At 41.9% G+C, this 115,011-nt stretch carries 120 protein-coding genes and 3 pseudogenes (1 of these 123 only partly in view); 88 read left to right on the forward strand and 35 right to left on the reverse strand.

Annotation, left to right across the window (positions count from 1 at the left end; all coding sequences use genetic code 11):
- The coding region (locus ACEE44_RS00005) for an LPXTG cell wall anchor domain-containing protein (RefSeq protein ID WP_449170797.1) at positions 1–578 on the forward strand (578 nt) is incomplete at its 5' end.
- Positions 579–926: 348 nt separating this feature from the next.
- A pseudogene (locus ACEE44_RS00010) lies at positions 927–2,128 on the forward strand (IS110 family transposase).
- A gap of 214 nt (positions 2,129–2,342) precedes the next feature.
- Here the strand turns inward: ACEE44_RS00010 and ACEE44_RS00015 are convergent.
- The 4 genes from ACEE44_RS00015 to ACEE44_RS00030 all read right to left on the reverse strand — a co-directional run bounded on the left by ACEE44_RS00015 (position 2,343) and on the right by ACEE44_RS00030 (position 5,944).
- Complete coding sequence (locus tag ACEE44_RS00015; RefSeq protein ID WP_449170798.1) at positions 2,343–4,061, reverse strand: phospho-sugar mutase; 1,719 nt, start codon at positions 4,059–4,061, stop codon at positions 2,343–2,345.
- A 90-nt stretch (positions 4,062–4,151) separates the two neighbouring features.
- Complete coding sequence (locus ACEE44_RS00020; protein ID WP_172029653.1) at positions 4,152–4,721, reverse strand: ECF transporter S component; 570 nt, start codon at positions 4,719–4,721, stop codon at positions 4,152–4,154.
- Complete coding sequence (coaC, locus tag ACEE44_RS00025; protein WP_449170799.1) at positions 4,711–5,256, reverse strand: phosphopantothenoylcysteine decarboxylase; 546 nt, start codon at positions 5,254–5,256, stop codon at positions 4,711–4,713. Before coaC ends, ACEE44_RS00020 begins: the two co-directional genes overlap by 11 nt.
- The gene (locus ACEE44_RS00030; protein ID WP_449170800.1) at positions 5,249–5,944 is read right to left on the reverse strand and encodes a phosphopantothenate--cysteine ligase; all 696 of its coding nucleotides are present in this window, start codon (positions 5,942–5,944) and stop codon (positions 5,249–5,251) included. The genes coaC and ACEE44_RS00030 overlap by 8 nt, the downstream gene beginning before the upstream one ends.
- Before the next feature lie 215 nt (positions 5,945–6,159).
- On the opposite strand from ACEE44_RS00030, the gene ACEE44_RS00035 reads away from it, so the two are divergent.
- Positions 6,160–7,830 (forward strand): formate--tetrahydrofolate ligase, encoded by a 1,671-nt coding sequence (locus tag ACEE44_RS00035; protein ID WP_449170801.1) that lies wholly within the window; start codon positions 6,160–6,162, stop codon positions 7,828–7,830.
- A gap of 46 nt (positions 7,831–7,876) precedes the next feature.
- Here ACEE44_RS00035 and ACEE44_RS00040 read toward each other — a convergent pair whose 3' ends face one another.
- The gene (locus tag ACEE44_RS00040) at positions 7,877–8,686 is read right to left on the reverse strand and encodes a PrsW family glutamic-type intramembrane protease (RefSeq protein ID WP_449170802.1); all 810 of its coding nucleotides are present in this window, start codon (positions 8,684–8,686) and stop codon (positions 7,877–7,879) included.
- A gap of 183 nt (positions 8,687–8,869) precedes the next feature.
- Between ACEE44_RS00040 and ACEE44_RS00045 the strand changes: the two genes are divergently transcribed.
- Entirely contained in the window at positions 8,870–10,186 is a 1,317-nt protein-coding gene (locus ACEE44_RS00045) for an FAD-containing oxidoreductase (RefSeq protein WP_449170803.1), read from the forward strand.
- 100 nt (positions 10,187–10,286) lie between these two features.
- On the opposite strand, the gene ucpA is transcribed toward ACEE44_RS00045, so the two are convergent.
- Positions 10,287–11,078, reverse strand: a complete 792-nt coding sequence (ucpA, locus tag ACEE44_RS00050) for an SDR family oxidoreductase UcpA (RefSeq protein WP_449170804.1) — start codon at positions 11,076–11,078, stop codon at positions 10,287–10,289.
- A gap of 244 nt (positions 11,079–11,322) precedes the next feature.
- On the opposite strand from ucpA, the gene ACEE44_RS00055 reads away from it, so the two are divergent.
- From ACEE44_RS00055 to ACEE44_RS00125, 15 genes are all read left to right on the forward strand, one after another.
- The gene (locus ACEE44_RS00055) at positions 11,323–11,940 is read left to right on the forward strand and encodes a DUF5052 family protein (RefSeq protein ID WP_449170805.1); all 618 of its coding nucleotides are present in this window, start codon (positions 11,323–11,325) and stop codon (positions 11,938–11,940) included.
- Positions 11,941–12,450, forward strand: a complete 510-nt coding sequence (locus ACEE44_RS00060; protein WP_449170806.1) for an N-acetyltransferase family protein — start codon at positions 11,941–11,943, stop codon at positions 12,448–12,450.
- Positions 12,440–13,093 (forward strand): DNA alkylation repair protein, encoded by a 654-nt coding sequence (locus ACEE44_RS00065; RefSeq protein ID WP_449170807.1) that lies wholly within the window; start codon positions 12,440–12,442, stop codon positions 13,091–13,093. Before ACEE44_RS00060 ends, ACEE44_RS00065 begins: the two co-directional genes overlap by 11 nt.
- A gap of 8 nt (positions 13,094–13,101) precedes the next feature.
- A complete protein-coding gene (locus ACEE44_RS00070) occupies positions 13,102–13,389 on the forward strand; it encodes a DUF1905 domain-containing protein (RefSeq protein WP_449170808.1) in 288 nt (95 codons plus the stop codon).
- 286 nt (positions 13,390–13,675) lie between these two features.
- Positions 13,676–14,752: an aspartate-semialdehyde dehydrogenase gene (locus ACEE44_RS00075; protein WP_449170809.1), complete on the forward strand. Its 1,077-nt coding sequence runs from the start codon at positions 13,676–13,678 to the stop codon at positions 14,750–14,752.
- A gap of 24 nt (positions 14,753–14,776) precedes the next feature.
- A complete protein-coding gene (locus tag ACEE44_RS00080; protein ID WP_332413058.1) occupies positions 14,777–15,049 on the forward strand; it encodes a hypothetical protein in 273 nt (90 codons plus the stop codon).
- A gap of 61 nt (positions 15,050–15,110) precedes the next feature.
- Positions 15,111–16,046: a 4-hydroxy-tetrahydrodipicolinate synthase gene (dapA, locus tag ACEE44_RS00085; protein WP_105108014.1), complete on the forward strand. Its 936-nt coding sequence runs from the start codon at positions 15,111–15,113 to the stop codon at positions 16,044–16,046.
- A 189-nt stretch (positions 16,047–16,235) separates the two neighbouring features.
- Positions 16,236–17,564, forward strand: coding sequence for an FAD-dependent oxidoreductase (locus ACEE44_RS00090; RefSeq protein WP_449170810.1), 1,329 nt, complete (start codon positions 16,236–16,238; stop codon positions 17,562–17,564).
- A gap of 11 nt (positions 17,565–17,575) precedes the next feature.
- Positions 17,576–19,039 carry a helix-turn-helix domain-containing protein gene (locus ACEE44_RS00095; protein WP_449170811.1) on the forward strand — a complete coding sequence of 488 codons (1,464 nt, stop codon included), beginning with the start codon at positions 17,576–17,578 and terminating at the stop codon, positions 19,037–19,039.
- Positions 19,040–19,218: 179 nt separating this feature from the next.
- Complete coding sequence (gene glpK / locus ACEE44_RS00100) at positions 19,219–20,730, forward strand: glycerol kinase GlpK (protein ID WP_172091215.1); 1,512 nt, start codon at positions 19,219–19,221, stop codon at positions 20,728–20,730.
- A 21-nt stretch (positions 20,731–20,751) separates the two neighbouring features.
- Positions 20,752–22,581 (forward strand): type 1 glycerol-3-phosphate oxidase, encoded by a 1,830-nt coding sequence (glpO, locus tag ACEE44_RS00105; RefSeq protein WP_449170812.1) that lies wholly within the window; start codon positions 20,752–20,754, stop codon positions 22,579–22,581.
- A 53-nt stretch (positions 22,582–22,634) separates the two neighbouring features.
- Positions 22,635–22,988 (forward strand): Lin0368 family putative glycerol transporter subunit, encoded by a 354-nt coding sequence (locus ACEE44_RS00110; RefSeq protein WP_172029573.1) that lies wholly within the window; start codon positions 22,635–22,637, stop codon positions 22,986–22,988.
- 10 nt (positions 22,989–22,998) lie between these two features.
- Positions 22,999–23,334: a Lin0368 family putative glycerol transporter subunit gene (locus ACEE44_RS00115; protein WP_332413052.1), complete on the forward strand. Its 336-nt coding sequence runs from the start codon at positions 22,999–23,001 to the stop codon at positions 23,332–23,334.
- Positions 23,335–23,537: 203 nt separating this feature from the next.
- Positions 23,538–24,488: a VOC family protein gene (locus ACEE44_RS00120; RefSeq protein ID WP_449170813.1), complete on the forward strand. Its 951-nt coding sequence runs from the start codon at positions 23,538–23,540 to the stop codon at positions 24,486–24,488.
- A 12-nt stretch (positions 24,489–24,500) separates the two neighbouring features.
- Positions 24,501–25,103, forward strand: a complete 603-nt coding sequence (locus tag ACEE44_RS00125) for an alpha/beta hydrolase (RefSeq protein WP_449170814.1) — start codon at positions 24,501–24,503, stop codon at positions 25,101–25,103.
- A gap of 28 nt (positions 25,104–25,131) precedes the next feature.
- On the opposite strand, the gene pepF is transcribed toward ACEE44_RS00125, so the two are convergent.
- On the reverse strand, positions 25,132–26,922 hold the full coding sequence (gene pepF / locus ACEE44_RS00130; RefSeq protein WP_449170815.1) for an oligoendopeptidase F: 1,791 nt from the start codon (positions 26,920–26,922) through the stop codon (positions 25,132–25,134).
- Between the two features lie 161 nt (positions 26,923–27,083).
- On the opposite strand from pepF, the gene ACEE44_RS00135 reads away from it, so the two are divergent.
- From ACEE44_RS00135 to ACEE44_RS00170, 8 genes are all read left to right on the forward strand, one after another.
- Positions 27,084–27,422 carry an ATP cone domain-containing protein gene (locus ACEE44_RS00135; RefSeq protein ID WP_105109201.1) on the forward strand — a complete coding sequence of 113 codons (339 nt, stop codon included), beginning with the start codon at positions 27,084–27,086 and terminating at the stop codon, positions 27,420–27,422.
- A 379-nt stretch (positions 27,423–27,801) separates the two neighbouring features.
- Positions 27,802–29,169 carry a H2O-forming NADH oxidase gene (nox, locus tag ACEE44_RS00140; RefSeq protein WP_449170816.1) on the forward strand — a complete coding sequence of 456 codons (1,368 nt, stop codon included), beginning with the start codon at positions 27,802–27,804 and terminating at the stop codon, positions 29,167–29,169.
- Positions 29,170–29,297: 128 nt separating this feature from the next.
- The gene (gene pcrA, locus ACEE44_RS00145; RefSeq protein ID WP_449170817.1) at positions 29,298–31,577 is read left to right on the forward strand and encodes a DNA helicase PcrA; all 2,280 of its coding nucleotides are present in this window, start codon (positions 29,298–29,300) and stop codon (positions 31,575–31,577) included.
- Positions 31,578–31,579: 2 nt separating this feature from the next.
- On the forward strand, positions 31,580–31,966 hold the full coding sequence (locus ACEE44_RS00150) for a hypothetical protein (protein ID WP_449170818.1): 387 nt from the start codon (positions 31,580–31,582) through the stop codon (positions 31,964–31,966).
- A gap of 38 nt (positions 31,967–32,004) precedes the next feature.
- Positions 32,005–32,274, forward strand: a complete 270-nt coding sequence (locus ACEE44_RS00155; RefSeq protein ID WP_248054794.1) for a zinc ribbon domain-containing protein — start codon at positions 32,005–32,007, stop codon at positions 32,272–32,274.
- A gap of 43 nt (positions 32,275–32,317) precedes the next feature.
- A complete protein-coding gene (locus tag ACEE44_RS00160; RefSeq protein WP_449170819.1) occupies positions 32,318–33,004 on the forward strand; it encodes a YjjG family noncanonical pyrimidine nucleotidase in 687 nt (228 codons plus the stop codon).
- A 127-nt stretch (positions 33,005–33,131) separates the two neighbouring features.
- The gene (gene ldcB, locus ACEE44_RS00165) at positions 33,132–33,920 is read left to right on the forward strand and encodes an LD-carboxypeptidase LdcB/DacB (protein WP_449170820.1); all 789 of its coding nucleotides are present in this window, start codon (positions 33,132–33,134) and stop codon (positions 33,918–33,920) included.
- Between the two features lie 102 nt (positions 33,921–34,022).
- A complete protein-coding gene (locus ACEE44_RS00170; protein WP_105118460.1) occupies positions 34,023–34,469 on the forward strand; it encodes a VOC family protein in 447 nt (148 codons plus the stop codon).
- A 44-nt stretch (positions 34,470–34,513) separates the two neighbouring features.
- Here ACEE44_RS00170 and ACEE44_RS00175 read toward each other — a convergent pair whose 3' ends face one another.
- On the reverse strand, positions 34,514–36,118 hold the full coding sequence (locus ACEE44_RS00175) for a permease (protein WP_449170821.1): 1,605 nt from the start codon (positions 36,116–36,118) through the stop codon (positions 34,514–34,516).
- Complete coding sequence (locus ACEE44_RS00180) at positions 36,115–36,858, reverse strand: ABC transporter ATP-binding protein (protein ID WP_449170822.1); 744 nt, start codon at positions 36,856–36,858, stop codon at positions 36,115–36,117. Before ACEE44_RS00180 ends, ACEE44_RS00175 begins: the two co-directional genes overlap by 4 nt.
- A gap of 133 nt (positions 36,859–36,991) precedes the next feature.
- Between ACEE44_RS00180 and ACEE44_RS00185 the strand changes: the two are divergent.
- The 3 genes and pseudogenes from ACEE44_RS00185 to uvrB form a co-directional block, all read left to right on the forward strand.
- A pseudogene (locus ACEE44_RS00185) lies at positions 36,992–37,141 on the forward strand (DEAD/DEAH box helicase family protein); the annotation flags it as partial.
- A gap of 17 nt (positions 37,142–37,158) precedes the next feature.
- Positions 37,159–37,824: a hypothetical protein gene (locus ACEE44_RS00190; RefSeq protein ID WP_449170823.1), complete on the forward strand. Its 666-nt coding sequence runs from the start codon at positions 37,159–37,161 to the stop codon at positions 37,822–37,824.
- Positions 37,821–39,806: an excinuclease ABC subunit UvrB gene (gene uvrB / locus ACEE44_RS00195; protein ID WP_449170824.1), complete on the forward strand. Its 1,986-nt coding sequence runs from the start codon at positions 37,821–37,823 to the stop codon at positions 39,804–39,806. The genes ACEE44_RS00190 and uvrB overlap by 4 nt, the downstream gene beginning before the upstream one ends.
- Positions 39,807–39,869: 63 nt before the next feature.
- On the opposite strand, the gene ACEE44_RS00200 is transcribed toward uvrB, so the two are convergent.
- A complete protein-coding gene (locus ACEE44_RS00200; RefSeq protein ID WP_449170825.1) occupies positions 39,870–40,979 on the reverse strand; it encodes an NAD(P)/FAD-dependent oxidoreductase in 1,110 nt (369 codons plus the stop codon).
- 86 nt (positions 40,980–41,065) lie between these two features.
- Here ACEE44_RS00200 and ACEE44_RS00205 point away from each other — a divergent pair, with 86 nt between their 5' ends.
- Both ACEE44_RS00205 and lepB read left to right on the forward strand, forming a co-directional pair.
- On the forward strand, positions 41,066–41,686 hold the full coding sequence (locus ACEE44_RS00205) for a GDSL-type esterase/lipase family protein (protein WP_449170826.1): 621 nt from the start codon (positions 41,066–41,068) through the stop codon (positions 41,684–41,686).
- 38 nt (positions 41,687–41,724) lie between these two features.
- Positions 41,725–42,285 (forward strand): signal peptidase I, encoded by a 561-nt coding sequence (lepB, locus tag ACEE44_RS00210; protein ID WP_449170827.1) that lies wholly within the window; start codon positions 41,725–41,727, stop codon positions 42,283–42,285.
- A gap of 10 nt (positions 42,286–42,295) precedes the next feature.
- Here the strand turns inward: lepB and ACEE44_RS00215 are convergent.
- Positions 42,296–43,647 (reverse strand): IS3 family transposase gene (locus ACEE44_RS00215; protein ID WP_449170828.1). Its coding sequence is split into 2 segments (ribosomal slippage): positions 42,296–43,212 and positions 43,212–43,647, totalling 1,353 coding nucleotides; the frame shifts between segments, so codons are not numbered across the junction.
- A gap of 245 nt (positions 43,648–43,892) precedes the next feature.
- On the opposite strand from ACEE44_RS00215, the gene glmS reads away from it, so the two are divergent.
- The 4 genes from glmS to ACEE44_RS00235 all read left to right on the forward strand — a co-directional run bounded on the left by glmS (position 43,893) and on the right by ACEE44_RS00235 (position 47,984).
- Positions 43,893–45,704 carry a glutamine--fructose-6-phosphate transaminase (isomerizing) gene (glmS, locus tag ACEE44_RS00220; RefSeq protein WP_449170829.1) on the forward strand — a complete coding sequence of 604 codons (1,812 nt, stop codon included), beginning with the start codon at positions 43,893–43,895 and terminating at the stop codon, positions 45,702–45,704.
- A gap of 140 nt (positions 45,705–45,844) precedes the next feature.
- A complete protein-coding gene (locus ACEE44_RS00225) occupies positions 45,845–46,486 on the forward strand; it encodes an amino acid ABC transporter permease (RefSeq protein WP_029178317.1) in 642 nt (213 codons plus the stop codon).
- A 9-nt stretch (positions 46,487–46,495) separates the two neighbouring features.
- Positions 46,496–47,128, forward strand: a complete 633-nt coding sequence (locus ACEE44_RS00230) for an amino acid ABC transporter ATP-binding protein (protein WP_449170830.1) — start codon at positions 46,496–46,498, stop codon at positions 47,126–47,128.
- 25 nt (positions 47,129–47,153) lie between these two features.
- Positions 47,154–47,984 carry an amino acid ABC transporter substrate-binding protein gene (locus tag ACEE44_RS00235; protein ID WP_449170996.1) on the forward strand — a complete coding sequence of 277 codons (831 nt, stop codon included), beginning with the start codon at positions 47,154–47,156 and terminating at the stop codon, positions 47,982–47,984.
- Between the two features lie 139 nt (positions 47,985–48,123).
- Here ACEE44_RS00235 and ACEE44_RS00240 read toward each other — a convergent pair whose 3' ends face one another.
- From ACEE44_RS00240 to ACEE44_RS00250, 3 genes are read right to left on the reverse strand one after another with little or no spacing between them, the layout of a single operon-like run.
- Entirely contained in the window at positions 48,124–49,314 is a 1,191-nt protein-coding gene (locus ACEE44_RS00240) for a cation diffusion facilitator family transporter (protein ID WP_449170831.1), read from the reverse strand.
- Between the two features lie 58 nt (positions 49,315–49,372).
- The gene (locus tag ACEE44_RS00245; RefSeq protein ID WP_044777040.1) at positions 49,373–49,822 is read right to left on the reverse strand and encodes a threonine/serine exporter family protein; all 450 of its coding nucleotides are present in this window, start codon (positions 49,820–49,822) and stop codon (positions 49,373–49,375) included.
- A gap of 4 nt (positions 49,823–49,826) precedes the next feature.
- Positions 49,827–50,585 carry a threonine/serine exporter family protein gene (locus tag ACEE44_RS00250; protein ID WP_449170832.1) on the reverse strand — a complete coding sequence of 253 codons (759 nt, stop codon included), beginning with the start codon at positions 50,583–50,585 and terminating at the stop codon, positions 49,827–49,829.
- A gap of 153 nt (positions 50,586–50,738) precedes the next feature.
- On the opposite strand from ACEE44_RS00250, the gene ACEE44_RS00255 reads away from it, so the two are divergent.
- Together ACEE44_RS00255 and ACEE44_RS00260 are read left to right on the forward strand one after the other, a co-directional pair.
- Positions 50,739–51,191 carry a MarR family winged helix-turn-helix transcriptional regulator gene (locus tag ACEE44_RS00255; protein ID WP_449170833.1) on the forward strand — a complete coding sequence of 151 codons (453 nt, stop codon included), beginning with the start codon at positions 50,739–50,741 and terminating at the stop codon, positions 51,189–51,191.
- Positions 51,192–51,195: 4 nt separating this feature from the next.
- Positions 51,196–51,555 carry a DUF1304 domain-containing protein gene (locus ACEE44_RS00260; RefSeq protein ID WP_449170834.1) on the forward strand — a complete coding sequence of 120 codons (360 nt, stop codon included), beginning with the start codon at positions 51,196–51,198 and terminating at the stop codon, positions 51,553–51,555.
- 35 nt (positions 51,556–51,590) lie between these two features.
- Here ACEE44_RS00260 and ACEE44_RS00265 read toward each other — a convergent pair whose 3' ends face one another.
- The 7 genes from ACEE44_RS00265 to ACEE44_RS00295 form a co-directional block, all read right to left on the reverse strand.
- Positions 51,591–52,445: a DUF4097 family beta strand repeat-containing protein gene (locus ACEE44_RS00265; protein WP_449170835.1), complete on the reverse strand. Its 855-nt coding sequence runs from the start codon at positions 52,443–52,445 to the stop codon at positions 51,591–51,593.
- Positions 52,432–53,010, reverse strand: coding sequence for a DUF1700 domain-containing protein (locus ACEE44_RS00270; RefSeq protein WP_449170836.1), 579 nt, complete (start codon positions 53,008–53,010; stop codon positions 52,432–52,434). The genes ACEE44_RS00265 and ACEE44_RS00270 overlap by 14 nt, the downstream gene beginning before the upstream one ends.
- A gap of 11 nt (positions 53,011–53,021) precedes the next feature.
- A complete protein-coding gene (locus ACEE44_RS00275) occupies positions 53,022–54,134 on the reverse strand; it encodes a DUF4097 family beta strand repeat-containing protein (RefSeq protein ID WP_449170837.1) in 1,113 nt (370 codons plus the stop codon).
- The gene (locus ACEE44_RS00280; protein WP_044760760.1) at positions 54,131–54,448 is read right to left on the reverse strand and encodes a PadR family transcriptional regulator; all 318 of its coding nucleotides are present in this window, start codon (positions 54,446–54,448) and stop codon (positions 54,131–54,133) included. The genes ACEE44_RS00275 and ACEE44_RS00280 overlap by 4 nt, the downstream gene beginning before the upstream one ends.
- 151 nt (positions 54,449–54,599) lie before the next feature.
- Positions 54,600–54,998 carry a DUF5684 domain-containing protein gene (locus ACEE44_RS00285; protein ID WP_449170838.1) on the reverse strand — a complete coding sequence of 133 codons (399 nt, stop codon included), beginning with the start codon at positions 54,996–54,998 and terminating at the stop codon, positions 54,600–54,602.
- A 131-nt stretch (positions 54,999–55,129) separates the two neighbouring features.
- The gene (gene pepT, locus ACEE44_RS00290; RefSeq protein ID WP_449170839.1) at positions 55,130–56,350 is read right to left on the reverse strand and encodes a peptidase T; all 1,221 of its coding nucleotides are present in this window, start codon (positions 56,348–56,350) and stop codon (positions 55,130–55,132) included.
- A 9-nt stretch (positions 56,351–56,359) separates the two neighbouring features.
- Entirely contained in the window at positions 56,360–57,175 is an 816-nt protein-coding gene (locus tag ACEE44_RS00295) for a Cof-type HAD-IIB family hydrolase (RefSeq protein WP_449170840.1), read from the reverse strand.
- Positions 57,176–57,373: 198 nt separating this feature from the next.
- Between ACEE44_RS00295 and ACEE44_RS00300 the strand changes: the two are divergent.
- The 23 genes and pseudogenes from ACEE44_RS00300 to ACEE44_RS00410 all read left to right on the forward strand — a co-directional run bounded on the left by ACEE44_RS00300 (position 57,374) and on the right by ACEE44_RS00410 (position 76,868).
- Positions 57,374–57,829, forward strand: a pseudogene (locus tag ACEE44_RS00300) (N-acetyltransferase family protein).
- 69 nt (positions 57,830–57,898) lie between these two features.
- Positions 57,899–58,366, forward strand: a complete 468-nt coding sequence (locus ACEE44_RS00305) for an ATPase (RefSeq protein WP_449170841.1) — start codon at positions 57,899–57,901, stop codon at positions 58,364–58,366.
- Between the two features lie 338 nt (positions 58,367–58,704).
- Positions 58,705–59,961 carry a DUF2130 domain-containing protein gene (locus tag ACEE44_RS00310; protein ID WP_449170997.1) on the forward strand — a complete coding sequence of 419 codons (1,257 nt, stop codon included), beginning with the start codon at positions 58,705–58,707 and terminating at the stop codon, positions 59,959–59,961.
- Positions 59,962–60,008: 47 nt separating this feature from the next.
- Positions 60,009–60,623 (forward strand): hypothetical protein, encoded by a 615-nt coding sequence (locus tag ACEE44_RS00315; RefSeq protein WP_449170842.1) that lies wholly within the window; start codon positions 60,009–60,011, stop codon positions 60,621–60,623.
- Positions 60,620–60,850: a DUF1858 domain-containing protein gene (locus ACEE44_RS00320; RefSeq protein WP_015646769.1), complete on the forward strand. Its 231-nt coding sequence runs from the start codon at positions 60,620–60,622 to the stop codon at positions 60,848–60,850. The genes ACEE44_RS00315 and ACEE44_RS00320 overlap by 4 nt, the downstream gene beginning before the upstream one ends.
- Positions 60,850–62,175, forward strand: a complete 1,326-nt coding sequence (locus ACEE44_RS00325) for a DUF438 domain-containing protein (RefSeq protein WP_449170843.1) — start codon at positions 60,850–60,852, stop codon at positions 62,173–62,175. Before ACEE44_RS00320 ends, ACEE44_RS00325 begins: the two co-directional genes overlap by 1 nt.
- Positions 62,176–62,227: 52 nt before the next feature.
- On the forward strand, positions 62,228–63,118 hold the full coding sequence (gene truB / locus ACEE44_RS00330; protein WP_449170998.1) for a tRNA pseudouridine(55) synthase TruB: 891 nt from the start codon (positions 62,228–62,230) through the stop codon (positions 63,116–63,118).
- A 19-nt stretch (positions 63,119–63,137) separates the two neighbouring features.
- Positions 63,138–64,061, forward strand: a complete 924-nt coding sequence (locus tag ACEE44_RS00335; protein ID WP_449170844.1) for a bifunctional riboflavin kinase/FAD synthetase — start codon at positions 63,138–63,140, stop codon at positions 64,059–64,061.
- Positions 64,054–64,791: a potassium channel family protein gene (locus ACEE44_RS00340; RefSeq protein WP_449170845.1), complete on the forward strand. Its 738-nt coding sequence runs from the start codon at positions 64,054–64,056 to the stop codon at positions 64,789–64,791. Before ACEE44_RS00335 ends, ACEE44_RS00340 begins: the two co-directional genes overlap by 8 nt.
- 74 nt (positions 64,792–64,865) lie before the next feature.
- A complete protein-coding gene (locus ACEE44_RS00345; RefSeq protein WP_105125429.1) occupies positions 64,866–65,267 on the forward strand; it encodes a Spx/MgsR family RNA polymerase-binding regulatory protein in 402 nt (133 codons plus the stop codon).
- Positions 65,268–65,287: 20 nt separating this feature from the next.
- Positions 65,288–65,566 (forward strand): UPF0223 family protein, encoded by a 279-nt coding sequence (locus ACEE44_RS00350; protein ID WP_172098472.1) that lies wholly within the window; start codon positions 65,288–65,290, stop codon positions 65,564–65,566.
- Positions 65,556–66,314, forward strand: coding sequence for an inositol monophosphatase family protein (locus tag ACEE44_RS00355; protein ID WP_449170846.1), 759 nt, complete (start codon positions 65,556–65,558; stop codon positions 66,312–66,314). Before ACEE44_RS00350 ends, ACEE44_RS00355 begins: the two co-directional genes overlap by 11 nt.
- Positions 66,314–67,615, forward strand: a complete 1,302-nt coding sequence (locus tag ACEE44_RS00360) for an RsmF rRNA methyltransferase first C-terminal domain-containing protein (protein WP_449170847.1) — start codon at positions 66,314–66,316, stop codon at positions 67,613–67,615. The genes ACEE44_RS00355 and ACEE44_RS00360 overlap by 1 nt, the downstream gene beginning before the upstream one ends.
- A gap of 137 nt (positions 67,616–67,752) precedes the next feature.
- Positions 67,753–68,622, forward strand: coding sequence for a phosphate ABC transporter substrate-binding protein PstS (locus ACEE44_RS00365; RefSeq protein ID WP_105145447.1), 870 nt, complete (start codon positions 67,753–67,755; stop codon positions 68,620–68,622).
- 2 nt (positions 68,623–68,624) lie between these two features.
- Positions 68,625–69,542 carry a phosphate ABC transporter permease subunit PstC gene (pstC, locus tag ACEE44_RS00370; RefSeq protein ID WP_029176378.1) on the forward strand — a complete coding sequence of 306 codons (918 nt, stop codon included), beginning with the start codon at positions 68,625–68,627 and terminating at the stop codon, positions 69,540–69,542.
- Entirely contained in the window at positions 69,532–70,419 is an 888-nt protein-coding gene (gene pstA, locus ACEE44_RS00375; RefSeq protein ID WP_044758719.1) for a phosphate ABC transporter permease PstA, read from the forward strand. The genes pstC and pstA overlap by 11 nt, the downstream gene beginning before the upstream one ends.
- A gap of 24 nt (positions 70,420–70,443) precedes the next feature.
- Positions 70,444–71,247: a phosphate ABC transporter ATP-binding protein PstB gene (gene pstB, locus ACEE44_RS00380; protein ID WP_029173634.1), complete on the forward strand. Its 804-nt coding sequence runs from the start codon at positions 70,444–70,446 to the stop codon at positions 71,245–71,247.
- Positions 71,248–71,258: 11 nt separating this feature from the next.
- Entirely contained in the window at positions 71,259–72,017 is a 759-nt protein-coding gene (gene pstB, locus ACEE44_RS00385) for a phosphate ABC transporter ATP-binding protein PstB (RefSeq protein ID WP_171998850.1), read from the forward strand.
- 27 nt (positions 72,018–72,044) lie between these two features.
- The gene (gene phoU / locus ACEE44_RS00390) at positions 72,045–72,701 is read left to right on the forward strand and encodes a phosphate signaling complex protein PhoU (protein ID WP_105125423.1); all 657 of its coding nucleotides are present in this window, start codon (positions 72,045–72,047) and stop codon (positions 72,699–72,701) included.
- A 146-nt stretch (positions 72,702–72,847) separates the two neighbouring features.
- Positions 72,848–73,276, forward strand: a complete 429-nt coding sequence (locus ACEE44_RS00395) for a hypothetical protein (protein WP_449170848.1) — start codon at positions 72,848–72,850, stop codon at positions 73,274–73,276.
- A gap of 141 nt (positions 73,277–73,417) precedes the next feature.
- Complete coding sequence (locus ACEE44_RS00400) at positions 73,418–74,089, forward strand: response regulator transcription factor (protein WP_105117942.1); 672 nt, start codon at positions 73,418–73,420, stop codon at positions 74,087–74,089.
- Positions 74,082–75,464, forward strand: coding sequence for a sensor histidine kinase (locus tag ACEE44_RS00405; protein WP_449170849.1), 1,383 nt, complete (start codon positions 74,082–74,084; stop codon positions 75,462–75,464). Before ACEE44_RS00400 ends, ACEE44_RS00405 begins: the two co-directional genes overlap by 8 nt.
- Positions 75,465–75,638: 174 nt before the next feature.
- A complete protein-coding gene (locus ACEE44_RS00410) occupies positions 75,639–76,868 on the forward strand; it encodes a transglutaminase domain-containing protein (RefSeq protein ID WP_332411482.1) in 1,230 nt (409 codons plus the stop codon).
- A gap of 45 nt (positions 76,869–76,913) precedes the next feature.
- Here the strand turns inward: ACEE44_RS00410 and rpsT are convergent, their stop codons facing one another.
- Together rpsT and coaA are read right to left on the reverse strand one after the other, a co-directional pair.
- Positions 76,914–77,162, reverse strand: coding sequence for a 30S ribosomal protein S20 (gene rpsT, locus ACEE44_RS00415; protein ID WP_012027069.1), 249 nt, complete (start codon positions 77,160–77,162; stop codon positions 76,914–76,916).
- Positions 77,163–77,223: 61 nt separating this feature from the next.
- Complete coding sequence (gene coaA / locus ACEE44_RS00420; protein WP_449170850.1) at positions 77,224–78,141, reverse strand: type I pantothenate kinase; 918 nt, start codon at positions 78,139–78,141, stop codon at positions 77,224–77,226.
- Positions 78,142–78,253: 112 nt separating this feature from the next.
- On the opposite strand from coaA, the gene ACEE44_RS00425 reads away from it, so the two are divergent.
- The 9 genes from ACEE44_RS00425 to ACEE44_RS00465 all read left to right on the forward strand — a co-directional run bounded on the left by ACEE44_RS00425 (position 78,254) and on the right by ACEE44_RS00465 (position 86,851).
- Positions 78,254–78,844 carry a class I SAM-dependent methyltransferase gene (locus ACEE44_RS00425; protein ID WP_449170851.1) on the forward strand — a complete coding sequence of 197 codons (591 nt, stop codon included), beginning with the start codon at positions 78,254–78,256 and terminating at the stop codon, positions 78,842–78,844.
- On the forward strand, positions 78,841–80,118 hold the full coding sequence (locus ACEE44_RS00430; protein ID WP_449170852.1) for a pyrimidine-nucleoside phosphorylase: 1,278 nt from the start codon (positions 78,841–78,843) through the stop codon (positions 80,116–80,118). The genes ACEE44_RS00425 and ACEE44_RS00430 overlap by 4 nt, the downstream gene beginning before the upstream one ends.
- Positions 80,119–80,132: 14 nt before the next feature.
- Positions 80,133–80,795, forward strand: a complete 663-nt coding sequence (deoC, locus tag ACEE44_RS00435) for a deoxyribose-phosphate aldolase (protein ID WP_449170853.1) — start codon at positions 80,133–80,135, stop codon at positions 80,793–80,795.
- Complete coding sequence (locus ACEE44_RS00440; RefSeq protein ID WP_449170854.1) at positions 80,782–81,171, forward strand: cytidine deaminase; 390 nt, start codon at positions 80,782–80,784, stop codon at positions 81,169–81,171. Before deoC ends, ACEE44_RS00440 begins: the two co-directional genes overlap by 14 nt.
- Before the next feature lie 81 nt (positions 81,172–81,252).
- Positions 81,253–82,320, forward strand: a complete 1,068-nt coding sequence (locus ACEE44_RS00445) for a BMP family lipoprotein (protein ID WP_449170855.1) — start codon at positions 81,253–81,255, stop codon at positions 82,318–82,320.
- Between the two features lie 136 nt (positions 82,321–82,456).
- Positions 82,457–83,992: an ABC transporter ATP-binding protein gene (locus ACEE44_RS00450; RefSeq protein WP_449170856.1), complete on the forward strand. Its 1,536-nt coding sequence runs from the start codon at positions 82,457–82,459 to the stop codon at positions 83,990–83,992.
- Positions 83,985–85,046 carry an ABC transporter permease gene (locus ACEE44_RS00455; RefSeq protein ID WP_449170857.1) on the forward strand — a complete coding sequence of 354 codons (1,062 nt, stop codon included), beginning with the start codon at positions 83,985–83,987 and terminating at the stop codon, positions 85,044–85,046. Before ACEE44_RS00450 ends, ACEE44_RS00455 begins: the two co-directional genes overlap by 8 nt.
- Before the next feature lies 1 nt (position 85,047).
- Positions 85,048–86,001 carry an ABC transporter permease gene (locus ACEE44_RS00460; RefSeq protein ID WP_171998878.1) on the forward strand — a complete coding sequence of 318 codons (954 nt, stop codon included), beginning with the start codon at positions 85,048–85,050 and terminating at the stop codon, positions 85,999–86,001.
- Positions 86,002–86,317: 316 nt separating this feature from the next.
- Complete coding sequence (locus ACEE44_RS00465) at positions 86,318–86,851, forward strand: dihydrofolate reductase family protein (protein WP_449170858.1); 534 nt, start codon at positions 86,318–86,320, stop codon at positions 86,849–86,851.
- A gap of 37 nt (positions 86,852–86,888) precedes the next feature.
- Here ACEE44_RS00465 and ACEE44_RS00470 read toward each other — a convergent pair whose 3' ends face one another.
- Positions 86,889–87,872 (reverse strand): L-lactate dehydrogenase, encoded by a 984-nt coding sequence (locus ACEE44_RS00470; RefSeq protein WP_449170859.1) that lies wholly within the window; start codon positions 87,870–87,872, stop codon positions 86,889–86,891.
- A 189-nt stretch (positions 87,873–88,061) separates the two neighbouring features.
- Here ACEE44_RS00470 and gyrA point away from each other — a divergent pair, with 189 nt between their 5' ends.
- From gyrA to radC, 3 genes are all read left to right on the forward strand, one after another.
- Entirely contained in the window at positions 88,062–90,512 is a 2,451-nt protein-coding gene (gene gyrA / locus ACEE44_RS00475) for a DNA gyrase subunit A (protein ID WP_449170860.1), read from the forward strand.
- A 6-nt stretch (positions 90,513–90,518) separates the two neighbouring features.
- Positions 90,519–91,268, forward strand: a complete 750-nt coding sequence (locus ACEE44_RS00480; protein WP_449170861.1) for a class A sortase — start codon at positions 90,519–90,521, stop codon at positions 91,266–91,268.
- Between the two features lie 76 nt (positions 91,269–91,344).
- Positions 91,345–92,025, forward strand: a complete 681-nt coding sequence (gene radC, locus ACEE44_RS00485) for a RadC family protein (protein WP_332411466.1) — start codon at positions 91,345–91,347, stop codon at positions 92,023–92,025.
- A 42-nt stretch (positions 92,026–92,067) separates the two neighbouring features.
- Here the strand turns inward: radC and ACEE44_RS00490 are convergent, their stop codons facing one another.
- The 6 genes from ACEE44_RS00490 to ACEE44_RS00515 form a co-directional block, all read right to left on the reverse strand.
- Positions 92,068–92,709 (reverse strand): redox-sensing transcriptional repressor Rex, encoded by a 642-nt coding sequence (locus tag ACEE44_RS00490; protein WP_449170862.1) that lies wholly within the window; start codon positions 92,707–92,709, stop codon positions 92,068–92,070.
- A 180-nt stretch (positions 92,710–92,889) separates the two neighbouring features.
- Positions 92,890–93,093 carry a DUF4649 family protein gene (locus ACEE44_RS00495; RefSeq protein ID WP_332411463.1) on the reverse strand — a complete coding sequence of 68 codons (204 nt, stop codon included), beginning with the start codon at positions 93,091–93,093 and terminating at the stop codon, positions 92,890–92,892.
- Positions 93,094–93,095: 2 nt separating this feature from the next.
- Positions 93,096–93,440, reverse strand: coding sequence for a DUF1831 domain-containing protein (locus ACEE44_RS00500; protein ID WP_332411462.1), 345 nt, complete (start codon positions 93,438–93,440; stop codon positions 93,096–93,098).
- A gap of 1 nt (position 93,441) precedes the next feature.
- On the reverse strand, positions 93,442–94,557 hold the full coding sequence (locus ACEE44_RS00505; RefSeq protein WP_449170863.1) for a cysteine desulfurase family protein: 1,116 nt from the start codon (positions 94,555–94,557) through the stop codon (positions 93,442–93,444).
- An 11-nt stretch (positions 94,558–94,568) separates the two neighbouring features.
- Positions 94,569–95,546 carry a ribose-phosphate diphosphokinase gene (locus ACEE44_RS00510; protein WP_449170864.1) on the reverse strand — a complete coding sequence of 326 codons (978 nt, stop codon included), beginning with the start codon at positions 95,544–95,546 and terminating at the stop codon, positions 94,569–94,571.
- Between the two features lie 123 nt (positions 95,547–95,669).
- The gene (locus ACEE44_RS00515; protein WP_332411456.1) at positions 95,670–96,245 is read right to left on the reverse strand and encodes a CYTH domain-containing protein; all 576 of its coding nucleotides are present in this window, start codon (positions 96,243–96,245) and stop codon (positions 95,670–95,672) included.
- A gap of 86 nt (positions 96,246–96,331) precedes the next feature.
- Here ACEE44_RS00515 and ACEE44_RS00520 point away from each other — a divergent pair, with 86 nt between their 5' ends.
- The 8 genes from ACEE44_RS00520 (at position 96,332) to mutY (ending at position 104,907) form a co-directional block, all read left to right on the forward strand.
- Positions 96,332–97,003 (forward strand): GTP pyrophosphokinase, encoded by a 672-nt coding sequence (locus ACEE44_RS00520; RefSeq protein ID WP_105114800.1) that lies wholly within the window; start codon positions 96,332–96,334, stop codon positions 97,001–97,003.
- Complete coding sequence (locus tag ACEE44_RS00525; protein ID WP_449170865.1) at positions 96,987–97,805, forward strand: NAD kinase; 819 nt, start codon at positions 96,987–96,989, stop codon at positions 97,803–97,805. The genes ACEE44_RS00520 and ACEE44_RS00525 overlap by 17 nt, the downstream gene beginning before the upstream one ends.
- Positions 97,805–98,698: an RluA family pseudouridine synthase gene (locus ACEE44_RS00530; protein WP_449170866.1), complete on the forward strand. Its 894-nt coding sequence runs from the start codon at positions 97,805–97,807 to the stop codon at positions 98,696–98,698. The genes ACEE44_RS00525 and ACEE44_RS00530 overlap by 1 nt, the downstream gene beginning before the upstream one ends.
- 20 nt (positions 98,699–98,718) lie before the next feature.
- Positions 98,719–99,705, forward strand: coding sequence for a phosphate acetyltransferase (pta, locus tag ACEE44_RS00535; RefSeq protein WP_332411454.1), 987 nt, complete (start codon positions 98,719–98,721; stop codon positions 99,703–99,705).
- A gap of 4 nt (positions 99,706–99,709) precedes the next feature.
- Positions 99,710–101,446: an ABC transporter ATP-binding protein gene (locus tag ACEE44_RS00540; RefSeq protein WP_449170867.1), complete on the forward strand. Its 1,737-nt coding sequence runs from the start codon at positions 99,710–99,712 to the stop codon at positions 101,444–101,446.
- A complete protein-coding gene (locus ACEE44_RS00545) occupies positions 101,433–103,163 on the forward strand; it encodes an ABC transporter ATP-binding protein (RefSeq protein WP_449170868.1) in 1,731 nt (576 codons plus the stop codon). Before ACEE44_RS00540 ends, ACEE44_RS00545 begins: the two co-directional genes overlap by 14 nt.
- Position 103,164: 1 nt before the next feature.
- Positions 103,165–103,596 carry a PaaI family thioesterase gene (locus tag ACEE44_RS00550; protein WP_449170869.1) on the forward strand — a complete coding sequence of 144 codons (432 nt, stop codon included), beginning with the start codon at positions 103,165–103,167 and terminating at the stop codon, positions 103,594–103,596.
- A gap of 153 nt (positions 103,597–103,749) precedes the next feature.
- Positions 103,750–104,907: an A/G-specific adenine glycosylase gene (mutY, locus tag ACEE44_RS00555; RefSeq protein WP_449170870.1), complete on the forward strand. Its 1,158-nt coding sequence runs from the start codon at positions 103,750–103,752 to the stop codon at positions 104,905–104,907.
- A 564-nt stretch (positions 104,908–105,471) separates the two neighbouring features.
- On the opposite strand, the gene ACEE44_RS00560 is transcribed toward mutY, so the two are convergent.
- Positions 105,472–106,269 (reverse strand): helix-turn-helix domain-containing protein, encoded by a 798-nt coding sequence (locus ACEE44_RS00560; RefSeq protein ID WP_449170871.1) that lies wholly within the window; start codon positions 106,267–106,269, stop codon positions 105,472–105,474.
- Between the two features lie 129 nt (positions 106,270–106,398).
- Here ACEE44_RS00560 and ACEE44_RS00565 point away from each other — a divergent pair, with 129 nt between their 5' ends.
- From ACEE44_RS00565 to ACEE44_RS00590, 6 genes are all read left to right on the forward strand, one after another.
- Positions 106,399–106,872 carry a hypothetical protein gene (locus ACEE44_RS00565; RefSeq protein WP_449170872.1) on the forward strand — a complete coding sequence of 158 codons (474 nt, stop codon included), beginning with the start codon at positions 106,399–106,401 and terminating at the stop codon, positions 106,870–106,872.
- 16 nt (positions 106,873–106,888) lie between these two features.
- Entirely contained in the window at positions 106,889–107,431 is a 543-nt protein-coding gene (locus tag ACEE44_RS00570; protein WP_449170873.1) for a hypothetical protein, read from the forward strand.
- 171 nt (positions 107,432–107,602) lie between these two features.
- The gene (locus ACEE44_RS00575; protein ID WP_449170874.1) at positions 107,603–108,754 is read left to right on the forward strand and encodes an iron-containing alcohol dehydrogenase; all 1,152 of its coding nucleotides are present in this window, start codon (positions 107,603–107,605) and stop codon (positions 108,752–108,754) included.
- Positions 108,755–108,954: 200 nt separating this feature from the next.
- Entirely contained in the window at positions 108,955–109,806 is an 852-nt protein-coding gene (gene ylqF / locus ACEE44_RS00580) for a ribosome biogenesis GTPase YlqF (RefSeq protein ID WP_449170875.1), read from the forward strand.
- Complete coding sequence (locus ACEE44_RS00585; RefSeq protein ID WP_449170876.1) at positions 109,793–110,572, forward strand: ribonuclease HII; 780 nt, start codon at positions 109,793–109,795, stop codon at positions 110,570–110,572. The genes ylqF and ACEE44_RS00585 overlap by 14 nt, the downstream gene beginning before the upstream one ends.
- A complete protein-coding gene (locus ACEE44_RS00590; RefSeq protein ID WP_449170877.1) occupies positions 110,569–111,576 on the forward strand; it encodes a YdcF family protein in 1,008 nt (335 codons plus the stop codon). The genes ACEE44_RS00585 and ACEE44_RS00590 overlap by 4 nt, the downstream gene beginning before the upstream one ends.
- A 35-nt stretch (positions 111,577–111,611) precedes the next feature.
- On the opposite strand, the gene trhA is transcribed toward ACEE44_RS00590, so the two are convergent.
- The 4 genes from trhA to ACEE44_RS00610 all read right to left on the reverse strand — a co-directional run bounded on the left by trhA (position 111,612) and on the right by ACEE44_RS00610 (position 114,883).
- On the reverse strand, positions 111,612–112,262 hold the full coding sequence (trhA, locus tag ACEE44_RS00595) for a PAQR family membrane homeostasis protein TrhA (RefSeq protein ID WP_449170878.1): 651 nt from the start codon (positions 112,260–112,262) through the stop codon (positions 111,612–111,614).
- Complete coding sequence (locus ACEE44_RS00600) at positions 112,252–112,803, reverse strand: DUF1836 domain-containing protein (protein ID WP_449170879.1); 552 nt, start codon at positions 112,801–112,803, stop codon at positions 112,252–112,254. Before ACEE44_RS00600 ends, trhA begins: the two co-directional genes overlap by 11 nt.
- Positions 112,804–112,910: 107 nt before the next feature.
- On the reverse strand, positions 112,911–114,563 hold the full coding sequence (locus ACEE44_RS00605; RefSeq protein ID WP_449170880.1) for an FAD-dependent oxidoreductase: 1,653 nt from the start codon (positions 114,561–114,563) through the stop codon (positions 112,911–112,913).
- The gene (locus ACEE44_RS00610; RefSeq protein WP_449170881.1) at positions 114,560–114,883 is read right to left on the reverse strand and encodes a rhodanese-like domain-containing protein; all 324 of its coding nucleotides are present in this window, start codon (positions 114,881–114,883) and stop codon (positions 114,560–114,562) included. Before ACEE44_RS00610 ends, ACEE44_RS00605 begins: the two co-directional genes overlap by 4 nt.
- 106 nt (positions 114,884–114,989) lie before the next feature.
- Between ACEE44_RS00610 and ACEE44_RS00615 the strand changes: the two genes are divergently transcribed.
- Positions 114,990–115,011, forward strand: partial view of a metal-sensitive transcriptional regulator gene (locus ACEE44_RS00615; RefSeq protein ID WP_023370330.1) — the start only. 239 nt of this gene lie beyond the right edge of the window; only the first 22 of its 261 coding nucleotides appear in the window; its start codon is at positions 114,990–114,992; its stop codon lies beyond the right edge, outside the window.

The following is a 115,011-nucleotide window of genomic DNA, read 5'->3' on the forward strand; positions in this document are numbered from 1 at the left end:
CAACTCCACCGGTAGTTCCAACTGTGCCAGCAGTTCCAACTTCACCAGTAGTTCCAACTCCACCGGTAGTTCCAACTGCGCCAGTAGTTCCAACTCCACCAGTAGTTCCAACTTCACCAGTAGTTCCAACTCCACCAGTAGTTCCAACTGCGCCAGTAGTTCCAACTGCGCCAGTAGTTCCAACTCCACCGGTAGTTCCAACTGTGCCAGCAGTTCCAACTTCACCAGTAGTTCCAACTCCACCGGTAGTTCCAACTCCACCAGTAATTCCAACTGCGCCAGTAGTTCCAACTCCACCGGTAGTTCCAACTGCGCCAGCAGTTCCAACTCCACCGGTAGTTCCAACTGCGCCAGTAGTTCCAATTCCTCCAGTTGCTTTGACTCCACCTACCCCACTGATTACTCCAAGTGTTCCAGTTCAATCAGAACCACTTAAAGTTGTGGTAACTCCAGAGACGCAAGTAGCGGTATTGCCAAATACAGGTGAAACAGACTCAATATTCATATTGATTATGAGTGGAGGTGCTATTGTTGCTAGCTTATCTTTGGCTGGAACTTTAATAAGAAGAAATAACTAATGCATTGAAACTACTTGTATTAAAGTTTCCCATTGTCAACCGAGTGGATTGTTGAAAGCTAGAGTTAGAGAGAGCGAATACTTCGCTCTCTCATTATTCATCAAAAACATACTAAGATTAGTAGTGAGGAAATCTCCGACGGGAGAGAGTGCTCACTACTTTTTCTTTATGATAAAGTATAGGTGTCTTGTTAAGTCGTGGGGCTTTTTGACGCTAGACGTCGCATCAAAAACTGGCAAGGCACCTGTTTTAGAAAGAATGTTATCAAAGTATGTGGGACGCCTGACGTCGAGTATTGAAAATGACATCACTAAAACAAGGAATCATTCAAGACAAAGAGGTAATATCATGCGTGCAGTTTTTGGGATTGATGTGAGTAAGGCAAGTTCAGAAGTGGCCATTCTAGTCAATGGCGAGAAGGTTCATGGCTATACCATGCCCAATGACGCCATCGGCTTTGGTCGGCTACTTAGCGATTTGAGAACCGTCCATAAGCCAGAAATCATCTTTGAAGCAACAGGTGTCTATTCTCGTCGTCTTCAAGCTTTTCTGGATGAACATGGCTACGCTTATACACGGCTTAATCCCTTAGAAGCTAAGAAGCAACTGGATAGCTTGCGTGTGCGGAAAACAGATCAAATTGACGCCGAAAAACTGGCTCAATCTCAATTTGTGCTGAATCGTAAACCCACTTATGTCCAAGAAGAAGTCTACCAAAACTTGTGGGCTCTCAGCCGTTTCTATCAGAATCTGACCGAGGACATTGTTCAAGCTAAAAACCGCCTGCACAAGGTCTTACAAATCACTTTTCCTGAATTGGAAACTATCTTATCAACACCATCTGGCGAACAATACTGGAACCTGGTCATAGCTTTTCCTTGCAAGGACTTCGTGCTTGATTTAAGCAAGGACGAACTCTCAGAAAGCATTCGTCAGTCTACTTCAAAACGTATTTCTGACAAGCGTGTGGCGTACTTAGCTGAGAAGCTGATAGCACTAGCTAATCAATCTTATTGTGCCGTCAAGAAAACCTCTCCCATACTAGAAGAGGTGCGTTACTATGGAAAATAATTACTTCGGCTTTCTGAACAGAGACAAACTGTCCTAGACCAAATGGTGGAACTAGCTCAGCCATTACCTGAATATGACATTCTGCTCTCTATTCCTGGAATAGCTGAGACTACTGCAACAAGTATTATTGGTGAACTGGGAGATATTCGCCGTTTTCAGTCTGCCAATCAAATCAATGCTTTTATCGGTATTGACCTGAGACACTATGAATCTGGTAACTTCCTCGTTAAGAACACATTACCAAGCGTGGCAATCCCTACGCTAGAAAGATTCTGTTCAAATGTATTCACAATATCGCTTCAGCCAGTCACACCAATCCTTGCTATATCGCAGACTTTTATGAGAAACGAAAAAGACAATCGCAAACGACTTCTACGAAGCCACACACGATTGCCTCCATACATCGTCTCATTCGGGCAATGTATTACCTCATTACGCATAACAAACTTTACGATTACACTTTAACCCAAAATCAGTAAGATTGTTTATGCAATATTATTGTAACACCTTATCAAAAATTTTCAACATAAGGTGTTAATTTCGTGTACTCTTTTTTACACGAAACTTTAGTCCAAAAGAAAACAATTTCCTTATTTTGACTATTGAACTCAAAATATTTTTCATCAAATACCTTGATAGGCTTGACAAATGGTAGAGAAAGAGCCGCGTCTGCGACTCTTTTTGCTTATAATTTTACCCAACAAATTCGTTGATTTCTTTTTCGATGTTGGCGATTTTTTCTTCTGCCTCAGCAAGTGTTTCACCGACTGTTGCGATGTAGAATTTGATTTTTGGTTCTGTTCCTGAAGGACGAACAGCGAACCAAGAATCATCTGCCAAGGTGTATTTCAAGACATCCGATGGAGGAGTAGTGAGTTTCTCTACATTACCATCTTTGTCAGTTTTCGTTTGAAGTGCAAAGTCTTCAAAGACTGCGATGTCAGTTGCGTTGAATTGGGCTGGTGAATTGTCACGGAATTTAGCCATGATTGCCTTGATTTGCTCTGCACCATCTTTACCAGAAAGTGTAACAGAGATTGTTTTCTCAGCGAAGTAGCCATATTCCTTGAAGATTTCATCGATACCGTCAGCCAAGGTCATGCCACGTGAACGGTAGTAGGCAGCAATTTCAGCCACCATAAGCACAGCCTGGATAGCATCCTTGTCACGCACGAATGGCTTAATCAAGTAGCCAAAGCTTTCTTCGAAACCAAACATGTAAGTATGGTTGTGTTTTTCTTCGAACTCTTGGATTTTCTCAGCGATAAACTTGAAACCAGTCAAGACGTTGAACATGGTAGCGCCGTAGCTTTCAGCAATCTTAGTGACCAACTCAGTTGAAACGATTGACTTAGCTAGGGCAGCATTTGCAGGAAGTGTGCCTGCTTGCTTGTGAGCTTCAAGGATGTACTTAGCAATGATAGCACCGATTTGGTTACCAGAAAGGTTCCAGTATGAACCATCAGCTTGACGAACTTCAACACCAACACGGTCAGCGTCAGGGTCAGTTGCAAGAAGGACATCTGCCCCGACTTCACGGCCCAATTCTTCCGCAAGGGCAAATGCAGCTTGGCTTTCTGGGTTTGGTGAAGCGACAGTTGAGAAGTCAGGGTCGGCAGTTGCTTGTGCTTCCACAACTTGAACAGATTCGAAACCAGCTTGAGCAAGAGCACGACGAGCCAACATTTCACCCGTACCATGAAGTGGTGTGTAGACAATCTTCATGTCCTTACCGTACTCAGCAATCAAGTCAGGATTGATGTTGAGGTCTTTGAGTTCTTCAAGGTATTTAACGTCAGTTTCTTCGCCAAGAACTGTAATCAAGCCATTTTCTTTACTTACTTCAAGGTCAGCCAATTCAACTGCAAATGGATTGTCGATAGCACGGATAAAGTTGGTCAATGCATCAGCATCAGCAGGAGGCATTTGTCCACCATCTTCACCGTAAACCTTGTAGCCGTTGAATTCTTTGGGGTTGTGGCTGGCAGTCACCATGATACCTGCGATGGCATTGTAATGGCGCACAGCGAATGACAATTCAGGAGTTGGACGAAGGCTTTCAAATACATAAGATTTGATACCATGTGCTGCCAATACTTGAGCAGACTCAAAAGCAAATTCTGGAGAGAAGTGACGTGAGTCGTAAGCGATGGCTACACCACGTTTTTTAGCTTCTTCACCTTTTGATTCTACCAATTTTGCCAAACCTTCGGTAGCTTGACGGACTACGAATACGTTGATGCGGTTGGTACCAGCTCCAATGTAACCACGCATACCGGCTGTACCAAACTCAAGGTTTGTATAGAAGGCATCTTCTTTTGTCTTTTCATCCATTGCGACTAATTCTTCACGCAAGTAGTCTGGAAGGTCTGCAAAGTCGAGCCATGTTTGATAGGTTTCTTGATAAGTCATCGCATATCTCCTTAAAAATATTTCTTTTAAACGCTTTCATTATACCATGTTTGAAAAGAAAAATCACGCTTTCACGTGATTTTCTGATATTTATTTTTTAACTTTCTGTAAGACTGGGACAATGGCAAGGGTTAGAATGGTGGCAATCGCCATTTCAGCGATAGAATTGACTGAAACGATTGCTGCAAGGACTGCCTTAATATCTCCTTTGAAAACACCGCCAAATAGAAAGAAAATACCTGACAGGACAAAGATAGTGTTTGTGAGTGTTCCGGTCAAGCCAGCGAGTGCAAGACCCGCCTTATTTTGACACAATTTGTAAATATAATAAGGAGTAATTCCAATCAAAATCCGTGGTACAAGTGCGATGAGCACTGAGTAGAGATTTCCATTCTCAACAAAAGGTGAGAAGACATAGCTCAAAGGTGAAAGAATAATACTATTGCGGATGATACTCATAATCCCCATAAAACCACCCAGTTGAGCACCAATACGAGGTCCATAAATAATACTTGCAATGATAACAGGGATATGGGTAACAGTCGGTTTGACCGGGAGGACAAAGGCTGCGAAGATAGCCTGGCTGATGGTTTCGATGACGACCATAACAGCGATAAAAATAGCTAGGGTTGCGACTTGGTTGGCTTTCTTAGTTTTCATTCAGAATAGAACTCACTTTCTCTAATATAATCTCGATTTCAGCTAGGGCACCTGTCCCAAAATCACCACAGGCCAGCAGGGCTTCGCGTGGTTTAATTTCCTCAAAGCCGTATTCTGTCAAGGTTTTGAGATTTTGCTGTGTGGCAGGATTCAGGTACATATTGGTATTCATAGCAGGGGCAATCAGCTTTTTAGTTCCAAGGGGCAGGGCCAAGGCTGTCGCAGTGACCATATTGTCTGCCAAACCATGTGCCAATTTTGCGATAGTATTAGCAGAAGCAGGCGCCACAATGAAGAGGTCTGTCGCCTTGGCAATATCAATGTGCTTGATGGAACTAGGATTTTCTTCCAACATGACATCTGTATGGACCAGATTTTTTGATAGGGATTGGAAGGTCAAAGGCGTGATAAAGTCCATAGCAGAGCGGCTCATGAGGACGGTTACCTGATGGCCGAGCTTGGTTAATTGACTGGTCAAGTCTGCTGCCTTATACGCAGAGATAGAACCTGTAACAGCAAGGGTAATATTAGCCATTTGTTTCTCCTTTTTCGAGAGTTTCCAAAATCAGCTGGGCAATTTCTGCTTTTGTATGAGCTTTAACTTCCGAAATCTTGTCAACCAGGTAGGCAATGTGTTGATTGCCCTTGATATCTGTCAAGTCATTTGCAAGGATATAATCTGCACCATTGCCTTCAATGCTTTGGCGGGCAACAGCAAATAATTCTTCCTTTGGAACATCGACTAAAAGCTTAAATCCAATCAGTTGGATAGTTGGGTTCCATTGTTTGACATAGGAAATAACCTTGGGTGTTTTTTTGAGGAAAAGGACTTGGTAGTCATCCTTGGAAGAAATCTTGCTTTCAGTGTTTTTCTTATCCAACAAACTAGTAACATCTTCGGTTGCCTGAACCTCATCCAAGCCAGTCATGTAAACAGGGGTATAATCCGATACGGCCATGCTATGGATGAGGGCTTGATGGTTTTTGACCAAGGGTTCTAAAGTTGATTTTAAACTTTCAACATTTGTGATTTCAATAATGGTTAAATTCTTCTGTGGTTCAGGCTTGACAGCCTGCTTGGTAGTGATAAGCGTGACCTCATGTCCAAGTTTCAAAGCCTGTTCAGCAATGATTTTCCCAAGATTGCCGGAAGCATGATTGGTGATGGAACGGACTTGGTCGATGGCTTCACTGGTGCCACCTGATGTAATCAATAGTTTCATGTACATATTTTACTAGAATTTCCAATTTTCGTAAAGTTTCTGCGACCCACTTTTCACAAAGATTTACTAAATCAAAATATTATTTAACTTAATAGTATATTTTAATTTAACAGTTGTTAAATCCGTACATTTTTTACAATATTTACAAACAACATGCGAAAATAAAATTTCTTGTGGTATAATGTTTGTGAAAAATAAGGAATTTAGGAGCTCTCATGAAAACAGATATTGAAATTGCACAAAGTGTGACCTTGAAACCTATTACTGAAATCGTTGAAAAAGTTGGTATCAGCTTTGACGATATTGAACTCTATGGAAAATACAAGGCAAAATTGTCCTTTGAAAAAATCAATGCGGTGCAAGACAATGCGCCAGGGAAATTGATCTTGGTTACAGCCATCAACCCAACACCTGCAGGAGAAGGGAAGTCAACCATTACTATCGGTTTGGCTGATGCTTTGTCAAAAATTGGTAAGAAAACCATGATTGCCCTTCGTGAGCCTTCTTTGGGTCCAGTTATGGGTATCAAGGGTGGAGCTGCTGGTGGTGGTTTTGCCCAAGTCTTGCCAATGGAAGATATTAACCTGCACTTTACAGGTGATATGCACGCCATTACGACTGCCAACAATGCTCTCTCTGCCTTGATTGATAACCATATCCATCAAGGAAATGCGATTGGCCTTGACCAGCGCCGTATCATCTGGAAACGTGTTGTGGACCTCAACGACCGCGCGCTTCGTAAGGTGACGGTTGGCTTGGGTGGGCCGCTCAATGGTATTCCACGTGAAGATGGTTTTGACATTACAGTGGCATCTGAAATCATGGCAATCTTGTGTTTGGCGACGGACATCAACGACTTGAAAGAACGCTTGGCAAATATTGTGATTGGTTATCATTTCGATCGTAGTCCTGTCTATGTGCGTGATTTGGCGGTGGAAGGTGCTCTTACCCTCATTTTGAAAGACGCTATCAAACCAAACCTTGTCCAAACCATCTATGGCACGCCAGCCTTTGTCCATGGTGGACCATTTGCTAACATCGCCCATGGCTGTAACTCAGTGCTCGCTACCACAACAGCTCTGCGATTGGCCGACTATACCGTCACAGAAGCAGGATTTGGTGCTGACCTTGGAGCAGAGAAATTCCTCGATATTAAAGTGCCAAACTTGCCAAAAGCTCCGGATGCAGTGGTCATTGTTGCCACACTTCGTGCACTTAAAATGCATGGTGGTGTCGCTAAGACAGAACTTTCTGCTGAAAATGTAGAAGCTGTCAAAGCTGGTTTTGCCAACCTCAAACGTCACGTTGAAAATATCCAGAAATATGGTATTCCAGCAGTCGTCGCTATCAATGAATTTGTATCTGACACAGCTGATGAAATCGCTACATTGAAAGAACTTTGCGCTGAGATTGGTGTACCTGTTGAATTGGCTAGCGTATGGGCAAACGGTGTAGACGGTGGTGTTGAATTGGCTGAAACAGTTGTTGCTACTATTGAAAATCAAGCAGCCAACTACCAACGACTTTACAAGGCAGACGATAGCTTGGAAGAAAAAGTGACTAAGATTGTTACCCAAATCTACGGTGGTACTGGTGTCGTTTTCGAGAAAAAAGCCCGTAATCAATTGACTGAATTTGCTAAGAATGGTTGGGATAAACTGCCAGTCTGCATGGCCAAGACCCAATACAGCTTCTCAGATGATCAGTTTGCTCTTGGTGCACCCACAGGCTTTGACATTACAGTCCGTGAATTCGTTCCAAAATTGGGAGCAGGTTTCATCGTTGCTCTTACAGGTGATGTCATGACTATGCCAGGTCTTCCAAAAGCCCCTGCAGCCCTCAATATGGATGTGGCAGAAGATGGAACAGCTATTGGTTTGTTCTAATCTGATGAATAGAAAAAATCCGCTCGCTTGGGCGGATTTTTTTCTGTTACTCTGTAAACTGATCAACTGTTCGATAGGCAAGAAGTCCCAGCAAGACACTAGCCATCGGAAGCAGGGTTGTCAAAATTCCTGTATGCAATGGGGAGTTGAAGAAGAAGTGCAGACTGATACTTGCCACAATCCAAAATAGGCCTTGAACTGTTGACATGGCTTTTTGTTTGGTAAAAAGTGCCACCATACCAATAGCAAAGAGCATGGTAAATACCCAGTGGGTCCAGCCAGCCTGTCCTACCCGACCGATAATGGTTTCAAATCCATCCAGTTTACCAATAAACATATCACGAAAAGTGAACATGATATCTTCAACGATTTGGAAACTAAGACCCGCGATAATACCACTGACCATGGCATGTTTGAGAGTCATTTTTCTTGCAATTAGTAAAACTAAGAGAACAACCAGAGCCTTGCCAAATTCTTCCGCAAACGGGGCAGAAACAGCAGCCCCCCAGTCATAACGAAAATCATCACTGACCTTAACAATCTCTAGCAAAAAGTAACCGATAGCAGTGTGTCCACAGTCTGAAAAAGCCACTCCGGCAGTTAGTCCCAAAATCCAACTTAAATGACTGACTTTTTTGGAAATAGCATAGCGGTTTTCCAAATAGCGGATAAAATAGACCAGAGGAATGATATAAAGGGCAGCAACAGAAATAGTCAGTAAAAATAAGGGATACTTGGCTTCCATGCCATTTGGTTGGGCCAACTCTTCAAATATCATTTGACAGCCTTTTACAAAGCCAAAGCTGGCTAAAAGAATGGGGAAATAGGTTTTACAATAGTGTAATATGTTTCGCATTGAAAACTCCTTTGTATTAACAAATTAGTGTATGGATACATTGTAGCAAAAATTATGCCATCTTGTCTAATTTTTATCTGTTTTTTTGCTAAAGTAATTCAAAATTCTACTGCCGTAGCAGAATTGTGCCAAAAATTTTCTTTTTTGATAGACTAGGGTTGAAAACATTAAAAGGAGTATCTTATGGAACAATTTGATTTGTTAGTCATCGGTTTTGGTAAGGCTGGAAAGACCTTAGCAGGGAAGCTGTCAGCAGCTGGGAAGAAGGTTGCCTTGGTTGAGGAAAATCCTGCCATGTTTGGTGGCACCTGTATCAATATCGGCTGTATTCCAACTAAGACCCTCTTGGTAGCAGCGGATAAAAACTGGACCTTTGAGCAGGTCATGGAGCAAAAAGAAACCATCACCACTCGTCTTCGCAACAAGAACGAAGCAGTCTTGAAGGGCAGTGGAGCCCATCTCTATCAAGGTCACGCGCGTTTTGTGGCTGACAAGGTTGTGGAGGTAGTTGCTGGAGAAGAAAGCCTTCAGTTAACTGCTGAAACTGTTATCATTAACACAGGTGCCAAGTCGCGTGTTCTTCCAATTCCTGGCTTGTTGGATACGCCACACGTTTACGACAGTACCGGCATTCAGAATTTGGAGGTTCGTCCTGACAAGTTGGCAATTATCGGTGGTGGTAACATTGGACTGGAATTTGCTGGACTTTACAGCAAACTCGGCAGTCAGGTGACAGTATATGAAGCCAGCTCTGCTATTTTACCAAGAGAAGAGGAAGTGGTTGCCAAGCTAGCCAAGGAGTATATGGAAGAAGCTGGCGTGACCTTCGTATTGGGTGCTAAAATTGAGCAAGTCGTAGCTGCGGGCGAGCAGGTTGCCCTGACGGTTAATGGAGAAACGGCAGTCTTTGATGCTGTCCTCTATGCAACAGGTCGTGTGCCAAACACTGCTGACTTGGGCTTGGAACATACAGCGATTGAGCTTTTGGAAAATGGTGCTGTTAAGGTGGATGACTACTGTGAAACCACTGTTCCAGGTGTCTATGCAGTGGGCGATGTCAATGGTGGTCCACAATTCACTTACACATCCCTAGACGACTTCCGTATCGTTTTTGGCAAGTTGACTGGGACTGGAACTTACAGCTTGAGCCAACGTAAGTCTATTCCAACCAGCGTCTTCATTACGCCTGTACTTTCTCGTGTTGGTCTGACGGAGAAGGAAGCTAAGGAAGCAGGTTACGACTACATTGCCAATGAATTGCCTGTTGCCAATATGCCACGCGCCCATGTCAACAACGACCTCAAAGGTATTTTCAAGGTTATCGTGGATAAGGAAAGTAAGCTTGTTCTGGGGGTGACTCTCTTTGGTCGCAATTCAGAGGAGCTGATTAACTTGATTGCTATGGCGATTGATAATAAAATCCCTTATACCTACTTTAAAACTCAAATCTTCACCCATCCGACTATGGCTGAGAATTTGAATGATGTCTTTAATTTTTAATGGTGTAATGACCGTCCGATAGGGCGGTTTTTTATAGCATAAAAGGAGAATACCTTGATGATGGTTCATCTTGTTATTCTCCTTTTAATTACATTGTACGTTAGACTCCCATATCGACAGTCTCTGGCAGAGTAGCCCCTCCATCAATGACAATTTGGGCTCCTGTTATATAACTACTTTCATCGCTGCCAAGAAAAGCAAATAATTCTCCAACTTCTTTAGGATCTGCTAGTCGTTTCATTGGGACTGCCTTTGCAATTCCCTCGATGATTTGCTCAGGATTTTGAGGGTCAGATTCTAAGGCCATCTGTTCTACCATGGGTGTTCGTGCATAGCCTAATTGTGTGCAGTTTACACGAATATTTTTTTGAGCATATTCAACCGCTAAGCATTTAGTTAAACCTACTGTTGCAGCCTTTGTCATGGCATAAGCTGCTTCTCCAGGATCTGCCACAATATCTCCTGTTACTGAGGAAGCAATTACAATACTACCTCCGTTTCCTTTTAGCATTTCCTTAATGGCGACTTGGCAAGTATTCCAGACACCCTTGATATTTACATCGATATGGAAATCTCTCATTTCTTCTGTAAATTCTTCAAATGGAGCCAATCGACAGACTCCAGCATTGCAACAGGCTATATGTAGAGAACCAAATGCAGCAATCGTTTTATTTACAGCCTCTTGTAATTGTGTTATTTCACGAACATCAGCTATATGTGTAATGATATCTGCATGATACTTTTCTCGCAATTCTTGTGCGGTTGTCTCAACGGCTTCATCTCTATCTATCATACAGATTTGAGCCCCATTTTTTACGTAGACTTCAGCAATTCCTTTACCAAGACCAAATGCAGCACCAGTAATCAGCGCAACTTTTCCAAGTAACTTCATAAGTGTTCCTCCTTGTTAATATATCAAATAAAATGTAACCCTTTTCAAACAAAAAGTCAAATGATTATATAGTAATTTTGAAATGAATTTATTGATATTTATTTTATGTTTCCTCTTTCTTTTACAAAATAGCTTTCATAAAGTATGCCAAACTATTTTCTGGGATAAAATTGTTATCTGCAAGTAATTTTGGTATTTACTGTATAACATGATACAATAAGGTATCAACCATTGGAGGTTTTATATGAGATGGAATAAAAAACTAGCACTTAGTGCTGTCTTAGTCGCAAGTTTGTTTACTTTGTCAGCCTGTCAGTCGATTTCAAATTGGTGGAAGAATACCAAGGAAGAATGGATTGGCTTGGAGATGACGGTACGGACATTTGATGAGAATTCTCAGTTAATAGATGAAATGTCTGGTAAGTCTTTATCGATTTCGCGGAATGAGGAGTTTGACTCCGTGGATGCCGAAGGCTATTCCAATGCGGATTCGTCTGTTTTGAAGGTGACACTTGGTAATTATGAAATTGACCATGTTGGTTCTTCCCTGATTGCTGCTGAAGAGGGCTTGGAGGATTTATTTGCCAAGTATCAATCGACTGTAGATATTGCCAACTATGATCATTCTATTCCCTTGGTCAATCGTATGGTTTCTAGCTTAAAAAATGATTTTACTGGTAAGGCTAAGGTTGTTTTAATTCGTTCGCAAAATGGAACACCATTAGCGACCTATGTTGGTGATAAGGTTTCACTATATGCTTCAGATGCACCAAAGACATCTGAACTCTTGATTGACGGTAAGCGATTGATTATCTACCGTTGTGACTATACGATTTATGACAGAGAATTGTTGGAGAACTAGATGATAAACATTCGGTCAGCTCAGATAGAGGATGCTGCAGATTTGGTGGCTATCTATGCTCCTTACGTTAAAACTACAGCCATTACTTTTGAGACAGAAGTGCCGACTGTGGCAGACTTTGCTAGTCGGATTAAAAAGACCTTGGAGAAATTTCCCTATCTAGTTGCAGAAGAAGAAGGACAAGTTGTGGGATATGCGTATGCATCGACCTACTATGCCCGTGCTGCTTACGATTGGACAGTTGAATTGTCTGTTTATGTCACTAAATTGGCACATGGAAAAGGTATCGGAAGTCTCTTGTATGATGCCTTGGAAGAAGAATTGACGGCGCGTGACTTTAAGAACTTTTTAGCCTGTATTGCTCTTCCTAATCCAGCCTCGCTTGCTCTTCATAAGAAGAGAGGGTATGAACAGGTAGCACATTTCAAAAACGTTGGTTATAAATTTGATACCTGGCATGATATTGTCTGGCTTCAAAAATCTCTTGTAGGTAAGCAAAATGAAGATTGAAGAATTAGAGAAACGTCTCAATGCTGTGGCAGATGCTAGTCAAGCCAAACCGATGAAAGCCTATATGAAAAACAACTTTGAATTCTTGGGTGTACGAACGCCTGACCGCAGACAGATCGCCAAGCAGTTCTTCAAAGATTTCAAGGTTCAGGGAATTGATTGGGATTTTGTAGAGGCTTGCTGGGTCAAACCCTACCGTGAGTTTCAGTATATTGCTATTGATTATCTGGTTACAAAGAAAAAGGACTTGGTTTTAGCTGACCTGCCTCGCTTGAAAAAATTAGCCCAGGCCAAGTCTTGGTGGGATAGTATTGACGGTCTGGATAAATTAGTAGGTAAGATTGTTTTGGACAATCCACAGGCCAAGCAGACCATTTTGGAATGGAGCCTTGATGATGATTTCTGGTTGAGGAGAATTGCCATTGACCACCAACTCTTACAAAAAGAAAAGACTGATACAGAACTTCTTGAGAAGATTTTGGTCAACAATCTCAATCAGACTGAATTTTTCATTAACAAGGCGATTGGCTGGAGTTTGCGAGATTATTCCAAGACCAATCCTGACTGGGTACGGGCTTTTCTAAAAAAGTACAGCTCCCAAATGGCAGGCTTGTCCATGCGTGAAGCTAGTAAGTACATTTAGGAGGAATTTTGTCTAAAGTATATGAATTTGAAGCAGTTATTCATCCAGTTCCAGATAAGGGCGGAGCCTATGTCATATTTCCCTATGATATTCGCGAGGAATTTGGAAAGGGCAGGGTAAAAGTCCATGCGACATTTGATGGTCATCCCTATGATGGTTCCATTGTCAATATGGGAGTAAAAGATGAAGCAGGCAATATCTGTTATATTATCGGAATTCAGAAGGCTATTCGAGCTGCCATAGGTAAACAGGCTGGTGATAGAGTTCAGGTGACTATTCATGAACGCTTGGATTAGTGTGACTTGCAATTTTTTCAGATTATGGTAGAATAGTTACATGCGATGAGCCGAGTAGTGACTTTGTCACATTCGACGCTAGGGAGGTCTTCATTTAATTGAAACGCAGGAGCGGACCTTGAATAGTTGTGTGAACCGGCTATTCTCATTGGAAACAATGCCCTTGCCCACCCTTGAGGTGGGCTTTTTTTACGTTACATACTTTTCATTTGATAAAATTATGGTATAATTATGAAATAACAAATTTTTAGAAAATTTTGAAGAATTGACCTAAAGGAGATTTTTTATGGCTTATGTAGTAGCTGTTGTTGGTGCCACTGGTGCAGTTGGTGCCCAAATGATTAAAATGTTGGAAGAATCAACTCTACCAATCGAGAAAGTACGTTTCTTGGCTTCTGCCCGTTCTGCAGGTAAGACCTTGCAGTTCAAGGGACAGGACATTGTCATTGAAGAAACAACAGAAACAGCTTTTGAAGGTGTGGATATTGCCCTCTTTTCAGCTGGTGGTTCTACGTCTGCTAAGTTCGCTCCTTATGCGGTTAAAGCTGGCGCAGTTGTCGTGGATAATACTTCGTATTTCCGTCAAAATCCAGATGTTCCTTTGGTTGTTCCAGAAGTAAATGCTCATGCCTTGGATGCCCACAATGGTATCATTGCTTGTCCTAACTGTTCGACCATTCAGATGATGGTTGCGCTTGAACCTGTCCGTCAAAAATGGGGCTTGGAACGGATTATCGTTTCGACCTATCAGGCGGTTTCTGGTGCTGGTATGGGAGCTATCTTAGAAACTCAGGCTCAGCTTCGTTCTGTTCTGAATGACGGTGTAGAGCCAAAAGCGGTAGAAGCAAACATTCTTCCTTCAGGTGGCGATAAGAAGCACTACCCAATCGGCTTCAATGCCATTCCACAAATCGACCTCTTCACAGAAAATGACTACACTTACGAAGAGATGAAGATGACAAAAGAAACTAAGAAAATCATGGAAGATGACAGCATTGCCGTTTCTGCAACTTGTGTCCGTATTCCAGTCTTGTCAGCTCACTCTGAGTCTGTTTACATTGAAACAAAAGAAATTGCTCCGATTGAGGAAGTAAAAGCAGCTATTGCAGCCTTTCCAGGTGCAGTTTTGGAAGATGATGTGGCTAACCAAGTCTATCCGCAAGCCATTAATGCTGTTGGGAGCCGTGATACTTTCGTGGGTCGTATCCGTAAGGATTTGGATAAGGAAAATGGTATTCATATGTGGGTTGTTTCTGACAACTTACTCAAGGGTGCAGCTTGGAACTCAGTTCAAATCGCTGAAACTCTCCATGAACGTGGTCTTGTTCGTCCAACCGCAGAATTGAAATTTGAGTTGAAATAAGGACTAGGTTTAGGAGATTGAAAAATGAATGATAATATTGCTAAGAAAATGGAGCAACGCCCAAAGGTACAAATTTTCTTCAGTACCGTTTTGGGTCTTGTAGTTGCCGTCTATGGATTCATTATCAGGCAAGATTTGTTAGTTTGGGAAGAAACAGGTGGAGAAAAACTCCTCCCACGCTTTATTTACTGGATTTATTCTTTAGTGGGTGCTACTGGAGTCGCTCTAGCATTCCTAGCAGTGAGTATGATTTTCTTTGTCAATAGCTATCGTATTTTCAAAAAATTAAAAGCTTAGATGTTAAGGGCTTGGCTTTTGATGATTTGATTGTGGCATTCAGTTGTAGAAAGGTTGAGATATGTCTATTCAAGATTTGCGTGATGTAAAAATTATTACGGCTATGATTACGCCCTTTAAAGAGGACGGAGCTATTAACTATGATGTGTTACCAGAATTGGTTGAGCATTTGTTGGCTCATCATACGGAAGGGATTTTGTTGGCAGGCACAACTGCCGAAAGTCCAACTCTTACACACGCGGAAGAATTGGAATTATTTGCGGCAGTACAAAAGATTGTCAATGGTCGTGTCCCTTTGATTGCAGGTATTGGTACCAATGATACCCGTGACTCCATCGAGTTTGCCAAGGAAGTTGCGGCTTTCGGCGGTTTTGCGGCAGGTCTTGCTATCGTGCCATACTACAACAAACCATCTCAAGAAGGGATGTATCAGCACTTCAAAGCTATTGCTGATGCTTCTGATTTGCCAATCATTATCTACAATATTCCAGGTCGTGTTGTCGTTGAAATGACGCCTGAAACCATGCTGCGTTTGGCAGAGCATCCAAATATTATCGGTGTCAAAGAGTGTACCAGTCTTGCCAATATGGCTTACTTGATCGAAAATAAGCCAGAGGATTTCTTGATTTATACTGGTGAAGACGGTGATGCCTTCCATGCTATGAACTTGGGTGCTGATGGTGTAATCTCCGTTGCATCCCATACCAATGGCGATGAAATGTATGAGATGTTCACTGCTATTGAGCAGCAAGACATCCGAACAGCAGCAGCCATTCAACGCAAGTTCATTCCGAAAGTTAATGCTCTATTCTCCTATCCAAGTCCTGCACCAGTTAAAGCGGTTCTTAACTATATGGGATTTGAAGTTGGACCACTCCGCTTACCATTGGTACCTTGTCCAGAAGAAGACGCAAAACGCATTATCAAGGTTGTCGTTGACGGCGACTACGAAGCAACCAAAGCAACCGTGACAGGAGTTGTAAGACCGGATTATTAAAAATGTCTAACCCGAGCCTAGAAACTCAAATGTAAGGACATCCAGGGCATCAGCTGCCATTTTCGACATTTTATTTAAATTTATTCAAGCACATCATAAAATAGGTGTGCTTTTTGTTTGGATATGTAAACCTTTTCAATAAGAATTTGCCTTGTCAATGCTATAATGGAGGATGAGGGAGGAATCAGGATGAATATTATAATTATTGGTGCTTCATTTGCTGGTTTGACAGCGGCAATGGAATGCCAGAAACGCTATCCACAAGCGACGATTTACTTGATTGATAAGGAAGAAAGTATCGGTTATTTTCCCAATGCGCTCAATTGGAAAGTAAAAGGAGAAATTTCAAGTTGGGAAGAAGCAAGGATTGGCTATTTTGAGAGGCTAGAGCAGTCGGCCGTTCATTTCTTACTTGGATGGGAATGCATTTCCATAGAAGCCGCATCTAAAAAAATAAGGCTAAAAAAAGAAGAAAGCACGCGAGAATTATCCTACGACTATCTCATTTTAGCCATGGGAGCTCAACAAGTTTGGGAACATCAGTCGGTCGACCTGTCGGAAAAGATTTTGACCAGTAAATCCATTGGCCAAGCTCAAAAGAGTTTTGAAAAGCTCGGAGAGGCAGAGAATGTGACGGTAATAGGCGCTGGTCAAATTGGTCTTGAAAGCCTAGAAGCACTCAGTCGTTTGCCTTTAAAGCTTAGATTGATAGAGTCGCAAGAATGGCCCTTGGCCAAGTATTTTGATCAGGAAATGGTCGACTTCATCTGGAATGAATTCGAACGGATAGGCTTGGACTATCATTTTTCGGAAACAGTTAATGAAGTTAACTTGAATGAGTTGGGTCAAGTCCAGTTAAGCAGTTTGCAGGGAACCTACCTGTCTGACTTTGTTCTTTTAGGTACCAATTTTAGACCCCATACAGATTTGGTGGAAGGATTAGTGGACCTGAATACAGATGGTAGTATTCTGGTGGATGACTATCTTGAAACCAGTCAATCTGGAATTTTTGCGGTAGGAGATTTAATTCGGATGCCTGTTACTATGTTTGGGCAGGCCTATCTGCCCATGATTAACCATGCTATGTTGACAGGGCGTCTGGTTGCTGAAAACCTTCTGGCCAAGAAGAAACGCTTAAAGCCTGTTCAACGCATTGTTTCTACCCATGTGTTTGGCTATAATCTGACTAGCGTAGGTCTGACGGAAAGGGAAGCAAACCTGTGGTTGGACACAGACACTATTCGCATCCGACAACCATTCAGCCAGTGGGATGAAAAAGAAATAGACTTCAAAATGGTGGTCAGTCGAGAGGATGGACGTATTCTTGGTGGTCAATTGGTATCTTCCTCTGACCACATGGCACAGATGAATGTTCTTGCTCTTGCCATCTCTAAGGAAATGACGGTGGAAGATTTGCTACAAGAAGCTTGGCTCTGTTTGCCAAGGAGGACAGATTTGCAGCCATTCATTGTGGAGGCAGCCAATCAGTATTTGTGGCAAAATACGGACCAAGAATAGGTGGTGATTGTGTGCATATTCTAGATTTATTGGAAAAACGTGAGCGCGCCATTTACCAGCTCTTTCTTCTCTTGCGCAAGTCCGTTGCACCTATTGGAATAAAGGAAGTTGCTCAGGAGCTCCATCTGTCTAAATCTACCTTGTTACGCTATATAGAAAGTTTCTCTGAAGAGGTTGAGCAGTTTGGACTTTTCTTTCAGATTAAAGAAGAGGAAATTGTCTTACAACGCGAAGCTAATTTATCCAGCCAAGACCTGTTTGCCTATCTCTTTAGAACCAGTATCAAGTACCAGATTTTACTTTATTTTTTTGATAAAAATGAATCCTCCATCCCCATGCTAGCTCAAGATTTATTGCTGAGTGAAGCTACTTTGAACAGACACCTTTCGTCATTAAACCAAGTCCTGAAAGAGTTTCAGGTGACCATACGGAACGGTCGTTTGCGGGGTAGTGAGTTGCAAATTCGCTATTTTTATTATCAATTATTCTGGTTGACCAAGCCATTCAGGGAGCTAGAACAAGATCGGGTCTTTATGGAGCAACTTGGTCACCTGCCGATTTTTGAACGCTTTTATCAATCCCAGTTTAATCCGCGACAGGCCCATCAACTGGCTCTCTGGTTGATGATTGTCCAGAAAAGAATGCGATTGAAGGATTTGGATTTCCAGGCAGTTTATCAGTTAATGGCCCCCTATGAGCAACATAAATTTTACCGTCACCTACGTCAGCTCTTTTTAACCTTACGCCAGCAAGCATCGGCCTCCTTTCAAGAGGGTGATACCATGTCGGTTTTTGCATTCTTGTTTAGTCAAGGGATAGTGGCAGCCCATCAATTAGAACAGGTCTTGGGATTCGGTGGACCCATTATGGAAGCAACTAGTTGGGCCTTTCAACGTGTAAAAATTCTCTTGCAGACAGATTTGACAGTGGAAGAAGGTGAACTATATCATCTCAATCAGGTTTTTAGTCAGCTCTATTTTTTCACTTCCTGCATCGATAGTGGCTTTGATGAGTTGGCTAGCTATGCTCCCTTTATGCAAGAGGCTGCTTCTAGTATCTTGCATCATGTATCTGAGGAGATTTTTGGGCGAAGGAAAGAGCTAGCTACCTGTCATTTGCTATCCTTGACACAATTATTTTCTTATTTTATGCAGGTGGAGCCAACCATGGTAAAAATTGGGTGGGCATCCAGTTATCCGTCTGTCATTAGTTCTCCCATTTTACAAGTCCTTCGTCAGTCCTTAGAACGTAATCGGTCCATTCAAATCGAGCCTGTCCAATCAGACCAATCCTATGATCTGGTTATTTGCCATGATTATCCTTGGCGGCAAGACCCATCTTATCATATCTATGGTTTGCCAACTGCTCAGGAGTTGAAGGATGTAAAGGGCCTTATTCAGACCATTCATCAGAGCAAGTTAGAGCAGTCAAAACGGTTGGTCGAACGCAAGCAATTTCAAATTGAACGTCGATGATAAACTTTCTAGTTTTCTAGGAAGTTTTTCTTTTGTTGCTAAAAGAAGACAACTTTATCAATTTTTTTTGAAATAGTAAAAAAATTGATAAGATTATTCTCGAAAAATAGATTACAATAAAATCACAAGGAAGTCGGAAACGCTTTCAAAAAAAGATAAACCTACAAGGAGGACAGGAAATGTCTGCAGAAAAATACATTATGGCCATCGACCAAGGTACAACAAGCTCACGCGCCATCATCTTTAACAAAAAAGGTGAAAAAGTTGGTAGCTACCAAAAAGAATTCACGCAAATCTTCCCTAAACCAGGTTGGGTAGAACACAATGCCAATGAGATTTGGAATTCTGTTCAGTCTGTTATTGCAGGTTCCTTTATTGAAAGTGGTGTTCGTCCAGACCAGATTGAAGGGATTGGTATCACCAACCAACGTGAAACAACAGTTGTTTGGGACAAGGAAACTGGACTTCCGATTTATAACGCCATTGTTTGGCAATCACGTCAGACAGCCCACATTGCAGAACAGTTAAAACAAGATGGTTATGCTGACCTTTTCCATAAGAAAACAGGCTTGGTCATTGATGCCTACTTCTCAGCAACCAAAGTTCGTTGGATTTTGGACCAAGTTCCTGGAGCTCAAGAACGTGCAGAAAAAGGTGAAATCCTCTTTGGAACTATTGATACTTGGTTGGTTTGGAAATTGACCAATGGTAAGTGCCATGTGACGGACTACTCTAACGCAGCTCGTACTATGCTTTACAATATCAAGGAACTCAAGTGGGATGATGAGATCCTTGAACTCCTCAATATTCCAAAAGCTATGTTGCCAGAAGTTCGTTCCAACTCAGAAGTTTATGGTACCACAGCACCCTTCCATTTCTACGGTGCAGAAGTTCCAATCTCTGGTATGGCAGGTGACCAGCAGGCAGCCCTCTTTGGACAGTTGGCATTTGAACCAGGGATGGTGAAAAATACCTATGGAACAGGTTCCTTCATCGTCATGAATACGGGTGAGGAAATGCAGCTATCTGAGAATAGCCTCTTGACCACTATCGGTTATGGCATCAACGGAAAAGTTTACTATGCACTCGAAGGGTCAATCTTTATCGCAGGATCAGCTGTGCAATGGCTTCGTGACGGTATGCGGATGGTTAAAGAATCACCAGAATCTGAAGAGTTGGCTCGCAAATCAACGAGCAATGATGAGGTCTATGTTGTACCAGCCTTTACAGGTTTGGGAGCTCCTTATTGGAATTCAGATGCGCGTGGTTCAGTCTTTGGCTTGACGCGTGGAACAACCAAGGAAGATTTTGTGAAAGCAACCCTCCAATCCATTGCCTACCAAGTACGCGATGTTATTGACACCATGCAGATTGACTCAGGTATTGACATCTCAGTCTTGAAGGTTGATGGTGGCGCAGCTATGAACAGCCTTCTCATGCAATTCCAGGCTGATATTCTTGGGATTGAGATTGCGCGTGCTAAAAACTTAGAAACAACCGCACTTGGTGCAGCCTTCCTAGCAGGTCTTGCAGTAGGTTTCTGGAAAGATCTGGATGAATTGAAAGAATTGAACGCAGTTGGTCAATCCTTCAAGCCAGCAATGAATGAAGCCCGCAAAGAACAGCTCTATAAAGGCTGGAAAAAAGCAGTTGCTGCAACGCAATTATTTGCACAATTGGATGAAGAGTAAAAAGTTAGAAAGTGTGAAAACATGGAATTTTCAATAGAAACTCGTCGCTTAGCGATTGAAAAAATGCAAGATAGACAGTTGGATCTCTTGATTATTGGTGGTGGTATTACGGGGGCGGGTGTAGCCCTCCAAGCTGCTGCTAGTGGTATGGAAACAGCCTTGATTGAAATGCAGGACTTTGCCGAAGGGACATCAAGTCGTTCAACCAAGTTGGTCCACGGTGGTCTTCGCTACCTCAAACAATTTGACGTCGAAGTAGTATCAGATACAGTGTCAGAACGTGCAGTAGTGCAAAACATTGCCCCGCATATTCCAAAACCAGACCCAATGTTGCTCCCAGTCTATGACGAGCCAGGTTCAACCTTTAGTCTATTCCGTTTGAAAGTGGCTATGGATCTTTATGACCTTTTGGCTGGCGTCAATAATACCGATATGGCCAATAAAGTTCTGACCAAGGAAGAAGTGCTTGAACGCGAACCAAACTTGAAGCAAGAAGGTCTGATTGGTGGCGGTGTCTACCTTGACTTCCGCAACAATGATGCTCGTCTGGTAATTGAAAACATCAAACGAGCAGCCAAAGACGGCGCATTGATTGCCAGCCGTGTTAAAGCTGAGAAATTCATCAAAGATGAGGCTGGAAAAGTTGTCGGAATCGTCGCTCGTGATTTGTTGACAGACAGCACATTTGAAATTCGTGCGCGTTTGGTCATCAATACAACAGGACCTTGGAGTGACGAAGTGCGTAATCTTGGAGGAGAAGGCTCAGGTGTTCTCCAGATGCGTCCAACCAAGGGTGTGCACCTAGTTGTCGATAGCTCTCGCTTGTCTGTTCCACAACCAACCTACTTTGACACTGGTCATGCTGACGGCCGTATGGTCTTTGTCCTTCCTCGTGAAAACAAAACCTATTTTGGTACGACTGATACAGACTATACTGGTGATTTGGCGAATCCAATGGTAACCCAAGAAGATGTTGATTACCTGCTTGATATTGTCAATAATCGCTTCCCAGAAGCAAACTTGACCCTTGATGACATTGAGAGCGGTTGGGCGGGTCTTCGTCCCCTCTTGTCTGGAAATGGTGCTTCTGATTACAACGGTGGAAATAATGGTAAACTTAGTGATGATAGTTTCAATAGCTTGATTGAAACAGTCAAAGCTTATCTAAACAATGAAAAGACCCGTGATGATGTGGAACATGATTTGACCCATCTGGAAGGTAGCGTTTCTGAAAAACACTTGGATCCGTCTGCTGTATCGCGTGGTTCTGCCCTTGACCGTGATGACAATGGTTTGCTGACACTTGCAGGTGGTAAAATCACCGATTTCCGTAAGATGGCTGAAGGTGCAATTGAAAAAGTAGCAGACATCCTCAAAGAAGAACATGGTCGTATCTTTAAACTCATCAATTCTAAGACTTATCCTGTATCTGGTGGCGAATTGAACCCAGCTAATGTAGCAGAAGAAATCGAACACTTGGCTCAATTAGGTGTGAAAAAAGGTTTGGAATACGATGATGCTCTCTATCTAGCTAACTTGTATGGTTCAAATGCGCCAAAAGTATTTGCCTTGAACCATAAAATTGAGGCTGTGTCTGCCCTCAATCAGCGTGATTTGCTTTCTCTTCATTATGCCATGAAAGAAGAAATGACCTTGACTGCGGTAGACTATCTTCTCCGTCGGACCAACTACATGCTCTTTATGCGTGAGCAGTTGGATGCAGTAGCACCAGATGTCTTGAAAGAAATGGCTGCATACTATGCTTGGTCAGAAGAAGAGCTAGCTCAACAGGAACAATTGCTAGCTGATACACTCGTTAAGAATGATTTAGCATATTTGAAACAAGCATAAAACAATTTATCTGATTTACAAGGTGGTAGATTAGAATATCCGAAGGAGGAATTATGAAATTTTTACGTTCAACAATCGGCTATATGATAGCTGGTATGATTGTCATGAGTGTTTGGGGAGCCTTTGCAGAAGCTTATGGCATTATCGGAGGATTCTTCGCAGCATTTATCATCATCGGCCCAATGTGGTACATGAACCACTACCTAGGTCTGATTAAACATGATGCTGATTCAGCTTTCGTTGATATGGGGCTTGGGATTGCTATCTGCGGTATTTTTCGAGATGCATTTTTGAAAGGTTTTGGCACCATTGCAGATTCTCTGCCTACTATTCTTTTGATTATTGTTGGCGCAACTATCGGTGGCTTGGTAGCTGCTAAGATTGAAGAAGATATGGAAAAAGATTAGGAGGAAAATCATGACAATTCAACAAGCAATAGCAACACTTGTAGGTGCCTTTATTTTCCCATTTGTTATTCGACTAACCTGGGGAAAAATGGTTGAACATTTCGGACCAATTGGTGGCTGGTTGGCAGCAGCAATGGTTGTTGGTACAGTTTGGTGCCTCAATCACGGTGTTGGTTTAATGTCTCAATCTGGTGATGCATGGGTCGATATGGGATTGGCTGCAGGGGTAGGTGTCTTCGTAGCTTCAGCAGCCAGAGGTGGTAAAGTTGGTAAAGCAACCAATAACATCCTAGCGGCACTTGTAGGTGGTATCCTAGGTGGTCTCATACTATCATTCTTTTTATAATAGAAACAAACAGCTAGAATATTTTTCTAGTTGTTTTTTTTAAAAAAATTGTTTTAAGGAAAGTGCCTTATAATAAAATCATCTTTTTCATATAATCTCCTAGAAGCACTTGAAGTCATTCAGGTGTTTTCTTTGTGCATTTTTCTTGATTTTATAACTAATTAGTGATAAAATGCATTCATATTAAATATCGAGGTAAAGCTATGAACAATATTGGAATTCATCACATTTCAAGTTTGGTAGGAAACATACACCAAGCCTATCATTTTTATCATCATATTCTTGGTTTGAAATTGACCTTGAAAACTGTCAATCAAGAAGATTCAAGCATGTATCATCTTTTTTTTGGTGATGATGAAGGTCGTTTTGGAACGGAATATACCATTTTTGATATGCCTAACCATCCCAATCATCGAAACGGAACCAATCGTTTGGAAAGAACTGTTTTTTTGGTAAAAAATTTTGAGGCATTAGAATTTTGGCAGAAAAGACTGACAGAGTTTGAAGTGGAAAATGAAGGAATTCAGGCTTTTGGAAATGGGCATATTCTGAATTTCCAAGATGAAGATGGGCAGTTGCTTGGCTTGACCTATCATGACGCTATCGGAGAAATGTTTCCGTATGAAACAGATGAAATTCCGTCAGAATACGCTATTCTTGGCATCGCCAGTCTTCATATGCGGATTCGTGAAGAAAAGGAGTTGTTATCTTTGCTGACAGAGACTTTTGGTTTTGTCGAGGAAAGTCGATTTGTTTTTGAAGATAAGTTAGTGATTTCTCTGCTCTTTGATAACAACTTCCAACATCGACTTTATCTAATTCTTGACCAAGAGTCGCCAATCAGCGTGATGGGAGTCGGGGCCATTCATCATATCGCATTTGGTGTCTTAGATGAGTCCGACTTGGAAGACCTGATTAGTCGCTTAAATCTCATCAATCGTCCACATTCTGGGATTATCAATCGAGATTTCATGCATTCCTTGTACTTTCGAGCGCCCAATTATCTCATGTTTGAGGTTGCGACCATGGCTGGCGAAAGAGAGGCTGCCATGCCAAGACAAGATAAGCTGCTAGATAAAGTTGAACTGTTCTTGCCAAGTTTCTTTGAAGAGGACAGACAGGATATCGAAAAAAATCTCTCCCAACGTTATTAGGAGAAATGAAGTATGGATTATCGCTTTATCAAAGGGACCAGTCCTCGTCTTTTGGTATTTTTCCACGGAACAGGTGGCAACAAGGACTCCATGCTCTTTCTTCGCCAACAGCTGGCTCCAAAAGCTTCTGTCCTTTCCTTAGATGGAAGTTGGGGTCAAGGCAGGGAAAGGCGGTTCTTTGCACCTCTCATTGACGGTCAGCTGGATCTTGTCGATTTTGAAAGGCGCTTGTCGGCTTTTCTGGATTTTTGGCAGGACTTGGATATCCGAGATTATCGTCAGATTACTTTCGTAGGTTTTTCAAACGGAGCTAATTTTATCATGGGCTTGTTGACCAAGCAGGCAGATTTGGCAGATGTTTACCTATTACTGCACCCATCGGCTTTAGAATATGCATTTCCTATGGAAAATAGCAGAGCAGAGATCTTGTTTACAGTGGGGAAAAATGACCAACTCGTCGACCAAGTCGCTCTTGAAAATCTTGTAGATGACTGGCAAATGTCAGCCTTTCCCAAAGCCAACCTAGTTCGTTTTGATAAGGGACATTTTTTAAGTCAGGATGGATTGACCTATATCAAAAATTGGTATCAAGAAAGAATAGACAAAAAGGCCTGAACCAATATGTTCAAGCCTTTTATTTGTCTTAGATTAGTGATTCTAATTTATCCACCAATGAGCCGACATAGGCAATGGTTTCTTTAAGTGGTTGATCAGTCGAAACGTCAACGCCTGCGTGTTTAGCAAGGTCTTGGGCAGAAAGACTTGCACCAAGTGACAGGGTTTCTAACCATTTTCCAACAACTTCTTCAGGATTTTCTTCCAATTGCTTAGCCATAGCCGTACCGATGGTCAAACCAGCTGAGTAGGTATATGGATACAAACCAATGTAGTAGTGCGGTTGACGCATCCAGATAAGACCTGCATCGTCACCGATTTCAAAGTCTTCACCCCAGAATTCCTTGATGACATCCAACTTGATTTGGCAGAGAATATCACCATTGAGGTATTCTTCATTGTCCAAACGAGTATAGACTTCACGCTGGAAGGCTGCTTCAAGCAAGTGAGTAACCATGTTGTGGAAATAAGTACGGCTGATCAACTCGCTAATCAAGTAAGCCTGGAAGCCAGGATCTTGGTTGTTTTTCAAAAGGGTGTTACATGTCAAGACCTCATTAGCAGTAGAAGGTGCCTCGATGAAGTAAAGGGATGGTTCATAGCTGAGGACACTTTGTTTTTTCGCCCATTGGAAATGTCCAGCGTGGCCCAATTCATGTGCCAATACCAAGACTTCATTCATCAAACCTGTCCATGAAAGTAGGATATAGGATGGTCCATCGTAAAGAGTAGCACAGAAACCACCTGTTGCCTTGCCTTCGTTTTGAGCAAAGTCAATCCAACGCTCATCGAAAGATTGCTCGATCATTTTCACATAATCTTCTCCAAGAATGCCCAAGCAGTCAATCAAGAATTGCTTAGATTCTTCAGGTGTGATGCGTTGGTTGTATTCAGATGGCAGACTGATTTTCAAGTCAGCGTGTGTGATCTTGTCCAAGCCATGAGCCTTGGCAACCAATTTCACAAAGCGACGCATGTGAGGAGCCAATTCCTTCATGATAACATCAATCTGACGATCAAATAGGTCGCGGGATACGTTTTGACGATGCAAGAGGAAGTCAATGGTATTGTCAAATCCACGCAAGCGAGCTTCGATTTGCTCATTCTTGATGTGGGATAAATAAGTTGCTGCGGTTGTATTCTTGTATTTTTTCAAGGTTGAATAGAAACCAGCAGCGGAATTGCGACGGATTTCGGTATCATGGCTGAGTTCATAATCATTTTCAAAGAGAACATAGCTATTACCAAGTGTTTCACCATTTGCCTCAAAGTTGTCAAAGGTCATATCTTCAAACTTGGTCACACCGTAGTTGTTATAGGGCTGACCAAATGTTGGTGCAAAATTTGATAAAAGTTCTTCTTGAAGTGGGTGCAGTTGATGCGGCTTGTCACGGAGAATAGCATCGAAGAATGCTGCCCATTGTGGTTGTTCCTCTTTTAATTCAAGTAGAAAGGCTTCATCTAACTGACCAAGTTCAGAATAGAGGAAATCTCGTTTTGGAAGAGTCTTGGCTGCAACCAAGTCATATTCGTTGGCAAGGCTAGCAAGTTCGGTATTCATCTTATCGACTTCAAGTGGCAAAAAAGCATAGTGAGAAAGTCGGCTATCGAGAATAACGATTTTCTCATATTCTTTGAGAGCAGCTACTATGGTTTCCTTGTCTGTTAGTTTTCCTTTGTAGTTTGTTTCGAAGGCAGTGACTTGATTAGCATAAGCAACCAAATTTTCTTTGTAATTTTCAGGTGTTGGGAATAGCAAATCAGTATTCCAAGTTAATTGCACATCAATTTCTTGACGCTTTGGCATTGCAGAAGTCATATATTTCTCCTTTTTTTATTGATAGCTACATTATAACATAAGAAATGGTTTGAGGAAAAAAATGTTAGACCAATTTATGAAAAGAAAACTTGACAAAATGCTTAAAAACGTAGATAATTATAGTATGAAAGGGTTTACTGAAAACCGGAAAGGAGTTAGATATGCAGGTTATTAAACGAAGTGGTGAAATTGTTGAATTTGATCCAGAAAAAATTTACCAAGCCATTATTAAGGCAGCTCAAACTGTATATGTAATCGACGATACATGGCGGAAAAACCTAGCTCAAGTGACGAAGAAAGTCGTGCTTGATTTGGAAGAAGCTCATACAGAACGTCCAACCATCAGCATGGTTCAGTCACAAGTTGAGCATCGTTTATTGGATGCCGGTTATATTACCATAGCTGAACATTATATTTCTTATCGTTTGCAACGTGATTTGGAACGTAATGGATATGCTGACAAGATTGTCGTTCATTTGCGCTTTGAGCAAATTCGATAAAGAAAAGATATGGAGAGTGGCGAAGTTAACTTTCTTCACTGATCTTTTTGTTATAGTCAAAAGCTATAACAATATATATTTAAAAAGTATTTGTAAACAACCAACCATTAGCGTATAATCAAATTAGTTAATCCCAATCTAACTAGTTGAATCCCGTAGTTCGTGCCTATGGGATTTTTTATGTTGACAACCTGTCTTTGGCAATGATTTAAAAAATAATGGCTACAATGTAGACTATGTTTAGGCTGCTTTTAAGGCTTAGCAACAGGTTTAAAGAAAAAAATGTGATTTTCTGAGCAAAAATTTTGAAATCGGTAACAAATGTGTAGTATAATAGATGATGTAAAAAAATATTTATTTTGAAAGTGAGATTTTACTTATGTCTAAAATCGTTGTTGTCGGTGCTAACCACGCAGGTACTGCCGCAATCAAAACTATGTTGACAAACTACGGTCAAGAAAACGAAATCGTTGTATTTGACCAAAACTCAAACATCTCATTCTTGGGTTGTGGTATGGCTTTGTGGATTGGTGAGCAAATTGCTGGTCCAGAAGGACTTTTCTACTCAGATAAAGAGCAGTTGGAAAGCATGGGCGCTAAAGTCTACATGGAGTCACCTGTTACAGCTATCGACTATGAAGCAAAAACAGTTACTGCACTTGTAAACGGTCAAGAGCACGTTGAAGCTTACGACAAACTTCTTTTTGCTACAGGTTCACAACCAATCTTGCCACCAATTAAAGGTGCTGCAATCAAAGAAGGTTCTCTTGAATTTGAAGCAACTCTTGAAAACTTGCAATTCGTTAAATTGTACCAAAACTCAGCAGATGTTATTGAAAAATTGAAAAATAAAGACATCAACCGCGTAGCAGTTGTAGGTGCTGGTTACATCGGTGTTGAGCTTGCGGAAGCATTCCAACGTAAAGGTAAAGAAGTTATCCTTATCGACGTTGTGGATACATGTTTGGCTGGTTACTATGACCGCGACTTGTCAGACCTTATGGCTAAAAACATGGAAGACAATGGTATCAAACTTGCCTTCGGTGAAACTGTTCAAGAAGTTGCTGGTAACGGCAAAGTTGAGAAAATCATTACTGACAAGAACGAATACGATGTTGACATGGTTATCTTGGCTGTTGGCTTCCGTCCAAACACTGCATTTGCAGGTGAAGGAATCGAGCGTTTCCGTAACGGTGCCTTCCTTGTAAACAAACGCCAAGAAACTTCAATTCCAGGCGTATACGCTATCGGTGACTGTGCAACTATCTACGACAACGCTACTGGCGACACAAGCTACATCGCTTTGGCTTCAAACGCAGTACGTACTGGTATCGTAGCAGCTCACAACATCTGTGGTACTGACCTTGAAGGTATCGGTGTACAAGGTTCTAACGGTATCTCTATCTATGGTCTTAACCTTGTATCAACAGGTTTGACACTTGAAAAAGCAACTCGTCTTGGATTGAACGCTGCTGTTACTGAAGTAACTGACAACCAAAAACCAGAATTCATGGAACATGGTAACTTCCCAGTAACTATCAAGATCGTTTACGATAAAGATTCACGTCGTATCCTTGGTGCTCAAATGGCAGCTCGTGAAGATATCTCATTGGGTATCCACCTCTTCTCATTGGCAATCCAAGAAGGCGTAACAATCGAAAAATTGGCATTGACAGACTTGTTCTTCTTGCCACACTTCAACAAACCATACAACTACATCACAGTGGCTGCATTGGGTGCTGAATAATCAATTGAATACAAAAGCTCAGAGTTGACTCTGGGCTTTTTTGCTTGCCATCGATCACATTGCCACTGCCTATCGAGAGATTTTTTGGTATAATGGAGAGAATGATTTTTTAGAGAAAGTATGAGACAATGAACCCATTATTAAACGGAATGAATGACAGACAGGCGGAAGCGGTGCAGACAACTGAAGGACCGCTTTTGATTATGGCAGGTGCTGGTTCGGGTAAGACGCGAGTTCTTACCCATCGAATCGCTTACTTGATTGATGAAAAGATGGTCAATCCTTGGAATATCTTGGCCATTACCTTTACCAACAAGGCTGCGCGTGAGATGAAGGAGCGGGCTTATGCTCTCAATCCTGCAACTCAGGATTGTTTAATTGCGACCTTCCACTCCATGTGTGTCCGTATTTTACGCCGTGATGCCGACCACATCGGCTACAATCGCAATTTTACGATTGTAGATCCAGGTGAGCAGCGTACACTAATGAAACGGATTTTGAAAAATCTCAATCTAGATCCGAAAAAGTGGAGTGAACGTTCTATCCTGAGCACCATTTCCAATGCCAAGAACGACTTGATTGATGACAAGGCATTTGAAGCCCAGGCAGGCGACCTATACACGCAGATTGTCGCTAAATGCTACACAGCTTATCAAAAGGAACTAAGACAGTCAGAGGCCGTTGACTTTGATGATTTGATCATGTTGACGCTCCGCCTTTTTGATCAAAATCCAGAGGTCCTGACCTATTACCAGCAGAAATTCCAGTACATCCATGTCGATGAGTATCAGGATACCAACCATGCCCAGTACCAGTTGGTCAAGCTCTTGGCATCGCGTTTCAAGAATATCTGTGTGGTCGGTGATGCGGACCAGTCTATCTACGGCTGGCGTGGAGCGGATATGCAAAATATCCTAGACTTTGAAAAGGACTATCCAGAAAGCAAGGTCGTTCTTTTGGAGGAAAACTATCGTTCGACCAAGAACGTCTTGCAGGCGGCTAATGAGGTCATCGAAAACAACCGCAACCGTCGTCCTAAGAAACTCTGGACCCAGAATGCCCAAGGTGATTTGATTACCTACTATCGTGCCAGAGATGAGAATGACGAGGCGATTTTTGTTGTAGGACAGATTGATCAGTTGCATCGAGAAGGTAAGGCCTATAAGGATTTTGCAGTTCTTTACCGTACAAATGCCCAGTCCCGTACTATTGAAGAAGCTTTGCTTAAGTCCAACATTCCCTACACCATGGTGGGTGGCACCAAGTTCTACAGCCGTAAGGAAATTCGAGATGTGATTTCTTATTTGAATATCATTGCTAACCCATCGGATAATATCTCCTATGAACGCATTGTCAATGAGCCAAAGCGTGGTGTGGGACCTGGCACAGTCGATAAGATCCGCGATTTTGCCAACACACATGGCATGTCTTTATTGGAAGCTTCGCAGGATATTATGTTGTCACCAGTCAAGGGCAAGACAGCGCAGGCAGTATTCGACCTAGCCAACCTTCTCTATAAGCTCCGCAATCAACTGGATGACTTGACCGTGACCCAAGTAGTCGAGGCTGTCTTGCGGCAAACAGGCTACATTGATGCCCTTGCAGCACAAAATACGCTGGAAGCCAATGCCCGTATTGAGAATATTCAGGAATTTCTATCTGTTACCAAAAACTTCGATGAGAAGGATATTGAGGAAGAAGAGACAGGTCTGGATCGCTTGACTCGTTTCCTACTTGATTTGGCACTGATTGCGGATACAGACGACGGTGATACCGAATCTTCAGAAGTGACCCTCATGACTCTCCATGCGGCCAAGGGTCTGGAATTTCCTGTTGTCTTCCTAATTGGTATGGAGGAAAATGTCTTCCCACTCAGCCGTGCAGCAGAAGAAGAGGATGAGTTGGAAGAAGAACGCCGTTTGGCTTATGTTGGTATTACACGTGCAGAGCAGACCCTCTATCTGACCAATGCCAACTCCCGCCTGCTCTTTGGTCGAAGTAACTACAATCAGCCAAGCCGTTTTATTCGCGAAATTTCTAGCGACTTATTGGATTATCAAGGTCTTGCTCGTCCAGCCAATACTAGCTTTAAGGCCTCTTATGTCAATGGCAGAGCGACACAGTTTGGACAAGGCATGAGCTTACAACAAGCCATGCAAAGCCGAAAAGCAACTGTCCAACCATCTGCCAAGCTCGGAGGCAGTATGCCTTTCGCATCAAGCAACAAATCGTCAGGTTCAGGCACCAACTGGTCAGTTGGTGACATCGCTGTCCATAAGAAATGGGGCCGTGGAACTGTTCTTGAAGTATCAGGTTCAGGCAGCAATCAAGAACTCAAAATCAATTTCCCAGAAATGGGACTTAAGAAGGTCTTGGCAAGTTTAGCGCCGATTGAGAAAGGTGAATAGTGATGAATATTAGAGTTCATTTTTTTCAAAATGACATATTAGATGCCATCAAGGGGGGAGTATATCAAATATCGCTTCAGAAAGATAATGGTGAACGACGAGTCTTGTATATTGGTGAATCATTTTCTATGCTGATAAGATGTGCCCAGCATTTATACCAATTAAGAAAAAATCCGTTATATTTCGGTATGAATGATGAGATACTAGGTAGTCAAAATCTTATCTTAGCTTTTGAAGTTTTGCATGAAGAAGTTAAGATGGGTATTAGAAGAAATAAGGAAAAAGAATATATAGAAAACATTGCACCTCTGTTACAGAGTGGGATAAGTGATCGTATGTTATCCATTCCCAAGAAAAAAGAAGCGATGGCTAATTTTCTTGAAAAATAGTACTTATTTAGTTTTAATTCTACAAAATGAGGTAATAAATGGAAAAATTTTGTCAATCTTGTGCTATGCCCTTAAATTTGCATGGTCAAGATGTTCGTGGATCAGAGAAAGACGGCAGCCACTCTAATTTGTTTTGCTCGTACTGCTATGCCAATGGTGAATTTTTAGAACCAGATATAACATTTGAACAAATGCTTAAAAAAGGTAAACAAGCTATTTCAAACGGTCAAGGAAATGCATTTATAAAATTTCTCATGAAAGCAAGCTATCCAATGATGTTGAAGAAAACCCAACGCTGGAGAGCTTAAGCACGGAAAAGGCAGAAACACTAGTAAAAGAGAGGGTATAAAGTTGTCATATAAATATTTATTATTCGATCTTGATCACACACTTTTGGATTTTAACCAAGGAGAAGAAGTGGCCCTCACTCAATTTTTGGAGTTCATGGATGTGGAGGATATAGAGGCCTTTAAAGCCATCTATCGTCCGCTCAACCAAGGTATGTGGAAGGAACTTGAAAAAGGTCTAATTACCAAGAAAGAATTGATCAACACGCGCTTTTCCAAAACCTTTGCACATTTTGGGAGGGAAGTGGATGGTCGTGAAATGGCCCACCGCTATCAAGAATTTATTGGTCAGCAAGGTCAGATATTTGAAGGTGCAGACCTATTACTTAAAGAACTGGTTGACCGTGGTTACCAGCTCTATGCGGCGACCAACGGCGTGACCTATATTCAGGAAAATCGTCTCCTCAACTCCCCTATTCAGACCTATTTCAAGCAGGTCTTTATCTCAGAACAGATGGGGACACAGAAGCCTGCGGCTGATTTTTATGAAAAAATAGCAGAGCAAATTGGCTGTTCAGATATGTCCAAATTTCTCATGATTGGTGACAGCTTGACGGCTGATATCCAAGGCGCAAATAATGCGGGCATGGATTCGGTCTGGTATAATCCAACAAAATCTGCCTTGACTGGTTCAGCCCAGCCGACTTATATCATTTCCAATTACCAGGAATTATTTGGGATTTTGACATAATAGCTGCCCCTTCTATATGGAGTTGCTAATTGGAAAGGTAGGAATTGGAGCTGGTTCTGTCCAATCTTTTAATTCACTTTATGTTAGAATAAAGGTATACGACGAATAGACGAAAGGATGGAGAGAAATGTATAAGAAACTAGGCTTATTACTTCCGATGGTGCTTTTATTAGTAGCCTGTGGTCAGAAGTCAACGGATGCCAGTCCATCAAGTAGCAGTAGTTCAGCATCAAGCCAGTCTACCACTAGTAGTTCGCCGGTGCAAGCTAGCTCTAGTCAAGAAACTCAGGAAAGTTCTACCAGTTCAACAGAAACCAGTTCGACGACTGGTGAGGAAGCCACAAGCAGTCAGACTGAGCTAGCAACAACCGCTACTTATAACGGGTCTTACTATAGCGTTCAAGGAAAATATGGGGAAGTCATTATCGCTAATAAGAAGCACCCTCTTGCAGCTAGTTATGCTCCTGGTGAAGATCCTCAAGCCTTGGCGGCTTTCCAGCAGTTGATTGCTGATATGCAGGCATACGGTTTTGCCATTTCCAACAACTATAGTGGTTTCCGCTCCTATGAAACCCAGGCTGGCCTCTATCAATCCTATGTCAATCAAGATGGTCAAGCAGCAGCGGATACCTATTCAGCGCGTGCGGGTTACAGTGAACATCAAACTGGTCTCGCCTTTGATTTGCTCGATAGTTCGGGGAATTTATTAGAAGAACCAGCCGCATCCCAGTGGTTGGCTGATAACGCCCATCATTATGGATTTATCGTACGTTATTTGCCTGGAAAAGAAAGCTCGACAGGTTACATGGCGGAAACCTGGCATGTTCGTTATATTGGACAGGAAGCGACAGATATCTATAATTCTGGGTTAACACTAGAAGAATACTTCGGTGTACCTGGTGGCGGGTATGAATAAAGTATAAGTTGAGTTGATGACAACTCAACTTTTTTAAACAAAAAATTTGTCCGTATGACTAACTAGTGATATAATGGAGTATCAAAAATTTGGAGGTATCCCATGCTTAAAGCAATGGAAGTTTACTTGGTAACTAACGGTAACGGTCAAGAAGCTATTGAATTCTACAAAAATGCACTTGGTGCAGAGGTAGAGCAAGTCAATCTGTATAAAGATTTTGTGCCAAACTGCCCGCCAGAATTGGAAAACTTTGTCATGAATGCCCAATTCCGTTTAAACGGACAACGGTTCATGCTTTCTGACAATAACCCAGAAATGCCATACTCAGTTGGTGACAACATTACAGTTGCCTTGATTACGGATGATGCAGAAACTGCCCAAGACTTGTTCACAAAACTATCTGAAGGTGCCATGAAGATTACGATGGACTTGCAGGCTGTGCCATGGTCACCTGCTTATGGTTCCTTGCAAGACAAATTTGGTATCCATTGGCAAGTGAATGCAGAAGTTGCTGGCTATGGTCAGGAATACTACGCTGAACAAGACTAACAGCATTCAAAAACCAGATTTCACATTCGAAATCTGGTTTATTTTTATAGTTTTTTCCAGTAGGCCTTATAAATAAAGAGCTGGAGGCAGCCTGAAAAGACGATGAGTAAGCCAGTAAGTCCAAAACTGACTGGAAGTCCACCAAACATAGAGGCGATCATTGAACTAATAATGATTAAAATAGTTCCAAGGAACATGGTTAATAGGATGGACCCGGCAATCAGCCATTGACCCGCTCCGCGACCGAAAAGCTGGTTGGAATTCTGCCAGTTGAGCATGAGTAGGCGTTGGTCCCTCCAGTAATAAATTTGTCCAGTTAGTAGGGCAGAAACAAGTATACCTAGACCAAAGAAGAGGGCTAAGATCATGTTTACTTTCATGACAAATAGGGCTAACATGAGATAGAGCAAAGTCGGAACCAGGAATTGAACCGCAGCAATCACCCAAAACTTTTGAATAATAAACTGTTTGAAGTTAATGGGCAAAGTTCGGATAAAGTGGTAATTTTCCTTTTCCAAGGACATGGCTGTTCCGATAAAGGTCGTTGACCCTGCAAACATACTACCTAGCAAGAAGCCAGCCAATAAAGCAATCCCGAAATATTCCCATGAAAGAACACCAAGTCTATCACCTTCAGTAATTTTTGAAATTGATGGGAGCAGGGCAACTCCTAGCACCAAGGACTGTAAGAAGGTCTGTACCATCAGGTTGCTGTCGTTGAGGGTAGATAAATGGTGTTTGATAAGGGCCTGATTTAAATTCTGAGGTAATTTCCTTGGTTTGCCGACCTTACGTTTTGATGAAGCAGTATCAATTGCCAAAACCTGTTGGAAATAATTCGGAATAACAGTTTTAATGGCAAAGTGGACCAATCCCAACATGAACAAAATAGGAAGGATGAGATTGACAACTGTAGCCATCGAAAATGGTTGGCTGATGATGTAGTGGAAACCTACAAAAAGTGGTACTTCTGGAAATTGTACAAATCCATCTGTCTGGAATGAAGCGGTTTGCTGGGATTGGAGAAACATAAGCGCTCCCATTGAAACCAGAGATGAGCCTGTCAGAAGAATAGTAGAAATGGTTTTCTTATGTGGGCTCTTGGTCAAGATTTCTCCGATAAAGTGCATAAAAATCATATTGAGAAGATTGACTAGGAACCATAGGAGAATAAAACTTGGCAAGGCAAAAAGTGCAAAGGCTGGTCCCCCTATCTGCCAATAGGTGATGATAAGAAGAGAAAGGCAAGGGATGAGGAAGGGCAAGACCATACCTTGAGCCGATAAGAATTTGGCGATAAAAACCTCGCTTGCTTTTAAGGGAAGAGGTAGATAGAGTTTGGTGTCCTTGCTGTCGTAGAAGACAGAAAATAAGCCTGTGAAACCATAGACGGTTGCCAGTATAGCAAATAGGGCTAGTTGTAGGGAGAAGAAACCTGTGGACCGTTTGTAGTCAATCCCCAGAAAGAAGACGGAGTAGAGAATAGCCATCATCAGAATGAGGAAGCCTTGCTGGATAAGGATGCTCCGATAGGCTGAAAAACGTCCATCTTTATTCTTATTTTGTTTTTTCTTGACGGAAGCTAGCAGTTGCGGGTTGGAGTAGAGGATATTGATTTTGACCAATTCCCAAATTAGAGATTTGTTCATCCGACCTCACCTGCCTCTCTTTGTTGGCGACCGGCTAATTCGAGGTAGATGGTCTCCAAGTCCTTGTCAGGATATTGGGATTTTAATTCTTCCAGACTACCTACGAAGATAAGTCGTCCCTTTCTCAGAATGCCAATACGGTCACAGAGTTGTTCTGCAACAGACAAGACATGGGTCGAAAAGAGAACGGTATTACCACCTTTGGCATGGTCCTTCATCATCTGCTTGAGGTCAAATGAGGCCTGGGGATCCAGTCCAGTCAAGGGTTCATCCAAAATCCAAATATCTGGGCTAGGAATGAGCGCGCCGATGATAATGGTTTTCTGTCGCATACCGTGGGAGAAACTATCAATGGGTTCGTGCTGACGGGCGCTCATATCAAAGAGAGTTGCTAGTTTGTTAATACGCTGGTTTACAGTTTCCATATCAACCCCGTAAACCTTGCCGAGAAAATGCCAATACTCAAAAGCTGTCAAGTGAAGGAAAATATCAGGTGAATCGGGTACATAGGCAATCCGTTTTTTGACCTCATCTCGATTTTCTTCCAGATTAAGTCCGTCGACGGAGATGGTTCCATGACTGGCTTGGATAATGGAAGTGAGCAGGCTGATGGTCGTTGTCTTACCAGCACCGTTATGCCCAATCAAGCCGAAAATTTCACCACTTTTGATGGTCAAATCCAAATCATCGAGGGCTAAGGTGTCGCCATAGGCTTTACTAACGTGGTTAAATTGAATCATAAGAACCTCCTAGATAAATATAATAAATTACAATTATTATACTGCTATCTTAGTACAAATGCAATTGTTTTTTAGAAAAAAGTTAAGAAACTCACAAATCCTATCTGCAAGAAAAATTTGCTATAATAGACCTATGATCAATCGAAATACTGAAAACCAATTTAAACTTGTGTCAAAATATTCACCTTCAGGTGACCAGCCCCAAGCCATTGAAACCTTGGTGGATAATATTGAGGGGGGCGAAAAAGCCCAGATTCTCATGGGGGCGACTGGTACTGGTAAAATAGAATAGTGAAAGGAATGGGTATGATTGTTCGTTATAGCAGATGGAAATCTTTGTTGGCCTTGGGTCTGAGTTTGTTTTTTGGCTTGCCATTGTCTTATCTAACGGTTGATTTATTTATCAGTTTATGGGGAGAAGATGTAGCGATAGTGATCCTCGGTGGGATTTTATTTTTACTGATCTTTGGCATTCCAACCTTGGCTTCACATCTGGTTATTATCGTTTCTATACAGCGCCTCTTTTTTGGATTAAAAGCATTTGAACTGACAGAGAAGCACTTTGTTCTCTATCGGGGAATATTTCGAAGAAAAGCTGTGTCCATTCCTATAAACGAAATTGAGTTTATCTGCCTAGAAGAACAGACACTAGGAGCAGGCTTGAGCCGTCTTTTTGGAAATGTTTCTGAAAAAACCGTAGAATCTGTAGGGAAGACAATCGCATTTGCGACTGGGGCTAAAACGAGTGCAAGGGCCAGTTTGTCGGACACCTACACGCACTTATTGATATTATTTCATGACAGTGAGCGAGCTGTCTTTTATGCTAAACAATATGGAATTAAGATAAAGAATTTATTGAAATACACGGCGGAAACTTCGATTCTTGATATTGAACCCGGCCCAATTGAGCATTTTTCCGAAGAGAAGTTGCAAGATTTACTAGAAGAAAGAAAATTGAACAAATGATCAACCGAAATACTGAAAACCAATTTAAACTAGTGTCAAAATATGCACCGTCTGGTGACCAGCCCCAAGCCATCGAAACCTTGGTCGATAACATCGAGGGTGGAGAAAAAGCCCAGATTCTCATGGGGGCGACTGGTACGGGTAAGACCTACACCATGAGTCAGGTCATTGCCCGTGTCAATAAGCCCACTCTGGTTATCGCCCACAACAAGACCTTGGCTGGTCAGCTTTATAGTGAGTTCAAGGAGTTCTTCCCAGAAAATGCGGTCGAATACTTCGTATCTTACTATGATTACTACCAGCCAGAAGCTTATGTACCGTCTAGCGACACCTATATTGAGAAGGACAGTTCGGTCAATGATGAGATTGACAAACTCCGTCACTCAGCGACCTCAGCTCTTCTCGAACGCAACGATGTCATCGTCGTTGCCTCCGTTTCCTGTATCTACGGTTTGGGATCGCCCAAGGAATATTCTGACAGCGTGGTCAGCCTGCGACCAGGTCAGGAGATTTCCCGGGACCAGTTGCTCAATTCTCTGGTAGATATCCAGTTTGAGCGCAATGACATCGACTTCCAACGGGGACTCTTCCGTGCACGTGGAGATGTGGTGGAGATTTTCCCAGCTTCTCGTGATGAACACGCCTTCCGTGTGGAGTTTTTCGGGGATGAAATTGACCGCATTCGTGAGATTGAAAGCCTGACTGGTAAGGTTTTGGGCGATGTGGATCACTTGGCCATTTTCCCTGCCACCCACTTCGTGACCAACGATGACCACATGGAAACGGCTATTGCCAAGATTCAGGCGGAACTGGAAGAGCAGCTCAAGGTCTTTGAGGCAGAAGGAAAACTCTTAGAAGCTCAGCGATTGAAACAACGGACCGACTACGACATCGAGATGCTTCGAGAAATGGGCTATACCAACGGAGTTGAGAACTATTCACGACACATGGACGGGCGAAGCGAGGGCGAGCCTCCTTATACCCTGCTGGACTTTTTCCCTGAAGATTATCTCATCATGATTGACGAGAGCCACATGACTATGGGGCAGATTAAGGGTATGTACAATGGTGACCGCTCACGCAAGGAGATGCTGGTCAACTATGGTTTCCGCCTCCCGAGTGCATTGGACAACCGTCCGCTGCGCAGGGAAGAATTTGAGAGCCATGTCCACCAGATTGTCTATGTATCTGCGACGCCGGGTGACTATGAAATGGAGCAGACAGAGACCGTTGTCGAGCAGATCATTCGGCCGACCGGGCTTCTGGATCCTGAGGTAGAAGTCCGTCCAACCATGGGCCAAATGGACGACCTTTTAGGTGAAATCAATGCCCGTGTTGAAAAAGGCGAGCGGACCTTTATCACCACCCTGACCAAGAAAATGGCAGAGGACTTGACCGACTATCTTAAAGAAATGGGTGTCAAGGTCAAGTATATGCACTCGGACATCAAGACCTTGGAGCGTACGGAGATTATCCGTGACTTGCGTCTAGGTGTTTTCGATGTTCTGATAGGGATTAACCTCTTGCGTGAAGGGATTGACGTGCCTGAAGTAAGTCTGGTAGCTATCTTGGATGCAGACAAGGAAGGTTTCCTCCGTAATGAACGAGGGCTCATCCAGACAATCGGTCGGGCGGCCCGTAACTCTGAAGGTCATGTGATTATGTATGCTGACAAGGTCACCGAGTCTATGCGGAAGGCCATGGAAGAAACAGCCCGCCGCCGTCAAATCCAGATGGCTTATAATGAAGAGCATGGCATCATTCCACAAACTATTAAGAAAGAAATCCGTGACCTGATTAGCGTGACCAAGGCTGTCACTCAGGACAAGGAAGAAGTAGTGGACTTCAATGCTCTTAATAAAGATGAACGCAAGGCCATGATCAAGAAACTGGAAGGTCAAATGCAGGAAGCCGCAGAAGTGCTTGACTTTGAACTGGCAGCCCAGATTCGTGATATGGTCATCGAGTTGAAGAATATGTAACATCACTTTTTCTTGAAAAAAGATATAAAAAGGCTACTCAGAACGAGTGGCCTTTTAGCGGTTTTATATTTTTTGGATATAGTTATTTGGTGAATAGGCTGTACGGTCGAAACTGGTTTCCTTCCCTAAAATTTCTTGAGCGATTTGCCAGCCGATGAATGGACCATTTGTCAAACCAGAGGAACCTAGACCGCTAGCAACCCAAACATTCTTCATGTCTTCGATATTGCCATAAAATGGTGCATAGTTTGAAGTGTAAGCACGGGTTCCAATCCGTGTTCTGGCAACGGAATAGTTGGCTAGGTCTGGCATAAACTCGGTTGCCTTAACTTGCATAGCTTGAATTTTTTCCGGGTCAAGTGTCAGGTCATAACCCATATCATCCTCGTGTGTAGCTCCGACGATGATTTTTCCATTTTCAAAAGGCAAGATGTCAATTTGTCCATAGGGCATGCAGACTGGCCAGTTATTAGTGTCGTATTGGGTATCTAATTCCAACAATTGTCCTTTTTGTGGACGAACATCAACCTGATAACCAAGAGGTTCAAGGATATGTGGTAGCCAGGCTCCTGTAGCCAGGATGATGTGGTCGGCTGACATCTCTTGTCCATCTAGTTGGACAGTATGAGCGTCTAGCAATTTTGCCTGTCCTTGTAGAAGCGCTCCGCCATTTTTCAAAACTTCTTCTTGCAAAATGTCAATCAAACGCCCACCATCGATACGGCCGCCTCCTTCTAAATGAATGCCGTAAAAATCAGGTTTGAGTGGTGGGAGATAGTCGCTGATTTCTTCGCCTTGCAAGCTTGTAATTTGACCAATGGTGGGAGTATCGACACGGCGGTCTTCCGCAATCTTTTGGATTTTTTTCAGCAATTCTGGCTTGCTCTTCAGGCCGATAGTTCCAGTTTGCTTGAAAGGGATATCCTTGACTCCAGCAGCCTCTAGATCGGCGACCAATTTGCGATAGAAGACTGCGCCTTCGGAAGTCAGTTTATACCAATCTTTATTTTTCTTTTGGGCCATCCAAGGGCAGATAATCCCGGCAGCTGCACGAGTAGCAGTGCCGACACCATGGTCAATGAGGGTTAGGTTGACAGTTTCATCTTGGGAGAGGTAGAAGGCGGCTGTTGAGCCAACAATCCCTCCGCCTATAATCATCACGTTTTTTTTCATAATGTTCATTATATCACAAATTCATGGGTTTATTTATTTTTTTCAAGATGGTACAATAGAATGATAAGAAAAACAGAGGAGTTCACGTGTCAGATATTATGTATCCAGAGGTCCTGACAGTCGGAAGTGGGGCCATAAAAGTTGCAACAGTTGGCGATAGCCTGACCTACGGTTACGGACTGGAGAACCGTGAAAAAGATGCCTATCCCTGTATTTTAGCAGAGAAGCTGGGGCATCTTTATCAGGTGTCCAATTTCGGTTTGAGTGGACGTTCGCTTCAGTCAACGTCGGATTATCCCTATTTTAAAGAGAAAAATGCCCAGTTGTCCCTTGAGAGCGAGGCAGACATTGTCATTATTATGATTGGTAGCAATGACAGCCGTGGTCCTTACTGGAATAAGGAGCGATTTATTAGCGAATACAAGGAAATGGCAGAGCGGTACTTGAGTTTACCTAGTCAACCAGATCTTTACTTGGTCATTCCACCTTTCGTGCCAACCAGTCGCTTCGGGCTCAATAATCAGATTATTGAAGACGAATTACAAGTCATTATTGCAGCAATTGGTCAGGAATTGGATGTGCCAGTTATCAACCTCTATCCCTTAACCAAGGGGCATTTGGAATATTATAGTGATGGTCTGCACTTAACACCTCTCGGAAATCAAGTCATTGCTGAGGAAATATACCGTCATCTTATCAATGGATAACCTGAGTTTATGGTATAATAGTATTGATTGGAGAGATTATGGTAAAGAGAGATTTAGTAAAGCAGATCAGTTTGGTCATTCTGTTGATTTTGGGATTGATTGGTTTGAGAGTATGGTTTTTTGAACCAGTAACCATCACATCCCAGATGGCAAACGACTATATCAAAGAAGGCGACTTTATTGTAACTGTTCGCAAGGCTGACTTAACACATGGGGATTTCGTTCTCTATAGGTATGAAGGTAAAGAATATGTTAGTCGAATTATAGCCATAGAAGACGAAACAGTTACATATATGGATGATGTCTTATATAAAAACGATGTGATTGTTGCAGAGAATTATTTGCATACTCCGTCTTCTCAAGAGAGTTATACAGAAGATTTCAATCTCACAACCTTGACTGGTGGCCAACATATCAGTATTCCAAAAAAGCATTATCTGGTTCTGAACGACGTTCGGACAAATAGACAGGACAGCCGTAGCTTTGGTTTAATTGCTGAAAAACAGATTATTGGGCGACTGACCTTCCGTTTAAGTCCCCTCTCAGAATTTGGATTTATTAAGACAGGACTGGTCCATGTACTGACCCCAAAAAGTTAGACAAAAAATATTATTGAAAGGATTTAGTTCTGTACTGAACAGGACTAAGTCCTTTTAGTTTTTCTTTAATGCGTTTATTGTTGTAGTAAAAAATATACTTGGTGATAGCTTGCTCCAGTTGATCCAGAGACTTGAAATTTTTCTCAAATCCGTAAAACATTTCTGTTTTCAAGATGCCAAAGAAGGACTCCATCATGCCATTATCTGTGCTGGTTCCCTTGCGAGACATGGAAGGACGTATGCCTTTACTTGCAAGAAAACGGTGATAGACTTCATGTTGGTATTGCCAACCTTGGTCACTATGGAGAATGGTATTTGGGTAAGTTTCCTCAGGGAAGACCTTCTCAAGCATGGTCTTGACTTGTATGAGGTTTGGAGAGCGGGATAAGGTAAAATCAATAATTTCGCTATTATAGCCATCCAGAACAGGAGAAAGATAGAGTTTTTCAGCACAATTTGGCAGAGCGAACTCAGTCACATCTGTATAGCACTTCTCAAAAGGCTTAGCCCCTTCAAAGGCTCTCTCAATAAGATTAGGAGCTTTCTTGCCCACATCACCCTTGTAAGACTTGTATCTCTTGCGTCGACGAATACGAGCAGTCAAACCTAACTCTTTCATCAGCCCTTGTACTTTCTTGTGGTTGACAGAAAATCCACGATTTCTTAGCTCAAGGTGAATGCGACGGTAGCCATAGTTTCCCTTATGTTCATCATAAATGGCTTGAATTTCAACTTTTAAGTCCTTATCTTTATCTGGTTTATTCAATTGTTTGACTTGATAGTAATAGGTAGAAGGAACTAATTGAGAAATAGTCAGCAGTATATTTAGTCGGAATCCTTCTGTGACCATCTCTCTAACTGTTTGAGCCTTTCTTGCTCTCTGGCTTCGTCCCTTAAACGAAGCTCTCTCAACTTTTTTAGGTAGACATTCTCCGTTCTAAGACGCTCATTTTCTTCCTTCAATCGCTCTAGCTCCGTCATCTCTTCCCAGGTTTTCTTTGGTTTACGCCCCATCTTTGGTGGCCTCCCTCTTGTTTTCTCAACAATAGTATACCCATTTTTCTTGTATTGTGCTATCCAGTTTGGAAGAGTTCCACGATTTGGCAGGGCGTAATCAAGCGAGACGGAGAGGACTGACTGCTTATCAAGAAGTACTTTATCAATCATTTCCTGCTTGAGTTCTGGAGGATAATAGGTGTTCTTACCTTTCTTGACAATGTTTATGCCATACCTATCGATCAGTCGAAGCATATATTGGATAACAGATTCTGCAATAGTAAACTGTTTTGATAAGTTCTTGATAGACTGACCACTTTGACGTAGTTCATAGATTTTGATTTTGTCTTCATAGCTCAATTTCATAAAAATAGCACCCCAAAAGTTAGATTTTTCTCTCTAACTTTTGGGGTGCGGTTCACCAGTAGGACTGGTCTTTTTTCAATCAATTTTCTGGTTTATTTTCAAAATCTGACTAGACCAATTTTTTTCTTGACAATAGATATGACTTGTTATATACTGATTTCACTGGTCTTTTTCTTAAAAAAGTTGACTAGACCAATTTATGAAAAAATGAAAGCCGATGTTAAGAAACATCGTAGGTGAACTGTATGTGTGGAATCGTTGGTGTTGTAGGAAATACAAACGCAACTGATATTTTGATTCAAGGTCTTGAAAAGTTAGAATACCGTGGTTATGATTCAGCAGGTATTTTTGTGACGGGTGGGGAGCAAGCTCACTTGGTAAAAGCAGTAGGTCGCATTGCAGAATTGTCTGCTAAAGTTGGTGACAAGACTGAAGGTACAACAGGAATTGGTCATACTCGTTGGGCGACTCATGGTAAGCCAACTGAGAACAACGCTCACCCTCACACTTCTCAAACTGCTGGACATATCCTAGTTCACAACGGTGTGATTGAAAACTACGCAGAAATCAAGGAAGAGTATCTTGCAGGTCATGACTTGAAAGGGCAGACAGATACAGAAATTGCTGTACACTTGATTGGTCAATTTGCAGAAGAAGGTTTGTCAACTCTAGAAGCCTTCAAAAAAGCATTGAAGATTATTCAAGGTTCATACGCCTTTGCCTTGATTGATGCTACGGATGCAGATACAATCTACGTTGCCAAAAACAAGTCTCCACTTTTGATTGGATTGGGTGATGGCTACAATATGGTCTGTTCAGATGCCATGGCTATGATTCGTGAGACGAGTGAATACATGGAAATTCACGATAAGGAATTGGTTATCGTGAAGAAAGATAGCGTAGAAGTTATGGACTATGATGGTAATGCTATTGAGCGTGGCAGCTATACTGCTGAACTTGACTTGTCAGACATCGGCAAAGGAACTTATCCCTACTACATGCTCAAGGAAATTGATGAGCAGCCAACTGTTATGCGTAAATTGATTAGCGCATACACAAATGAAGAAGGTCAAATTACAGTTGATGCGGATATTATCAAAGCAGTTCAAGAAGCTGACCGTATCTATATCTTGGCTGCTGGTACGTCTTATCACGCAGGATTTGCTTCAAAAGATTTCTTGGAAAAATTGACAGATACACCAGTAGAGTTGGGAATTTCATCTGAGTGGGGCTACAACATGCCACTCTTGAGCAAGAAACCTCTCTTTGTCATGATCAGCCAGTCTGGTGAAACAGCTGATAGCCGTCAGGTATTGGTGAAAGCAAATGAAATGGGCATCCCAAGCTTGACTGTGACCAACGTTCCAGGTTCTACCCTATCACGTGAGGCGACTTACACCATGTTGCTCCATGCAGGTCCAGAAATTGCGGTAGCTTCTACAAAAGCCTACACTGCACAGATTGCGACATTGGCAATCTTGGCTAAGGCTGTCGGTGATGCCAATGGCAATGCCTACGCGAAAGAATTTGACTTGGTACATGAATTGTCCATCGTAGCTCAATCTATTGAGGCCAGCTTATCAGAAAAAGATGTGATTGCTGAAAAAGTTGAAAAACTCTTATCAACCACTCGCAACGCATTTTATATCGGTCGTGGTAGTGACTACTACGTTTCTATGGAAGCCAGCTTGAAATTGAAAGAAATTTCATACATCCAATGTGAAGGCTTTGCGGCAGGTGAATTGAAACACGGTACCATTTCATTGATTGAAGACGGTGTTCCTGTCTTGGCCTTGATTTCAAATCATCCACACCTTGCAAGCCATACTCGAGGCAATATTCAGGAAGTAGTGGCGCGTGGTGCCAATGTCTTAACAATCGTAGATGAAGCAGTAGCTAAAGAAGATGATGATATCACTGTTACAACAGTTCATCCATTCTTGTCAGCTATTGCAATGGTTGTTCCAACTCAGTTGATTGCCTACTATGCGACTTTACAACGTGGTTTGGACGTTGATAAGCCACGTAACTTGGCAAAATCGGTTACTGTTGAGTAGAAGGAAGGTCGAATTTATCGACCTTTTTTTGCAATTTTATACAATTTATAGGGAAATTATTAGAAAATTGAAAACTTTTCTTTGTAATACAAGATATTTTCTGCTATACTAGAACCTAATCATTCTTTTAGGAGAACTTTATGGATTATGTTTTGGAAGTTCTGCCCAGTCTATTAAATGGTGCGGTAGTTTCCCTGCAAGTATTTTTTCTAGTTTTGATACTATCCTTGCCCCTGGGAGCTGTTTTTGCCTTTTTAATGCAGATTAAGTTTAAACCCTTGCAATGGCTTTTGCATTTCTACGTGTTAATTATGCGTGGAACTCCCTTGCTCTTGCAATTGATATTTGTTTATTATGTCTTGCCAAGTGTTGGCATCACTTTTGACCGTATGCCAGCAGTCATTCTAGCCTTTACTTTTAACTATGCGGCCTATTTTTCAGAAATTTTCCGTGGTGGTATCGAAGCCATTCCAAAAGGTCAGTATGAGGCGGCAAAGGTATTGAAATTTACACCCGTTCAGACCATTCGTTTTATCGTCTTGCCACAGGTGGTGAAAATTGTCCTTCCAAGTGTATTCAATGAAGTAATGACCTTGGTCAAGGATACATCTTTGGTATATGCCTTAGGGGTTAGCGACCTCTTGCTTGCCAGCCGAACTGCAGCCAACCGTGACGCAAGTTTGGCACCAATGTTTATTGCAGGAGCAATCTATCTGTTGATGATTGGAGCTGTTACACTTATTTCTAAACAAGTAGAAAAGAAATTTGACTATTATAGATAGGAGGAAGTCATGTTAGAACTACGCAATCTATCCAAACGATTTGATAATAAACAGATTTTCTCCAACTATGATTTGGTCATTCCAGAGGGGAAAATTATTGCCATCGTCGGTCAATCAGGTGGCGGTAAGACTACTCTTTTACGGATGTTGGCAGGATTGGAAACCATTGATTCAGGAACCTTGATTTATAATGGTCAAGAACTGCCACTTGAGGAATTGGGGAAACGACATCTGCTGGGCTTTGTCTTCCAGGACTTCCAGCTTTTCCCACACCTATCCGTTTTGGAAAACTTGGTTCTCTCTCCTATGAAAACGCAGAATATGTCGCGTTCAGAGGCGGAAGACAAGGCCCTTAAACTCTTGGATACTCTTGGCCTGGCTAACCACGCTACTGCCTATCCGTTTTCACTATCGGGTGGACAAAAACAACGTGTGGCTTTGGCGCGTGCTATGATGATTGATCCTGAGATTATCGGCTATGATGAACCAACCTCGGCCTTAGACCCTGAATTGAGAAAAGAAGTTGAAAAACTCATTCTTGAAAATAGGGCTACTGGAATCACGCAAATTGTGGTTACCCACGATATGCAATTTGCCGAAAATATAGCAGATAAAATCATCAAGATTGAACCGAAACATTAAGAAAAGGAATAAAATGATGATGAATATGAAAAAAATGATGCTTGGAGTTGCGGCTCTTGTAACCAGTTTTGCTCTTGTTGCTTGTGGCTCTAGCCAGTCAACAACTAAGTCTGACAATTGGTCAACTTACGAATCTGAGAAGTCTATTACCATTGGTTTTGATAAGACCTTTGTCCCAATGGGCTTTGAAGAGGCTGATGGTACATATACTGGTTTTGATATTGATTTGGCAACAGCAGTTTTTGACAAATATGGTATTGCGATTGAATGGCAACCTATTGACTGGGATTTGAAAGAAACTGAATTGAACAATGGCAATATTGATTTGATTTGGAATGGCTATTCTGTAACTGATGAGCGCAAGGAGAAAGTACTCTTCACGGATTCGTATATGGATAACCAACAAGTACTTGTGACGAAAAAATCTTCGAATATCAGTCAAGTTTCGGATATGAAGGATAAGATTTTGGGTGCGCAAGCAGGTTCTTCTGGCTACTCAGTCTTTGAATCTCAACCAGCAATCTTGAAAGACATCGTTCAGAATAATGATGCAAGTCAGTATGCGACATTTAACGAAGCCTTGATTGATTTGAAAAATGATCGTATCGATGGTCTTTTGATTGACCGTGTTTATGCAAACTATTACTTGCAACAAGAGGGGATTATTGCAGACTATAACATTATCGATGCTGGTTTTGAAAATGAAACCTTCGGAGTAGGTGCTCGTAAGTCAGATACGACACTAGTTGAGAACATCAACAAAGCCTTTACTGAACTGTATAAAGAAGGAAAATTCCAAGAAATTTCACAAAAATGGTTCGGCGAAGATATTGCCACAGACGCAGTGAAGAACTAATACTCTTCGAAAATCAACATTATCCCTTGTCAAGAGCCTAGATGAATTTCAGTTCTATCGTCGGCTTCGTTTCCTAGGCTACTTTTGATTTTCATTGAGTATAAATAATAATAATAAACGAAAAGCCTTGTCGAAATGATTAGGCTTTTTTGGATATTTGATGAAATAGAACTGTCCAGTTTTCATGCCGTCGCCAGAGGGATGTGTGGACGTAGTCGCCAATTTCGAAGGTGACTAGTTTGGATTTCTGACTGACAGAGGTCATTTGGTAGTTGGAGAGGTAGGTGGATTGGACTGGATGGGCTTGGAGCATCTCAGCCTTGTTGAGGTAACGACCTTTGGCATCAATCAAGAGATAGTTCTCATCAATTAAATCTTCATAACCAGGTTCATGAGCTTGAATTTCTGATTCGAAGCGGTAGAGTTTGTCAAAGACATGTTCAAATATTTCGTCATGTGGAATTTCGGAGGGTTCGACATGGATATCAACATCAAAAACACCGTGTTTTAAGGTGAGAAGTTGCTCCACCTGTTCTGTAATTTCATGGCTCTCATAGACTGACAGATCAGGATTCATTTCTAGCACAATGTCCAGATAGATATTGGCCCCGTAAGTCCGGCCACGCTGGGATTTTACAGCCACGACCTTAGGCAGTTTAAGAATATCTTCTTCATATTTATGTAGGAGTTCCTCGTCAAAGCCGTCTGAAAGTGTAAAGAAACTTTCCATGAATATATCGTAGGCTGTTTTCAAGATGAAGAAGGTGATAATAACGGCAGCAATTTTATCGACAATGGGGAAATTGAAGGCTGCTGCAAAAATGGCAACAGATGTTCCGATAGAAGTCACGGCGTCGGAGAGGTTATCCTTTGCAGTTGCCTCCAAGGCTTTGGAATGAACTTTCTTAGCAAGTGATTTGTTGTAAAGATAAACACCTATCATAACAAAGGCTGAGAAAATTCCTACAATTGCACCAGTCATATCAATTTCTACAGTTTGGTTGCTCATGATTTTGATAAGGGTGGAGTAAAGGACTTGGAAACCAACGACAAACATGATGAAAGATGTTATAAGGCTAGCTAAATCTTCCATTTTCCAGTGGCCAAACTTATGATCTGTATCCGCTGGTTTCTGAGCCATTCGCAGACCGACTAGGACGGCGATATTGCCAATAATATCCGAAATATTATTAAAGGCATCGGCAGTCAGTGCATCAGAATGAAAAATATGGCCAGCAGCCAACTTGATACCTGAGAGGGCAATATAGGCTGTGATGGAAATGATGGCACCACGTTCGGCAAGTTTTAAGTTCTGAATTTGTTGTTTCATAGCTCCTCCTAAACATATTCATTTATTCTAACAAAAAGTCTACCTGCTTTCAAGAAACTCAGATAGACTTTTTAGTTTGAAGATAGCGATAAATTTGCATCAGGATAGTTCCGCTGGTCATACCAATTGGTATAACCAGTGCGAGCATAAGCACGGTAGTTGTATTTACCAAGGCTTCTTTATAGTTTTCTGATACAAATTGCGTAGTTGCCAAATAGGCTCTATAGCCTGGGACAAGCGGTGCTAGGATGGCCAAAGAGAAAATAACGGATGGTGTTTTATACAGAATGCTCAATATTTGACTAATACAGGATCCTACAATAGCAGCTATAAGTGTTGCAATGATAACATTGGTCGGACCAAGAAGGAGTAGGTAGAGCAACCAGACACACATACCCAATATCCCGCCTGGAATAAGCAACTGTTTCTGAACATTGAGAACAATAAGAAAGGCAGCGATAGCGATGTAAGAAGCAATAGCCTGTAAGATAAAATAAAGTATATTCATTGATTTACCCCACAATTAAAAGTGCAACAGCTGTTCCTGCTCCTAGGGAGAGGATGACAAGCAAGGTTTGGAAGATTTTTGTCATTCCAGTATTGAGATGGTTGGTCATCAAGTCCCGTACAGCATTTGTAAAGGCAATCCCGGGGACAAACGGCATAACTGCACCAGCATTTATCATATTGGGATTGATAGGTAGGTCAGAATACTTTGCAAGCAGTAAAGAGAATAGGGAAAAAGCCAAAGCTCCAGCAAATTTCGATACAAACTCAATCCGAATAAGACGGTCTACCAAGAGGGAGAAGGGAAAAGCCAGTAAGGTCGCAAAGACTGTCGCTATTGCATCCAACAAACTCCCACCAAACATAATTGTAAAAAAGGGGGCAGCTAGGGCGGCTGCTAAAATCGTTTGGAGTTGTGTATAGGGCAGGGGCAGGTTTCGGATAGTTTTCAATTCATTTTGTGCAGTTTCAAGGCTCATTTGTCCTGCGGTTAAGGTACGAGAAACCTGATTGACCAGACAAACTTTTTGCATATCGTGTACTGGATTGACAATCCGTTTCATTCGAGAAATATTGGTATGATCTATTGAAAAGAAGATGGCGGCTGGGATGGCTAAGACATTTGCATTTTCTATTCCTTGTGAACGGGCAATCCGAACCATGGTATCTTCTACTCGGTGGATTTCAGCACCACTTTGTAAGAGAATGGCACCAGCTAACATGAGCACATCAATCGCTAAGTTGAGTTCTTTTGAATCTTCCATGGTAGCCTCCGTTCCCTAATATAAAACCATTATACCAAAACTTGCTTTTTATATAATAGAGTTTTCTAAAGTTAAGCAAAATTCTTGAAAAATATTCGTTTTTTGATAAAATTGACTTATCAATCATTGATAAGTCAACAAAAGAAGGAAAGTATGGCAGACCTTTCTCAATTACTTTATCAGATAAAATTAGCTGACGAAGCAGTCACGGGTCTATTTGAAAAGGGGTTAGGGATTAGTCTGACCCGTTATCAGCTTTTGACCAACTTGCTGGACCAAGCCCCCTGTTCACAACAAGATTTACAGGAAAAACTTCAAATTGACCGTGCAGCCATAACCCGACATTTAAAAATTTTAGAGGACAAGGGCTATATTCAAAGGGAGCGCAATCCTGAAAATCAAAGAGAAATGCTGGTTCAACCCACCCAGTATGCAGTAAATGAATTACAGGTTCATCCAACTGCCCAACACCTAGCTGTGAAAGCTGCAATGGAAAGCATTTTGTCTGATGAGGAAGAAGAGCGATTGAGCTATCTTTTGGAGAAATTAGTTTCTGGTCTTCAAGACCTGCCTCTTGAAACTGTCATTGAAGAAAAAGGAGAATAAACTTATGTCAATTTTTACAACTATTTTAGCGAGTATCGTAGCTATTGAGCACCTATATATCATGTATTTGGAAACCTTTGCGACCCAGTCTGAAAAGACAAGCCAGACATTTGGTATGGATCAAGAAGAATTATCACGTCAATCCGTTTCGGCTTTGTTTAAAAATCAGGGTATCTATAATGGTCTAGTAGCTGTATTTCTTTTTTATGGAATTTTCACAGGCAATCTTGAAATTACCACAATTTTTGTCTTGTTTGTGATTGCCGCGGCTGTATATGGGGCAATATCTTCCAATCCAAAAATCCTATTAAAACAAGGTGGACCAGCAATCTTGGCTTTGATTTCTATTTTGTTGTTTAAATAAACAGAAAAGCCTTCCGTCAGGAGGGCTTTTAGCAATTACCGGATGCTCAATTCACCATCAAGTGTAGAGATGTAGAGGTAATTAGTGGCTTGGGGATTGGAATAGTTTGGAAGGTCAATTCCCAGATTATTTTGACTGGCATCTATATGGATGTCAGTTTTTGTTTGTGACTGAAGAGAAATATTGATTGAACCATTGTAATTACTGATGTTATGTCTTCCTTCTAGTTTTAGGTTTTCTGCTTTAAAATCTCCATCCTCAACCGTTAGAATACTCCCGAAAGTGTCTGTGATGTCCGCTGGACTTGTTAATGTGGACTGATTGATTGCTACTTCTCCATTGATGTGTAATAGACTATTAAGGTTGATGTGACTGTTTTCAATCAAGATGTCCCCATCTTCTGCAGTGAGATTAAGATTTTGAATGGTCACTTTATCCAAATAAAGGTCTCCTTGAAGGTTGCCTGAAAGTGTTTCGATTGTGCTGTTTTTTGGAATCTGTAAGACAGGTTGGTAATAGGCAACATTCTGGTCATTGACAAGATGTAAGATAGGTTCGAGTAAACCATCATAAGAAACGATACCTTGAAAAGCACTAGAAATAGTTAATTTTCCATCTTGAACTTGGTGACTGAGGAGGTCGATGTCTTTATGCTGATTTCGATAGTAGTGGAGGTGAAATTGGTTGTCAGGCGAGGGCATGATGGACAGTCTTTCATTGACCTCTATAGAACGAATATCCGTAAAGCTTGCCGTTTGGGGCTGAAAGTAGTTTTCGCCAATGTTTTTCATATTTGTCCAACCACCAGCAAGGTAGCCGATGAGACTGAGAATGGTCCCCATGGTTAACAGGCTCAGACTGATTTTCGTAAATGGTTTAAACTGTTTCATAATAGCCTCCTTTGCGGATCTTTCTTTGTATCCAATGTAAAACAAGCAAGAAGGTTTTGCTTCCAAGGTCTAGAGTGAATTTACTACCCAATAGAGTGAGGGCCAAGCAGATGAGGGCAAGGCCTGTGAAGAGCAGGGAGGTAGACCATGATAGTGTGAAGAGGTCAAAGGCGAGGAGTAGCTGGGCGATTGCCAGACTGAGGAGGACAATCCAGAGTGAGATAAGGAGCAGAAAGAGGCTAAAGATGATTAGGAGAAGGGTGATGAAGAGGGCGACCAAGCTGATGGCTAGGGGTATGCCGACGGGTGCGGCAAGGATAGCGAGGATGGTCAACCAGACCATATTGCGGGTATTTGGCTTATCCTCAATCTTCTCTTTATCATAGAGATTGGCTAGAATTTCACGGGCTGCATCTTTTGGACTGCCTAGTTCTTGAATGGCTTGCTCGTCGTTTTCCTTTTCGTCAAAATATTCATTGAAATAGTCCAAGGTATCTTGAAAATCTTCTTTTGGCAGGTGTTTGAGATGTTTTTCGAGTTTCTGTAAATATTCCTTACGGTTCATGGGAATCTCCTTTATTCTATGGTAAGTTGGCAGTCTTGACAATGGATAACAAGCTGAGCAGGGCTATTTTCTTGCCTATAGCTGAGATGAGTGATGTCATCCTCTTTCATCATTGTAAACGCCTTATCCTTTGGAAGTTTTAGGCTAGAATCCTCCTCAGTAATGTCTATGCTTATGTCTATATTTGGTTTAAACGTTAGAACGGAATCTTCAGCATGACAACTGAGCTTGCCGTTCAAGTCACATTCTTTGAGATTCCAGATGCAGTCTTCTACGCGTATGGTTGCATTTGCTAGGTTAAGGCTTGTCAGAGTGATGACAGTATCACTAGCTTCCAGCGTCAAATCCCTCAGTTGCCCACCTGAGAGAACAAGGCTAGTATCTTCTAGGTCCAAGGTCGATTTTTGGCTGTGGACACCCGTCATGGTCAGGCTACTGTCTGCTGCATTAATGAACATCTGTTCGCTTACTTGCATATTTACCATGGTTAGACTGCTATCTCTTGTGTGTAGATTAAGATTGGTAAGGGGCAGGAGTTTTTTAGGGATTTTGAGAATAGCAGAGCTAGTTTGATTATTTGAGAAGAAGAGGTGATTAGGGGAAGGATTGCTTGTTAGGTACAAACTATCCTGAACCAGTTGATAGTCAAAAGCCTGGTAGTTGCCATCTTCTGAAACAGGGTTGTGCAATAAGACAGTTTCTCCGTCATAAGTTTGAACACTAAGAGCCTGGTCTTCGAGCGAAATCTGTAGATTTAAAAACTCAGGTAATTCTTCGATTTTCGCCGTCAATTCAATTCTTTCCCTAGCTTGATAGGCTGAATGTTTGAAATTGTTGAAAAAATTCTCCCAGTCAAATTGAAAATCAAAATCAAAATCGAAATCAAATGGTTTAGCTGATTGTGAAGCTCCTTGGTCTTTCTTGGTGATTAGGGCATCTTCAGGTAGATTGGCAATGATTTCTTTTGCTGCTTCTTGGGGGTTACCTAGCTCAGCAATGGCTGTCTGGTCATCACCTTTTTCATCAAAATACTCATTGAAGTAGTCTAAAGCTTCTTGTTTGGCACTTGGATGAAGTTGTGCCAGTGCTTGTTCTAGTTGGTTCAAATACTCTGCACGTGTCATTTTCGTAAGCTCCCTTCTATAATTCCGTCAATATGGTCTTTGTAGCTATTCCATTCACCCTGCAGGAAGGGGATGTGCTCACGTCCAGCAGGAGTGATGGTATAGTATTTTCTCTTTCTCCCTTGAAATTCTTGGGTATAGGTGGTGACGTAGCCCGCCTTTTCCAGTTTCTTCAAGATAGGGTAGAGCGTGGATTCCTTTATATCTGCAACTATCTTGATGGTTTGACTGATTTCATAGCCATAAGAATCTTGTTTCTCTACGATGGCCAAGATCAGAAATTCAATCAAGATAGAGGATACGGGGTAGTACATGAAATCACCTCTTTATCTTTATGTAATTATTTTATATATAAATTATATACCTATCATTTACTAAAATCAAGTAATTATATAAATTTTTTATATATTTTTTAAAAAAGTAAAAGCAACCCTTCCAGCTAGAAAAAGTTGCTTCATTTTATTATTAGTCGATAAAGAAATTTTGTGGTCCTTGGTAGCGGCTACCGTCATTGAAGGCAATGTAGACATTGAAAAGTGGTGTAAACAAGACATAGAAGATGGCTTGAATATCAGACAAACCAAATGCTTTACCATAGCAGTAAGTCAAATAAATGCCATAAAGTGGTCCAGCAAGGGGGATGAGTAGGAAGAGGATAAACCAACCCTTGTCTTGGCCGAATGTGATACATTGTTGGACGTAAAGATTGTAGAATGGAATGAGGGATTTCCAACCAGCATAGCCGGCTTTTTTAAAGAGGATGAAGTTGGAAATAGTTACGAGGACATACCAAATGAGTGAAAAAATCATACCGGCTCCCCAAAGCCCAACTAAAATACCTTGTGCAAATGTTTCTTCTGTCATAATAAAACTCCATTTCTTTTTGATGGTTCTATTATAACAGTATTAGTTCAATAATACAAGTGATTTTTTCAAAAATTTCGAAAGATTTTCAGAAAAAATCAGACCTTCAATTGAAAGTCTGAATAAATTGTTTATTTATATGCTACAATTCCTAAGATTACATCAACAGCTTTTTCCATGGTTTCGAGGCTGACGAACTCGAAGCGGCCGTGCATATTTTCACCACCTGCGAAGATGTTTGGCGTTGGAATACCCATGAAGGAAATCTTAGAGCCGTCTGTTCCTCCGCGAACTGGCTCGATTAGTGGCTTGATACCTAGATTTTCCATGACATCTTTTGCGATGTTGATTGGGGTCATGTCTTTTTCGATGATTTTCTTCATGTTGTAGTACTGGTCATGCAGGTTGACGATAACGCGTGGAGTGTCAAAGTCGGCATTCATTTTCTCTGCAATATCCAGCATGAGCTGCTTGCGGGCTTGAAAATCTTCTTCCTCAAAGTCGCGGATGATGTAGGAGGTAGAAGCAGTATCAACGCTGCCCTCCATGTTCATTAAATGGAAGAAACCTTCGTAACCTTCAGTTTTTTCAGGACGGTCTGTTTCTGGAAGGGCATTGTGGAAATCAATAGCCATCTGGAAGGCGTTGATCATCTGGTCCTTGGCAGAACCTGGATGGACATTGCGACCAAGGAAATCAATCTTGGCTGCAGCAGCTGAGAAAGTTTCGTACTGGAGTTCCCCCAGCGGTCCCCCGTCCATGGTGTAGGCAAAGTCTACATCGAAGTCTTCCACATCAAACTTGTCCGCACCGACACCGATTTCTTCGTCAGGACCAAAGCCGACACGGATTTCGCAATGTTTGATGTCAGGGTTTTGCACCAAATACTCGATAGCCGTCATGATTTCTGCAATGCCTGACTTGTCATCAGAACCTAGCAAGGTTGTACCGTCAGTGGTAATCAGGGTTTGACCGTGGTAGTTGGCAAGTTGTGGGAAGTCTTTTGGATGCAATTCATAGCCAGAAGTTCCCAAAGCGATTGGATTACCGTCGTAGTTTTCGATGATTTGTGGGCTGACACCTTCTGCGTTGAAATCTGCCGTATCCATATGGGCGATAAAACCAATTTTGCGGGTCAAACTCGGGTCGTTGGCAGGTAGTGTTCCCACTGCAAAACCATTTGGCAGGTAGTGGACATTCTGCAAGCCGATGCGTTCCATTTCAGGCAAGAGGATGTTCTGGGCGAACTCGACTTGGTTTTGGGTAGAAGGTGTGGTGGTCGAGTTTTCATCTGAGCGAGTGTTTTCTTTGACATAGACTAAAAAGCGGTCTAAGAGTGTTGGGTATTTCATATTGTCTCCTTATTTGTTCAAAATGTGTTTTTCAATGGCTTTGGCAACACCGTTGTTCTCATTGGTATCTGTGATGTCTTGTGCGATTGCCTTGACCTGCTCGTTGGCGTTGCCCATGGCAATTCCCAAACCAGCAAATTCAATCATTTCAAGGTCGTTGTTGGCATCCCCCATAGCCATGATTTCCTCGGGAAGGATACCAAGGCGGTCTGCCAGTTTTTTCAAGCCAGAGGCCTTGCTGGCACCGTTTGGCAAAATTTCCAAGAGATAGTCTTGTGAACGAACGGTGGAGTATTTCTGACTGAGTACAGAGTTATGTTGGTTTTCAAAGATATCGATATGCTCTTTTTCACCGACAAACATGGCTTCAAAGAAGCGGTGACGACCTGATTGGGCTTCCTTCAAATCAATAGGTTGAGGGGTCATGCCCACTAAACGTGCGTCCAAATCAACCATATCATTTGCCTTTTCCGCAAGAACGAAATAGTCTTCCTCATCGAAGAGGGAAATCTGTACATGGTCATTTTCAGTAAATCCAGCAAGATAGCGGACATCCTCAGCGGATAGCTCTTCCCAGTCAATCAAGCTCCAATCCTTTGTCGAATGCGTTGAACAACCATTGTTAACAATGATGTATTCGTCTTCTGTATCAAATCCTAATTGTTGAACAAAGGGTTTGACGCCAACCAAAGGCCGTCCTGTACAGAGCACAACTGTCACACCAGCTTTAACCGCTTTATGAATGGCATCGATTTGCGGTTGCATCAGTTCTTTTTCCTCATTTAAGAGCGTTCCGTCCATATCAAGGGCGAGTAATTTAATCATATATTCCTCCTTGTTTCCAATACATCTAGTATAGCACAAATCGGGAGAGGACGGATTGAAATACTAAAAGAAATGCTGTATAATATAACAAAATAGAAAGGGGGGCGATTGAGATGAAAGTATTAAAAAATAGAATTGCTGTAGAAAAAATGAATCAAGGGGAGGTTATCAGAAACTAATCTCCCAAAAGGAGTAAAAATGAAGATTGTAACTGTATCGACTGCCGCTGATAAAGCAAGGATTATCGAAGAGGTGCTGGCGGACTTGCCAGAATGGTTTGGTTTGCCTGAGAGTACCAAAGAGTATATCGAAGACGGCTCTGCCTAGCCACTTTGGGCTGCCTATGATGCTGATGAAGCTGTTGGTTTTGTGACCCTGACTAATTCTTCGGAGGCTTGCGGAGATGTTCATTGTATGGGCATCAAGAAAGCCTATCATCGCCAGGGAATTGGACGTTTGCTCATGCAAGCCTTGGAGGAGGAAGCAAGGAAAGACTATGCCTACTTGCAAGTCAAGACAGTAGATGAAGGGCATTATAAGGAATACGACCAGACCATTGCTTTTTATAAATCCTGCGGTTTTGTCAAGTTAGAGGTATTTCCGACCCTCTGGGATGAATGGAATCCCTGCTTGGTCATGGTTAAAAAGTTATAAACACATAGAGAACATCGGTTATTGACCGGTGTTTTTTGGTATAATAGAAGGATAGAATAGGAGTTTCGTATGAAGATTGCTGTTAAAAAAGAGGCAGAGAAATATCTGCTCAACATTTGCTACACTATTCCAGCTAATTTGGCGGAGGCATGGGATTTGTTAGCGACGGATAGTGGCTTTGCTCGCTGGTTTCCTCAGTTGAGGGTTGAGGGTGACAAGTTGATATTTGAAATGGAAGACTTTCGTGAAACCATGGACTTGCTAGCCTACCGACCGCATGAAGCGATTGCTTATACTTGGGATACAGCTAAGGTTTCTTTCAGCTTGAGCCAGCAGGTGCAAGGAACACTGATTGTCTTTGAAGAGGAAATTCCTGTTGATTTTGGCAATGAGTATGCGGACGCTAAAAAAGACATGACAGGCTGGTTGGTCCAAAATGAATGCATTCAACTTCTTTTGCAAGGACAGGACTTACCTGACCATCTGCCTTTGCAGGAAAAATGGACTGCATTTTTGGAAGAAGAACTGAAACGATAGAAGACTAGGAGATTGAGTAAGATGAAATGGTGGGCCCAATTGAGAGAAGAATATTATGAAACACGTTACAATTCAGGTGAGGATTGGTTAGAGTGGTTCATAAAGAGAAAAATGACCTGGGGCTGGCGGTGGCTTATAGTCGTGGCTATTTGTATTCTCTATCGACTGTTTTGGCTAGAACCACGAAATATTTTTCGCTTTTTCTATTTTATTTTTGTCCTTGGACTTATATATGGTTGTTATAATTTGATAAGATTGATTCGCAGGAAGTGAAAGAATGTGTGAGCGTCTTTATTGTTAGCACACGTGATAAAAGAATGTAAATGAAAGGAATTACCATGCAACAAATTACTTGCCCTCATTGCGATACTGTTTTTACGGTCAATGAAACAGAATACAGTCAACTCTTGGCCCAGGTGCGTGGTGCGGAGTTTGATAAGGAAATCCACGAACGTTTGGAGCGGGAACGGGAATTATTACAGCAGAGAGCTGAAAATGACTTACAGGCTAAACTGGGTGACAAGGACAAGCAAATCCTTGAACTGACTGCACGCTTGGACAAGTTGGCTAGTCAGACAGAATTTGAAATCAGCTCTGCTATGTCCCAAAAAGACCAAGAAATCCAAGAGCTCAAGGCTCAGTTGGGGCAAATCGAGCTAGCCAAGGAGTTGGAGTTGCAGCAGGCGGTGGCTCAGGTGGAGAAGGAGCGGGACGCGGCTCAGAATGCTTTGGCGGTGCAGGAGCAGAAGCAGGAGTTGGCGCTGGCGACCACCCGTCAGGAGTACGAGGTACGGCTCAAGGCGGCGGATGAGCAGGTGGAATTTTACAAGAATTTTAAGGCCCAGCAATCGACCAAGGCGATCGGCGAGAGTTTGGAGCTCTATGCTGAGGCGGAGTTTAATAAGGTGCGGCAGTTGGCCTTTCCCAATGCTTACTTTGAGAAGGATAATCAGGTGTCGGCGCGTGGTTCCAAGGGCGACTATATCTATCGGGAGCTGGACGAGAATGGGGTGGAAATCATCTCCATTATGTTTGAGATGAAGAACGAGGCAGACGATACGGTCAAGAAGCACAAGAACGAGGACTTTTTCAAGGAGTTGGACAAGGACCGTCGTGAGAAGGACTGCGAGTACGCGGTTTTGGTGTCCATGTTGGAGGCGGACAACGACTACTATAACACGGGTATCGTAGATGTCAGCCACAAGTACGAGAAGATGTACGTGGTCCGTCCCCAGTTCTTTATTCAGTTGATAGGGCTCTTGCGAAATGCTGCGCTCAACAGTTTGAAGTACAAGCAGGAGCTGGCTTTAGTCAGAGAACAACATATCGACATTACCCATTTCGAAGAAGATTTGGCGACCTTCAAAACAGCCTTTGCCAAGAACTACCAGTCAGCCAGCACCAATTTCCAAAAGGCTATTGATGAAATCGACAAGGCCATCAAGCGAATGGAAGCTGTCAAAGCAGCCTTGACTACCAGCGAAAACCAGCTACGACTGGCCAACAACAAGCTGGAAGACGTTTCTGTCAAAAAACTCACTCGCAATAACCCAACCATGAAGGCCAAGTTTGAGGCGTTGGAGGGGAAGGATTAGAATCAATATTTTAGTTTAGGTCAATAACAAATAGAAAGGAACTTTGTATGAATTTGTTCGAAGGTTTAGAACTTATTACAGATAGTAATATAGAGAAGTTTGCAATTCCTGGAGTATGGGCATTGTTTGGTAAAAGAAAGCTCATATCTTCAGAAAATGATTCCATATCTATAGATGATCGATATTATTGTTTGCAGGTTGCGGCAACTAAGAATATTAAAGATGAGGTATTGAAGGATAGGGAGTTACTTGAAACACAAATTTGTACAGATCCCGTCATTAAAAACTATGTTAATCAATTTAAGGAGAAATTGTTTGAGTACCCGGAATTTCCTTCTGTTAGAGAGTATCTTTATTCTGAGATAAGTCAGCACTTTTCAAAAGACGATTTTGTATTTCTTTTAATTTGTCAAGAAGATAATTCAGATGTTAGAAAGAAAATCGAAAAAGTATTTGCACATAAAACAAAGGCTATCTATTGGAGAAACGGTGGCTCTTTCAAAGATGGAGATTTTATCGATTTTACTAATAGGCAACCACTTTCAGTTGACATTGAAGATATCATGAACGACTTAGAGGAAAGTCAGCAAGGGAAGATTAGGGTGATTTCAGAACGATACAATAAACAATTTAATAGTATTTCAACGGAGAAGGTAAGATGAACACCATCGATCTAAATCTACCTGTTGCAGAGATTATCAACCAGCATCCAGAAGTCAAGGACATTCTGGTGGAGCTTGGTTTCAAGCCCTTGGCTAATCCAGCTATGCTCAACACGGTTGGCAAAGTGACCAGTCTGAAGACAGGCTCCAAGATGACCAAGATTCCGTTAGACCGCATTCAACAGGTCTTGGAATGCAACGGTTACGAAGTGATTGGAGGAGAATAATGACAGACCAACGGATTGACATTTTGAAGAATATTCTCTTGGACCTGCACAATGGTGCCAGTCCAGAGTCTGTTCAGGACCAGTTTAATCAGCATTTCACGGGAGTTTCTGCCCTGGAAATCTCCATGATGGAGCATGAACTTATGTCCAGTGACACTGGTATCACTTTTGAAGACGTCATGAGCCTTTGCAATATCCACGCCAACCTCTTCAAAGGAGCCATTGCAGATGTGGAAGTGGCGGATATGGACCAGGAAGGCCACCCTGTCTATGTCTTCAAGCAGGAAAACCTGGCACTGCGGGCAGCTCTCTTACGCATCCGCCGTATCATTGACCAGTATGAGCAGACAGAGGATGCGGAGCTGAAAGACCAGCTCCTGCAAGGTTTGACACGCCAGTTTGACCTCTTGGGGCAGTTTGAAAACCACTATACCCGCAAGGAAAAAATCTTCTTTCCGATCATGGAGCGGTACGGTCACGATGCACCGCCTAAGGTCATGTGGGGTGTGGACGACGAGATTCGGGACCTCTTCAAGACAGCTCGAAAAACTCTCGAAAGCGGCGACATAGCAGCAACCAAAGCCCATTTTGAAACCTTTGCCAAGGAATTTGAAGAGATGATTTTTAAGGAGGAGGCCATTCTTCTCATGATTTTGTTGGAGATTTTCACCCAGGACGACTGGCTCCAAGTGGCAGCGGACAGCGACGCTTACGGCTACGCCATTGTCAAGCCGACAGCCAAGTGGGTACCTCATCGGGCGGTTTTTGGAGAAATCGCAGAGCAGCCAGCAGATAGCATTTCTCCGCAGCCAGCAGGACCAAACCAGCAGATTATCGACACGCCAGAAGGCCAGTTTACCATTACCTTCACACCCAAGGAAAAGTCAGAAACCGTTCAGGACAGGACTAGTCCGCAGACCTTTGGCAATGGTTATTTATCTGTTGAGCAAGCCAATCTTATCCTCAACCATTTACCGCTGGAATTAACCTTTGTCAACAAGGATGACATTTTCCAGTATTATAATGACAGCCATCCTATCGAAGACATGATTTTCAAACGGACGCCAAGCCAGATTGGACGCCATGTGGAGCTCTGCCATCCTCCCAAAATAGTGGACAAGGTCAAGAAGATTTTTGACTTGCTCCGTACAGGGCAAAAAGACCAGGTCACCATGTGGTTCAAGTCCGAGAGCATGGGCAAGTTTGTCTATGTGGTCTATAAGGCTGTCCGCGATGACCAAGGAGAGTTTCAAGGCGTTTTGGAGTATGTTCAGGATATTCAACCATTTTTTGAGATTGATAGCGATTTTCATCGGGATATCTAAATCATACCGGACCGCCCACAAGAGCGGTCCTTTGTGTTATAATGAGAACATGATTTCAGGAATTATTAACGTAAAAAAAGAGGCGGGGATGACCTCGCACGATGTTGTTTTTAAGCTCCGCAAGATTTTGCAGGAGAAGAAGATTGGGCATGGTGGGACCTTGGACCCAGATGTGACAGGCGTTCTGCCCATCGCAGTAGGCAAGGCCACTCGCATGATTGAGTACATGCAGGAAGAGGGAAAGATTTACGAGGGGGAGATTACCCTCGGTTATTCGACCACGACTGAAGATGCGTCGGGCGACCTCGTCGAGCGGACACCGGTTTTGGACATAGCAGAGCAGGCAGTTGATGAAGCTATGACAAGTTTTGTCGGGACCATTATCCAGATTCCGCCTATGTACTCTGCTGTCAAGGTCAAGGGCCGCAAACTCTACGAATACGCACGGGCGGGCGAAGAAGTTGAGCGTCCACAACGCCAAATCGACATTTACAGTTTTGAACGGACCAGCCCGATTGAACGAGCAGATGACTGTGCACGGTTCACCTTCCGAGTTCGCTGTGGCAAGGGCACCTATGTCCGTACCCTGTCTGTTGACCTAGGGGCTAAGTTGGGCTATGCCAGCCATATGTCCAAGCTAGAGCGTACAGGTTCAGCTGGTATGCATTTATCAGATGCCCTGACTATTGACGAAATCGCTGACAAGGTAGCTCAAGCTGACTATTCCTTCCTCCGTCCTATTGAGCAGGGAATTGGTGATTTGCCTATTGTTGATTTGACGATTGAGCAAGTTATTGATGCCAGATTTGGTCGTTTTATAAGCTTAGATAGTCAGGCGAATTTGTTGGCAGGTTTTCATAAGGAGAAACTGGTGGCTATCCTAGAAAAACGTGACCAAGTCTATAAGCCTCGCAAGGTTTTTCTTGAAGAAGTTTTAGCCTAGTTGTGATAAAATAAACACTATGAAGATTAGAACGATTAAAAATTATCAAGAACTCCATCAGGAAGAGCCGACTGTTTTGGTTCTAGGTTATTTTGATGGCATTCATCTGGGGCACAAGGCACTCCTGGACCGAGCTAGGAAGGTGGCGGATGAAAAGGGTTTGTCGGTGACCGTACTGACCTTTCCAGAGTCCCCTCGCCTAGCCTTTGCTCGTTTCGCTCCAGAGCTCTTGCTTCATTTGACCAGTCAAGAGGAACGCTATCGCCTCCTAGAAACATACGGTGTGGATCAGCTGGTTTTGACCAACTTTACCAGTGAATTTGCCAGCAATACTCCACAGCAGTTTTTGGACCGCTACATAAGAGGTCTTAATGCCCAGGTCTTGGTGGCGGGTTTTGATTATCATTTCGGAAATTGCAGAGCGGATGTGACAGACTTGACAGCCTTGTTTGACGGGCAAGTTGAAATTGTTGAAGAAGTCTGCCTAGATGGTGAAAAGGTATCATCTACCCGTATCCGACAAGCTATTCAAGCAGGAAATGTTGCATTAGCCAATCGTCTTCTTGGTTATACCTTTACGACAGAGGGAATTGTGGTGCATGGAGATGCCAGAGGCCGCACCATCGGCTATCCTACAGCAAATCTGGCTCCATTTGACCGAGTATATTTGCCATCAGAAGGGGTCTATGTAGCAGATGTTGAAGTGGATGGCAGACGCTACCGTGCCATGACTAGCGTAGGGAAAAATGTCACTTTTGACGGAACTGAAATGCGGATTGAGGCCCATATTTTTGGATTTGACCGCTTTATTTACGGTGAAAAAATCACTATTTTCTGGCTCGAAAAAATTCGCGACATGGTCAAATTTGATGGCATTGATAGCCTAATGGAACAGATGAAGTTGGATGAAGTATTCGCTTTGCAATGGGGGAAAAATGATTAAAAGAATAATTCAAGATCCCCGATATGAAAAAGGGATGACCTATCTAGCTATCGTTTATGTTTTTTTGATTATTCTTGAGTTGATAGATGCCAGCATTGCAAGTTCAGCTGGCTATAACGCCTTAGACTGGCTGCTTTGGTTTATCTTCGTCTGTGACTACTTTGTCAACCTCTATTATGCAGATGATAGTATAGACTACATTCAAACCCATATTTTAGAATTGATTGCGATTATTCCATTCGATTCCGTCTTTAGTTTTCTTCGTTTGGGGCGTTTGGCTCGGCTATTTAGATTGGTCAAAGTTGCCCGTATTTTTGCCCTTTCCAATCGTTTTTGGAATACGGTTAACAGGCTCTTACATACTAACAGTTTGTCCAAGGTCTTGATGTTAAACCTTTCGGCCGTTTTAATTGCTAGCGTCCTGTTATCAGCCATTGAAGGCAAATCCTTTTTTGACGCAGTTTGGTGGTCTATCGTTACTATGACAACCGTGGGTTATGGTGATATTGTTCCCCAAGATACCATTTCAAAAGTAATTGCCATCCTCTTGATGCTGGTTGGGATTAGTACCTTTGGTATGGTAACTTCAACCATTACCCGCTTTTTCTCTGAAACTGAGAAAGAAACTAAGTTGGATTTATTGCTTTCAAAAATGGATGAACAAACAGAGATGATCAAGCGACTAGAAGCTAAAATAGAAAGTTTAGAAAAATTAAGAGATTTAGACTAAAATTCCCTATTGAAAACTAGTTCAAAATGCATTATAATAGAATTGAAGGATAATGTAGAAGGGGGGATTAGTGGATGATTACGTTATTTTTATCACCGAGTTGTACCAGTTGCCGTAAGGCGCGTGCTTGGTTGACCAGTCACGAAGTCCCTTTTGTTGAACACAATATCATGACCAGCCCTTTGACGGCGGATGAACTGAAAAAGATATTGGCTTTGACGGAGAACGGAACAGATGACTTGATTTCCACTCGTTCCAAAGTTTTTCAAAAGTTAAATGTTGATGTGGATGAGTTGTCCATTAAGCAGTTGATTGAGCTGATTGAACTTTACCCAAGTCTTTTGCGCCGTCCCATTATTTTGGACGAGAAACGGATGCAGATCGGTTTCAATGAAGATGAAATTCGTGCATTCTTACCACGCAAATACCGCAAACAAGAACTAAAAAATGCTACATTGAGGGCAGAAATCGGATAAGAAAGATTGATTTAGAAGATATGAACAAAAATTATTCATATCCACTTGATTTTTCGTGGAGCACAGAGGAGATTTCCTCCGTGCTTTCTTTTTTAAATCAGGTGGAGGCAGCCTATGAAAAGGGTGCGGATGCAAGTGCTATCCTTACCAGCTATAAAGAATTTAAGGATGTTGTAAAGAGTAAGGGGCAGGAACGCCAGATTGATCGCGAATTTGAAGAAGTATCTGGCTATTCTACTTATCAAGTTATCAAGGCTGCTAAGGAAAAAGGAAAAGGAGTTATCCGTCTTGGAAACTAAGTATGTATTTGCCCAGTCTATAGTTTTATCCGCTGGGGATTTCTTGCGCCAACATCTAAATGATACATTGAAAATCGAAGAAAAGGCCAGTGCTAAAGATCTGGTGACGCATTTGGACAAGGAAGTCCAAGAATTCCTGACAACTAAGATTAAATCTGAATATCCCAATGATTTCATTTTGGGTGAAGAGGGTGGTGACGTCAGTTCTATTTTACATGGAAATGTTTGGGTCATCGATCCAATTGATGGAACTAGCAATTTTATTGCACAGAAAAATGATTTTGCCATTATGGTCGCCTATTTTGAAAACGGAGTTGGACAGTTTGGTCTGATTTATGATGTGATACAGGACAAGTTATTTCACGGAGGTGGAAACTTTCTAGTATGTTGTAATGAGGAGCCGTTAAAGCAACAGACATTTGCTCCCCTCCAGCAAAGTCTGATGGGCTTGAATGCTCAACTCTACGCAGCCAATCAACATGGCTTGGCTGACCTAGCAAATCAGACTTTAGGCACACGGTCAGTTGGCAGTGCAGGAATTGGCTTTTCCCATGTTTTAGAAGGAAGGTTATTTGCCTACGCTTCCTATTTGTATCCATGGGATTATGCCGCAGCAAGTATCTTAGGTCAAGGATTGGGATTTAGTTTGCTGAGTTTGGAGGCAGAAGTGCCCTCATATGATAAGAGAGAACATGTTATCCTCGTTGCCAATCAGCACTTAGAAGAAGTGAAGAGGTATTTATTCTAATGCAATTACCACAGGATTTTATTGACAAATATAGTGATTTGCTTGGTCCAGAAGCCCAAGCATTTTTTGAGAGTTTTGATGATCCAGCTATTTCAGGGTTTCGTGTCAATCCGCTAAAGGAAAATCAGTTGGCATTTGAACATTCAATTCCATATATGCCTTGGTCTTACTATGGTAAAGTTTCAGGTAAATCGCCTGAACACGTGACTGGTTTGGTCTATTCACAAGAACCAGCTGCCCAAGTTGTAGGACAGGTTGCCAGCCCTGAAAAGGGAATGAAGGTCTTAGATCTGGCTGCAGCACCGGGTGGAAAATCAACCCACCTGCTTTCTTATCTGGACAATACCGGACTGCTAGTGAGTAATGAAATTTCAAGCAAACGGGCAAAAATTCTAGCAGAAAATATTGAACGATTTGGAGCAAGAAATGTAGTCGTGACCAATGAATCTGCCGACCGTTTGGCCAAGGTCTTTCCAGCCTATTTTGACATGATTGTCTTAGATGCTCCTTGTTCTGGTGAAGGTATGTTCAGAAAGGATCCTGCTGCTATTCAATACTGGTCAAAAGACTATCCAGCCCAGTGTGCTAGTCTACAGCGAGAAATTTTAGAATCCGCTTTAGAAATGCTGGCTCCAGAAGGGCAGTTGATTTACTCGACCTGTACCTGGTCACCAGAGGAAAATGAAAAAATCGTCGCTTGGCTATTGGAGAATTATGAGCTAGAGTTGGTTGATATTCCCAAAATCAATGGCATGGCAGAAGGGATTGGCTACCCTCAAACGGCTCGCATGTATCCTCATCATTTTTCAGGCGAAGGGCAGTTTGTTGCAAAATTCAGATTTTTAGGGGAAACTAAGCAGAAAAAACTGAAGCCAGGGAAATCTAACCTAAATAGAGAGCAACAAGCTCTCTGGAAAGAATTTGAGAAGAAGCAATTAACGGTGCAGCTAACTGGCTTGTTACAGGTTTTTGGAGATAATCTCTATCTCTTGCCAGATGGATTGCCAGATTTGTCTAACGTTAAGATTGCACGAAATGGACTCCATTTAGGTACTTTCAAGAAGAAACGCTTTGAACCCAGTTTCGCCTTGGGTTTGGCCCTTCACAGTTCAGAAGTCAAGCATAGAGTAGACATCAGTCCAGATGACTTTGTAGCATATGTGGCTGGACAGACTGTTGCAGTTTCTAAGGACCTACCTAATGGTTGGTATCAGGTTGCAGTTCAAGGAAACGGTCTTGGATTTGCAAAAATTGTTTCTGGCACCCTAAAAAATGCCTTTCCAAAGGGCTTGAGATTTTAGTAGAAATAAGCAGATTTTTTTTGCAACTTGTCTTTTTATATGATATAGTGGATGAGTGGAAATAACTTGTAAATTCCTTGTAAAATACAAGGAAATCAAAAGGAGATTCCACTGAAAAATGTAAAGGAAAAAACGAAATGAAAAAAAAGCAGAAGCTTGGAATTGCAGCTTTGTTTCTTTTGAGTAGTGTAGCTCTTGCTGGTTGTTCCTCATGGATCGACCGTGGAGAGTCTATCACTGCAGTTGGATCTACAGCTCTTCAGCCTTTGGTTGAAGCCGCAGCAGATGAATTCGGTAGTGTCAATATCGGAAAATCTGTAAACGTTCAGGGTGGTGGATCAGGTACTGGTTTGTCACAGGTTCAGTCTGGAGCAGTTCAGATTGGTAATTCAGATGTATTTGCGGAAGAGAAGGACGGTATCGATGCTAGCAAATTGGTCGACCATCAGGTTGCCGTTGCGGGTCTGGCGGTTATCGTCAACGAGAAAGTTACTGTTGATGATATCACAACAGAAGATCTCCGTAAGATTTTCACAGGTGAGATTACAAACTGGAAAGAGCTAGGTGGAAAAGACTTACCTATTTCTATCATTAACCGTGCAGCAAGTTCAGGTTCCCGTGCCACATTTGATAGTATTATTATGGATGGTCATACAGCGGCACAAAGCCAAGAGCAGGATTCAAACGGGATGGTCAAGTCTATCGTAGCTCAAACACCGGGTGCTATTTCCTACTTGTCATTCGCTTATCTTGATGACTCAGTAAAAACCATCAAGCTAAACGGTGCTGAGCCAATTGCAGAAAACGTGGCAACCAATGCTTGGCCAATCTGGTCTTATGAGCATATGTACACCAAGGGTGAGCCAACTGAATTAACGGAGGAATTCTTGGACTACATGATGTCTGATGAGGTTCAAGATGGTATCGTTGAAAGCATGGGCTACATCTCTATCAATGATATGAAGGTTGAAAAGAGTGCTGATGGCACGGTGACAGAGAAGGAGTAAGCATGAAAAACGAACAACTAGCTAAAGAATTATCTTCTCCGTCTAAGAACTCTCGCTTGGAGAAGTTTGGTAAGGTTATTACCTTCCTTTGCCTCTCGCTCATTGTCTTTATCGTTGCCATGATTTTGATATTCGTAGCGCAACGTGGTTTATCGACTTTCTTTGTGGACGGTGTGAGCATCACTGATTTCTTGTTTGGAAGCAAGTGGGAACCAAGCTCTAAAATCTTTGGAGCTTTGCCGATGATTTCAGGTTCTTTCATCGTTACGATTTTGTCAGCCATCGTGGCTACTCCAATTGCCATTGGTGCAGCAGTTTTCATGACAGAAATCTCGCCAAAACGTGGTGCTAAAATCCTGCAACCTGTTATTGAGCTTCTAGTCGGTATTCCGTCAGTAGTATATGGTTTCATCGGTTTGCAAGTGGTTGTGCCTTTTGTACGCTCAATCTTCGGTGGTACTGGTTTTGGTATCTTGTCAGGGGTATTTGTCCTATTTGTCATGATTTTACCAACAGTAACCTTTATGACGGTCGATAGTTTGCGTGCTGTGCCACGTCACTACCGTGAAGCGAGTTTGGCCATGGGAGCCACTCGTTGGCAAACGATTTGGCGCGTTATCTTGAATGCTGCTAAGCCAGGTATTTTCACGGCCGTAATCTTCGGAATGGCGCGTGCCTTCGGTGAAGCCTTGGCGATTCAGATGGTAGTTGGTAACTCAGCGGTTATCCCAACTTCTCTCACAACGCCTGCAGCGACCTTGACTTCTGTATTGACCATGGGTATTGGTAATACGGTTATGGGAACAGTTCAAAACAATGTTCTTTGGTCCTTGGCTCTTGTCTTGCTCTTGATGAGCCTTATCTTTAACATGATTATGAAATTTATTACGAGAGAGGGTAAGAAAAACTATGCACGCTAAAAAATTCGATAAATTGGCGACTGGTATTCTTTACTCCATCGCTACGGTGATTGTCGTTATTTTGACATCACTTATTCTCTATATCTTGCTCCGCGGTTTGCCACATGTTGACTGGCATTTCTTGACCAGCAAATCCTCTTCATATAAAGCTGGTGGTGGTATCGGAATTCAGCTCTACAACTCATTCTTCCTATTGGTTGTAACGCTCTTGATTTCTGTTCCCTTGTCAACAGGTGCAGGGATTTACTTGGCTGAATATGCTAAGAAAGGTCCTTTGACAAACTTCATCCGTACCTGTATTGAGATTTTGTCATCTCTTCCATCCGTTGTCGTTGGTTTGTTTGGTTACTTGATTTTCGTTGTACAGTTTGAGTATGGATTCTCCATCTTGTCAGGAGCCTTGGCTCTTACAGTCTTTAACCTGCCACAGATGACCCGTAACGTTGAGGATAGCCTTCGTCACGTTCACCATACGCAACGTGAAGCTGGTTTGGCCCTTGGTTTATCTCGTTGGGAAACGGTTCTTCACGTAGTTATTCCTGAAGCACTGCCTGGTATTGTTACAGGTATTGTCTTGGCATCAGGTCGTATCTTTGGTGAAGCAGCTGCCCTCATCTATACAGCGGGTCAATCAGCACCAGCCCTTGACTGGTCAAACTGGAATCCATTGAGTGTTACGAGTCCGATTTCTATCTTCCGTCAATCTGAAACCCTTGCGGTTCATATTTGGAAGGTCAACAGCGAAGGGACAATCCCAGATGCAACTCAAGTGTCAGCTGGTTCAGCAGCCATCCTCTTGGTATTCATCTTGATTTTCAACCTTTCTGCTCGTTATATCGGTAAGAAACTTCATGCGAAAATGACTTCAGCGGCTTAGAAGTCTGACTAATAAGGAGAAAAAATGGCAGATTATAACTGGAATGAACGCCATATCATTACTTTCCCAGAAGAAAATATTGCCCTTTCGACAAAAGATGTTCATGTTTACTATGGTAAAAATGAAGCCATCAAGGGCATTGATATGCAGTTCGAGAAAAATAAAATTACAGCCTTGATTGGTCCATCGGGTTGTGGTAAATCAACCTATCTTCGCAGTCTGAATCGTATGAATGATACAATTGACATTGCTAAGGTAACAGGCCAAATCCTTTATGAAGGGATTGACATTAACAGACCAGATATGAACGTTTACGAAATTCGTAAGCATATCGGCATGGTTTTCCAACGTCCAAACCCATTTGCAAAATCAATTTATCGCAACATTACCTTTGCCCATGAGCGTGCGGGTGTGAAAGATAAAAAAGTTTTGGATGAGATCGTTGAAACTTCTCTTAAACAAGCAGCCCTTTGGGATCAAGTTAAAGACGATTTACACAAATCAGCCTTTACCTTGTCAGGTGGACAGCAGCAACGTTTGTGTATTGCGCGTGCGATTTCTGTAAAACCGCAAATCTTGCTTATGGATGAACCAGCCTCAGCCCTGGATCCAATCGCGACCATGCAATTGGAAGAAACCATGTTTGAATTGAAGAAAGACTACACCATTATCATCGTAACGCACAATATGCAACAGGCGGCCCGTGCAAGTGATTACACAGCTTTCTTCTATCTTGGCGACCTAATCGAGTATGACAAGACAGCTAATATCTTCCAAAATGCAAAACTCAAGTCAACTAATGACTATGTTTCTGGTCACTTTGGATAGAAAGGAAAACTATGACATCACCTATTTTACAAGTAAAAGATTTATCTGTTTACTACAATAAGAAAAAGGCTTTGAATAGTGTTTCAATTGATTTCTATCCAAATGAAATTACAGCCTTGATTGGTCCGTCAGGTTCTGGTAAGTCAACTCTCTTGCGTGCTATTAACCGTATGGGCGATTTGAACCCAGAAGTGACCTTGACTGGTGCTATTGATTACAATGGGAAAAATATTTACAGTCCTCGTACAGATACAGTAGACCTTCGCAAGGAAATCGGTATGGTTTTCCAACAACCGAATCCATTCCCTATGTCTATCTATGAGAATGTTGTTTACGGTCTTCGTATTAACGGTATTAAGGATAAGCAAATTCTTGATGAAACAGTTGAACGCGCTTTGACTGGTGCATCTATTTGGAACGAAGTTAAGGATCGTTTGCATGATTCGGCCGTAGGCTTATCAGGTGGTCAGCAGCAGCGTGTCTGTGTAGCCCGTGTACTGGCAACCAGTCCAAAGATTATCTTGTTGGATGAACCGACATCAGCCTTGGACCCAATTTCAGCTGGTAAGATTGAAGATACGCTTTATGGTTTGAAGGACAAATATACCATGGTCTTGGTAACGCGTTCGATGCAACAAGCGTCACGTATTTCAGATAGAACTGGTTTCTTCTTGGACGGAGATTTGATCGAGTATGACTTGACCAAAGAAATGTTCCTCAGTCCGAAACGTAAAGAAACAGAGGACTACATCACAGGTAAATTCGGCTAGGCCGTAAGAAATAGAAAAGAGGTTCGTATGTTAAGAGCTCAGTTTGAAGAAGAATTAGGCAAACTCCATAATCAATTTTATGCCATGGGTAACGAAGTGTTGGCACAAATCAATAATGCCGTTCGTGCTTTCACCACTCATGATCGTGAGTTAGCAAAAGAAGTGATTGAAGCGGATAAGAAAATCAATGCTTTTGAAGTGAAACTAGAGAAAAAATCACTTGAAATCATTGCCCTTCAACAACCTGTTTCAACAGACCTTCGTCGTGTTATCACTGTTTTGAAGGCTACTAGTGACTTGGAGCGTATGGGTGACCATGCTGTTTCAGTTGCCAAGGCTGCGATTCGTATGAAGGGGGAAGTTCGCATTCCTGTTGTTGAAGAAGAAATCAAGAAAATGGGTCGCGAGGTTCGTCAACTAGTAGAGCAAACCTTGGAACTTTACCTTGGTGATGCGGACATGGAGCGTGCTTATGAAGTAGCGGCACGTGACGAAGTGGTCAATGATTTTTACTCATCTATCCAAGAATTGACAACTGAGGAAATCAAGAAAAATCCGGATTCTTTGGTTGCTGGTCGTGACTATTTCCAAGTGTTGACTTACTTGGAACGTGTTGGTGACTATGCTAAAAATATCTGTGAGTGGGTTGTTTACCTACGAACTGGCGACATCACTGAATTGTAAGATGGAAGTCCGAAAGGACTTCTTTTTGTATGGAATAAGAATGTGCTACCTACCTTTAGTTTGCTTTAAGTTTTTCATTTTATACTATTTTTATCATCAGATAGTTACCATTATTCTGATAAATATAAATTGAAAAGAGGAATTTCATGTCAATCATCAATCTATTAAAGTCGCAATCGAAAACAGTATTGGCAGCGGTTGCTATAACTGCGGCCACTGTAGGATTTGCTGGTGGGATGTCAGTTGCAAAAAGTGTAGGAAATGCGACTAGTCAAAGCCAAGCCACTTTGGCGCAAAACCAAGATAATTCAATCGTTGGAAACCAACCCCCTCCAGCACCTAATGGTCGTTTACGAGGTAAGCCTCCTGGCAAAAATGGAGCAATGCGAGGAGTGCCGTCCGATTACAATGCTAATACTAATAGAATGTCACCTAATCAAGCTACAATACCGCCCGATGTCACAAGTGGTTCTAGTCAGTCGAATACTTCCTCTGATGAAGTCAATGCCCTAAAAGAGAAAAATAAAGAAATAAAAGCACAAATTTCAGGTAGTTCCGTGACATCAAACCAATAGGAAAAATAAGAAAAAAGTGGTATAATTGACCCAGCTTTGTTGGTCATACAGAGTGAACTCGATAAAAGTGACAGAAAATCAAAGTTCAAGTTCTTCCTTAGTTCCTTGAACGATTTTACATAGTAGAAAAAGGTGAAAAATATGATAAAGATTTTGTTGGTAGAAGATGATTTAAGTCTATCTAACTCCGTTTTTGACTTCCTAGATGACTTTGCAGATGTCATGCAGGTTTTTGATGGAGAAGAAGGAATTTACGAGGCTGAGTCAGGTGTGTATGACCTTATTCTCTTGGACTTGATGTTGCCTGAGAAGGATGGCTTCCAAGTCTTGAAAGAATTGCGTGAAAAAGGAGTGACAACCCCTGTTCTGATTACAACAGCCAAGGAAAGTCTTGAAGATAAAGGTCACGGATTTGAATTGGGTGCGGACGATTATTTGACCAAGCCTTTCTATTTGGAAGAGTTGAAAATGCGTATTCAAGCCCTCCTTAAACGTTCAGGTAAATTCAACGACAATCAATTGACCTACGGTGATGTGACAGTTGATCTTGCGACTAATTCCACTAAGGTAGATGGTAAAGAAGTTGAACTACTGGGCAAAGAGTTTGAACTATTGGTCTATTTCCTACAAAATCAAAATGTTATCCTACCTAAGACACAGATTTTCGATCGCTTGTGGGGATTTGACAGCGATACGACCATTTCAGTAGTGGAAGTTTATGTGTCAAAAGTTCGTAAAAAATTGAAAGGAACGGCCTTCGGAGAAAATCTGCAAACCCTTCGCAGTGTCGGCTACATTCTAAAGAATGTTTAAGAGATATAAAAAGATTGTCAATACGGAAAGTTTTTCCTTCTTCATTCGCTATTTTGCTGTATTTACCCTGATATTTGGTTTGATGACAGCCATCATCTTTCAGCTCATGCGCTCCACTATGTATCAGACGACAGATGATACACTAAGTCGGATTAAGGATGAACCCTCTATGATGATTGGTTTTGCAATTGCGCGGACCTATGAGCCAGATTCTGAATTTATTATCCATGATGAAAGTGAGCAACCTTCTGCAACAACTTCCACCTCAACTACGGCTTCATCGGAGGCTCCACCACCAAAGGATAAGAAAGGTGATCAACCAATGAGGTTAGGCACCAATACCCATGTTTTGCTCTATAGCAAGAGTGGTGCGCTTTTGAACCCGGATAATTTTACAGGTTTATCCGATTTGAAAGTCGATAAAGAAAAGTTGGGGGAAATCAAGGAGTTGACGGTTGAAACTCCATTTGGTTCTGAGGAACATTACCGCTATATAACGGTTGAATTATCCGCGGAGGATTTGGGCTATTATTCTAACTATGATATTACCTGCGCAACGATTTTGGTCAATGTCAGCCAGATAAAGTCTTCTATTGGAACTTATGAATCGACTGTAGCTGTAGTTATGATTTCTGCTTGGTTGATTTCGATTGTCGCTAGTATTTACTTGGCTAATCTCAGCATGAAACCTATTTTAATTAGCTATCAAAAGCAAAAGGATTTTGTTGAGAATGCTAGCCACGAATTGCGTACACCACTAGCGGTATTGCAAAATCGTTTGGAAAGTCTATTCCGTCATCCAGAAGCAACGATTTTGGACAGTAGTGAGAGTATTGGTTCTAGTCTGGAAGAAGTACGAAATATGCGCCTACTGACGACCAATCTGCTTAATCTTGCTCGGCGTGATGATGGATTTAAGCTAGATATAGTAGAGGTGAGCCCTGCCTACTTGGATGAAGTATTTGAAAACTATCGTATCATTGCTGAGGAAAATGGCAAGAAATTTAAGTGTAACAATCTCATTCAAAAGTCCTTCCGAACGGACAGGGTTCTGTTGAAGCAATTATTAACGATATTATTTGATAATGCAATGAAATACACGGATGAGAATGGTGACATTCACATTACGGCTACTATGAAGGAGCGCTATGTTTCCATCGCTGTAGCTGATAATGGTCTAGGTATCTCAGATGCAGATAAGAAGAAAATATTTGACCGCTTTTATAGGGTTGATAAGGCACGGACACGCCAAAAAGGTGGTTTTGGTCTGGGACTTTCTTTGGCTCAACAGATTATCAAATCCCTCAATGGTCAAATTCTTGTCAAAGATAATCAACCAAAAGGGAGTATTTTTGAAGTCCACCTTCCTAAATAATACTAGTTAGATTAGTTCTTGATTTTATGAGATGAGATAAAAAAGAGGAGTGGTGAAAACTTGAAACTGGTTTTCCTACTCCTCTTTTTGGTCAAGTGTGATATACTAATTTGTAAGAGCTCTGGAATCTGTCATTTTGCTAGTTCAAGAGCCAATAGTTGTTAGGAGTGAACAATGAAAGAGTATTTCTATGCCCGAAAATTACCCCTTATTTGCCTCCTCAGTCTTTCGGTGATCACTTTGACTGCTTGTTCAACTGACCAAGTAGCAGACAAACTAAAAGACCTGCAATTTGAATTTGTTCAGGAGAAAAAAGAACGTGAAGTAGAATTGTCTGCGCTAAGGGAAGAAGTTGCGGGGAATTTTTATTTTCAAGAGTTGGATACAGACAGGGAACGGCGTGTCTATCTCCAATTTGTTAATGGCTTGAGAAAAAGAGAAAGCAGGATTGAGATTGATTCGGTCAATCAGGAAACCTATACTCGTGTCTATTTTTCTGTTGCCAATGATTTCCCGGAATACTATTGGTTAACGGATGCCATGGTTGATGGGATTGGTTTTTCAGACTTATCAAATCCTATCTATCCTGATGATGCTGAGCAAGTCAGTTGGCAACTTGAAAATCTTGCTCGAACTATTATCGAACAGGCTCCCCAGGGTTCAGATTATGAGATGGTCAAGTTTTTCTACGAAACCATTATCAAACAAACTGACTATGATTTAGAGGCCCTGTCCAATGACAGTCTTTCTTGGAAAGAACAGGGGATTACCAGTGTTCTTCTTGAACGGAAATCTGTATGTGCAGGCTATAGCCGAACCTTTCAGTATCTATGTAAATTAGCTGGTATAGATTGTATCTATGTGAGTGGAATGGCCAATAGTGAGCAGGGAAACCAAATCGGCCATGCATGGAACCTGGTTCAGATTGATGGTCAGTACTACGGTATTGATACGACCTGGGGTGATCCTGTCTTTGAAGAAGCCATGGGTGGTCAAGCGAAATCAGATATTTCTTATGACTATCTCTGTGTTACGGATGAATTTTTAAATAGAAGTCGAAAGGCTGATAGTGATTTACTGGCTTACTGGGGCAAGGAATACCCTTTTCAGTCAAGGCCTTTGACCTATCCATCTGCTCAAGATAATTCCCTTAATTATTATATGCAGATGGGAGCCTATTTCCCAAGCTTTGATGAGCTAGCCATCTTAGAAAGTGTTCGTCAGCAGAAAGAGCAGGGTGCAGAGAGGATTTTTCTGCAATTCGCAAACCAGCAAGCCTTGCAAGAAATGGTGAATTTAGCAGGCAGCGACAATAATTCCCTCTTTGATGCCCTGGGTTATGTCTATACCTATCAGTACTATTATAATAACCAGACCTATACATTTGAAGTGACTGGTTGGTGAGTATGAGAGAATAAAAAAAAGGAAACCCGAAGGTTTCTTTTTTTATTAAGCAAGTTTTGATGCAAGACGTGCTTTGTCGCGGCTTGCTTTGTTTTTGTGAATCAAACCTTTAGTTTCTGCTTTATCGATTGCTGAGCTAGCAGCGCGGAAAAGCTCTTCAGATGGGTTAGCTTCAAATGCTTTAATTGCAGTACGCATAGCTGATTTTTGTGCTGAGTTTTTCTCGTTTTGTTTAACGTTCAATTCAGCGCGTTTGATAGCTGACTTAATGTTTGCCAATGGTTTCACCTCCACCCTTTCTTGTACTAACTATACCATTATATCTGAAAAGACTTGATTTGACAAGTGAAAATTATTATTTTAGATAAATTTTATCGATTTCGTGGTTTTCAGCCTTATGAAGTATGATGTCGGCTCTGTTTCTCGTTGGCTCGATATATTTTTCTAGGTTAGCGAGATTGATATTCTTCCAGGTATTTTGTGCAATGGCGATGATTTCAGGATAGGTCATTCGTGTAAAACGATGGTAATAGTTGCTGGGGTCATTTTTAGCTAATGTCAATAATTTTTGAAAACGTTCCAAATACCAAGTTTCAATATGTTCCACATCGGCATCAACGTATATAGACAAGTCAAAATAATCGCTGACATAAAGTCGTTGGTTTTGTGGATTTTGAAACACATTGATACCCTCGACAATGAGAAAGTCTGGAGCCTTAATTTCCTGAAGCTGATCAGGTATGATGTCATAAATCTCATGAGAATAGACAGGGATTTGACAATCGTAACCATTTTTTATTTTATCTAGGAAATCAATCAATTTTTCCATATCATAGGACTCTGGAAATCCTTTTTTGTTCAGTAGCTGGCGCTCTTCCAGAATGGCATTTGGATAGAGGAAGCCATCTGTTGTGACCAATTCAACCTTGGCGTGTTTAAAGGTACGGGCGATAAGAATTTGAAGCAGGCGGCTGGTGGTGGATTTTCCTACGGCCACACTACCAGAAACACCGATAATAAAGGGCTGAGGCTTGATGGATTTTTGTAAGAAGAGGCTCTTAGTGAAATTGAGATCCTTTCTAGCCTTTCGATAAATATGAATAAGGTTGATAAGAGGCAGATAGATATCTGATACTTCATGAAGCTGGATACGGTCATTGAAACTCTTGATAGAATTGAGTTCTTTTTGGCTCAGGGGAATAGTGGTCTTCCGATGGAGCTGTTGCCAGGTTTTTCGGTCGATTTCTTCAAAATTTAAAAATTCATTCTTCATAGTTTATTCTTTCTAACAGAAGTAAGCGTTTTACATAATACTTACATTTTATCATATTTTCCAATCTTGCAAAACTCTTGAAAACGTTTTTAAGAAATGATATAATCGGAGTATGTCTAATATGTATTATGAAAAGAATCCAAGTGCAGCACATGATATTCATGAACTCCGTGTCAGCTTGCTGGATACTCCGATGACCTTTTTTACAGACGCAGGTGTATTTAGTAAGAAAATGGTTGATTATGGAAGTCAAGTGCTTTTAAAGTCCCTTGATGTTGCGGAGGGAAAAACTCTCTTGGATGTGGGTTGTGGCTACGGACCTCTGGGATTGACCTTAGCAAAAGTCTATGACCTAGATGTTACCATGATTGATGTCAATAGCAGAGCTTTAGAGTTAGCAGAAAAAAATGCTGAGAAAAATGGTGTTTCTGCGACAATTTTCCAATCCGATGTTTATGAAGCAGTTGAGGGTAGTTTTGATTATGTGATTTCTAACCCTCCCATTCGAGCTGGTAAGTCAGTTGTACATGAAGTGATTACAGGTGCCAAGGAACATTTGATTGACGGTGGTAGCTTAACTATTGTTATCCAGAAAAAACAAGGGGCACCGAGCGCTAAAAAACGGATGGAAGAAGTGTTTGGGAATTGCCAGATTATTAAAAAAGATAAGGGATACTATATCCTTGAAAGTGTGAAAGAATGAGAGCTGTTGATTTAATTCAGAAAAAACGTGATGGCTTGGAGTTGACTACAGAGGAAATTCAGTGGTTGATTGATGGCTATGTGGATGGCAGTGTACCTGATTACCAAATGTCAGCCTTGGCTATGGCGATTTACTTTAAAGGAATGTCTACAAGAGAGATTTCAGATTTAACCATGGCTATGGTGCATTCGGGTGAGGAAATTGACCTTTCAGCGATTGCAGGTGTAAAGGTTGATAAGCACTCAACTGGTGGTGTAGGTGATAAGGTTACCTTGATTTTGGCACCGCTTGTGGCAAGTTTTGGTGTTCCCGTTGCAAAGATGAGCGGTCGAGGTCTGGGCCACACAGGTGGCACACTTGATAAGTTAGAATCTATCAAGGGCTACCAAATTGAAGTGAGTCAAGACGACTTTATCAAGCAGGTGCAGGATATAGGTGTAGCCGTTATCGGTCAGTCAGACAATCTGGTTAAGGCTGACAAATTGCTTTATGCCCTACGTGATGTGACGGCAACTGTGGATATCATTCCTCTGATTGCAAGCTCTGTCATGTCTAAAAAGATTGCGGCGGGTGCCGATGCCATTCTTCTTGATGTAACTGTTGGCGAAGGTGCCTTCATGAAGAACATCGAAGATGCGCGTGTTCTTGCTCGAACAATGGTAGACCTTGGAAAAGCTGTAGGTAGAAAAACTGTAGCTGTCTTGACGGATATGTCCCAGCCAGTAGGTACCTCTATTGGTAACCGTTTGGAAATTCTAGAAGCTATCGACATTCTAAAGGGAAATGGCAGAGAAGATGTGACAGAATTCATCTGTGAATTGGCTCAAATCATGCTTGGTTTGGCAAATGTTGAAAAGACTGTGGAAGAAGTTCGCCAGCATATCGAAAACGGATCTGCCCTCAAGAAATTTGAAGAGATGGTTGTGGCTCAGGGTGGTGATTTAGAAGACTTATATCGTCCGGTTCAAGTTTCTAATCAGGTTGACGTACTCTCTGATGAAGATGGTTACATCGTTGGACTTCCAGCCTTGGAATTCGGTCTATTTGCTATGAGAATTGGTGCTGGTCGGGCTGTTAAGACAGATGATTTGGACTATGAAACAGGAATTGTCTTCCATAAGAAAGTCGGAGAAGGGATTGCCAAGGGTGAAAAAATCGCAACAATTTACGCAAATGAAAATATTTCGGAAAATTTGCTTACAAATTTCAAGAAAAATGTTAAAATAGATAAAGTAAGTGTAAAAACGAAAGAAATCATCGAGATTATTTCATAATGTACGGAGAAAGTATGAAACTTAATAAATATATCGATCATACCATTTTAAAGCCAGAAACTACTAAAGAACAGGTTGCTCAGATTTTGGCAGAAGCCAAAGAATACGACTTTGCTAGTGTTTGTGTCAATCCTACTTGGGTAGCCTACGCAGCCCAAGAATTGAAGGATAGTGACGTTAAAGTTTGTACCGTCATCGGTTTCCCTCTAGGTGCCAATACACCAGCTGTAAAGGCTTTTGAAACCAAAGATGCTATTGAAAACGGTGCTGATGAAATTGATATGGTCATCAATATCGGTGCTTTGAAGTCTAAAAATGATGAATTGGTCTTAGAAGATATCAAGGCCGTGGTAGAAGTGAGTGGGGAAAAACTTGTCAAAGTCATTATCGAAACCTGCCTGTTGACAGAAGAGGAAAAAGTAAAAGCTTGCCAATTGTCAAAAGAAGCGGGTGCAGATTTCGTCAAGACCTCAACTGGCTTCTCAACAGGTGGTGCAACTGTTGAAGACGTTGCACTCATGAGAAAAACGGTTGGCCCAGATATGGGTGTCAAAGCTTCTGGTGGTGCTCGTTCTTATGAAGATGCCATTGCCTTCATTGAAGCAGGTGCAACTCGTATCGGAGCTTCTTCAGGTGTAGCCATTATGAAGGGAGAAAAGGCGGATGGCGACTACTAATCTACTTGATTTGGTTGTGGAAAATAGCCGTCATGCGTATGTTCCCTATTCCCACTTTCCAGTAAGTGCAGTCTTGGTTGCTAAAGATGGTCAAATATTTACAGGAGTAAATATCGAAAACGCAAGCTTTGGTCTTACCAATTGTGCGGAAAAAACAGCAATCTTTAAGGCTGTTTCTGAGGGGGTTCTTGATTTTTCTGAAATCGTCATTTATGGTGAAACAGAAAAGCCAATCTCTCCTTGTGGGGCTTGTCGTCAAGTGATGGCAGAATTTTTTGAACAGGATCTAAAAGTGACCTTGGTCGCTAAAGATAAATCGACAGTCGAGATGACAGTCGGGGAATTACTTCCATATTCTTTTACAGACTTGACCTAAGTTTGTAAGCCAGTCTTTAGACTGAAACCATTTATCATTGCAACGAAATGTTGCCAAAGAATTTTTTAGGAGGGTTCAGAAATGAACAAGAAACTTGTTGGTTTGGGTGTTGTATCACTTGCAGCACTTACTCTTGCTGCCTGCGGTAGCCGTACATCAAATAGCTCATCAAGTAGCGAAACTGCTGAGTCATCAGTAAAAGCTGCGATCGTTACTGATATCGGTGGTGTTGATGACCGTTCATTCAACCAATCAGCTTGGGAAGGTTTGACTGCATGGGGTAAAGAAGCTGGTTTTGAAAAAGGTAATGGCTATGACTACTTCCAATCAGCTAGCGAATCTGACTATGTAACGAACCTTGATTCAGCTGTTTCAGGTGGGTACAACCTTGTGTTTGGTATCGGTTTTGCCTTGGAATCTGCAATTGCAGAAGTTGCTCCAAATAACACTGATACACATTATGTAATCGTAGACTCTGTTGTACCAGATCTTGATAACGTAGTTAGCGTTGGTTTTGCTGATCACCAAGCATCATACTTGGCAGGTGTTGCAGCGGCTAAATCAACAAAATCTAACCACGTTGGTTTCATCGGTGGTATGGAAGGTGTCGTAATCGACCGCTTTGAAGCTGGTTTCGTAGCAGGTGCCAAATCTGTTAACCCATCTATCAAAGTAACAGTTGACTACGCTGGCTCATTTGGTGATGCTGCTAAGGGTCAAACACTTGCTGCTGCTCAATACGCTGCAGGTGCTGACGTAATCTTCCACGCATCAGGTGGTACAGGTAACGGTGTATTTGCTGCTGCAAAAGCTGAAAACGAAACTCGTAACGAAGCTGATAAAGTTTGGGTAATTGGTGTTGACCGTGACCAATCTGCAGAGGGTGAGTACACATCTAAAGATGGTAAAGCTTCTAACTTCGTATTGGCTTCTACAATCAAAGAGGTTGGTACTGCTGTTAAAGATATCGCAACAAAAGCTGTTGCAGGAGAATTCCCTGGTGGTACTGTAGTTCAATTCTCGCTTGCAGATAAAGGTGTAGAATTGGCTGAAACCAACCTTTCAGAAGATGCTTCAAAAGCTATCGCTGAAGCGAAACAAGCAATCATCGATGGTAAGGTTGAAGTTCCAGAAACTCCAGAAAACTAATCTTTTGAATTAGAATTTTCCGAAGCGGCGGCTGAAATCGGTCGCCCTTTTCGGAGCTGAGAATTTTTCTCAGTAAAGCCTATCAGAAGCTGATAGGTTTTACTGACAAAAATGATAGTCAGAAAGGAAGAAGATTATGACTAGGGATAATGTCATTGAAATGCGCAATATTACCAAGATTTTTGGTGAATTTGTAGCAAATGACCACATCAACTTACATGTCAGACGAGGTGAAATCCACGCCCTTCTTGGTGAAAATGGCGCTGGTAAATCAACTCTTATGAATATGTTGGCAGGTCTTTTGGAGCCTACCAGCGGAGAAATTGCAATTAACGGTGAGGTTGTATCAATTGACTCACCTTCTAAAGCTGCCCATTTAGGTATTGGTATGGTGCACCAGCACTTTATGCTGGTTGATGCTTTCACAGTTGCTGAAAATATCATTCTTGGTTCAGAAACAACCAAGGCAGGTGTGATTGACCTCAAAAAAGCCATTGCTGAAATCAAAGAATTGTCCGAGCGTTACGGCCTAGAAGTTGATCCGACAGCTAAAGTAGCAGATATTTCTGTCGGAGCTCAACAGCGCGTAGAGATTTTGAAGACCCTCTATCGTGGTGCAGACCTCTTAATTTTTGACGAGCCAACGGCTGTTTTGACTCCTGCGGAAATAGCAGAGCTTCTCAAAATCATGAAGAAATTGATTGAAGAAGGCAAGTCTATCATTCTGATTACTCACAAATTGGATGAAATTCGTGCTGTTGCGGATCGTGTTACTGTTATTCGTCGTGGTAAATCCATTGAAACAGTTGATGTTGCTGGTGCAACCAACCAAGATCTTGCGGAGTGGATGGTTGGTCGTTCTGTATCCTTCAAAACAGAAAAAATTGCTTCAAATCCCAAGGAAGTTATCCTATCTATCAAGGATTTGGTAGTAAACGAAAACCGTGGCATTCCGGCAGTTAAAGGCCTTAATCTTGAAGTTCGAGCTGGAGAAGTAGTTGGTATTGCTGGTATCGATGGAAATGGACAGAGTGAGCTTATCCAAGCCATTACAGGTTTGCGTAAGGTAAAATCAGGTTCCATTACCATCAAGGGTGAGGAAGTTGTTGGTAAAACACCTCGTAAAATCACTGAGATGCAGGTCAGCCACGTTCCTGAAGATCGTCACCGTGATGGCTTGGTATTGCAAATGTCTGTTGCAGAAAATATTGCTTTGCAGACATACTATAAAGAGCCAAACTCTAAGAATGGTATTCTGAATTACAATATTATCAATGAAAAGGCACGTCAGCTAATGCAAGAGTTCGATGTGCGTGGTGCCAGTGAGTTAGTTCCTTCTAAGGCCTTGTCAGGTGGTAACCAGCAGAAAGCCATTATCGCCCGTGAAATTGACCGTAACCCAGATCTTCTCATCGTTAGCCAACCAACTCGTGGTTTGGACGTTGGTGCTATCGAGTACATTCGTAAACGTTTGATTACAGAGCGTGACAAGGGCAAGGCAGTTCTTGTTGTCAGCTTTGAATTGGATGAAATTTTGGATGTTTCAGACCGCATTGCTGTTATCCATGACGGTACTATTCATGGTATCGTAGATCCTGCGACGACAAACAAGCAGGAGTTGGGTGTCTTGATGGCAGGTGGAAAATTAGAGAAGGGAGAAAGTCATGCCTAAGAAATATCACAATGTGGCCCTTCCGTTCATGGCAGTATTTTCTGGTCTGTTGTTAGGTGCCATTATCATGCTTGTCTTCGGTTATGACCCAATTTGGGGCTACGAAGAACTATTCTATTCAGCTTTTGGTAATGTGAAATCAATCGGTGAAATTTTCCGTGCTATGGCACCACTGATTTTTACCGCTTTAGGTTTCGCAGTAGCTAGCCGTGCTGGTTTCTTCAACGTCGGTTTGCCTGGTCAAGCCTATGTGGGCTGGGTATTCGCAGGTTGGTTTGCCTTGTCAAATCCAGATTTGCCCCGTCCAGTTCTTATTTTAGCGACAGTAGTTATTGCCATGATTGCTGGTGGTATAGCTGGTTCTATTCCAGGTATCTTGCGTGCCTATCTTGGTACCAGTGAAGTTATCGTCACAATCATGATGAACTACATCTTGCTTTACTCATGTAACTATATCATTCGTGAAATATTTGCTGATGATTTGATGAAGAATACGGATTCGACGATCAACGTTTCAGCCAATGCTTCCTACCAGACAGAATGGCTCCGCGCTTTGACAGACAATTCACGGATGAACTTGGGTATCTTCTTTGCAATCGTTGCTGTCGTTGTTATTTGGTTCCTCTTGACCAAAACAACTCTTGGTTTTGAAATTCGTTCAGTTGGTTTGAACCCAACGGCATCCGACTACGCAGGTATGTCAGCTAAACGTACCATCATTCTTTCAATGGTTATCTCAGGTGCCCTTGCGGGTCTTGCTGGTGCTATCCAGGGTCTTGGTACCTTCCAAAATGTCTACATTCAAAGTGGTAATTTGGATATTGGTTTCAACGGTATGTCTGTTGCTCTCTTGGCTTCAAACTCACCGCTCGGTATCCCATTGGCAGCCTTCCTATTTGGTGTTCTCTCTGTTGGGGCACCAGGTATGGTTCGTGCCCAAATTCCACCTGAATTGATAAACGTTGTAACAGCGTCTATCATCTTCTTCATCGGTGTGAAATTTATCTTTGAGCAATTGCTTAAAGCAAAAAATAAAGCGAAAGGAGCGAAATAAGATGAATATTTCCATTCTTGCCTTACTCATTTCGCAGATGTTAATCTACTCAGCACCTCTGATTTTTACAAGTCTTGGTGGTGTCTTCTCTGAACGTGGCGGTATCGTAAACGTTGGTTTGGAAGGAATCATGGTAATTGGTGCTTTTGCCGGTGTTGTCTTCAACATTGAATTTGCTGAAACCTTTGGGAAAGCAACTCCTTTGTTAGCGATCCTAGTTGGTGGTTTAGCAGGTGTCTTATTTGCAGCAATTCACGCTATGGCTACCATTAACTTCCGTGCAGACCACGTCGTATCTGGTACAGTGTTGAACCTTCTAGCTCCAGCCTTGGGTGTCTTCCTTGTCAAAGTAATTTACAACAAGGGTCAAACAGACAGTATTACTCAGTCATTTGGTAAGTTTTCATTCCCAGTATTGGCTGATATTCCGGTTATTGGAGATATTTTCTTTAAGAATACGAGTTTGATGGGCTATGTTGCTATTGCAACAGCATTCCTGGCATGGTTCATTCTCTATAAGACTAAGTTCGGCCTTCGTCTTCGCTCAGTTGGTGAACACCCACAAGCAGCTGATACACTTGGTATCAATGTTTATGCTATGCGTTATGCAGGTGTATTGATTGCTGGTTTCCTTGGTGGTGTTGGTGGTGCAGTAAGTGCCCAATCCGTAAACATCAACTTTTCAGCAACAACAATCGTTGGCTCAGGTTTCATTGCCTTGGCTGCCGTTATCTTTGGTAAGTGGAACCCAATTGGTGCCATGTTAGCTAGTCTTTTCTTTGGATTATCTCAAAGTTTGGCGGTAGTAGGTAGCCAGCTTCCAGGTTTGAAAGATATCCCAACCGTATATCTCCAAATTGCGCCTTATCTAATCACAGTCGTAGCTCTCTCTGCCTTCTTCGGAAAAGCAGTAGCACCAAAAGCTGATGGTGTTAACTATATTAAATCTAAGTAATAAAAAGGTCCAGTGGACCTTTTTATCATGAGCTTGAAAACTGGAGAGCGAATAACAACCCCGACGGGTTGTTTTATCATGAGCTTGAAAACTGGAGAGCGAATAACAACCCCGACGGGTTGTTTTTTCATGAGCATGAAAACATGATGGTGAGTAAAGGTCCAGTGGACCTTTTTATCATGAGCTTGAAAATCAGAAGGCAAACTAGTCTGGCAGCATAGGTGACACTTTTTGCTCGAAATTAAAATCCATCTTCTGCCTAATATAGATTTTTATGTTATACTTGGTTACTCGAGAATATGTGAGGAGGAAAGTTATGGCTAGACGCCTAGTTTTGAATATTGCAATGAGTTTAGACGGTTATATCGCTCGAACAGACGGGAGTTATGATTGGATAGAGGGGCATGGTACAGATAAATATGACACGACCTTGCAATTCGATAATCCCGCATTTTTCAGTAGCTGTGATACGGTCATCATGGGGCGAAAATCATTGGAAGATTGCCCTCTGGAGATGATTGAGGGATATCAGGAAAAGCAGTTTATCATTGCCAGTCGTTCTGAATATGCTAACTATAACAATGTACGATTTGTAAAGGACATTGTTGCAGAAATCGAGCAATTGCGAGCAGAAGAAGGTGGTGATATCTGGCTTTTTGGTGGTGCTAGCTTGGTTCAAACCTGTCTAGAAGCTGGAGTGATTGACCATTTCATTATTGGGATTATTCCAATAATCTTAGGTGAGGGTATTTCACTTTTTGATAGACTGCCCAAAGAACAGAAATTGATTTTAGTAGAATCAACAGTCGCTGATGGCATTGCCATGTTACGGTATGATATACGAAAATAGAAAAAAGGTGGACCAATGGTTCACCTTTTTAGTCTACTTAGTTTTTAACACCAACAGCAATTTCTGGGTTGGCGAAAGCATCATCAATGATGTCTTTCAATTGCTTAGCAGAAGCTTGCATTTTTTGCAATTCTGAATCGTTCAATGGGATGTTTACTGGACGAACGATACCGTGTGCACCGATGATAGCTGGTTGACCGATGAAGACATCTTCAACACCCTTATATTGACCAGCTTGGTAAACTGACAATGGAAGAACTGCATTTTCATCGTCAAAGATTGCTTTTGTGATACGAGCAAGAGCAACACCGATACCGTAGTAAGTAGCACCTTTTTTGTTGATGATAGAGTAAGCAGCGTCACGAACGGATACAAACAAGTCAACAAGACCTTGCTCATCGATGTCGCGATTGTCTTGCAACCAATCATACAATTTCACACCAGCAACGTTAGCGTGTGACCATACCGCAAATTCAGAGTCACCGTGTTCACCCATGATGTAAGCATGGACAGAACGTGCGTCGATACCGATTTTTTCAGCCAAAGCATGACGGAAGCGAGCTGAGTCAAGAGAAGTACCAGAACCGATAACGCGTTCTTTAGGGAAACCTGAGAATTTCCAAGTTGAGTACGTCAAAACGTCAACTGGGTTAGCAGCAACAAGGAAGATACCGTTGAAACCAGAGTTAACGATTTCAGTAACGATTTGTTGGTTGATACGAAGGTTTTTCTCTACCAATTCAAGACGAGTTTCACCTGGTTTTTGTGGCAAACCAGCTGTCAAAACAACTAGGTCTGCATCGTGAGCATCTGAATACTCAGCAGAGTAGATTTTCTTAGGCGAAGTGAAAGCTAATGCGTGGCTCAAATCTTCTGCGTCACCTTGTGTACGGTCTTTGTTAATATCGATGATACCCAATTCTTGACCAATACCTTGGTTAACAAGAGCGTAAGCATAAGCAGAACCTACGGCACCGTCACCGACAAGGATTACTTTTTTGTGTTGTTTAGTTGCAGTCATGTTCTAAACATCTCCTTAGTTTAATTTGGGGATAGGTCTATCCCAACCATTTAACATTCTAGCACTTTTTACAGCGTTTGTCACTTGTGAAAGGGACTTTGAAAATGTTTACATGATAGTTTTCAATAAAGAGTTTTGTCGTAAAATATGGTATAATAGAGGCACAATGACTGTTGAAAGAGGCATAAGATGCAAGATAAAAACTTAGTAACGGTTAACCTGACCAATGAGATGAAATCTTCCTTCATCGACTATGCGATGAGTGTTATCGTTTCACGTGCTTTGCCAGATGTGCGTGATGGTCTCAAGCCTGTTCATCGCCGCATTTTGTACGGAATGAATGAGTTAGGGATTACACCAGATAAACCACATAAGAAATCAGCCCGTATTACAGGGGATGTTATGGGTAAATACCACCCACACGGTGATAGTGCCATATATGAAGCTATGGTACGTATGGCGCAGTGGTGGAGCTACCGCCATATGCTAGTTGATGGCCACGGAAACTTTGGTTCTATGGACGGTGATGGTGCGGCCGCCCAACGTTATACAGAGGCTCGCATGAGCAAGATTGCTCTGGAAATGCTCCGTGATATTAACAAGAACACGGTAAACTTTGCGGACAACTATGATGCCAGTGAGCGTGAGCCAGAAGTTCTACCGGCTCGCTTCCCTAACCTTTTGGTCAATGGTACAACAGGTATCGCTGTAGGTATGGCGACCAATATTCCGCCCCATAACTTGGGCGAAACCATCGAAGCTGTGAAGCTGGTGATGGACAATCCAGAGGTAACAACTCGGGAAATCATGGAAGTCCTTCCTGGACCAGACTTTCCGACTGGTGCCCTGGTCATGGGGAAATCAGGTATCCACCGTGCCTATGAAACAGGGAAAGGCTCTATTACCCTTCGTTCTCGTACGGAGATTGAAGAGTATGGAAACGGCCGAGAGCGCATTGTCGTTACTGAGTTTCCATACATGGTTAACAAGTCCAAGGTACAAGAGCATATTGTCAAATTGGTGCAAGAGAAGCGTATAGATGGAATTACGGCTGTTCGGGATGAATCCAACCGCGAGGGTGTGCGTTTTGTCATCGAAGTTCGCCGCGATGCTTCTGCCAATGTTATTTTGAATAATCTCTTCAAGCAAACTCAGTTGCAGACTAACTTTAGTTTCAATATGTTGGCTATCCAAAACGGGGTGCCGAAAATTCTTTCTGTCCGTCAGATTTTAGAATCCTATATTGAACACCAGAAGGAAGTAGTCACTCGTCGTACGCAATTCGATAAAGAAAAAGCAGAAGCGCGTGCTCATATCTTGGAAGGCTTGCTGATTGCCCTTGACCACATTGATGAGGTCATTCGCATTATCCGTAATTCAGAAACGGACGCTATTGCCCAGGCTGAGTTGATGGAGAAATTTGAGCTTTCTGAACGTCAGAGCCAGGCTATTCTTGATATGCGCCTCCGTCGATTGACAGGCTTGGAACGTGACAAAATTCAGTCTGAATATGATGAGCTGATTGCCTTGATTGCTGATTTGGCTGATATTTTGGCCAAACCAGAGCGTGTTGTCACGATTATCAAAGAAGAATTGGATGAGGTTAAGCGCAAGTACGCTGACCCACGTCGTACAGAATTGATGGTCGGAGAAGTTCTTTCTCTTGAAGATGAGGACTTGATTGAGGAAACAGATGTCTTGATTACCCTGTCAAATCAAGGATACATAAAACGTCTGGCTCAGGATGAATTCCAGGCTCAGAAACGTGGTGGACGTGGTGTTCAAGGAACAGGTGTCAAGGACGATGATTTTGTGCGTGAGTTAGTTTCAACTAGCACCCATGACCGCCTCTTGTTCTTTACCAACAAAGGTCGTGTTTATCGTTTGAAGGGGTATGAAATCCCAGAATATGGTCGTACGGCTAAAGGATTGCCAGTTGTCAACTTGCTCAAGCTAGAAGAAAATGAGTCTATTCAGACCATCATCAACGTGACCAAGGACCAAGAAGCAGATAGTTATCTCTTCTTCGCAACCCGTCAAGGTGTTGTCAAACGGACCAGTGTTTCAGAATTTGCCAATATCCGTCAAAGTGGTCTTAAGGCCTTGAATCTGAAAGAAGATGATGAATTGATTAACGTCTTCTTGACAAATGGTCAGGCGGATATTATCATGGGTACTAAATTTGGTTACTCTGTTCGCTTTACAGAAACAGATGTTCGGAATATGGGGCGTACTGCAACGGGTGTTCGTGGTATCAATTTACGTGAGGGAGATCAGTTGGTTGGTGCGACCATGATTTCAGATGATCAAGAAGTCCTTGTCTTGACAGAAAAAGGTTTTGGTAAGCGAACACCAGCCAGCGAATATCCTACCAAAGGCCGTGGTGGTAAGGGGATTAAGACCCTCAAAGTTGCTGAGAAAAATGGTTCTTTAGCGGGATTGACTACTGTATCGGGCGATGAGGACATTATGGTCATTACCGATACAGGTGTGATTATTCGTACAAGTGTTGCCAATATTTCCCAAACTGGTCGTTCAACCATGGGTGTCAAGGTCATGCGCCTAAATGATGAGGCAAAAATTATGACATTTGCATTAGTGGATGCTGCAGATGTCAAGAATGAAGAAGAGCAGGAGTAGAATTCTATGTCAAAACGTGCTAAAAGTAAAAAAGGAAAAAGTGGGATTTGGCGTAATCTTCTAGCTTTATTGCTGGTTTTGATTTCTCTAGCTCTCATCTTTAACACTTCTATCCGTAATTTTATAATTGGATGGAATACCAATAAATATCAGATTTCAAAAGTCACTGCTGAAGACATTGAGAAAAACAAAGAGGCAGAAACAACTTTTGATTTTGAACAGGTGCAGGCCATTTCTACAGAAGCTATATTGGCTGCCCAGTGGGAAGCCCAACGTTTACCAGTAATTGGTGGTATTTCAATCCCAGAACTTGGAATCAATTTACCTATTTTCAAGGGTGTGGGGAACACATCTTTAATGTACGGTGCTGGAACCATGAAGGAATCCCAGGAAATGGGGAAAGGGAATTATGCTTTGGCTAGTCACCACATTTTTGGTGTAGCCGGCGCTGCAGATGTTCTCTTCTCTCCATTGGATAGGGCCCAGAATGGTATGAAAATCTATATTACTGACAAGACCAATGTTTATACTTATGTGATTGACAGTGTGCAGACAGTTACACCTGAGAGTGTCTATGTTATTGATGATGTAGAAGGACGTACAGAAGTAACCTTGGTCACTTGTACAGACTATGATGCGACTGCACGGATTATCGTAAAAGGTGTGCTAGAATCAACAACGCCTTATACTGAAACCTCACAAGATATACTTGATTCATTTAACAAATCATATAACCAATATGATTATGGTCAGTAAGGTTTAGGACTGAGAATTTTCTCAGTCCTTTTTAATTCTTTTACTAGATTTCGAATAATTAGGTGAGGAGGATTTTATGTACCAAATTGATTTTAAGGAAGAGGCACTTTTGCCACGAGAAAGATTACTAGAAGTTGGGGCAGAAAAATTGAGTAATCAGGAATTATTGGCTATTTTTATCCGAACAGGAACCAAAAATGAGCCTGTTTCTATCCTGTCCAATAATCTACTCAATCGCTTGGAAAGTTTGGCTGCCCTTAGAGAGCTGTCTATTGAAGAATTGCAGAGCTTGACAGGCATCGGTCGTGTCAAAGCGATTGAAATCAAGGCCATGATTGAGCTAGGAAAACGGATTAACCAGTCGGAGCTTTTATTGAATGAACGTATTTTAGGAAGTGAGAAATTGGGCCGAAAGATGATCCAAGAACTTGGAGATAAAAAGCAAGAACATCTAGTTGCCCTCTATCTCAATACGCAAAATCAGATTATCAGTCAAAAGACTATTTTTATAGGAAGTGTCAACCGGAGTATTGCTGAGCCAAGAGAAATCCTGCATTATGCGGTAAAATGCATGGCAACATCCATTGTCATTGTTCATAATCATCCGTCGGGATCCGTTGAGCCAAGTAGGAACGATTTATTATTTACCGAGAATTTAAAAAAGTCCTGCGAAACACTAGGACTGGTCTTGTTGGATCATTTGATTGTAGGAAATAAGGACTATTATTCTTTTAGGGAAGAAAGTGAGCTATTTTAGAGGATAAAAAGAGAGGAGCCGGGAATTCGGTTCCTCTGTTCATTATTCACCCTTGCGCATGAAATAGAGCAGGGTTTGCAACTCGCTGGTCAGGTCAACATACTGAACGACTACATCTTTGGGAACTGATAAATTGACCGGAGAGAAACTGAGAATGCCTTTAATACCTGCTTCTACGAGAATGTCAGTTACTTCCTGTGCTTTGATACTTGGTACGGTCAGAATCGCTGTTTGAGCATTAGCTTCTAAGATACGTTCCTTAATTTCAGAAATAGCATGGATGGGAATATTTTCATCAACGGTTCCAACCGCTGGATTGTCATCCGCTTCAAAGGCCATGACAATTTTCATTTTATTGCGCTCATGGAAGCGGTAGTGGAGTAGGGCACGACCCATATTTCCAACACCGACAAGCATAACATTGGTGATGGAATTATCGTTCAGAATTTCTGCGAAGAAATCCATCAATTCTTTTACATTGTAGCCAAAGCCACGGCGACCTAGTTCACCGAAGTAGGAAAAGTCACGGCGCACGGTTGCGGAGTCGATACCGATGGCTTCTGCAATTTCCTTGGAGCTAGCTTTTTCAATATTGCCGGCATAAAAGCGTTTAAAGATACGATAATAGAGCGAAAGGCGCTTGGCAGTTGCGCGTGGGATATCTGCTTTTTTCTCGTTTTTCACAATGACCTCCTTAAATATGGTTGACGACAATACTATACTAGCTGACTGGTCTAATGCTTATTTTACTTGAGTATAGGCCAACCAATTTTTCATTCATTTTCAATTCTTTATTCTATTCTAGTCCAAGATTGTGAAAAAATCAACAGATTGAATTGAAAAAGACTAAGCATGAAATGTTGCCTAGTCTAGTGTTTGAAAGTAGCGGTAGAGGTCACCAATGGTTCCTTTATAATCTAACTGGTGACCATCTCGTATTAGTTTGGTTACAGGATAGTAATCAGGAAGAGTGAGGCAACCTGAGAAGGCCAGTTTGGCTGCATCCAGATTGTCAAACTCTTGTTTTCTATCTATTTTGTAAGCATCTTGATAGTGAACAATAATCATGCTTAACCTTCCTTGGTAAATAGGTCACGGTCCACTAAGCTATCCATCAAGAAGTAGAATTTTTCCTGGATGACCTTGTTTCCATTTTCTTTAAAGATATTGACCAAGTGCAAGCCAGATTTGTCTGTGATGTTGATTTTAAAACCATTCAACTCTTTATTGACAATAATCTTTAAAAGAAAACCCTGATTTGAGTTAGGAACTTCTTCCAAGAGGCGCGTGAGTTGGTAGTGACCTGCTTTTGTTTGTTCAAAAGTGGTATCTTTTAGGGTGTATTTTTTGATGTTAGGGCTAATGTGATAGGTAAATGCGCAATCTTTTAGGCTAACTGATTGTTGAAAGGCCATTTTATCCTCCAATAATTTTTTGTAATTCTGTAAGAAGAATATCTATCTCTTCTAGGGTATTTGTTTCAGATAGGCTGATACGGATGGACTCTTTCAATCGATGAGATTCTTTTCCGTACATGGCTTCCAGTACATGACTGTTCTGAACAACGCCAGCAGTACAAGCTGACCCACTTGAAACTGCAATTCCAGCCAGGTCTAATCTCATCAGAACTTGCTCATTGAGCTTGTCTGGGAAACCTATGTTGATGACATGAGGGAGATGGGAACCAGCTTGATTGATATAAAATGAAGCCCCATCTAGTCCGGAAATGAGGTGTTCTTTCAAACTTTCAATATGGGCTGTATGTTGCTCAAGTAACTGGATTTGTTCCTTGAGGGCAAGTGCCATGGCAGCTATTCCTGGTAGGTTCTCTGTGCCTGCTCGGTGTTGGTTTTCTTGCTTACCTCCATGAATAAGGGCGTCAAATCCTTGCAAGCGACTATATAGAAAACCAACTCCCTTTGGTCCGTGAAATTTATGGGCAGATGCAGCTAGAAAATCAATCCCATAGTTAGTGGGCTTCACATCCATTTTTCCGATTGCCTGCACAGCATCTACATGGAAGACTGCCTGATGGTCGGCCAATAGTTGACCAATTTCTTTAATGGGAAGCAGTTGGCCAGTTTCATTGTTGGCAAACATGGTACTGACCAAGATGGTATCTGGGCGTAGGGCTTCTTGGATTTGCTGGGCAGTGATGACCTGATTGATCGGCTGAATATAGGTTACTTCAAACCCAAAGCGTTCCTCAAGGTATTGCATAGTATGAAGAACTGCATGGTGCTCGATAGCAGTAGTAATCAGGTGTTTGCCTTTGGCTTGATTGGCAAGGGCATAGCCCTGAATAGCCAAATTATCAGCCTCAGACCCTCCAGCTGTAAAAATGATGTGATCTGCTGGGACATCGAGAACTTGGGCGATATCTTGCCTGGCTTGGCGTAAAATTTGGTTGGCTTTTCTTCCAGCCTGGTGAATACTGGAAGGGTTACCATAGGTTTCTTGCGCTACTTCCAACATCCGTCGGAGAGCAGTGGGAGATAGGGCAGTGGTGGCTGCATTATCTAAATAAATCAAATAAGGTACTCCTAGTTATTTTTTTCAGGATTTGTAAACTTAAAGAGTGGGCTGAGTGGTTGGTGTTTTTGAATACGATGGATGGCATCAGCAATCAAGTCACTAGCAGTGATAAAGGCGATATTTTTAGGCTCTTGTTCCTTACTTGCGACTGAATCGGTTACAAGGATTTCCTTGATTGGAGAAGCGTCCAGAAGTTCCGCCGCACTACCCGCGAACAGACCATGGCTGGCAACAGCGTAAATTTCAGTAGCTCCACCCTCTTGAACGATTTTTGAGGCTTGTGAGAAGGTCCGACCAGTATTTAGGATATCATCAACCAAGATAGCTTTTTTACCAGCAACATCTCCGATGATGTAACCTTCTGCACGCTCAGAATCATCTTGAGCGTAATCGATAATAGCAATAGGAGCATTCAAAAATTCTGCGATATTACGCGCACGTTTGATACCAGAATTTTTTGGACTAACGATGACGACGTCTTCACCACAGAGCCCTTTTTCCATATAGTAAGAAGCGAATAATGGCTCTGTAAGAAGGTTATCAACGGGGATATCAAAGAAACCTTGGATTTGAGAAGCGTGTAAATCGAGAGTTAGGACACGGTCAACACCTGCTTTTACCAGCATATTGGCAACAAGTTTAGCAGTGATTGGTTCGCGTGGAGATGCGGTACGGTCCTGACGAGCATAGCCAAAATAAGGCATAACTGCAGTAATAGTGTTTGCACTTGCACGTTTGCAGGCATCAATCATAATCAACAATTCCCACAAGTGGTTGTTGACTGGGTAGCTAGTAGATTGGATGATATAAACATCGACACCGCGGACAGATTCTTCAATGTTGATTTGGATTTCACCGTCTGAGAATTGGCGTGATGATAGTTTTCCTAGTGGAAGACCAGCTGATGCGGCAATTTTTTCAGCGATGGCACGATTGCTATTGAGTGAGAAGATTTTAATGTTATTTTCACCGAGTGGTTGACCCATTTTCAAGTAACTCCTTTTACACACTAAGCTTTTATGAGAAACATAAAAGAAAATTTTACAATAGATGGTTCTATTCTATCAAAAAAAAGAAATTTTTTCAGTATTCAAGTAAAAAAATCAGCCTTATTGGACTGATTTTCGATGGCTAGCAGTTCGTGCAACCTTACTGCTAGCATATTTAAATTGGATGGAGTTCTTCTTGAGAAAGTCTTCAAAGAGAATTTTTCCTTCATGGGCATCCGTCACTTCAACTTCCAGTTCATAGTCCACTTGTCCAGCGTATTCATTTTCATCTAGAGCCATCAGTCCGATGGAGGTTTCTTTTTCATGACGTTTGGTAGTCAGGCTCCCCCAGACAGCCAGTTTGTCAATCGGAACATCTGTGGCTGAGATGATGTCGGCAATGTGTCCTGCGGGCAGTTGGAAGTTTTCGATTAACTGATGAGCAGTCTGGATGTCTAGAACTTGATTGTACTCTTGATTGCCAATTTCCTGGGGAATTTTTAGGGTCAGCTCTGCTATTTCCTTAAAAGTCCGAATACGGAGTGAAAAACGGTGGTTCTTCATATCTAAATCAGGAGTGTCAATATAGTGGTTGGTTTGAAGAACAGGGCTTACGTCTGAAAAATCAGAGAGAAGGCGTAGGTACTCGGATTTGGTTAATAAGGTTTTATACTCAATTTCAAGGTGGTTTTTCATGCAGTAAACCCTTTCAATGTGTTATAATAGAATAGTCTTTGTGTTATTCTAATACAATTTAAAAATTTTGACAAGAAAGGGGCAGTATGGACTTTAACTGGGAAGAATTTTTAGACCCCTATATCCAGACAGTAGGTGAGTTGAAAATCAAACTGCGTGGTATTCGCAAGCAGTACCGGAAAGCCAATCGCCACTCTCCTATAGAGTTCGTGACTGGTCGGGTAAAGCCTATTGAATCCATTAAGGAAAAGATGGCCCTACGACAGATTAAGTTAGAAAATCTGGCTCAAGATATGCAGGATATTGCTGGGCTTCGAATTATGGTTCAATTTGTGGACGATATTGAGGAAGTCTTGGCGATTTTACGCAAGCGCAAAGATATGCAAATTGTCCACGAAAGGGATTATATTAACTACCGAAAGGCTTCTGGCTACCGGTCCTATCATGTAGTTATTTCATACCCCGTGGACACCATAAATGGCAATGAAACGGTTCTTGCAGAAATCCAAATCCGTACTCTTTCCATGAACTTCTGGGCGACCATTGAGCATTCCCTAAATTACAAGTACAAAGGAAATTTTCCTGAAGAAATCAAGAAACGCTTGGAAGTGACAGCAAAGATTGCCTATGAATTAGATGAGGAGATGCGAAAAATCCGCAACGACATTCAGGAGGCCCAGGCCTTATTCGATCCTGCACATAGGAAGCTGAATGACGGTGTCGGAAATAGTGATGATACAGATGAAGAATACAGGTAGAAAAAAAATCGCTCTACTCGCTAGCCGAAATCCAAAGAGTGAGGCAGTTTCCAAAGAACTTTGGACAAAATTGAAAGAAGCAAATTTCATACTGACACCTAAAAATCCTGATATTGTTATTTCGATCGGTGGTGATGGTATGCTCCTGTCGGCCTTTCATAAGTATGAAAAGTTGATTGACCATGTGCGTTTTGTCGGAATTCATACAGGCCATCTAGGATTTTATACGGATTACCGTGACTTTGAAGTAGATAAACTGATTGAAAACCTTAAATTAGATACAGGTGCAAGGGTGTCCTATCCAATTTTGAATGTCAAGGTCAAACTACTGGATGGTCGGGTTGTGGAGGCGCGTGCTCTGAATGAGGCGACTATCAAGCGTTTATCCAAAACCATGGTGGCGGATGTCATTATCAACAATGTACCGTTTGAACGCTTTAGGGGAGATGGCATCTCAGTATCTACTCCAACAGGTTCGACGGCCTACAATAAATCCTTAGGTGGTGCTGTTTTACATCCGACCATTGAGGCCTTGCAGATTGCCGAAGTAGCCAGTCTAAATAACCGCGTTTATCGGACCTTGGGTTCTTCTATTGTGGTTCCAAAAAAAGACAAGATAGTCATTGAGCCTAAACATAGTGACCGCTATTCTATTGCCGTTGATAACAAGACCTATGTTTATGATAATATCGAAAAGATAGAGTACCAGATTGACCAGCATAAAATTCATTTTCTTGCTACCCCTAGCCACACCAGTTTCTGGAACAGGGTGAAAGATGCCTTTATTGGAGAGGTGGAGTAATGCGGTTTGAATTTATAGCTGACCAGCATACCAAGATTAAAACCTTTCTGAAGAAACACGGTGTTTCCAAGGGTTTGTTGGCAAAAATCAAGTACACAGGTGGCAATATTTGGGTCAATGATATGGAACGCAATGCAACTTACTTGCTTGATATTGGAGATAGGGTTACAATTGACATACCAGCTGAGGAGGATTTGACTGGAAGTTTGAAACCGATTTCTTTTCCGCTGGATATTATCTATGAAGATGATCACTTTCTTGCTATCAATAAGCCAGTTGGATATGCTTCGATACCCTCAGCACTCCATTCTTCTACCATTGCCAATTTTGTCAAGGGCTATCTGGTCGATCAGGCTTATGAAAACAAACAGGTTCATATTGTCACGCGCCTAGACAGGGATACTTCTGGTATCATGCTCTTTGCCAAGCATGGCTATGCCCATGCTCGACTGGACAAGCAGTTGCAGGCCAAGCTGATTCACAAACGCTATTATGCTCTGGTTAAGGGAGAGGGTGTTTTGGAAGCAGAGGGAGATATCATTGCCCCAATTGGTCGTCCAGAAAATAGTATTATCACACGTTGTGTGACCAAGACGGGAAAATATGCCCATACTTCCTATCGACTTGTGCAATCATGGGGAGATATTCATTTGGTAGACATTCAGTTGCACACTGGTCGAACACATCAGATTCGTGTTCATTTTTCCCACATTGGATTTCCTTTGCTAGGGGATGATATGTATGGTGGCAGTTTAGAATGTGGTATTCAACGTCAGGCTTTGCATTGTCACAATTTGGCTTTTGACAATCCCTTCTCAGCCCAAAGGATTGACTTGGAAGCTCCACTTCCAGACGACTTTCAGGCTGTTATTACATTGTTAACTAATAAATAATATTTAAAAGGAGAATTTTAATGGAAATTCGGAATTTATTTGGTGAAATGAAGCAAAAAATTGTAGGTAAAAAACTACGTATCGTTTTCCCAGAAGGTACAGATGAGCGCGTCGTGCGTGCAGCAGCTCGTTTGAAATTTGAAGGTTTGGTAGAGCCTATCATCCTTGGTGTGCCAGAAGATGTTCATACTTTGTTGACAGACTTTGGTTTCTCAAACCCTGGGATCACAGTTATTGATCCTAACAATTACGCAAACTTCGATGCCATGAAGCATGAATTTGTTACTCTTCGTAAAGGTAAAGTTGACGAAGCACAGGCCGATGAAATTTTGCGTGATGTCAACTACTTTGGTGTGATGTTGGTACAAATGGGATTAGCAGAAGGTATGGTTTCAGGTGCAATCCACTCAACAGCAGATACTGTACGTCCTGCCCTTCAAATTATTAAGACAAAACCAGGTGTTAAGCGTACTTCGGGTGTCTTCTTGATGGTTAAAGACCAGCACAAGTTTGTCTTTGGTGACTGTGCAATCAACATTGAACCAGATGCAGAAACCTTGGCAGAGATTGCCATCCAATCAGCAGAGACTGCTAAAACATTTGGTATCGATCCAAAAGTAGCTATGATTTCATACTCAACAAAAGGTTCAGGTTCAGGTCCACGTGTTGATAAGGTTGTAGAAGCAACTCGCTTGGCTCAAGAACTTCGCCCAGATCTATTGATTGATGGAGAACTGCAGATGGATGCTGCCTTGGTTCCTGATACAGCACGTTTGAAAGCACCTGGAAGTCCAGTAGCAGGTCAAGCTAATGTCTTTGTCTTCCCAGCTATTGAAGCAGGCAACATTACTTACAAAGTAGTTGAGCGTCTTGGTGGTTACGAAGCGGTAGGTCCGGTCTTGCAAGGTTTGAATAAGCCTGTGAACGATCTTTCACGTGGATGCAGTTCAGAAGATGTTTACAAGCTTGGTATCATCACAGCTGCACAAGCAATTGCTGCTGAATAAACGGATGAAAAGATTTTTTAGATATTTTAAATCCTATCAGAAGGAAGCGATCCTAGGTCCCGTTTTTAAACTATTAGAAGCTAGTTTTGAGCTCCTAGTCCCTTTAATTATCGCTTTCATTGTTGATACAATCATTCCAAATGGCAATCAGGGGGACCTGGTTGCCATGCTTTTATTATTGGTTGGTCTAGCTTGTGTCGGTATTTTCGTTTCACTTACTGCCCAGTATTTCTCAGCTAAGGCGGCGGTTGGAGTGACAAAAGCTTTGACCAATGACTTGTACCAGAAGGTTCTTTCGCTTCCAAAATCTAGTCGGGATATTCTTTCGTCTTCAAGTCTATTGACCAGACTGACCAGTGATACCTTGCAAATTCAGACAGGAATCAATACATTTCTACGCTTATTTTTACGGGCGCCGATTGTTGTATTTGGTTCGCTGATGATGGCCTTCTACATTAGTCCTAGTTTGTCTGTCTATTTTCTAGGAATGATTATCCTCTTACTTATCATAGTGACAGGAATTTCCATTATTACTAGCCGCATGTATCAATCCATCCGCAAGGATGTAGATAGTCTGGTAGGGCAGGTAGGAGAAACGGTTATGGGTTGGAGGGTTATTCGTGCATTCGGACAAAAAGCGCGTGAAATCAAGACTTTCCAGGGCATCAATCAGATCTACAAGAAACACCAGTTGCGGGCTGGTTTTTGGTCTAGCCTCCTATCTCCCCTGACTTTTCTTGTAGTTAATACCACCTTGCTTATTCTCATCTGGCAGGGACATGATGCAGTTTCACAAAACTTACTTGAACAAGGGATGTTGGTTGCCCTCATCAACTATCTTTTGCAAATTCTAGTTGAGCTGGTTAAGATGATTATGGTTGTTTCCACCCTTAATCAGACCTATATTTCAGCCCAGCGTATCCAAGAGGTTTTTGATCAAGAATCTGAGGATGTGGAAGCGGATTTGCCAGAAGTACAATTTAATGATAAGGAGCTGGTTTTTTCAGTCAACAATCTTTCTTTCACTTATCCTAAATCTGCTGAGCAGGCACTATCGAATATAGATTTTGAACTGTGTAAGGGTCAGTTTATGGGAATAATCGGTGGTACGGGGTCTGGTAAATCGACATTGGTGGATTTGTTACAAGCACTTTATTCTTTGCCGCCCCAACAGCTTTCTCACTCTATCGATGGGAAAAGTCCTAAGAACCTAAAAGAATGGCGACAACAAATTGCTATCGTTCCTCAAGTAGCCCAACTTTTTGCTGGAACCGTTCGTTCCAATCTTTCATTGGGCTTAGACACTGTGGCGGATAGCGACTTGTGGGCAGCCCTGGAAATTGCTCAGGCAAGATCTTTCGTTGAGGAGAAAGGTGGTTTAGATAGTTCTGTAGAAGCCTTTGGGAAGAATTTTTCTGGCGGACAAAGACAACGCTTGACCATTGCGCGTGCTATTTTACAGATGGCTCCAATATTGATTTTGGACGATGCAACATCCGCTCTGGATTATTTGACGGAAAGTCGCTTATTGGCAGCAATTCGTCAAGAATTTCCTGAGCAGACCTTAATTATGGTGTCACAAAGAACCAATAGCTTGCGTATGGCTGATCAGATTTTGGTTTTGGATCAAGGTCACCAAGTTGGACTTGGTCGACATGAAGATTTGCTTAGAAGCTCTGCTATTTACCAAGAAATCGACCAATCTCAACATAGGGAGGAGGACAGCCATGAAGCAATCTAGTTTTAAACAACTGGTTCGTTTGGTTTGGAAACAGCCTCTTAGAGTGACTATGATGCTCGTGGGAACCTTGGCACATGTCTTACTAACTGTGTATCTACCAATTTTGATTGGTCAAGCGGTTGATGCGGTTTTGCTAGCAGACAGCCAGATTTTGCTTGACTTACTAGGTAAAATGGCTCTTGTTATCCTACTCAATACCTTGGTGCAATGTTATCTCCCCCTTGAAACCAATCGTTTGGTCTATGGTATGGTAGCTGATTTACGTGAGCAGGTCTATATAAAGTTGCATCAGCTGCCCTTATCTTATTTAGACCGTCAGTCAGTTGGTGACTTGGTTGCTCGTTTTTCAAGTGATAGTGAGCAGTTGACCAACGGGCTTTTAATGATTTTTAACCAATTTTTCATTGGTATCTTAACCATATTCCTAACTATTTTTACAATGGCTAGGCTAGATATGACCATGATGTTGGTCGTCGTAGCCTTGACCCCGCTTTCTCTGCTTGTTGCACGTTATATAGCCAAGAAGTCCTATAGCTATTATAGGCAACAGACTCAAGCTCGTGGACAGCAATCTCAATTGTTAGAGGAATCCATTAGCCAATTGACCTTGGTTCAATCTTTTAATGCCCAAGCTCAATTTACAAAACGTTTTGAAGCAGTTAATGAACAATATGCGACCTATTCACAAAAAGCGATTTTCGCCTCTTCAACGGTCAATCCAAGTACCCGCTTTGTCAATGCTCTCATCTATGCCTTGCTAGCTGGTCTGGGGGCCATGAGGATTATGGCTGGCAATTTTACAGTTGGCTCGCTGACAACCTTTCTCAATTATGCTAGTCAATACAGCAAGCCTTTTAATGATATTTCTTCGGTCCTTTCGGAATTGCAGAGCGCTCTAGCTTGTGCAGACAGGTTGTTTGTTATCTTGGCTCAAGCTAGTATTGACGATCAGGCAGAGCGGAAAATTGATTCAGAGAAGTTAAAGGGAGCCATCTCATTTGAAAATGTATCTTTTTCTTATAGAGATGACCAATCCTTGATTGAAGCACTAAATATTGATGTCAAATCCGGCCAGAAAATTGCTATTGTTGGACCAACAGGAGCAGGAAAATCAACCATGATTAACCTACTTATGCGCTTCTATGATGTGACGGCTGGTCAGATTGTTTTGGACGGTGTTCCGATTAGCCAGTATAGCCGTGAGGACCTTCGTAGACAAATTGGCATGGTTTTGCAGGAGACTTGGATAAAATCAGGGACCATTCATGACAATATTGCCTATGGCTATCCCAATGCCACAAGGGAATTGGTCATTGAAGCAGCAAAAGCAGCCAATGCAGACTTCTTTATTCGACAACTTCCGCAGGGCTATGATACTGTACTATCAGATGGTGGAGCTTCTTTATCACAAGGCCAACGTCAGCTCTTGTCCATTGCGCGTGTTTTTGTTAAAATCCCTAAAATCTTGATATTAGATGAGGCAACCTCCTCCATCGATACACGGACAGAACTCTTGGTACAAGAAGCCTTTGGCAAGTTGATGGCAGGACGGACCAGCTTCATCATTGCCCACCGATTGTCAACTATCCTGTCAGCTGACTTGATTTTGGTCATGGTGGACGGAAAAATTGTTGAACAAGGCAATCATGCTGATTTAATGGCTAAAAAAGGTATCTATTACCAAATGCAAAATAGCCAGCAATTAGAGGAGGATTAAAATGTTAGATAAACTGAAATTGAACTCTATTACAGTATTGGATGACTATTCGGTCGAGATGCTCGATAATCAACGAGTTATGTTAACAACTACAGTGTCAGAGAGTTCTTTAAATCCATATGGAATGGCACATGGAGGCTATCTCTTTACGCTTGCCGATTCTGTTGCAGGATTAACGATTGTGGCCCAAGGTTCATATGCTGTAACGCTACAATCTAATATCCACTATATGAAAGCGGCTAAACCTGGTGATGACCTATCTGTCATTGGATCTTGTAGCCATGATGGTAACAGAACAAAGGTCGTTGAGGTAAAGATAGAAAATCAAGACGGAAAATCAATCGCCTCAGCAAGTTTTACCATGTTTGTAACTGGAAAGATTGAAAAAATTAGTGAGGCTGGGCAAAAGCCCAGCACCGCTTCTCAAAGTTAGTGTCAACATCTCAGCGCAGTGGTTGATTGGCAGATTTGTTCGTGTTTCACACTCCAAATCTGACCTAATCAACTGTGCGGGGGTGGGAAGACGAACTCTTCTATGAAAGGTCGAGTTCTTTCCCACTCCCTTTCTTTGTGTTATACTAGATTTATGTTAGATTTGAAAGAATATGGAATAGTTATGTGGCCTGAAGAAAAGGTTCAGGCTTTTCGTAAGGCACTTTTGGACTGGTATGATGTTAATAAAAGAGATTTACCTTGGAGAAGAACCAAGGATCCTTATGCAATTTGGGTGTCGGAAATCATGCTCCAACAGACAAGGGTGGACACTGTTATCCCTTACTATGAACGTTTTCTTCATCACTTGCCGACTATTGCTGATCTAGCTCAGGCACCAGAAGAAGTCATTCTCAAACTCTGGGAAGGTTTGGGTTATTATTCTCGTGTTCGCAATATGCAACAGGCAGCTCAACAAATGGTGGACGACTTTGCAGGGCAATTTCCAACCACGCATGCTGAAATTTCTAGTTTAAAAGGTATCGGCCCTTATACTGCTGGAGCTATTTCAAGTATAGCCTTTAATTTGCCAGAGCCAGCAGTAGATGGTAATGTCATGAGGGTTCTCAGTCGTCTATTTGAAGTGGATTATGACATAGGCTTACCGACCAATCGCAAGATTTTTCAAGCCATGATGGAAATTTTGATTGACCCAGATAGACCCGGAGATTTCAACCAAGCTTTGATGGATTTGGGTTCTGATATCGAATCACCAGTCACCCCACGTCCCCAGGACAGTCCAGTCAAAGACTTTAGCGCAGCTTATTTAAATGGCACCATGGACAAGTACCCTATCAAAGCACCAAAGAAAAAGCCAGTTCCAGTAGCCTATCAAGGTTTTATTATCCGCAATAAAGACAATCAATTTTTATTGGAAAAAAACAATGAAGCCGGCCTCTTATCAGGTTTTTGGTCCTTTCCGCTTTTGGAAAAAGGGGCTGTCGTAGACAAACAAGTTTCACTCTTTGAAGTCGCAGAAGAAGTTGTTTTGCTAGATATTCGGCAGAGCTTTACGGAACTTTATGGTATGGCTGTTGATTGGCAGAAGCAAGAATTTGACACCGTTCAGCATATTTTCAGTCATCGCAAATGGCAGATAGAATTGATTGAAGGAGTTGCCGAAACAACCAAACTACTAGGAACCAAAGAATTAAAATGGGTTTCCATAGAAGACTTTCCTATCTATCCCTTTGCCAAACCCCAGCAGAAGATGTGGGAGGTCTATGTGAGGGCTGTGGATAAAAAATATTAACATTCTAGCACATAATTGTTTGATAGCGTTTTCTAAAAGTGTTATACTATTCTTAGAAGGAATCAGATAATGAAGTTGAGATGTTGAACGCCATCTACCCTGGTTGAAAGGAGTATTCAAGCGTTCATTTAATCAAGCTAACTACTAGCCATTTTCCCCAAAGGACGATGGCTAATAGGGGAAAAGTCCGTTATCCCTACTTTGGTGCCTGAAGGCATCTGTTGGCAAAATGCTTAGCATTCACTCACACTTAGCCTTGCTACCCAGTTCAATCAAAAGTAGGCTAATCCTTATTCGTGTCGTAAATACTGTATGGTCAAGATAGATCCTTGGCTAGCAACCAAGAAAATCAGAAAACCTCTAGTGATTTTCATCATAATAAGCAATCTCCACACTTAGACAACAAAATAAGAGGACAATCAAAGACATAAGGGTAGCAGAATAATTACTTAATCATTAACTATTTGTCGTGCAACTTTGGTAATGGACTTTTCCAATTTAAAAGACAAAAGGGAGGCTGAAAGGCCTCCTTTTCGCTATTGTTATGTTTGGCTTTCCTATATGTTAGGATTGACTATAGACATCAATGACTCTACCGATTGGACGGATGTCATCTTCCTGGTTTAAATCAATATCCTCATAGTCAGGGTTGAGGGATTGTAAGTAAGAGCCCTTGTATTTTTTAACAAAATTTTCCCCATTAACTGAGAAAATCCCAATTGAGTTCAGAGGAATGTCTGGTGTCAGACGAATAAAGAGGTAGTCCCCATCCTGAATACTAGGTGCCATGGAATCTCCGACAACCTGAGCGATTGTATCATATTGATGATTTTCAGGGATATCCTCGCTATAAAAGGACACTAGGTTGTCAAAGTCTGTATCCTGCCAGTAGCCAGTACCAGCCGACACCTTGCCAGGAACAGCCAATTCCGTTCGTTCACGGTAGTCATCTAGATGAAGTAGAGTTGCTGATTTAGAATTAGAGGTTTGCATTGCTGCTACTTGTTCTTGCCCGAAAGCAATCCACCTGTCATGAAATTCACCCTCTAGTGTCTGATCTAAAACCTGTGCTTGCTGAGAAATAGATTGCTTAAATTGTCCAAATTGAGCAGGGGTAAGCGTCAGGGCAATGGCTTGGTCGTCATCAAGTTTCTGAACCAAATCAGAAACAGCTATGTTCATGCCTTTTGCAACCTTCTCCAGTGTTTCCATGGTAGGAAGGAGAGCTTTTTTTGTTTTAGGATGCTGATTTTTTTCTAACATAGAAATATATCCCTTTGTTAAACCAGAAAGTTCTGCAAACCTATCCATAGATAGTTTGTTTTTAGTTCGAAATTCTTTTAAGATATCACCTAGAATCATGCCAGTACCTCGCTTTGTTTAACATATTATACCACAAGAATATTTTTTTGACAAATACTGTTTAACATGTTTGACAAAATTAAAAAATGGTGTTATGATGGTATCAAATCCTAGTTGGAGTGTGTAGAAATGAAAAATAATCTTGAGATTACTTGGGCAGATATTTACAGAGAATGGGAAGTCTATGCAGAACATTTCCATTTGCATCCCTTGATGAGCAAGGAAAGCAAGTTTCAAGTAGTTAGTCCTGAAATGAGCAGAGGTAGTCTGCTAACTTTTCAGCTATTAAATCATTATCTAGAGGATGAAGAAAAGTATGCAGCAGTATGGCTAGCCTCATTTTGTCGTGATTTAATGCAGGATTATGCTTATTTGTTAAATAGCCGAGCCTATATGTTGGTTAGTCAAGTTTATTTTCAGTCGGTCAAACAGTTTGATGTCTGTGTTCAAGCCTGGGCAAAACCGCTCACGAGATTACAACCAAAGTTATTTATCTCTCACCGAATGTTTGAAAATGCAGACCTAACCAATCTTGCTTGTCTTGTAGAATTAGCAATGATACAAGCTAGTTTAGTTCAAGCCCAGATGCTTGAAAGAATATAGAAAGGTAGATATGAACATGTTTATTTGGAATAAGAAAACGACAAACCTCTTGTCAGTTGTAGAATATTGGTCGGACCAATTGCTGGACTTAGGTATTTTAAAGAATACTGAAACACTAAGACCTTTTTGCTGGCGCTGCCACAGCACTTGTGGAGTAAAAAATATTCCGATTGTTTCAGGGAAATGGTTTCATGTAGAAAGCTTATCCAACCAGTTATTGCTGTGTCAGACCTGTGAAGTAGAAAAGCCAAAGTCTAAGCAAGCTGATGTTGTTTGGAAATGGTTAAAAGATGAAAGTAGTGAATATTACTGGACTATTGAGGCTATGAAAGAATACGAGAAACAGTTTCATACAAGTGTTCTACAAGAACTTTGGAATATAGGAATTAGGGATGGAGAAGAGGTAGAAATCCTAGTTCAAAAAGTGATGACAGATAGACACAAAATAGCTCTATCCTTCAATCGTGCCAGTCTTGCCCAAGCTTTCCGAGTAGAAATTGAAAAAATGCGTAAGGAAGCCTTTGCAAACTGGACAGGGATATTTCAAATTGCCAGCTGAGTAAATCAGAATGAAATTTGATGTGATTGCAAGCAAGATTAGGAGTTTTAGATATCATTTTATTTTGTTAAAAACGTCACATAATAGTTGAATATATCCGAGTTTTATAGTATAATAACATAAAGAAAAAACAATGTCATTAACTACTATAAATCTTACAGGAGGTTGTCTATGGCAACATTTTACGTCCCAGCGGTCAACTTGATTGGTCGCGGTTGTGTCAATGAAATCGGTGGTTACGTTAAGGATTTGGGCTACAAGAAGGCTCTGCTTGTGACGGATGAATTTATCCGCACTAGCGATATTCTTCCTAAGGTAACCAAGCCTCTGGATGAAGCAGGAGTAAACTATGTAGTATTCAGTCAGGTTGATCCAAACCCAACCTGTAAAAATGTTTATGATGGATTAGCTACTCTTCAAGAAAATGACTGTGATTTCATCATCTCAGTTGGTGGCGGATCGCCTCAAGATGCGGCAAGCTGTATTTCTATCATGGCAACCAATGGTGGCAAACCACAGGACTATGAAGGTTTGCATAAGTCTGAAAAACTTGGATTGCCTGTTGTGGCCATCAATACAACAGCAGGTACTTCAGCAGAAATTACTATCAACTATGTTATTACCGATGAAGAACGTAAGGTAAAAATGGTTATGGTAGACAAAAATAGCTTGGCTGTCATGTCAGTCAATGACCCTGAACTGATGCTCTCTAAACCAGCGGCTCTGACAGCAGCGACAGGTATGGATGCTCTAACTCATGCTATTGAAGCTTTGGTAACACCGGGTGCTTATGGCGTGACTAAGAAACTCTCTATGGGTGCGATTGAGCTTATTAAAGAGTACTTACCTCGTGCAGTTGAGAATGGACAGGATATCGAAGCTCGGGAAGCTATGGTTCATGCTATTTTCCTTGGAGGTATGAGTTTCAATAATGCTGGCTTAGGCTATGTTCATTCAATGGCTCACCAGTTGGGTGCTGTTTATGACCTGCCGCATGGTGTTTGCTGTGCTATGATTTTGCCAATCATCGAACGTGAGAATGCCAAACGTGTGCCTGCAGCCTTCCGTGATGTTTCTAAAGCACTAGGACTTGATATTGCAGGTAAATCTGATGAGGAATGTGCAGACTACGCTATTGCACAAATTGAAGAATTGTCGGCTAAAGTTGGTATACCTAAGAAATTGACAGAGTTGGACATTAAGGAAGAAGAGTTTGACTTTGAATACCTATCTAAGAATGCCTTGATTGATGCCTGCGCACCGGGTAACCCATTCATGCCAACATTGGAAGAAACCATCGCTTTTTATAAAGAATTGTTTTAACTAATAGATTTTAGGATTTAAATACCTACAATTAAGTATGTAAACGAAGATTGTAGGTATTTTTATTTTTGTTACCCTAATAGGCAACTATTCATATTCATTTATCAATGTATATGACAAACTGTCTTAATTTTGCTATAATAGGACAAAACTAGCCGTTTGACGGCTTTTTTCAATGAAGTAATAAAAAGGAGGTTTACATGGCAATTATTCAATGGTTTCCGGGCCACATGTCCAAGGCTCGCCGGCAGGTGCAGGAGAACATCAAGCACGTTGATTTCGTGACCATTTTGGTCGATGCCCGTCTGCCCCTATCCAGCCAAAACCCCATGTTGACCAAGATTGTCGGCGACAAGCCCAAGCTTATGATTCTCAACAAGTTCGATTTGGCAGACCCTGTCCGAACAAAAGAATGGCAGAGCTACTTTGAAGGTCAAGGCATCCGTACCCTTGCCATCAACTCAAAAGAACAAGCGACGGTGAAAAAGGTGACCGACGCAGCCAAAAGCCTGATGAAAGAGAAGATTGAACGCCTCCGCGAGAGAGGTATTCAAAAAGAAACCTTGCGAACCATGATTATCGGTATTCCAAATGTTGGAAAATCCACCCTCATGAACCGTTTGGCTGGGAAGAAAATTGCCGTTGTCGGTAACAAACCAGGTGTGACTAAGGGGCAGCAGTGGCTTAAATCTAACAAGGACCTTGAAATCCTTGATACACCGGGGATACTCTGGCCTAAGTTTGAGGACCAAGAAGTCGGGCTCAAATTGGCTCTGACAGGGGCTATCAAGGATCAACTCTTGCCTATGGACGAAGTCACCATTTTCGGTCTGGACTATTTCAAGACCAACTACCCAGAACGCCTCCAAGAGCGATTCAAGGGCATGGATTTGGAGCAGGAAACGCCTGAACTCATCATGGACTGGACCAAGAAATTGGGTTTCCGTGATGATTATGACCGTTTTTACAATCTCTTTGTTAAGGACGTTCGAGATGGTCGTTTAGGCACTTATACATTAGACAGGGTGAGTGACTTAGATGGCAACGATTAAGGAAGTGACAGCTCTGCTGGCCCAGGTGGACAGTCTAAATAGTCCAGTCTGGGATCAACTGGCTCAGGATGAGCGAGCAGGGGTCCAGACTGCCATCAAGAAACGCCGTAAGGAGCTGGAAAAAGAAGCAGCAGAAGATGCTCGCTTAGAAGCTATGCTATCTTACGAAAGAGCCCTTTATGAAAATGGGGTGGAGTTCATCGCTGGTATCGACGAAGTCGGCCGAGGGCCTCTAGCAGGTCCGGTGGTGGCAGCGGCGGTCATCTTGCCCAAAGGCTGTAAAATCCGCTACCTCAACGACTCCAAGAAAATCCCCAAGTCCAAGCACGAGTCAATCTACCAAGAGGTCATGGAGCGAGCGGTGGCAGTTGGAGTAGGCATCAAAGATGCAGCTGTCATCGACCAGGTCAACATCTACGAGGCAACCAAGTTAGCCATGCTGAAGGCTTTGGGGCAGTTGAGCCAAGAGCCTGAATATCTCTTGATAGATGCCATGAAGTTGGATACGCCCATACCGCAAACTTCCATCATCAAGGGAGATGCCAATAGCCTGTCTATCGCAGCGGCTTCCATCGTGGCCAAGGTGACGCGGGATAAGATGATGGCGGACTATGACAGGGAGTTTGCTGGCTATGGTTTCGCCAAGAATGCCGGTTACGGAACAGCAGAACACTTAGAAGGCTTGAACAAGCTGGGCATTACGCCCATTCACCGAAAGACCTTTGAGCCTATTAAGTCAATGCTAGCAGGAGGGAAATTGTTGTGATATTCTTTTTCTGGCTTTTACTAGCTTCCATTGGATTGTTTGCTCTTCTTTATTTCCGAGAGCGACGGTCGATTTTTATCTCTCTTTTTGCCTTGAATGTGCTGGTCTGGGCTTTGTTCTGGGTCGTATCAACTGGTATTTTAGAAAATAACGAAATCTTGCGGGTCTTGGCAATCGCTCTGGCAATCTTATTGGCTCTAGCCTTCTTGAGTGGTCCATTTGTCTTGCTGATTACCCTCTATCTGAACGGTTTTCGGATTTTGAAGCGAGAAGGTGTCCGTTTTCATAACTTTTTATCGTTAGGATTAGCAATCGGCTTAACTTTTTATTTCTTTATCGCGCCGTCTGTAGCAAGCACCCTTTCTGGTATCAGTTTTTTCAATATGGTGTTTGTCTATATTGGATTTTTAGTGTCCTATGCCATTATCATCAGTATGCTTTATACGACATCTAGCTTTGTCAATTTGGTCAATCTTTTCCCTGGGAAGCTTGATTATGTGGTGGTGCTTGGAGCTGGATTGATTGGTGATAAGGTGACGCCACTTTTAGCTTCGCGGATTGACAAAGGCATAGCGATTTATCAGAAGCAGCCTGGCAGTAAGCTGATCATGTCAGGCGGACAAGGTCCTGATGAAATGATAGCTGAAGGACAGGCAATGGCTAATTATGCCTTGGAGAAAGGAGTGCCTGCTGAAGACATTCTCATCGAAAACCAATCGACCAACACAGAAGAAAATTTGAAATTCTCCTATGCCTTGATGAAATCAGGCAGTCGATTTACCCTTGTAACCAATTACTATCATGTTTTTAGAGCTCTGCTATTGGCCCGAAAACTGAAAATCAAATGTATCGGCTATGGAGCAAAAACCAAATTTTACTTTAGCCTCAATGCCTTCATTCGGGAATTTGTAGGCTATGTAGTCATGAGTCGAAAGGCTCATTTGGTATTTTTGGGCATCGTGTCAGTTCTTTATCTGCTCGGAATGATCATCAGTTTAATGTAGTAAAAACAGCTTCTAGTTGACTAGAAGCTGTTTTCTTATAGCATAAAATAGACAATGGCGATGTATTGCAGTGCTGAAGCCAATAGGATAAAGAGATGCCAAATCATGTGGAAATAAGGCTTTTTCTTAGCATAGAAGAGCGCGCCAATGGTGTAGGATAAGCCACCAGCCAGCATGAGAATGCCGAATGTCATCCCAGTCTTTTGAAGAATGGCTGGCAAGATAAAAACAACCAACCAGCCCATGAAAAGATAGAGGAAGAGGCTGAATTTTTCGTTTATTTTTTTAGCAAAAATTTTATAGAGTATACCAAAAATAGTCAATCCCCATTGCAAACCTACAATCAGATAACCTAGCCAACCACCGACCAAGGAAAGGGCAACAGGTGTGTAACTTCCAGCGATGGCAATGTAAATCATGCTATGGTCAATAATCCTCAGGATGTACTTGTGGGTAGAAGCATAGGGCATGGAGTGGTAGATGGAAGAGGATAGGAACATGAGGAAAAGGCTGATGACAAAGATAGACATGCCGACCACCGCTGTCACGTTATAATCTTGAAAAGAATGAATAGCAGTAATGGGAAGCAAGACCAACATAAGCAGGGCGCCCACTGCATGAGTGACGCTATTTGCGACTTCTTCACCAAATGAAAGTTTTAGACTTAATTTCAAACTAGGATTCATGGTGACTCCTTTCTAATTCCATAGTGAGTTGACGGGTTTTGTAGTAAAGTTTGACGGATTGACAAGCATAGCGAATGATTTCTGGTGTTTCTTCATTTTCCTCGTTTCGCATACAGTCAACAAAATGATTGTAGAGTGTTTCAGAATGACTCGATTGGAGAAGAAGTTGTAAGGTCTGACTGATTTCTTGAATGGAAAAGACATTTTTTAAGATAGTCAAGGCAATCAAGCGGGCCACTTGCTGTTTTTGATATTTTTTCTTAACAGGTTTTCCGAGCTGCTTGTGTTTGACATAGTTGTTTATCATGGCGGCAGTCAATACTCTTCGAAAATCAACATTATCCGTTGTCAACTTGCCTTGATGAACCCCAGTTCTATCATCGGCTTCGTTTCCTAGGCTACTGTTGATTTTCATTGAGTATAAACAATTCTGTTCAAGGCTTGCCTGAGAATTGACTACTTGATTAACATAGAGCAGAACTTGGTCCAAATACAAATCTAAATCAGGTAATTCATGCCAGTAGGGGATGGCTTGTTTCATAATTATTTACTCTCTTATATCTAGTATATATAACTAGATTGTACGATATACAATATTTAATGTCAAGAAAAAACCTTCTGGACCCAAAATCACAGAAGGTTAGTTGCTTATGGTTGGATAATATTTTCAGGCAATGCCATCTTATAAAGTGAATAGGCTCCGTCTAGGTTTTTAACGGTAAACCCCTTTTCTTTTAAGATACGTTCGGCAATATAAGAACGAAGCCCACTATGGCAGCTGACAATGTATTCTTTTGAAGTATCCAGTTCTCCAATTCGCTCACGCAATTGGTCCAAAGGGATGTGAATGAATTCTTTGAACTGTCCCTTTGCGACTTCGCCAGGATTGCGGACGTCCAACAAGATTTTACCGTTTGCTAGCTCCTCATCTAACTGGTGCCATTGGATATTTTGGCTGATACCTTCTGCGATGTTCATGGCAGCATATCCAATCATATTGACAGGATCTTTGGCTGAACCAAATGGCGGAGCGTAAGTCAATTCAAGCTCTGGTAAATCAAAAATCGTCAGTCCAGCCTTGATAGCAGTAGCAAGGACATCAATTCGCTTATCTACTCCCTTTTGACCGACTGTCTGGGCACCGAAAATTTTGCCGTCAGTTGGAGAGAAAATGAGTTTCAGCACAATATCAGTCGCACCAGGATAATAACCTGCATGGTCTTTTCCAGTCGTATGAATAACGGCATGCTCATAGCCGAGTTCTTGAACAGTACGTTCGCTTAAACCTGTTGAGGCGGCAGCTAGGTCAAAGACTTTAACGATAGCTGTTCCAATAGAACCTTTGTTTTTTCTATCAAGTCCAGCAATGACATCAGCTACCTGTCTGCCTTGTCGGTTGGCAGGAGAAGCCAGAGAATTCAAGGCATCCTGTCCTGTTATTTCTTGTTTAACTACAATGGCATCACCAACGGCGTAGATATTATCTTGATTGGTCTGATAGTTTTGGTCTACGAGAATACCGCCACGGAGACCCAGTTCAATTCCAGCATTTTTAGCCAGTTGACTATCAGGAGCAACACCGACTGAGAGAATGGTCACATCAGATGACAAGGTTTGTCCGTTAGACAATTCTAGAACCTGTCCCTTTTCATGAAAGGCAGTTACGGATTGTCCAGTGATAACATTGACCCCCTTACTTGTTAACTCTGCTTCTACATATCGTGCCATTTCCAAGTCAAAAGTAGGCAAAACATGGGGAGCTTGCTCGATAAGAGTGACCTTCAAGCCTTTTAAAGCTAAGTTTTCAGCCATCTCTAGACCGATAAATCCTGCACCAATTACCACAGCATGACCAGACTTGATTTGGTCTAACTTGGCCATAATCTTGTCCAAATCAGGTACGTTCCGAAGAGTAAAGAGATTGCTTGCTTCTTCAATACCTGATAGATTTGGAATGCTAGGTTTGGCGCCGGGTGATAGGATAAGTTTGTCGTAGCTTTCAATCAACTCACCAGTAGGCGTTTTGACTGTTACAGTTTGCTGCTCAGCATCGATACTAATGACTTCATGGAAGGGGCGGACATCTAGATTGAAGCGTTGTTTCAAACTTTCTGGCGTTTGAAGCAATAAACTATCATGCTCTGCTATTTCTCCAGAAATGTAATAAGGTAAACCGCAGTTGGCAAAGGAAACATAAGGTCCTTTTTCAAATACAATGATTTCAGCCTCTTCCTTCAGACGACGCAGACGAGTAGCTGCTGACATACCGCCAGCGACACCACCTACAATAATTATTTTCATGCTATTCCTCCTGTCCAGGCATTCATACCGCCTTTAATGTTGATTGCTTGATAGCCTTGAGATTTTAGATATTCTGTCGCCCGTTGGCTACGCATGCCAGATTGACAGATGATAAGATAGTTCTTGGTTTTGTCACCTTTAAATTGGTCAAGTTGACTTAAGGGATGGTTGATGGCTTGTGGAATATGACTACTAGCAAATTCGTCGACTTCGCGAACATCTAGCAAAACAGCATTCGTAGATTTTAATGCTTGTTCTACATCAGTTATCGGAAGACTGTCAGTATTTGAAAACATTCCTGAAAATAATTGTTTAAACATTGTTACTCCTTTATACCCTAAGGGGTATCTAAAATATATCAAGGAATCGGAAAGATGTCAAGGTAAAAAATTGACATTTTTCACTTCAAGCAGTACCATATAGGGTATGAATACTGATAAGAAAAAGA

The sequence above is a fragment of the Streptococcus sp. 32226D021BW genome, assembly GCF_053545015.1.

Coding starts and splice junctions, on each gene's coding strand:
- ACEE44_RS00495 (WP_332411463.1), bottom strand. CDS start 93,093: ATGATTATTGTTCACTATCAAGATGCTTACAAAATAGATAGAAAACAA.
- pstA (WP_044758719.1), top strand. CDS start 69,532: ATGCACGCTAAAAAATTCGATAAATTGGCGACTGGTATTCTTTACTCC.
- ACEE44_RS00075 (WP_449170809.1), top strand. CDS start 13,676: ATGGCTTATGTAGTAGCTGTTGTTGGTGCCACTGGTGCAGTTGGTGCC.
- ACEE44_RS00315 (WP_449170842.1), top strand. CDS start 60,009: ATGAATTTGTTCGAAGGTTTAGAACTTATTACAGATAGTAATATAGAG.
- ACEE44_RS00175 (WP_449170821.1), bottom strand. CDS start 36,118: ATGAACAAATCTCTAATTTGGGAATTGGTCAAAATCAATATCCTCTAC.
- ACEE44_RS00055 (WP_449170805.1), top strand. CDS start 11,323: ATGAGATGGAATAAAAAACTAGCACTTAGTGCTGTCTTAGTCGCAAGT.
- ACEE44_RS00305 (WP_449170841.1), top strand. CDS start 57,899: ATGAAGATTGCTGTTAAAAAAGAGGCAGAGAAATATCTGCTCAACATT.
- pta (WP_332411454.1), top strand. CDS start 98,719: ATGGAAATTCGGAATTTATTTGGTGAAATGAAGCAAAAAATTGTAGGT.
- coaA (WP_449170850.1), bottom strand. CDS start 78,141: ATGAAGAATGAATTTTTAAATTTTGAAGAAATCGACCGAAAAACCTGG.
- ACEE44_RS00135 (WP_105109201.1), top strand. CDS start 27,084: ATGCAGGTTATTAAACGAAGTGGTGAAATTGTTGAATTTGATCCAGAA.
- ACEE44_RS00150 (WP_449170818.1), top strand. CDS start 31,580: ATGAATATTAGAGTTCATTTTTTTCAAAATGACATATTAGATGCCATC.
- ACEE44_RS00115 (WP_332413052.1), top strand. CDS start 22,999: ATGACAATTCAACAAGCAATAGCAACACTTGTAGGTGCCTTTATTTTC.
- ACEE44_RS00045 (WP_449170803.1), top strand. CDS start 8,870: ATGGAACAATTTGATTTGTTAGTCATCGGTTTTGGTAAGGCTGGAAAG.
- ACEE44_RS00310 (WP_449170997.1), top strand. CDS start 58,705: ATGCAACAAATTACTTGCCCTCATTGCGATACTGTTTTTACGGTCAAT.
- gyrA (WP_449170860.1), top strand. CDS start 88,062: ATGCAAGATAAAAACTTAGTAACGGTTAACCTGACCAATGAGATGAAA.
- ACEE44_RS00325 (WP_449170843.1), top strand. CDS start 60,850: ATGACAGACCAACGGATTGACATTTTGAAGAATATTCTCTTGGACCTG.
- ACEE44_RS00430 (WP_449170852.1), top strand. CDS start 78,841: ATGAGAGCTGTTGATTTAATTCAGAAAAAACGTGATGGCTTGGAGTTG.
- ACEE44_RS00125 (WP_449170814.1), top strand. CDS start 24,501: ATGGATTATCGCTTTATCAAAGGGACCAGTCCTCGTCTTTTGGTATTT.
- ACEE44_RS00120 (WP_449170813.1), top strand. CDS start 23,538: ATGAACAATATTGGAATTCATCACATTTCAAGTTTGGTAGGAAACATA.
- ACEE44_RS00170 (WP_105118460.1), top strand. CDS start 34,023: ATGCTTAAAGCAATGGAAGTTTACTTGGTAACTAACGGTAACGGTCAA.
- ACEE44_RS00090 (WP_449170810.1), top strand. CDS start 16,236: ATGAATATTATAATTATTGGTGCTTCATTTGCTGGTTTGACAGCGGCA.
- ACEE44_RS00450 (WP_449170856.1), top strand. CDS start 82,457: ATGACTAGGGATAATGTCATTGAAATGCGCAATATTACCAAGATTTTT.
- deoC (WP_449170853.1), top strand. CDS start 80,133: ATGAAACTTAATAAATATATCGATCATACCATTTTAAAGCCAGAAACT.
- ACEE44_RS00270 (WP_449170836.1), bottom strand. CDS start 53,010: ATGAACCGTAAGGAATATTTACAGAAACTCGAAAAACATCTCAAACAC.
- ACEE44_RS00110 (WP_172029573.1), top strand. CDS start 22,635: ATGAAATTTTTACGTTCAACAATCGGCTATATGATAGCTGGTATGATT.
- ACEE44_RS00585 (WP_449170876.1), top strand. CDS start 109,793: ATGGCAACGATTAAGGAAGTGACAGCTCTGCTGGCCCAGGTGGACAGT.
- glpO (WP_449170812.1), top strand. CDS start 20,752: ATGGAATTTTCAATAGAAACTCGTCGCTTAGCGATTGAAAAAATGCAA.
- ACEE44_RS00400 (WP_105117942.1), top strand. CDS start 73,418: ATGATAAAGATTTTGTTGGTAGAAGATGATTTAAGTCTATCTAACTCC.
- ACEE44_RS00600 (WP_449170879.1), bottom strand. CDS start 112,803: ATGAAACAAGCCATCCCCTACTGGCATGAATTACCTGATTTAGATTTG.
- ACEE44_RS00425 (WP_449170851.1), top strand. CDS start 78,254: ATGTCTAATATGTATTATGAAAAGAATCCAAGTGCAGCACATGATATT.
- ACEE44_RS00540 (WP_449170867.1), top strand. CDS start 99,710: ATGAAAAGATTTTTTAGATATTTTAAATCCTATCAGAAGGAAGCGATC.
- glmS (WP_449170829.1), top strand. CDS start 43,893: ATGTGTGGAATCGTTGGTGTTGTAGGAAATACAAACGCAACTGATATT.
- pstB (WP_171998850.1), top strand. CDS start 71,259: ATGACATCACCTATTTTACAAGTAAAAGATTTATCTGTTTACTACAAT.
- ACEE44_RS00335 (WP_449170844.1), top strand. CDS start 63,138: ATGAAGATTAGAACGATTAAAAATTATCAAGAACTCCATCAGGAAGAG.
- ACEE44_RS00040 (WP_449170802.1), bottom strand. CDS start 8,686: ATGCGAAACATATTACACTATTGTAAAACCTATTTCCCCATTCTTTTA.
- ACEE44_RS00275 (WP_449170837.1), bottom strand. CDS start 54,134: ATGACACGTGCAGAGTATTTGAACCAACTAGAACAAGCACTGGCACAA.
- ACEE44_RS00445 (WP_449170855.1), top strand. CDS start 81,253: ATGAACAAGAAACTTGTTGGTTTGGGTGTTGTATCACTTGCAGCACTT.
- ACEE44_RS00265 (WP_449170835.1), bottom strand. CDS start 52,445: ATGAAACAGTTTAAACCATTTACGAAAATCAGTCTGAGCCTGTTAACC.
- pcrA (WP_449170817.1), top strand. CDS start 29,298: ATGAACCCATTATTAAACGGAATGAATGACAGACAGGCGGAAGCGGTG.
- ACEE44_RS00250 (WP_449170832.1), bottom strand. CDS start 50,585: ATGGAAGATTCAAAAGAACTCAACTTAGCGATTGATGTGCTCATGTTA.
- ACEE44_RS00080 (WP_332413058.1), top strand. CDS start 14,777: ATGAATGATAATATTGCTAAGAAAATGGAGCAACGCCCAAAGGTACAA.
- ACEE44_RS00365 (WP_105145447.1), top strand. CDS start 67,753: ATGAAAAAAAAGCAGAAGCTTGGAATTGCAGCTTTGTTTCTTTTGAGT.
- ACEE44_RS00230 (WP_449170830.1), top strand. CDS start 46,496: ATGTTAGAACTACGCAATCTATCCAAACGATTTGATAATAAACAGATT.
- ACEE44_RS00610 (WP_449170881.1), bottom strand. CDS start 114,883: ATGTTTAAACAATTATTTTCAGGAATGTTTTCAAATACTGACAGTCTT.
- dapA (WP_105108014.1), top strand. CDS start 15,111: ATGTCTATTCAAGATTTGCGTGATGTAAAAATTATTACGGCTATGATT.
- ACEE44_RS00565 (WP_449170872.1), top strand. CDS start 106,399: ATGAAAAATAATCTTGAGATTACTTGGGCAGATATTTACAGAGAATGG.
- ACEE44_RS00455 (WP_449170857.1), top strand. CDS start 83,985: ATGCCTAAGAAATATCACAATGTGGCCCTTCCGTTCATGGCAGTATTT.
- ACEE44_RS00340 (WP_449170845.1), top strand. CDS start 64,054: ATGATTAAAAGAATAATTCAAGATCCCCGATATGAAAAAGGGATGACC.
- phoU (WP_105125423.1), top strand. CDS start 72,045: ATGTTAAGAGCTCAGTTTGAAGAAGAATTAGGCAAACTCCATAATCAA.
- ldcB (WP_449170820.1), top strand. CDS start 33,132: ATGTATAAGAAACTAGGCTTATTACTTCCGATGGTGCTTTTATTAGTA.
- ACEE44_RS00345 (WP_105125429.1), top strand. CDS start 64,866: ATGATTACGTTATTTTTATCACCGAGTTGTACCAGTTGCCGTAAGGCG.
- ACEE44_RS00225 (WP_029178317.1), top strand. CDS start 45,845: ATGGATTATGTTTTGGAAGTTCTGCCCAGTCTATTAAATGGTGCGGTA.
- ACEE44_RS00500 (WP_332411462.1), bottom strand. CDS start 93,440: ATGGCCTTTCAACAATCAGTTAGCCTAAAAGATTGCGCATTTACCTAT.
- ACEE44_RS00280 (WP_044760760.1), bottom strand. CDS start 54,448: ATGTACTACCCCGTATCCTCTATCTTGATTGAATTTCTGATCTTGGCC.
- ACEE44_RS00530 (WP_449170866.1), top strand. CDS start 97,805: ATGCGGTTTGAATTTATAGCTGACCAGCATACCAAGATTAAAACCTTT.
- pstB (WP_029173634.1), top strand. CDS start 70,444: ATGGCAGATTATAACTGGAATGAACGCCATATCATTACTTTCCCAGAA.
- ACEE44_RS00410 (WP_332411482.1), top strand. CDS start 75,639: ATGAAAGAGTATTTCTATGCCCGAAAATTACCCCTTATTTGCCTCCTC.
- ACEE44_RS00180 (WP_449170822.1), bottom strand. CDS start 36,858: ATGATTCAATTTAACCACGTTAGTAAAGCCTATGGCGACACCTTAGCC.
- glpK (WP_172091215.1), top strand. CDS start 19,219: ATGTCTGCAGAAAAATACATTATGGCCATCGACCAAGGTACAACAAGC.
- ACEE44_RS00285 (WP_449170838.1), bottom strand. CDS start 54,998: ATGACAGAAGAAACATTTGCACAAGGTATTTTAGTTGGGCTTTGGGGA.
- coaC (WP_449170799.1), bottom strand. CDS start 5,256: ATGGCTAATATTACCCTTGCTGTTACAGGTTCTATCTCTGCGTATAAG.
- ACEE44_RS00460 (WP_171998878.1), top strand. CDS start 85,048: ATGAATATTTCCATTCTTGCCTTACTCATTTCGCAGATGTTAATCTAC.
- ACEE44_RS00015 (WP_449170798.1), bottom strand. CDS start 4,061: ATGACTTATCAAGAAACCTATCAAACATGGCTCGACTTTGCAGACCTT.
- ACEE44_RS00525 (WP_449170865.1), top strand. CDS start 96,987: ATGAAGAATACAGGTAGAAAAAAAATCGCTCTACTCGCTAGCCGAAAT.
- ACEE44_RS00255 (WP_449170833.1), top strand. CDS start 50,739: ATGGCAGACCTTTCTCAATTACTTTATCAGATAAAATTAGCTGACGAA.
- pstC (WP_029176378.1), top strand. CDS start 68,625: ATGAAAAACGAACAACTAGCTAAAGAATTATCTTCTCCGTCTAAGAAC.
- radC (WP_332411466.1), top strand. CDS start 91,345: ATGTACCAAATTGATTTTAAGGAAGAGGCACTTTTGCCACGAGAAAGA.
- ACEE44_RS00560 (WP_449170871.1), bottom strand. CDS start 106,269: ATGATTCTAGGTGATATCTTAAAAGAATTTCGAACTAAAAACAAACTA.
- ACEE44_RS00245 (WP_044777040.1), bottom strand. CDS start 49,822: ATGAATATACTTTATTTTATCTTACAGGCTATTGCTTCTTACATCGCT.
- ACEE44_RS00360 (WP_449170847.1), top strand. CDS start 66,314: ATGCAATTACCACAGGATTTTATTGACAAATATAGTGATTTGCTTGGT.
- ACEE44_RS00020 (WP_172029653.1), bottom strand. CDS start 4,721: ATGAAAACTAAGAAAGCCAACCAAGTCGCAACCCTAGCTATTTTTATC.
- ACEE44_RS00605 (WP_449170880.1), bottom strand. CDS start 114,563: ATGAAAATAATTATTGTAGGTGGTGTCGCTGGCGGTATGTCAGCAGCT.
- ACEE44_RS00575 (WP_449170874.1), top strand. CDS start 107,603: ATGGCAACATTTTACGTCCCAGCGGTCAACTTGATTGGTCGCGGTTGT.
- ACEE44_RS00190 (WP_449170823.1), top strand. CDS start 37,159: ATGGGTATGATTGTTCGTTATAGCAGATGGAAATCTTTGTTGGCCTTG.
- nox (WP_449170816.1), top strand. CDS start 27,802: ATGTCTAAAATCGTTGTTGTCGGTGCTAACCACGCAGGTACTGCCGCA.
- pepT (WP_449170839.1), bottom strand. CDS start 56,350: ATGAAATACCCAACACTCTTAGACCGCTTTTTAGTCTATGTCAAAGAA.
- ACEE44_RS00545 (WP_449170868.1), top strand. CDS start 101,433: ATGAAGCAATCTAGTTTTAAACAACTGGTTCGTTTGGTTTGGAAACAG.
- uvrB (WP_449170824.1), top strand. CDS start 37,821: ATGATCAACCGAAATACTGAAAACCAATTTAAACTAGTGTCAAAATAT.
- ACEE44_RS00395 (WP_449170848.1), top strand. CDS start 72,848: ATGTCAATCATCAATCTATTAAAGTCGCAATCGAAAACAGTATTGGCA.
- ACEE44_RS00320 (WP_015646769.1), top strand. CDS start 60,620: ATGAACACCATCGATCTAAATCTACCTGTTGCAGAGATTATCAACCAG.
- ACEE44_RS00035 (WP_449170801.1), top strand. CDS start 6,160: ATGAAAACAGATATTGAAATTGCACAAAGTGTGACCTTGAAACCTATT.
- ACEE44_RS00510 (WP_449170864.1), bottom strand. CDS start 95,546: ATGGGTCAACCACTCGGTGAAAATAACATTAAAATCTTCTCACTCAAT.
- ACEE44_RS00200 (WP_449170825.1), bottom strand. CDS start 40,979: ATGAAAAAAAACGTGATGATTATAGGCGGAGGGATTGTTGGCTCAACA.
- pepF (WP_449170815.1), bottom strand. CDS start 26,922: ATGACTTCTGCAATGCCAAAGCGTCAAGAAATTGATGTGCAATTAACT.
- ACEE44_RS00470 (WP_449170859.1), bottom strand. CDS start 87,872: ATGACTGCAACTAAACAACACAAAAAAGTAATCCTTGTCGGTGACGGT.
- ACEE44_RS00060 (WP_449170806.1), top strand. CDS start 11,941: ATGATAAACATTCGGTCAGCTCAGATAGAGGATGCTGCAGATTTGGTG.
- ylqF (WP_449170875.1), top strand. CDS start 108,955: ATGGCAATTATTCAATGGTTTCCGGGCCACATGTCCAAGGCTCGCCGG.
- trhA (WP_449170878.1), bottom strand. CDS start 112,262: ATGAATCCTAGTTTGAAATTAAGTCTAAAACTTTCATTTGGTGAAGAA.
- ACEE44_RS00350 (WP_172098472.1), top strand. CDS start 65,288: ATGAACAAAAATTATTCATATCCACTTGATTTTTCGTGGAGCACAGAG.
- ACEE44_RS00405 (WP_449170849.1), top strand. CDS start 74,082: ATGTTTAAGAGATATAAAAAGATTGTCAATACGGAAAGTTTTTCCTTC.
- ACEE44_RS00520 (WP_105114800.1), top strand. CDS start 96,332: ATGGACTTTAACTGGGAAGAATTTTTAGACCCCTATATCCAGACAGTA.
- ACEE44_RS00235 (WP_449170996.1), top strand. CDS start 47,154: ATGAAAAAAATGATGCTTGGAGTTGCGGCTCTTGTAACCAGTTTTGCT.
- ACEE44_RS00295 (WP_449170840.1), bottom strand. CDS start 57,175: ATGATTAAATTACTCGCCCTTGATATGGACGGAACGCTCTTAAATGAG.
- ACEE44_RS00515 (WP_332411456.1), bottom strand. CDS start 96,245: ATGAAAAACCACCTTGAAATTGAGTATAAAACCTTATTAACCAAATCC.
- ACEE44_RS00155 (WP_248054794.1), top strand. CDS start 32,005: ATGGAAAAATTTTGTCAATCTTGTGCTATGCCCTTAAATTTGCATGGT.
- ACEE44_RS00465 (WP_449170858.1), top strand. CDS start 86,318: ATGGCTAGACGCCTAGTTTTGAATATTGCAATGAGTTTAGACGGTTAT.
- ACEE44_RS00030 (WP_449170800.1), bottom strand. CDS start 5,944: ATGAAACTATTGATTACATCAGGTGGCACCAGTGAAGCCATCGACCAA.
- ACEE44_RS00240 (WP_449170831.1), bottom strand. CDS start 49,314: ATGAAACAACAAATTCAGAACTTAAAACTTGCCGAACGTGGTGCCATC.
- ucpA (WP_449170804.1), bottom strand. CDS start 11,078: ATGAAGTTACTTGGAAAAGTTGCGCTGATTACTGGTGCTGCATTTGGT.
- ACEE44_RS00480 (WP_449170861.1), top strand. CDS start 90,519: ATGTCAAAACGTGCTAAAAGTAAAAAAGGAAAAAGTGGGATTTGGCGT.
- mutY (WP_449170870.1), top strand. CDS start 103,750: ATGTTAGATTTGAAAGAATATGGAATAGTTATGTGGCCTGAAGAAAAG.
- ACEE44_RS00440 (WP_449170854.1), top strand. CDS start 80,782: ATGGCGACTACTAATCTACTTGATTTGGTTGTGGAAAATAGCCGTCAT.
- ACEE44_RS00550 (WP_449170869.1), top strand. CDS start 103,165: ATGTTAGATAAACTGAAATTGAACTCTATTACAGTATTGGATGACTAT.
- lepB (WP_449170827.1), top strand. CDS start 41,725: ATGGTAAAGAGAGATTTAGTAAAGCAGATCAGTTTGGTCATTCTGTTG.
- ACEE44_RS00260 (WP_449170834.1), top strand. CDS start 51,196: ATGTCAATTTTTACAACTATTTTAGCGAGTATCGTAGCTATTGAGCAC.
- ACEE44_RS00065 (WP_449170807.1), top strand. CDS start 12,440: ATGAAGATTGAAGAATTAGAGAAACGTCTCAATGCTGTGGCAGATGCT.
- ACEE44_RS00570 (WP_449170873.1), top strand. CDS start 106,889: ATGTTTATTTGGAATAAGAAAACGACAAACCTCTTGTCAGTTGTAGAA.